The sequence below is a fragment of the Pseudomonas sp. ERMR1:02 genome (assembly GCF_002277815.1).
In the GTDB taxonomy this organism is placed as follows: Bacteria; Pseudomonadota; Gammaproteobacteria; order Pseudomonadales; family Pseudomonadaceae; genus Aquipseudomonas.
In genome coordinates, this window is sequence record NZ_NKJI01000001.1 from 345,314 (window position 1) to 460,656 (window position 115,343).

Annotated in this window: 99 protein-coding genes, 1 other RNA gene and 10 pseudogenes (2 of these 110 running past the window's edge); 67 read left to right on the forward strand and 43 right to left on the reverse strand. The window is 59.1% G+C overall.

Features of this window, described 5'->3' with window-relative positions; all coding sequences use genetic code 11:
* Positions 1–266, reverse strand: the start of a protein-coding gene (gene elbB, locus CES87_RS01655; protein ID WP_128604683.1) for an isoprenoid biosynthesis glyoxalase ElbB. It extends 403 nt beyond the left edge of the window; only the first 266 of its 669 coding nucleotides appear in the window; the start codon lies at positions 264–266; its stop codon lies off the left edge, out of view.
* A 115-nt stretch (positions 267–381) separates the two neighbouring features.
* Here elbB and CES87_RS01660 point away from each other — a divergent pair.
* A pseudogene (locus tag CES87_RS01660) lies at positions 382–1,616 on the forward strand (sterol desaturase family protein).
* Here CES87_RS01660 and CES87_RS01665 read toward each other — a convergent pair.
* Positions 1,597–2,229, reverse strand: coding sequence for a DedA family protein (locus tag CES87_RS01665; RefSeq protein WP_128604684.1), 633 nt, complete (start codon positions 2,227–2,229; stop codon positions 1,597–1,599). The pseudogene CES87_RS01660 and the gene CES87_RS01665 sit on opposite strands and share 20 nt — an antisense overlap.
* Positions 2,230–2,436: 207 nt before the next feature.
* On the opposite strand from CES87_RS01665, the gene hemB reads away from it, so the two are divergent.
* A complete protein-coding gene (gene hemB, locus CES87_RS01670) occupies positions 2,437–3,450 on the forward strand; it encodes a porphobilinogen synthase (protein ID WP_128604685.1) in 1,014 nt (337 codons plus the stop codon).
* A gap of 18 nt (positions 3,451–3,468) precedes the next feature.
* The gene (ppk1, locus tag CES87_RS01675) at positions 3,469–5,691 is read left to right on the forward strand and encodes a polyphosphate kinase 1 (protein WP_128604686.1); all 2,223 of its coding nucleotides are present in this window, start codon (positions 3,469–3,471) and stop codon (positions 5,689–5,691) included.
* A gap of 179 nt (positions 5,692–5,870) precedes the next feature.
* Here ppk1 and ppx read toward each other — a convergent pair whose 3' ends face one another.
* The 5 genes from ppx to CES87_RS01700 form a co-directional block, all read right to left on the reverse strand.
* On the reverse strand, positions 5,871–7,373 hold the full coding sequence (gene ppx / locus CES87_RS01680) for an exopolyphosphatase (RefSeq protein ID WP_128604687.1): 1,503 nt from the start codon (positions 7,371–7,373) through the stop codon (positions 5,871–5,873).
* Positions 7,374–7,554: 181 nt separating this feature from the next.
* Positions 7,555–8,292 (reverse strand): amino acid ABC transporter ATP-binding protein, encoded by a 738-nt coding sequence (locus tag CES87_RS01685; RefSeq protein ID WP_128604688.1) that lies wholly within the window; start codon positions 8,290–8,292, stop codon positions 7,555–7,557.
* Positions 8,279–8,929 (reverse strand): amino acid ABC transporter permease, encoded by a 651-nt coding sequence (locus CES87_RS01690; protein WP_128604689.1) that lies wholly within the window; start codon positions 8,927–8,929, stop codon positions 8,279–8,281. The genes CES87_RS01685 and CES87_RS01690 overlap by 14 nt, the downstream gene beginning before the upstream one ends.
* Positions 8,926–9,594 carry an amino acid ABC transporter permease gene (locus CES87_RS01695; protein ID WP_128604690.1) on the reverse strand — a complete coding sequence of 223 codons (669 nt, stop codon included), beginning with the start codon at positions 9,592–9,594 and terminating at the stop codon, positions 8,926–8,928. The genes CES87_RS01690 and CES87_RS01695 overlap by 4 nt, the downstream gene beginning before the upstream one ends.
* A 22-nt stretch (positions 9,595–9,616) precedes the next feature.
* On the reverse strand, positions 9,617–10,402 hold the full coding sequence (locus CES87_RS01700) for a transporter substrate-binding domain-containing protein (RefSeq protein ID WP_128604691.1): 786 nt from the start codon (positions 10,400–10,402) through the stop codon (positions 9,617–9,619).
* A gap of 256 nt (positions 10,403–10,658) precedes the next feature.
* Between CES87_RS01700 and CES87_RS01705 the strand changes: the two genes are divergently transcribed.
* The 6 genes and pseudogenes from CES87_RS01705 to CES87_RS01730 all read left to right on the forward strand — a co-directional run bounded on the left by CES87_RS01705 (position 10,659) and on the right by CES87_RS01730 (position 16,877).
* On the forward strand, positions 10,659–11,366 hold the full coding sequence (locus tag CES87_RS01705) for a FadR/GntR family transcriptional regulator (protein WP_128604692.1): 708 nt from the start codon (positions 10,659–10,661) through the stop codon (positions 11,364–11,366).
* 121 nt (positions 11,367–11,487) lie between these two features.
* Positions 11,488–11,817 (forward strand): thioredoxin TrxA, encoded by a 330-nt coding sequence (gene trxA / locus CES87_RS01710; protein WP_003206727.1) that lies wholly within the window; start codon positions 11,488–11,490, stop codon positions 11,815–11,817.
* A gap of 247 nt (positions 11,818–12,064) precedes the next feature.
* The gene (rho, locus tag CES87_RS01715; protein WP_003206716.1) at positions 12,065–13,324 is read left to right on the forward strand and encodes a transcription termination factor Rho; all 1,260 of its coding nucleotides are present in this window, start codon (positions 12,065–12,067) and stop codon (positions 13,322–13,324) included.
* A 141-nt stretch (positions 13,325–13,465) separates the two neighbouring features.
* A pseudogene (gene ubiD / locus CES87_RS01720) lies at positions 13,466–14,931 on the forward strand (4-hydroxy-3-polyprenylbenzoate decarboxylase).
* On the forward strand, positions 14,931–15,899 hold the full coding sequence (locus CES87_RS01725; RefSeq protein WP_128604693.1) for a CDP-6-deoxy-delta-3,4-glucoseen reductase: 969 nt from the start codon (positions 14,931–14,933) through the stop codon (positions 15,897–15,899). The pseudogene ubiD and the gene CES87_RS01725 overlap by 1 nt, the downstream one beginning before the upstream one ends.
* 309 nt (positions 15,900–16,208) lie before the next feature.
* Positions 16,209–16,877 (forward strand): gamma-glutamylcyclotransferase, encoded by a 669-nt coding sequence (locus CES87_RS01730; RefSeq protein ID WP_128604694.1) that lies wholly within the window; start codon positions 16,209–16,211, stop codon positions 16,875–16,877.
* Here CES87_RS01730 and CES87_RS01735 read toward each other — a convergent pair.
* The 3 genes and pseudogenes from CES87_RS01735 to CES87_RS01745 all read right to left on the reverse strand — a co-directional run.
* Positions 16,853–17,553 (reverse strand): annotated as a pseudogene (locus tag CES87_RS01735) (MFS transporter); the annotation flags it as partial. The gene CES87_RS01730 and the pseudogene CES87_RS01735 sit on opposite strands and share 25 nt — an antisense overlap.
* 102 nt (positions 17,554–17,655) lie before the next feature.
* Positions 17,656–18,162: a hypothetical protein gene (locus CES87_RS01740; protein ID WP_128604695.1), complete on the reverse strand. Its 507-nt coding sequence runs from the start codon at positions 18,160–18,162 to the stop codon at positions 17,656–17,658.
* Between the two features lie 203 nt (positions 18,163–18,365).
* Positions 18,366–19,343 (reverse strand): NADPH:quinone oxidoreductase family protein, encoded by a 978-nt coding sequence (locus tag CES87_RS01745; RefSeq protein ID WP_128604696.1) that lies wholly within the window; start codon positions 19,341–19,343, stop codon positions 18,366–18,368.
* Positions 19,344–19,493: 150 nt separating this feature from the next.
* Here CES87_RS01745 and CES87_RS01750 point away from each other — a divergent pair, with 150 nt between their 5' ends.
* Complete coding sequence (locus CES87_RS01750; protein WP_128604697.1) at positions 19,494–19,901, forward strand: flagellar basal body-associated protein FliL; 408 nt, start codon at positions 19,494–19,496, stop codon at positions 19,899–19,901.
* 144 nt (positions 19,902–20,045) lie between these two features.
* On the opposite strand, the gene CES87_RS01755 is transcribed toward CES87_RS01750, so the two are convergent.
* Positions 20,046–20,498, reverse strand: coding sequence for an EVE domain-containing protein (locus CES87_RS01755; protein ID WP_128604698.1), 453 nt, complete (start codon positions 20,496–20,498; stop codon positions 20,046–20,048).
* Between the two features lie 195 nt (positions 20,499–20,693).
* Here CES87_RS01755 and CES87_RS32290 point away from each other — a divergent pair, with 195 nt between their 5' ends.
* A complete protein-coding gene (locus CES87_RS32290) occupies positions 20,694–20,849 on the forward strand; it encodes a hypothetical protein (RefSeq protein WP_178081359.1) in 156 nt (51 codons plus the stop codon).
* A 36-nt stretch (positions 20,850–20,885) separates the two neighbouring features.
* Here the strand turns inward: CES87_RS32290 and CES87_RS01760 are convergent, their stop codons facing one another.
* From CES87_RS01760 to CES87_RS01775, 4 genes are all read right to left on the reverse strand, one after another.
* Complete coding sequence (locus CES87_RS01760; protein ID WP_128604699.1) at positions 20,886–21,491, reverse strand: 5-formyltetrahydrofolate cyclo-ligase; 606 nt, start codon at positions 21,489–21,491, stop codon at positions 20,886–20,888.
* 85 nt (positions 21,492–21,576) lie between these two features.
* A non-coding RNA gene (gene ssrS, locus CES87_RS01765) (6S RNA) lies at positions 21,577–21,755 on the reverse strand.
* A 30-nt stretch (positions 21,756–21,785) separates the two neighbouring features.
* The gene (locus tag CES87_RS01770) at positions 21,786–22,103 is read right to left on the reverse strand and encodes a cell division protein ZapA (protein WP_007942435.1); all 318 of its coding nucleotides are present in this window, start codon (positions 22,101–22,103) and stop codon (positions 21,786–21,788) included.
* Positions 22,100–22,309, reverse strand: a complete 210-nt coding sequence (locus CES87_RS01775) for a TIGR02449 family protein (protein WP_007982902.1) — start codon at positions 22,307–22,309, stop codon at positions 22,100–22,102. Before CES87_RS01775 ends, CES87_RS01770 begins: the two co-directional genes overlap by 4 nt.
* A 208-nt stretch (positions 22,310–22,517) precedes the next feature.
* Between CES87_RS01775 and CES87_RS01785 the strand changes: the two genes are divergently transcribed.
* From CES87_RS01785 to gcvH, 9 genes are all read left to right on the forward strand, one after another.
* Positions 22,518–23,078, forward strand: coding sequence for a YecA family protein (locus CES87_RS01785; protein ID WP_128604700.1), 561 nt, complete (start codon positions 22,518–22,520; stop codon positions 23,076–23,078).
* Positions 23,079–23,103: 25 nt separating this feature from the next.
* Entirely contained in the window at positions 23,104–24,438 is a 1,335-nt protein-coding gene (gene pepP / locus CES87_RS01790) for a Xaa-Pro aminopeptidase (protein ID WP_128604701.1), read from the forward strand.
* The gene (ubiH, locus tag CES87_RS01795; protein ID WP_128604702.1) at positions 24,435–25,622 is read left to right on the forward strand and encodes a 2-octaprenyl-6-methoxyphenyl hydroxylase; all 1,188 of its coding nucleotides are present in this window, start codon (positions 24,435–24,437) and stop codon (positions 25,620–25,622) included. The genes pepP and ubiH overlap by 4 nt, the downstream gene beginning before the upstream one ends.
* Positions 25,615–26,100 (forward strand): DUF4442 domain-containing protein, encoded by a 486-nt coding sequence (locus tag CES87_RS01800; RefSeq protein ID WP_128604703.1) that lies wholly within the window; start codon positions 25,615–25,617, stop codon positions 26,098–26,100. Before ubiH ends, CES87_RS01800 begins: the two co-directional genes overlap by 8 nt.
* A 9-nt stretch (positions 26,101–26,109) precedes the next feature.
* On the forward strand, positions 26,110–27,327 hold the full coding sequence (locus CES87_RS01805) for a 2-octaprenyl-3-methyl-6-methoxy-1,4-benzoquinol hydroxylase (RefSeq protein WP_178081363.1): 1,218 nt from the start codon (positions 26,110–26,112) through the stop codon (positions 27,325–27,327).
* A gap of 233 nt (positions 27,328–27,560) precedes the next feature.
* Entirely contained in the window at positions 27,561–28,565 is a 1,005-nt protein-coding gene (locus tag CES87_RS01810; RefSeq protein ID WP_128604705.1) for an extracellular solute-binding protein, read from the forward strand.
* Positions 28,566–28,739: 174 nt separating this feature from the next.
* Positions 28,740–30,356 carry an iron ABC transporter permease gene (locus tag CES87_RS01820; RefSeq protein ID WP_128604706.1) on the forward strand — a complete coding sequence of 539 codons (1,617 nt, stop codon included), beginning with the start codon at positions 28,740–28,742 and terminating at the stop codon, positions 30,354–30,356.
* Positions 30,357–30,512: 156 nt separating this feature from the next.
* Positions 30,513–31,595 (forward strand): glycine cleavage system aminomethyltransferase GcvT, encoded by a 1,083-nt coding sequence (gene gcvT / locus CES87_RS01825; RefSeq protein WP_128604707.1) that lies wholly within the window; start codon positions 30,513–30,515, stop codon positions 31,593–31,595.
* A 49-nt stretch (positions 31,596–31,644) separates the two neighbouring features.
* Positions 31,645–32,028 carry a glycine cleavage system protein GcvH gene (gene gcvH, locus CES87_RS01830; protein ID WP_128604708.1) on the forward strand — a complete coding sequence of 128 codons (384 nt, stop codon included), beginning with the start codon at positions 31,645–31,647 and terminating at the stop codon, positions 32,026–32,028.
* A gap of 87 nt (positions 32,029–32,115) precedes the next feature.
* On the opposite strand, the gene CES87_RS01835 is transcribed toward gcvH, so the two are convergent.
* Entirely contained in the window at positions 32,116–33,255 is a 1,140-nt protein-coding gene (locus CES87_RS01835) for a DegT/DnrJ/EryC1/StrS aminotransferase family protein (protein WP_128604709.1), read from the reverse strand.
* 154 nt (positions 33,256–33,409) lie between these two features.
* Between CES87_RS01835 and gcvP the strand changes: the two are divergent.
* Positions 33,410–36,281: pseudogene (gcvP, locus tag CES87_RS01840) on the forward strand (aminomethyl-transferring glycine dehydrogenase).
* Positions 36,282–36,443: 162 nt separating this feature from the next.
* Here the strand turns inward: gcvP and CES87_RS01845 are convergent.
* The 3 genes from CES87_RS01845 to CES87_RS01855 form a co-directional block, all read right to left on the reverse strand.
* Positions 36,444–36,764: a DUF2388 domain-containing protein gene (locus tag CES87_RS01845; RefSeq protein ID WP_169857239.1), complete on the reverse strand. Its 321-nt coding sequence runs from the start codon at positions 36,762–36,764 to the stop codon at positions 36,444–36,446.
* A 73-nt stretch (positions 36,765–36,837) separates the two neighbouring features.
* Positions 36,838–38,622: a GspE/PulE family protein gene (locus tag CES87_RS01850; protein WP_128604710.1), complete on the reverse strand. Its 1,785-nt coding sequence runs from the start codon at positions 38,620–38,622 to the stop codon at positions 36,838–36,840.
* A gap of 90 nt (positions 38,623–38,712) precedes the next feature.
* Positions 38,713–39,051, reverse strand: a complete 339-nt coding sequence (locus tag CES87_RS01855; RefSeq protein WP_128604711.1) for a hypothetical protein — start codon at positions 39,049–39,051, stop codon at positions 38,713–38,715.
* Between the two features lie 126 nt (positions 39,052–39,177).
* Between CES87_RS01855 and CES87_RS01860 the strand changes: the two genes are divergently transcribed.
* Positions 39,178–39,642, forward strand: coding sequence for an Lrp/AsnC family transcriptional regulator (locus CES87_RS01860; protein ID WP_128604712.1), 465 nt, complete (start codon positions 39,178–39,180; stop codon positions 39,640–39,642).
* A 131-nt stretch (positions 39,643–39,773) separates the two neighbouring features.
* On the opposite strand, the gene CES87_RS01865 is transcribed toward CES87_RS01860, so the two are convergent.
* Positions 39,774–41,141, reverse strand: coding sequence for an inorganic triphosphatase (locus tag CES87_RS01865; protein WP_128604713.1), 1,368 nt, complete (start codon positions 41,139–41,141; stop codon positions 39,774–39,776).
* 156 nt (positions 41,142–41,297) lie between these two features.
* Between CES87_RS01865 and argE the strand changes: the two genes are divergently transcribed.
* Both argE and argA read left to right on the forward strand, forming a co-directional pair.
* Positions 41,298–42,455 (forward strand): acetylornithine deacetylase, encoded by a 1,158-nt coding sequence (gene argE / locus CES87_RS01870; RefSeq protein ID WP_128604714.1) that lies wholly within the window; start codon positions 41,298–41,300, stop codon positions 42,453–42,455.
* 262 nt (positions 42,456–42,717) lie between these two features.
* Positions 42,718–44,016 (forward strand): amino-acid N-acetyltransferase, encoded by a 1,299-nt coding sequence (gene argA / locus CES87_RS01875; protein ID WP_128604715.1) that lies wholly within the window; start codon positions 42,718–42,720, stop codon positions 44,014–44,016.
* A gap of 126 nt (positions 44,017–44,142) precedes the next feature.
* Here argA and tauA read toward each other — a convergent pair whose 3' ends face one another.
* Complete coding sequence (tauA, locus tag CES87_RS01885) at positions 44,143–45,132, reverse strand: taurine ABC transporter substrate-binding protein (protein ID WP_128604716.1); 990 nt, start codon at positions 45,130–45,132, stop codon at positions 44,143–44,145.
* A gap of 352 nt (positions 45,133–45,484) precedes the next feature.
* Between tauA and CES87_RS01890 the strand changes: the two genes are divergently transcribed.
* The 9 genes and pseudogenes from CES87_RS01890 (at position 45,485) to CES87_RS01930 (ending at position 54,640) form a co-directional block, all read left to right on the forward strand.
* Positions 45,485–46,846 (forward strand): OprD family outer membrane porin, encoded by a 1,362-nt coding sequence (locus tag CES87_RS01890; protein ID WP_128604717.1) that lies wholly within the window; start codon positions 45,485–45,487, stop codon positions 46,844–46,846.
* 416 nt (positions 46,847–47,262) lie between these two features.
* Positions 47,263–48,623, forward strand: a pseudogene (locus CES87_RS01895) (OprD family porin).
* Positions 48,624–49,004: 381 nt separating this feature from the next.
* A complete protein-coding gene (locus tag CES87_RS01900) occupies positions 49,005–49,643 on the forward strand; it encodes a peroxiredoxin (RefSeq protein WP_128604718.1) in 639 nt (212 codons plus the stop codon).
* Positions 49,644–49,950: 307 nt separating this feature from the next.
* Positions 49,951–50,542, forward strand: a pseudogene (ssuE, locus tag CES87_RS01905) (NADPH-dependent FMN reductase).
* A gap of 102 nt (positions 50,543–50,644) precedes the next feature.
* Complete coding sequence (locus CES87_RS01910) at positions 50,645–51,610, forward strand: sulfonate ABC transporter substrate-binding protein (protein ID WP_128604719.1); 966 nt, start codon at positions 50,645–50,647, stop codon at positions 51,608–51,610.
* A 38-nt stretch (positions 51,611–51,648) separates the two neighbouring features.
* Entirely contained in the window at positions 51,649–52,797 is a 1,149-nt protein-coding gene (ssuD, locus tag CES87_RS01915; RefSeq protein WP_128604720.1) for an FMNH2-dependent alkanesulfonate monooxygenase, read from the forward strand.
* Positions 52,798–52,805: 8 nt separating this feature from the next.
* The gene (ssuC, locus tag CES87_RS01920; protein WP_046045148.1) at positions 52,806–53,588 is read left to right on the forward strand and encodes an aliphatic sulfonate ABC transporter permease SsuC; all 783 of its coding nucleotides are present in this window, start codon (positions 52,806–52,808) and stop codon (positions 53,586–53,588) included.
* Positions 53,585–54,391, forward strand: a complete 807-nt coding sequence (ssuB, locus tag CES87_RS01925; protein WP_128604721.1) for an aliphatic sulfonates ABC transporter ATP-binding protein — start codon at positions 53,585–53,587, stop codon at positions 54,389–54,391. Before ssuC ends, ssuB begins: the two co-directional genes overlap by 4 nt.
* 33 nt (positions 54,392–54,424) lie before the next feature.
* Positions 54,425–54,640 (forward strand): molybdopterin-binding protein, encoded by a 216-nt coding sequence (locus CES87_RS01930; RefSeq protein WP_007967989.1) that lies wholly within the window; start codon positions 54,425–54,427, stop codon positions 54,638–54,640.
* A 116-nt stretch (positions 54,641–54,756) separates the two neighbouring features.
* On the opposite strand, the gene CES87_RS01935 is transcribed toward CES87_RS01930, so the two are convergent.
* The 4 genes and pseudogenes from CES87_RS01935 to CES87_RS01950 form a co-directional block, all read right to left on the reverse strand.
* The gene (locus CES87_RS01935) at positions 54,757–55,392 is read right to left on the reverse strand and encodes a TetR/AcrR family transcriptional regulator (RefSeq protein WP_128604722.1); all 636 of its coding nucleotides are present in this window, start codon (positions 55,390–55,392) and stop codon (positions 54,757–54,759) included.
* 281 nt (positions 55,393–55,673) lie between these two features.
* On the reverse strand, positions 55,674–57,158 hold the full coding sequence (locus CES87_RS01940) for a hypothetical protein (protein ID WP_128604723.1): 1,485 nt from the start codon (positions 57,156–57,158) through the stop codon (positions 55,674–55,676).
* A 201-nt stretch (positions 57,159–57,359) separates the two neighbouring features.
* A pseudogene (locus CES87_RS32780) lies at positions 57,360–57,530 on the reverse strand (IS30 family transposase); the annotation flags it as partial.
* A gap of 212 nt (positions 57,531–57,742) precedes the next feature.
* Positions 57,743–59,119: a glutamine synthetase family protein gene (locus CES87_RS01950; RefSeq protein ID WP_128604724.1), complete on the reverse strand. Its 1,377-nt coding sequence runs from the start codon at positions 59,117–59,119 to the stop codon at positions 57,743–57,745.
* 278 nt (positions 59,120–59,397) lie between these two features.
* Between CES87_RS01950 and CES87_RS01955 the strand changes: the two are divergent.
* The 8 genes and pseudogenes from CES87_RS01955 to CES87_RS01995 form a co-directional block, all read left to right on the forward strand.
* Positions 59,398–59,676 (forward strand): annotated as a pseudogene (locus CES87_RS01955) (gamma-glutamyl-gamma-aminobutyrate hydrolase family protein); the annotation flags it as partial.
* Positions 59,677–59,799: 123 nt separating this feature from the next.
* The gene (locus CES87_RS01960) at positions 59,800–61,158 is read left to right on the forward strand and encodes a glutamine synthetase family protein (protein ID WP_128604725.1); all 1,359 of its coding nucleotides are present in this window, start codon (positions 59,800–59,802) and stop codon (positions 61,156–61,158) included.
* 58 nt (positions 61,159–61,216) lie between these two features.
* Complete coding sequence (locus CES87_RS01965) at positions 61,217–62,581, forward strand: aspartate aminotransferase family protein (RefSeq protein WP_128604726.1); 1,365 nt, start codon at positions 61,217–61,219, stop codon at positions 62,579–62,581.
* Between the two features lie 168 nt (positions 62,582–62,749).
* Entirely contained in the window at positions 62,750–63,862 is a 1,113-nt protein-coding gene (locus tag CES87_RS01970; protein ID WP_128604727.1) for a polyamine ABC transporter substrate-binding protein, read from the forward strand.
* Between the two features lie 241 nt (positions 63,863–64,103).
* On the forward strand, positions 64,104–65,201 hold the full coding sequence (locus tag CES87_RS01980) for a polyamine ABC transporter substrate-binding protein (RefSeq protein ID WP_128604729.1): 1,098 nt from the start codon (positions 64,104–64,106) through the stop codon (positions 65,199–65,201).
* 71 nt (positions 65,202–65,272) lie between these two features.
* Positions 65,273–66,415: an ABC transporter ATP-binding protein gene (locus CES87_RS01985; RefSeq protein WP_128604730.1), complete on the forward strand. Its 1,143-nt coding sequence runs from the start codon at positions 65,273–65,275 to the stop codon at positions 66,413–66,415.
* Between the two features lie 35 nt (positions 66,416–66,450).
* Positions 66,451–67,332 (forward strand): ABC transporter permease subunit, encoded by an 882-nt coding sequence (locus tag CES87_RS01990; protein WP_178081364.1) that lies wholly within the window; start codon positions 66,451–66,453, stop codon positions 67,330–67,332.
* Positions 67,329–68,219 (forward strand): ABC transporter permease subunit, encoded by an 891-nt coding sequence (locus tag CES87_RS01995; protein ID WP_128604732.1) that lies wholly within the window; start codon positions 67,329–67,331, stop codon positions 68,217–68,219. The genes CES87_RS01990 and CES87_RS01995 overlap by 4 nt, the downstream gene beginning before the upstream one ends.
* A gap of 138 nt (positions 68,220–68,357) precedes the next feature.
* Here CES87_RS01995 and CES87_RS02000 read toward each other — a convergent pair whose 3' ends face one another.
* Positions 68,358–68,999 (reverse strand): HD domain-containing protein, encoded by a 642-nt coding sequence (locus CES87_RS02000; protein ID WP_128604733.1) that lies wholly within the window; start codon positions 68,997–68,999, stop codon positions 68,358–68,360.
* A 314-nt stretch (positions 69,000–69,313) separates the two neighbouring features.
* Between CES87_RS02000 and CES87_RS02005 the strand changes: the two genes are divergently transcribed.
* Positions 69,314–70,279 (forward strand): GlxA family transcriptional regulator, encoded by a 966-nt coding sequence (locus CES87_RS02005; protein WP_128604734.1) that lies wholly within the window; start codon positions 69,314–69,316, stop codon positions 70,277–70,279.
* Between the two features lie 120 nt (positions 70,280–70,399).
* On the opposite strand, the gene CES87_RS02010 is transcribed toward CES87_RS02005, so the two are convergent.
* Together CES87_RS02010 and CES87_RS02015 are read right to left on the reverse strand one after the other, a co-directional pair.
* Positions 70,400–72,811, reverse strand: coding sequence for a penicillin acylase family protein (locus CES87_RS02010; protein ID WP_128604735.1), 2,412 nt, complete (start codon positions 72,809–72,811; stop codon positions 70,400–70,402).
* A gap of 110 nt (positions 72,812–72,921) precedes the next feature.
* Positions 72,922–73,503, reverse strand: a complete 582-nt coding sequence (locus CES87_RS02015) for a DUF6436 domain-containing protein (protein WP_128604736.1) — start codon at positions 73,501–73,503, stop codon at positions 72,922–72,924.
* A 96-nt stretch (positions 73,504–73,599) separates the two neighbouring features.
* Here CES87_RS02015 and CES87_RS02020 point away from each other — a divergent pair, with 96 nt between their 5' ends.
* Positions 73,600–74,547 (forward strand): alpha/beta hydrolase, encoded by a 948-nt coding sequence (locus CES87_RS02020; protein WP_128604737.1) that lies wholly within the window; start codon positions 73,600–73,602, stop codon positions 74,545–74,547.
* Between the two features lie 115 nt (positions 74,548–74,662).
* Here CES87_RS02020 and CES87_RS02025 read toward each other — a convergent pair whose 3' ends face one another.
* On the reverse strand, positions 74,663–75,415 hold the full coding sequence (locus CES87_RS02025) for a DUF2059 domain-containing protein (RefSeq protein ID WP_128604738.1): 753 nt from the start codon (positions 75,413–75,415) through the stop codon (positions 74,663–74,665).
* A gap of 108 nt (positions 75,416–75,523) precedes the next feature.
* On the opposite strand from CES87_RS02025, the pseudogene CES87_RS02030 reads away from it, so the two are divergent.
* A pseudogene (locus CES87_RS02030) lies at positions 75,524–76,167 on the forward strand (2OG-Fe(II) oxygenase).
* A 2-nt stretch (positions 76,168–76,169) separates the two neighbouring features.
* Positions 76,170–76,655 carry a DUF523 domain-containing protein gene (locus CES87_RS02035; protein WP_128604739.1) on the forward strand — a complete coding sequence of 162 codons (486 nt, stop codon included), beginning with the start codon at positions 76,170–76,172 and terminating at the stop codon, positions 76,653–76,655.
* Between the two features lie 108 nt (positions 76,656–76,763).
* Here CES87_RS02035 and CES87_RS02040 read toward each other — a convergent pair whose 3' ends face one another.
* A complete protein-coding gene (locus tag CES87_RS02040; RefSeq protein ID WP_128604740.1) occupies positions 76,764–77,348 on the reverse strand; it encodes a transporter substrate-binding domain-containing protein in 585 nt (194 codons plus the stop codon).
* Positions 77,349–77,482: 134 nt separating this feature from the next.
* Between CES87_RS02040 and CES87_RS02045 the strand changes: the two genes are divergently transcribed.
* Complete coding sequence (locus tag CES87_RS02045; RefSeq protein WP_128604741.1) at positions 77,483–77,908, forward strand: DUF4399 domain-containing protein; 426 nt, start codon at positions 77,483–77,485, stop codon at positions 77,906–77,908.
* A gap of 127 nt (positions 77,909–78,035) precedes the next feature.
* Here CES87_RS02045 and serA read toward each other — a convergent pair whose 3' ends face one another.
* Entirely contained in the window at positions 78,036–79,265 is a 1,230-nt protein-coding gene (gene serA, locus CES87_RS02050; RefSeq protein WP_128604742.1) for a phosphoglycerate dehydrogenase, read from the reverse strand.
* A gap of 204 nt (positions 79,266–79,469) precedes the next feature.
* On the opposite strand from serA, the gene CES87_RS02060 reads away from it, so the two are divergent.
* From CES87_RS02060 to CES87_RS02080, 4 genes are all read left to right on the forward strand, one after another.
* The gene (locus tag CES87_RS02060; protein WP_128604743.1) at positions 79,470–80,864 is read left to right on the forward strand and encodes an FAD-binding oxidoreductase; all 1,395 of its coding nucleotides are present in this window, start codon (positions 79,470–79,472) and stop codon (positions 80,862–80,864) included.
* A 37-nt stretch (positions 80,865–80,901) separates the two neighbouring features.
* Positions 80,902–81,567 (forward strand): fumarylacetoacetate hydrolase family protein, encoded by a 666-nt coding sequence (locus CES87_RS02065; RefSeq protein WP_128604744.1) that lies wholly within the window; start codon positions 80,902–80,904, stop codon positions 81,565–81,567.
* Positions 81,568–81,736: 169 nt separating this feature from the next.
* On the forward strand, positions 81,737–82,660 hold the full coding sequence (locus CES87_RS02075; protein ID WP_128604746.1) for an SdiA-regulated domain-containing protein: 924 nt from the start codon (positions 81,737–81,739) through the stop codon (positions 82,658–82,660).
* A 34-nt stretch (positions 82,661–82,694) separates the two neighbouring features.
* A complete protein-coding gene (locus CES87_RS02080; protein WP_128604747.1) occupies positions 82,695–83,612 on the forward strand; it encodes an SdiA-regulated domain-containing protein in 918 nt (305 codons plus the stop codon).
* A 124-nt stretch (positions 83,613–83,736) separates the two neighbouring features.
* Here CES87_RS02080 and rpiA read toward each other — a convergent pair whose 3' ends face one another.
* Complete coding sequence (gene rpiA, locus CES87_RS02085) at positions 83,737–84,408, reverse strand: ribose-5-phosphate isomerase RpiA (RefSeq protein ID WP_128604995.1); 672 nt, start codon at positions 84,406–84,408, stop codon at positions 83,737–83,739.
* Positions 84,409–84,554: 146 nt separating this feature from the next.
* Here rpiA and ilvA point away from each other — a divergent pair, with 146 nt between their 5' ends.
* Together ilvA and CES87_RS02095 are read left to right on the forward strand one after the other, a co-directional pair.
* Entirely contained in the window at positions 84,555–86,069 is a 1,515-nt protein-coding gene (gene ilvA, locus CES87_RS02090) for a threonine ammonia-lyase, biosynthetic (RefSeq protein ID WP_128604748.1), read from the forward strand.
* A 39-nt stretch (positions 86,070–86,108) separates the two neighbouring features.
* The gene (locus tag CES87_RS02095; protein WP_128604749.1) at positions 86,109–86,534 is read left to right on the forward strand and encodes a DUF2269 domain-containing protein; all 426 of its coding nucleotides are present in this window, start codon (positions 86,109–86,111) and stop codon (positions 86,532–86,534) included.
* A gap of 106 nt (positions 86,535–86,640) precedes the next feature.
* Here the strand turns inward: CES87_RS02095 and CES87_RS02100 are convergent, their stop codons facing one another.
* Complete coding sequence (locus tag CES87_RS02100) at positions 86,641–87,297, reverse strand: HAD family phosphatase (protein WP_128604750.1); 657 nt, start codon at positions 87,295–87,297, stop codon at positions 86,641–86,643.
* Positions 87,298–87,440: 143 nt separating this feature from the next.
* Here CES87_RS02100 and CES87_RS02105 point away from each other — a divergent pair, with 143 nt between their 5' ends.
* Together CES87_RS02105 and ptsP are read left to right on the forward strand one after the other, a co-directional pair.
* Complete coding sequence (locus tag CES87_RS02105) at positions 87,441–87,920, forward strand: RNA pyrophosphohydrolase (protein WP_028623697.1); 480 nt, start codon at positions 87,441–87,443, stop codon at positions 87,918–87,920.
* 22 nt (positions 87,921–87,942) lie between these two features.
* On the forward strand, positions 87,943–90,222 hold the full coding sequence (gene ptsP / locus CES87_RS02110; protein WP_128604751.1) for a phosphoenolpyruvate--protein phosphotransferase: 2,280 nt from the start codon (positions 87,943–87,945) through the stop codon (positions 90,220–90,222).
* A 128-nt stretch (positions 90,223–90,350) separates the two neighbouring features.
* Here ptsP and CES87_RS02115 read toward each other — a convergent pair whose 3' ends face one another.
* On the reverse strand, positions 90,351–91,097 hold the full coding sequence (locus tag CES87_RS02115; protein WP_128604752.1) for an NRDE family protein: 747 nt from the start codon (positions 91,095–91,097) through the stop codon (positions 90,351–90,353).
* Positions 91,098–91,229: 132 nt separating this feature from the next.
* Between CES87_RS02115 and CES87_RS02120 the strand changes: the two genes are divergently transcribed.
* The 3 genes from CES87_RS02120 (at position 91,230) to CES87_RS02130 (ending at position 93,942) form a co-directional block, all read left to right on the forward strand.
* Positions 91,230–92,012 (forward strand): sulfite exporter TauE/SafE family protein, encoded by a 783-nt coding sequence (locus tag CES87_RS02120; RefSeq protein WP_128604753.1) that lies wholly within the window; start codon positions 91,230–91,232, stop codon positions 92,010–92,012.
* Between the two features lie 97 nt (positions 92,013–92,109).
* Positions 92,110–92,922: a prolipoprotein diacylglyceryl transferase gene (gene lgt / locus CES87_RS02125; protein ID WP_128604754.1), complete on the forward strand. Its 813-nt coding sequence runs from the start codon at positions 92,110–92,112 to the stop codon at positions 92,920–92,922.
* Positions 92,923–92,970: 48 nt separating this feature from the next.
* Positions 92,971–93,942 carry a thymidylate synthase gene (locus CES87_RS02130; protein WP_128604755.1) on the forward strand — a complete coding sequence of 324 codons (972 nt, stop codon included), beginning with the start codon at positions 92,971–92,973 and terminating at the stop codon, positions 93,940–93,942.
* Positions 93,943–94,035: 93 nt separating this feature from the next.
* On the opposite strand, the gene cadR is transcribed toward CES87_RS02130, so the two are convergent.
* The gene (gene cadR, locus CES87_RS02135) at positions 94,036–94,485 is read right to left on the reverse strand and encodes a Cd(II)/Pb(II)-responsive transcriptional regulator (RefSeq protein ID WP_128604756.1); all 450 of its coding nucleotides are present in this window, start codon (positions 94,483–94,485) and stop codon (positions 94,036–94,038) included.
* Between the two features lie 85 nt (positions 94,486–94,570).
* On the opposite strand from cadR, the gene CES87_RS02140 reads away from it, so the two are divergent.
* From CES87_RS02140 to CES87_RS02170, 7 genes are all read left to right on the forward strand, one after another.
* Positions 94,571–96,826 carry a heavy metal translocating P-type ATPase gene (locus tag CES87_RS02140; RefSeq protein WP_128604757.1) on the forward strand — a complete coding sequence of 752 codons (2,256 nt, stop codon included), beginning with the start codon at positions 94,571–94,573 and terminating at the stop codon, positions 96,824–96,826.
* 16 nt (positions 96,827–96,842) lie between these two features.
* On the forward strand, positions 96,843–97,706 hold the full coding sequence (locus tag CES87_RS02145; protein WP_128604996.1) for a LysR family transcriptional regulator: 864 nt from the start codon (positions 96,843–96,845) through the stop codon (positions 97,704–97,706).
* A 223-nt stretch (positions 97,707–97,929) separates the two neighbouring features.
* Positions 97,930–99,006, forward strand: coding sequence for a putative 2-aminoethylphosphonate ABC transporter ATP-binding protein (locus CES87_RS02150; RefSeq protein WP_128604758.1), 1,077 nt, complete (start codon positions 97,930–97,932; stop codon positions 99,004–99,006).
* Positions 99,006–100,730 carry a putative 2-aminoethylphosphonate ABC transporter permease subunit gene (locus CES87_RS02155; protein WP_128604759.1) on the forward strand — a complete coding sequence of 575 codons (1,725 nt, stop codon included), beginning with the start codon at positions 99,006–99,008 and terminating at the stop codon, positions 100,728–100,730. The genes CES87_RS02150 and CES87_RS02155 overlap by 1 nt, the downstream gene beginning before the upstream one ends.
* 62 nt (positions 100,731–100,792) lie before the next feature.
* Positions 100,793–101,806 (forward strand): putative 2-aminoethylphosphonate ABC transporter substrate-binding protein, encoded by a 1,014-nt coding sequence (locus tag CES87_RS02160; protein ID WP_128604760.1) that lies wholly within the window; start codon positions 100,793–100,795, stop codon positions 101,804–101,806.
* A 136-nt stretch (positions 101,807–101,942) separates the two neighbouring features.
* Positions 101,943–102,509: a phosphonate degradation HD-domain oxygenase gene (locus tag CES87_RS02165; RefSeq protein WP_128604761.1), complete on the forward strand. Its 567-nt coding sequence runs from the start codon at positions 101,943–101,945 to the stop codon at positions 102,507–102,509.
* 85 nt (positions 102,510–102,594) lie between these two features.
* On the forward strand, positions 102,595–103,017 hold the full coding sequence (locus tag CES87_RS02170; RefSeq protein ID WP_128604762.1) for a hypothetical protein: 423 nt from the start codon (positions 102,595–102,597) through the stop codon (positions 103,015–103,017).
* Positions 103,018–103,129: 112 nt separating this feature from the next.
* Here the strand turns inward: CES87_RS02170 and CES87_RS02175 are convergent, their stop codons facing one another.
* Positions 103,130–104,506: a GTPase/DUF3482 domain-containing protein gene (locus tag CES87_RS02175; RefSeq protein ID WP_128604763.1), complete on the reverse strand. Its 1,377-nt coding sequence runs from the start codon at positions 104,504–104,506 to the stop codon at positions 103,130–103,132.
* Positions 104,499–105,869, reverse strand: a complete 1,371-nt coding sequence (locus tag CES87_RS02180; protein WP_128604764.1) for a DUF2868 domain-containing protein — start codon at positions 105,867–105,869, stop codon at positions 104,499–104,501. The genes CES87_RS02175 and CES87_RS02180 overlap by 8 nt, the downstream gene beginning before the upstream one ends.
* A gap of 99 nt (positions 105,870–105,968) precedes the next feature.
* On the opposite strand from CES87_RS02180, the gene CES87_RS02185 reads away from it, so the two are divergent.
* Positions 105,969–106,481 carry a dihydrofolate reductase gene (locus tag CES87_RS02185; protein ID WP_128604765.1) on the forward strand — a complete coding sequence of 171 codons (513 nt, stop codon included), beginning with the start codon at positions 105,969–105,971 and terminating at the stop codon, positions 106,479–106,481.
* A gap of 111 nt (positions 106,482–106,592) precedes the next feature.
* On the opposite strand, the pseudogene CES87_RS02190 reads toward CES87_RS02185, so the two are convergent.
* A pseudogene (locus CES87_RS02190) lies at positions 106,593–107,983 on the reverse strand (L-cystine transporter).
* A gap of 239 nt (positions 107,984–108,222) precedes the next feature.
* Between CES87_RS02190 and CES87_RS02195 the strand changes: the two are divergent.
* Together CES87_RS02195 and CES87_RS02200 are read left to right on the forward strand one after the other, a co-directional pair.
* Entirely contained in the window at positions 108,223–109,278 is a 1,056-nt protein-coding gene (locus tag CES87_RS02195) for a haloacid dehalogenase-like hydrolase (protein WP_128604766.1), read from the forward strand.
* A 472-nt stretch (positions 109,279–109,750) separates the two neighbouring features.
* Complete coding sequence (locus CES87_RS02200) at positions 109,751–110,038, forward strand: DUF6124 family protein (RefSeq protein ID WP_128604767.1); 288 nt, start codon at positions 109,751–109,753, stop codon at positions 110,036–110,038.
* A gap of 201 nt (positions 110,039–110,239) precedes the next feature.
* On the opposite strand, the gene ilvD is transcribed toward CES87_RS02200, so the two are convergent.
* The 5 genes from ilvD to CES87_RS02235 form a co-directional block, all read right to left on the reverse strand.
* Positions 110,240–112,081 carry a dihydroxy-acid dehydratase gene (ilvD, locus tag CES87_RS02205; protein WP_128604768.1) on the reverse strand — a complete coding sequence of 614 codons (1,842 nt, stop codon included), beginning with the start codon at positions 112,079–112,081 and terminating at the stop codon, positions 110,240–110,242.
* Positions 112,082–112,439: 358 nt separating this feature from the next.
* Positions 112,440–112,898: a transposase gene (locus tag CES87_RS02215; RefSeq protein WP_128604770.1), complete on the reverse strand. Its 459-nt coding sequence runs from the start codon at positions 112,896–112,898 to the stop codon at positions 112,440–112,442.
* 153 nt (positions 112,899–113,051) lie between these two features.
* Positions 113,052–114,272, reverse strand: coding sequence for an MFS transporter (locus CES87_RS02220; RefSeq protein ID WP_128604771.1), 1,221 nt, complete (start codon positions 114,270–114,272; stop codon positions 113,052–113,054).
* A gap of 206 nt (positions 114,273–114,478) precedes the next feature.
* Positions 114,479–114,937, reverse strand: a complete 459-nt coding sequence (locus tag CES87_RS02230; RefSeq protein WP_128604773.1) for a transposase — start codon at positions 114,935–114,937, stop codon at positions 114,479–114,481.
* Between the two features lie 201 nt (positions 114,938–115,138).
* A protein-coding gene (locus CES87_RS02235; RefSeq protein WP_017341306.1) for a class I SAM-dependent rRNA methyltransferase crosses the window boundary here: on the reverse strand, positions 115,139–115,343 show its 3' end. Its footprint extends 992 nt past the window's final position; 205 of the gene's 1,197 nt are visible here — the last part of the coding sequence; the start codon falls outside the window, past its right edge; the stop codon is at positions 115,139–115,141.

A 115,343-nucleotide genomic window follows, 5' to 3' on the forward strand; every position in this document is an offset into this window, starting at 1 on the left:
GCATCGAATTCTTCGGCGTCCGCTTCACGAATGTCCTTGATCTCGCCACGGGCAATCCGCGCAGACTCCACCAGCACGTTGCGCGACTCGGGCATTTCTTCGCCGGTCAGATGGTTGATCACGTGCAACTGGGCGATATTGGGTGCGAAACACTGTACCTGCGCACCACGCTGGTCCAGGCGCAGCAGGGTAATCACGCTCTCATAGATCTCGGCGCCGTCGTACACGCCACAACCGGAAAGGATCACTGCAACTTTTTTGCTCATGGGCTTTTCTCCAGATTCATGGCGTTAAATGTCCACTAATTTGTCACTCGTTGCCATAGGGTTAATTCACGGCTACACATAGCATCTGTCCTCAAGATTCCGATCAGGGCGCGTCATGGACTTCATTCTGTATGCGGTGCCGTTTTTCTTTGTGCTGATCGCCGTCGAACTGCTGGCCGACCGTTGGCGCGGAGTCAGCAACTATCGGGTGGCGGACGCGATCAACAGCATCAGTACCGGCGTGCTGTCGACCACCACCGGATTGCTGACCAAAGGTGTGGGGTTGGTGACCTATGCATTGGCCCTCAAGCATCTGGCGCTGTTCGAGCTTTCGGCCGATAGCGTCTGGGTCTGGGTGTTCGCCTTCGTGTTTTATGACTTTTGCTATTACTGGCTGCATCGCATGGGCCACGAGCGCAACATTCTCTGGGCTGCGCATTCGGTGCATCACCAGAGCGAGGACTACAACCTCTCCACGGCCCTGCGCCAGACAAGTACCGGCTTTCTGTTGAGCTGGATCTTCTACCTGCCCTTGGCCATCGCGGGCGTGCCGCTGCTGGTGTTTGTCAGCGTCGCCGCGCTGAACCTGCTGTACCAGTTCTGGGTGCACACCCGGCATATTCCCAAGCTCGGCTGGTTCGAGTGGTTCTTCGTCACGCCATCCAATCATCGGGCCCACCATGCACAAAACGCTCTCTACATGGATCGCAACTACGGCGGGGTGTTCATTGTTTGGGACCGTCTGTTCGGCTCGTTCCAGGAAGAAGACGACAATGAACCGGTGATTTTCGGCGTGACCACGCCGCTGGCGAGCTGGAACCCGATATGGGCGAATGTGCAGTTTTACGCGCAGTTGTGGGCGGATGCGCGGCGTGCCGAAAGTACCTGGGACAAGCTGCGGATCTGGTTCATGCGCACGGGTTGGCGGCCGGCGGATGTGGCGGCGAAGTACCCGATGAACAAACCGGACCTGAGTCAGTTTCGCAAATTCGAAGTGCAACTGGATGGGCGTCAACTGTGGTACGTGGCGTTGCAGTTTTGCGTCTACATCGCGCTGGGCAGTTACTTGATGAATCTGGAGCCGAGCCTGCCGACCGGTGCGCTGGTGCTGGGCTGGGGGCAGTGGCGCTGGGGTTGTTCGTGCTGGGCGTGGCCCTGGAGAATCGCCCGTGGGCGTTGAAGCTGGAGCTGCTGCGGCTGGCGTCGAATGTGCCGCTGGTGTGGCTGGCGCCGCTGGTGGGGCTGTGGCCGGTCAGCGCGGTGGGCTGGGTCGGCCTGCTCAGTTACAGCCTGCTAAGTGGCATCGGTCTCTACTGCTGCAGAAACCGTTTTACTCGATTGGCGTCTTAGGCTCGCCAGTGTTGGCCCGTTTGGCCTTCAGGGCTTGCTCGTCGGCGTAAACCTGCTTGGCCAGACGCGCATTCTTGAAGCGTCGGCGCAACCACAGGCCCACACCCAGGATGAGCAAAGCGCCGAGCACCCACAGCTCATACTTCTTGATGCTGCCGAGCATGCCTTCCAGCACTGCACCGAAGTGATAGGCCGCCGCTGCCAGTGCGGCAGCCCAGATTGCCGCGCCAATCCCGTTGAGCAGCAGATAACGCCCCGGTGGATAGCCCGATAAGCCAATCGCCACCGGCATCACAGTGCGCAGGCCGTAGACAAAGCGGAAGCTCAGGACCCAGATGTCCGGGTGCTTGCGGATATGTTCCAGCGCCCGGTCACCCATCAACTGCCAGCGCGGTTTGCGTGCCAGCAGCTTGCGCCCGTGCTTGCGTCCCAGGAAGTACCACAGCTGATCGCCGGCATAGCTGCCGCAGAACGCCACGACCACCACCATATTGATGTCCATGTATCCACGGAACGCGAGGAAGCCTGCGAGCACCAGGATGGTTTCGCCTTCGAAGAACGTGCCAAGAAACAGGGCAAAGTAGCCGAAGTCATGCAGAAATTGTTGGAGCATTGTCTGGGTGCTGGCGAAATGAACGCGCAGCCTAACCCTTCGTACACAATCAGGAAAGTGTCCAAATGTGTCTCGACGTGAACATTTCCTACAACGACAATGGAATGCGGCTACGCGTCACAAGGTGCGCACAACTGTAATACGTTCGTCATAATGGCCGCATATAACTGTCACGCTCGCCCGTAAGCGCGGGCTCAGGAGTCTGCCGTGAGCTTTACCCCCGCCAACCGTTTGTTTCCTGCAACCCGCCTGCGTCGCAACCGCCGTGACGATTTTTCGCGTCGACTGGTCCGTGAAAACGTGCTGACCGTCGATGACCTGATTCTGCCGGTGTTCGTGCTGGACGGTGAAAACCGTCGCGAAGCGATCGCCTCGATGCCTGGTGTCGAACGCCTGACTATCGATCTGTTGCTGGAAGAAGCGGCCAAGTGGGTCGAGCTGGGAATCCCGGCACTGGCGCTGTTCCCGGTGACGCCTTTGGGTCTCAAGTCTCTGGACGGCGCCGAAGCCTGGAACCCCGAGGGTATCGCCCAGCGTGCCACCCGTGCCCTGCGTGCGCAGTTCCCGGAGCTGGGCGTGATCACCGACGTCGCGCTGGACCCGTTCACCACCCACGGCCAGGACGGCATTCTCGACGAAGAAGGCTATGTGCAGAACGACATCACCGTCGACGCACTGGTCAAGCAAGCCCTGTCCCATGCCGAAGCCGGCGCTCAGGTCGTTGCGCCGTCGGACATGATGGATGGCCGCATCCAGGCGATCCGCGAAGCCCTCGAAGTGGCAGGTCACGTCAACGTGCGGATCATGGCCTACTCGGCTAAGTACGCCAGCGCCTACTACGGTCCGTTCCGCGATGCGGTCGGTTCGGCGCTCAACCTGGGCAAAGCCAACAAGGCCTCCTATCAGATGGACCCGGCCAACAGCAACGAAGCCCTGCACGAAGTGGCGGCAGACTTGTCAGAAGGCGCAGACATGGTCATGGTCAAGCCAGGCATGCCTTATCTGGACATTCTCTGCCGGGTGAAAGAAGAATTCAAAGTGCCGACTTTTGTCTATCAAGTCAGCGGCGAATACGCCATGCACATGGCAGCGATCCAGAATGGCTGGTTGAGCGAAGGGGTTATCCTTGAATCCCTGACTGCTTTTAAACGTGCAGGTGCTGATGGCATCCTGACGTACTTTGCCATTCGCGCAGCTCAATTGTTACGAGAGCAAAAATAGCTCTCCCAGGAACACTCGATGAATACCGAAGGACTCACTGAAGTTGCCGTAAAAGACGCTCAACCGCTGGTGGAGCAAATCGACGAAACCCCGCCGGAACTGGAGCCTGCTCCGCCCGCGGCGGTGACTGAGCCCGTTCCGGCGGCGCCGGCGATTGCCGTTCCTGGCCTGGATGACAGCAGTCTTTACATCCATCGCGAGCTGTCGCAACTGCAGTTCAATATCCGCGTGCTGGAGCAGGCACTGGACGAGTCCTACCCGTTGCTGGAACGGCTGAAGTTTCTGCTGATTTTCTCCAGCAACCTGGACGAGTTCTTCGAAATTCGTGTTGCCGGTCTGAAGAAGCAGATCACCTTCGCCCGTGAACAGGCTGGCGCCGATGGCTTGCAACCGCACCAGGCGCTGGCCCGCATCAGCGAACTGGTGCACGGTCATGTTGACCGTCAGTACGCGATCCTCAATGACATTCTGTTGCCGGAGCTGGAAAAACATCAGGTCCGCTTCATCCGTCGCCGTCACTGGACGACCAAGCTCAAGACCTGGGTTCGCCGGTATTTCCGCGACGAAATCGCACCGATCATCACCCCGATCGGCCTCGATCCGACGCACCCGTTCCCGCTGCTGGTAAACAAGAGTCTGAACTTCATTGTCGAGCTCGAAGGCATTGACGCCTTCGGTCGCGATTCCGGTCTGGCGATTATCCCGGCACCGCGTCTGCTGCCGCGGGTCATCAAGGTTCCGGAAGAGGTCGGCGGCGCTGGCGACAACTATGTGTTCCTGTCGTCGATGATCCACGCTCATGCCGATGACCTGTTCCAGGGCATGAAGGTAAAAGGCTGCTATCAGTTCCGCCTGACCCGAAATGCCGACCTGGCGCTGGATTCCGAGGACGTCGAAGACTTGGCCCGTGCCCTGCGCGGTGAGCTGTTCTCCCGTCGCTATGGTGACGCGGTGCGTCTGGAAGTGGCCGATACCTGCCCGAAACTCTTGTCCGATTACCTGCTCAAGCAATTCAACTTGAGCGAGACCGAGCTGTATCAGGTCAACGGTCCGGTGAACCTGACGCGTCTGTTCAGCATCACCGGCCTGGACAGCCAGCGCGAGCTGCAATACCTGCCGTTCACGCCGCAGATCCCGAAACTACTGCAGAACAGCGAGAACATTTTCAGCGTGATCAGCAAGCAGGACATCCTGTTGCTGCACCCGTTCGAATCGTTTACGCCAGTGGTCGACTTGCTGCGTCAGGCAGCGAAAGACCCGCACGTTCTGGCGGTGCGTCAGACGCTCTACCGCTCCGGCGCCAACTCGGAAATCGTCGATGCGCTGGTGGATGCGGCGCGTAACGGTAAGGAGGTCACTGCGGTGATCGAATTGCGCGCACGGTTCGACGAGGAATCCAACCTGCAACTGGCCAGCCGTCTGCAAGCGGCCGGTGCGGTGGTGATTTACGGTGTGGTCGGCTTCAAGACCCACGCCAAGATGATGCTGATCCTGCGCCGCGAGGCCGGTGAGATCGTGCGTTATGCGCACTTGGGCACGGGTAACTACCACGCCGGTAACGCGCGCCTGTACACCGACTACAGCCTGCTGACTTCCGACGACGCCCTGTGCGAAGACGTCGGTAAGCTGTTCAGCCAGTTGATCGGCATGGGCAAGACGCTGCGCATGAAGAAGCTGTTGCATGCGCCGTTCACCCTGAAGAAGGGCATGCTCGACATGATTGCCCGCGAGACCCAGTTCGCCCTCGACGGCAAACCGGCGCACATCATCGCCAAGTTCAACTCGCTGACCGATCCGAAGATCATTCGCGCGTTGTACAAGGCCAGTCAGTCGGGCGTGCGCATCGACCTCGTGGTGCGTGGCATGTGCTGCCTGCGTCCGGGCATTGCCGGTGTTTCGCACAACATCCACGTGCGCTCCATCATCGGTCGCTTCCTGGAACACACCCGGGTGTTCTACTTCCTCAACGGCGGTGAAGAGCAGATGTTCCTCTCCAGTGCCGACTGGATGGAGCGCAACCTCGACAAGCGTGTCGAAACTTGCTTCCCGGTGGAAGGCAAGAAGCTGATCATGCGGGTCAAGAAAGAGCTGGAGCTGTATCTCACCGATAACACTCACAGCTGGAGCCTGCAGTCGGACGGTCGTTACATCCGTAACACGCCAACCGGCAACCAGAACCCGCGCAGTGCCCAGGCTACGTTGCTGGAGCGCTTAGGTAGCCCGATCCTGACGGTTCGTTAACGCAATTTCGGCTAGCAAAAAAGGGGCGATCCAAGTGGATCGCCCCTTTTTTGTAATCACACCCAACCCGTGTAGGAGCCGGCTTGCTGGCGAAGACGGCAGTCCGGCCAACACTGCGGTGCCTGAAACACCGCCTTCGCCAGCAAGCCGGCTCCTACATGGCCGTATTTAATGAATTTTTATCGAACGCTCAACACGATGTCGACGCGGGTCAGCCATTCCGCTTCGATGGCGAAGTCGGCCTGGGTCAGCTGATTGTCGTCCAGCCAATTTTCCGGAAACACCACTTCCAGGCTATTGCCATTGGCGTTCAGTTCCACCTGAGGCATTTGCTGGGTGCCGCGGATGTGATGGAACAGGATCGCAAAGCGCAGCAACACGCACAGGCGAATCAGCTTGATGCCGTCTTCACCGAAATCGGCAAACTTGTCCTTGGGAATGTTGCGGCGGTGGCCACGCACCAGCAGCGCGAGCATCAGTTGATCTTCGCGGGAGAAACCGGCGAGGTCCGAGTGCTCGATCAGGTAGGCGCCGTGTTTGTGGTACTGATAGTGGGCGATGTCCAGGCCTACTTCGTGGACCTTGGCCGCCCAGCCCAGCAACTCGCGCCACACACCGTCTTCCAGATCCCAGTCCTTGGCCACCTGATCGAAGGCGTGCAGGGCCTTGCGTTCGACGCGCGCTGCCTGTTCCAGATCAACGTGATAGCGCTCCATCAGCGAGGTTAGCGTGCGTTCGCGTACGTCTTCGTGATGGTGGCGGCCCAGCAGGTCGTAGAGCACACCTTCACGCAGGGCGCCTTCGCAGTGATCCATGCGTTGCAGTTCGAGGGAGTCGAAGATGGCTTCGAGAATCGCCAGGCCGGCCGGGAAAATCGCGCGGCGGTCAGGCTTGATGCCTTCGAAGTCGATTTTCTCGATATCGCCAAGCTTGATCAGCTTGCGCTTGAGCCAGGCCAGGCCTTCGGCGTTGACTTCGCCGGTGCCGTGACCGCCAGCCTTCAACGCCAGGCCGATGGCGCGGATGGTGCCCGAGGAGCCGATGGCTTCATCCCAGGTCAGGCGGTGCAGGGCGTGTTCGATGCTCATGATCTCCAGCCGGGCCGCGGTATACGCCTGGGCGTAGCGGGCCGGGGTGATCTTGCCATCCTTGAAATAGCGCTGGGTGAAGCTGACGCAGCCCATTTGCAGGCTTTCGCGCAACAGCGGTTCGAAGCGCTGGCCGATGATGAACTCGGTACTGCCGCCACCGATGTCGGCCACCAGGCGCTTGCCCGGGGTATCGGCGAGGGTGTGGGACACGCCGAGGTAGATCAGACGCGCTTCTTCACGGCCGGAGATGACCTCCACCGGATGGCCGAGGATTTCTTCGGCGCGGCGGATGAATTCGGCGCGGTTGCGCGCTTCACGTAGGGCGTTGGTACCAACGATCCGCACGGCGCCCAGTGGCATGCCGTTGATCAGTTGGGCGAATCGCTTCAGGCAATCGAGCCCGCGCTGCATGGATTCTTCGCTGAGATGACGCTCTTCGTCGATGCCGGCAGCCAGCTGTACCTTCTCCCCGAGACGTTCGAGAATACGGATTTCGCCGTTCTGGGCCTTGGCCACGACCATGTGAAAGCTGTTGGAGCCCAGGTCGATTGCGGCGATCAGGGACAGATTCTTGGCTTGGGATTGCGGCATGGTCAGGGGTCTCGGTCGATAACCATGACATCGTGCCACGATCAAAGGCTGCCGCCAACGCGCAGTGTTCAAAGCCGATCGTTCCCACGCTCCGCGTGGGAATGCAGCCCGGGACGCTCTGCGTCCCAAAAGCGGACGCGGAGCGTCCGTTGAGGCATTCCCACGCGGAGCATGGGAACGATCAGGCGGTGTGTTCAACCGTCCCAATGAAATTCGCCAGTTCCACCGTCTGCGGATTGGCAAACAACGCCTTCGGATCTCCCACCTCATGCACCAGGCCCTGATGCATGAACACCAATTTGTCGCCAACCTCCCGGGCAAAACGCATTTCATGGGTGACCATGATCAGCGTCATGCCCTCTTTGGCCAGTTGCCGAACCACACTCAGCACCTCGTTGACCAGTTCGGGGTCCAGCGCCGAAGTGATTTCATCGCACAGCAGCACTTTTGGCGACATGGCCAACGCGCGGGCAATCGCCACGCGCTGTTGCTGCCCGCCGGAGAGTCGATCAGGGAAAGCATCGAATTTCTCCCCGAGCCCAACCCGCTCCAGCATTTGTCGCGCCAGTCCGGCGGCTTTGGCTTTCGGGATTTTTTGCACCACCTGCGGCGCGAGCATGACGTTCTCGCCCACGGTCAGGTGCGGGAACAGGTTGAACTGCTGGAACACCATGCCGACTTTCTGTCGCAGGCTGCGCAGGTCGGCGCGAGCGGCGTCGAGGTATTCACCGTCGACCTCGATGACGCCGTCGTTGATCGACTCAAGACCGTTGAGCGTGCGCAGCAAAGTCGACTTGCCCGAGCCGCTGCGCCCGATGATCGCCACCACCTGGCCTTCCTCGACGCTGAGGTCGATGCCTTTAAGCACATGGTGGTCGCCGTAGTATTTATGCAGGGCGGAAATTCTAAGCAGAGGCATGCAGTCTCCTTTCCAGGTAGCGCGCACTGAGGGACAAGGGGTAACAGAGCACGAAATAACCGAGAGCCACGAGGCCGTAGACCATGAAGGGTTCGAAGGTTGCATTGGCGAGCATGCCGCCGGTCTTGGTCAGCTCGGTGAAGCCGATGATCGAGGTGACGGCGGTGCCTTTGACCACTTGCACTGAAAATCCCACGGTCGGTGCGACGGCAATGCGTAAGGCCTGCGGCAAGATCACGTAGCGCAGTTGCTCCAGCGGATTGAGCGCCAGGCTCGACGAGGCTTCCCACTGGCCGTTGGGGATCGACTCGACGCAACCACGCCAGATCTCCGCCAGATAAGCGCTGGTGAACAGCGTCAGCGCAATCGCCGCTGCCATCCACGGAGAAATCTCCAGCCCGGCCAACGCCACGCCGAAGAACACCAGGAATAGCTGCATCAACAATGGCGTGCCCTGGAACAGTTCGATGTAGGTGCGGGCGAAGTTGCGCGGCAGTGATTTTGCCGAGATGCGCATGACCATGATCAGTAAACCGATCAGCCCGCCGCCAATGAACGCCACCAACGACAGCGCCAGCGTCCATTGCAGGCCCGTGACCAGATTGCGCACGATGTCCCAAAAGGTGAAATCGCTCATCGGCTGCTCCTTGCTATGAAGCGGTGGCCAATCCAGTTCAGCAATTGGCGGATCAGCAGTGCCATGCACAGGTAGAGCAGCGTAGTCAGCGCGTAGGTTTCAAAGGCGCGGAAGTTGCGCGATTGAATGAAGTTGGCAGCGAAGCTCAGCTCTTCGGTGGCGATCTGCGAGCACACTGCCGAGCCGAGCATGACGATGATGATCTGGCTGCTCAGGGCCGGCCAGACTTTGCTCAGCGCGGGTAGCAACACTACGTGGCGGAAGGCCTCGAAACGGGTCATCGCCAATGCCGCGGCGGCTTCCAGTTGGCCTCGTGGAATTGCCTGGATGCCGGCGCGGATGATTTCCGTCGAATAAGCCCCGAGGTTTATCACCATCGCCAGCACCGCCGCCTGCCATTCGGATATCTGCACGCCCAGGGACGGCAGGCCGAAGAAGATGAAAAACAACTGCACCAGAAACGGCGTGTTGCGGATCAACTCGACATACACCCCGAAAATCCCCGCGAACGGGCGAATGTTCCACGCCCGCACCAGCGCCCCGACGATGCCCAGGCCCACGCCGAGCACTGCACCGATGGCCGTCAGCTCAAGGGTGAAAAACGCACCGCGCAGCAGCAGATCGGTGTTATGCACCACCGGCAAGAAATCGAATTGATAAGCCATAACGTGTCTCCTGCGCGCCGAATCAAAGGTCAGCCGGCAGCGGTTCTTTCAGCCAGGTCAGGGCATTTTTCTCCAGTGCACCGTCGCTCTTGGCGCTGACGAGGATCTGGTTGACCTTGTCCAGCAGCGCCGGCTCGTTCTTGTTCACACCTACGTACACCGGCGAATCCTTGAGCTTCACTTTCAGCGCCGGCACGCGTTTCGGGCTCTTTTCGCTGATCGCGACCATCACCACGTTGCCGCTGGCGATCAGATCGACCTGGCCGGCCAGGTAAGCGGCGATGGTCGAGTTGTTGTCTTCGAAGCGCTTGATGGTCACGCCTTCGGGGGCGACCTTGGTCAGCTCGATGTCTTCGATGGCGCCACGGGTGACGCTGATGGTTTTGCCCTTGAGGTCGTCCAGGCTTTTGATGTCGGCGTCTGGCGGGCCGAACACGGCGAGGTAGAACGGTGCGTAGGCACGGGAGAAGTCGATGACTTTCTCGCGCTCGGGATTCTTGCCGAGGCTGGAGATCACCAAGTCAACCTTGCCGGTGGTGAGGAACGGAATGCGGTTGGTGCTGTTGACCGGTGTCAGTTCGAGTTTGACCTTGAGCTGGTCGGCCAGCAGTTTCGCGGTATCGATATCCAGGCCGCGGGGTTTCATGTCCGGGCCGACCGAGCCAAAGGGCGGGAAGTCCTGGGGCACGGCGACCTTGAGGACGCCGCGCTTGACCACATCCTCCAGGCCGTCGGCGTGGACGGGTGCCTGGCTTAGCATCAGGCTGGCAAACAGGGCAGCGAGGAGGGCGCTGTAACGCTGGGTCATGGCAAATCTCCGAATCGGCGAGGAGTGATTTCTGCGATTCGACAGAGCACGGGCCATGCCAATATGGCGTTTCCAGCACCGCAGACCGCGGTTTTGCTGGGCTGGCAAGGTCTTACTGGTCTGAACAGTGGCGTGGGGTTTCGCACCTCGATAGCGCAGTCTTGAAAGTCATCGAACTCCCATGGGGCACGACTTGCCGGACGCCGTGAATAGCTTTACAACTGGGCGCACATTGGCCTGGTTCGTCTGGAAAACCATGAATTCGATCTCTCGCGCCGTACCCGAAGTGGCGCTGCAAGCCATCCGCAAATTGATCAACGAACAGGGCTTCGGGCCGGGCGATGCCTTGCCCTCGCAACGGGACCTTGCGCTGCAATTGGGGGTCAGTCGGGCGTCATTACGCGAGGCGTTGTCATCGCTCAGTGCGTTGGGCGTCATCAGTATCCAGCCGGGAAAGGGCGTGTTCGTGCAGTCGCCGGTGGATCTGCCGCGAGGCGAGGCGGCGCCGGGTTGGCCGTTCGCGGCTCAGGCTTCGCCGCTGGACATCTTCCAGTTGCGTTATGCGCTGGAGGGGTTCGCTGCTGGGTTAGCCGCGGTGACCTTGAGTACCGATGAGCTCGATACTCTGGAAGACAACGTCGCCGCCATGCGCAACGAATTGAAAGCCGGCGACTTCGAAGCGGCGGCACGGCTGGACTTCGAATTTCACCGGCGCATTCTGCTCGCCAGCGGGAATCAGGCGATGCTGAGCATCCTCACCGCCAGCGCTGACATCTTCCTGGAAAGCCAGAAACTACCGTTCATCCGGGCTGAACGGGCCATGGAAACCTGGCAGGAACACCGCAAAATCCTTCGCGCGCTGGCTCGCCGGGGCTCTGTCGCTGCGCAGAAAGCCATGCAAGAACACGTGCGCAATGCAGCACTGCGCACTGGAATCGCCTTCGTCGCTCCCGCCACGACGTGACCTGGGCTATACACATACTCATGAAACACCATAGCGAGACTCAATCATCTGCACCTTCCTGAACGAGGGAAGGGCCGTTATGATGGGCCACGTTTTTTTGCTTACAACCCTGGAGAATTCCATGAGCAGCGATCTTATCAAACACGTTAGCGACGCTAGCTTCGAGGCCGACGTACTCAAGGCTGAAGGCGCTGTACTGGTCGATTACTGGGCTGAGTGGTGCGGCCCTTGCAAAATGATCGCTCCTGTTCTGGACGAAATTGCCGAGACCTACAAAGGCAAGCTGACCGTTGCCAAACTGAACATCGACGAAAACCAGGAAACCCCGGCCAAGCATGGCGTGCGTGGTATCCCGACCCTGATGCTGTTCAAGAACGGCAACGTAGAAGCGACCAAGGTCGGCGCACTGTCGAAGTCGCAACTGGCGGCTTTCCTCGACGCCAACATCTAAGCGTCGTTGTAACGTGTCACCCAAAAGGCCCCGCAAATAGCGGGGCCTTTTCGTTATTGAGGGCTAGACGCTCCGAAACTCAGGTGGTACATTCGGCCCCGCACTGGTTTCTCCATTGCCCCCTGCTAGCCGTCGCCGACGCTCTCCATTCGAATAAGTACGCGATCCTGTCGCCTTCTCCGCGGCGCGGCCTCATTAAGCCAAAAGCTTAATTTCCCCCCTCCATAAATGATTACGTCATTCCTATATGAATCTGACTGAACTCAAGCAAAAGCCGATTACCGAACTGCTCGAATTGGCCGAACAGATGGGCATAGAAAATATGGCCCGTTCGCGCAAGCAGGACGTGATTTTCTCCCTGCTCAAGAAGCACGCGAAAAGCGGTGAGGAAATCTCCGGTGATGGCGTGCTGGAGATTCTCCAGGACGGCTTCGGCTTCCTTCGCTCCGCTGATGCTTCCTATCTTGCCGGCCCCGACGATATCTACGTCTCGCCGAGCCAGATCCGTCGCTTCAACTTGCGCACCGGTGACACCATCGTTGGCAAGATCCGCCCTCCAAAGGAAGGCGAGCGTTATTTCGCACTGCTCAAGGTCGACACGATCAACTTCGACCGTCCGGAAAACGCGAAAAACAAGATTCTCTTCGAGAACCTGACCCCGCTGTTCCCGACTGTGCGCATGAAGATGGAAGCCGGCAACGGTTCCACTGAAGACTTGACTGGTCGCGTGATCGACCTGTGCGCCCCGATCGGTAAAGGCCAGCGCGGTCTGATCGTTGCACCGCCGAAAGCCGGCAAGACGATCATGCTGCAGAACATCGCCGCGAACATCGCACGTAACAATCCTGAAGTTCATCTGATCGTGCTGCTGATCGACGAGCGTCCGGAAGAAGTGACCGAAATGCAGCGCACCGTGCGCGGCGAAGTGGTTGCCTCGACGTTCGACGAGCCGCCAACCCGCCACGTGCAGGTTGCCGAAATGGTGATCGAGAAGGCCAAGCGCCTGGTTGAACACAAAAAAGACGTAGTGATCCTGCTCGACTCCATCACCCGTCTGGCTCGCGCCTACAACACCGTGATCCCGAGCTCCGGCAAGGTACTGACCGGTGGTGTCGATGCCCACGCCCTAGAGAAACCGAAGCGTTTCTTCGGCGCCGCGCGGAACATCGAAGAAGGCGGCTCGCTGACCATCATCGCCACCGCGCTGGTTGAAACCGGCTCGAAGATGGACGAAGTGATCTACGAGGAATTCAAAGGCACCGGCAACATGGAACTGCCTCTGGATCGTCGTATCGCTGAAAAACGCGTGTTCCCGGCCATCAACATCAACCGCTCCGGTACTCGCCGCGAAGAGTTGCTGACCGCCGACGACGAGTTGCAGCGCATGTGGATCCTGCGCAAGCTGCTGCACCCGATGGACGAAGTGGCTGCCATCGAGTTCCTGGTCGACAAGCTGAAAACGACCAAGACCAACGATGAGTTCTTCCTGTCGATGAAGCGCAAGTAAGTCGAGCAGCAAAAGAAAGCCGGGGAAACCCGGCTTTTTGCTATCTGATGTTTGATCAACCGGTAGTTTGTGGTTCTGAACCGCGGTGTTCAGCGCTAAACTGCCTGCCCCCGAACGCCACGGCCAACACGAGGCTCACGCATGCAGTATCGCGACTTGCGCGACTTTATCAGCGGGCTGGAAAAGCGCGGTGAACTCAAGCGCATTCAGGTTCCGGTGTCCCCAGTGCTCGAAATGACCGAGGTCTGCGACCGCACTTTGCGCGCCAAGGGCCCGGCCCTGCTTTTCGAAAAGCCCACCGGTTTTGACATTCCCGTGCTCGGCAATCTGTTCGGCACCCCGAGCGTGTCGCGTTGGGCATGGGCGCCGAAGCGGTCAGCGAGCTGCGCGAGATCGGCAAGTTGCTGGCGTTTCTCAAGGAACCCGAGCCGCCGAAAGGTTTGAAAGACGCCTGGTCCAAGCTGCCGATCTTCCGCAAGATCATCTCGATGGCGCCTAAGGTGGTCAAAGACGCGATCTGCCAGGAAGTAGTCATCGAAGGCGACGACGTCGACCTTGGGAAGTTGCCGGTGCAGACCTGCTGGCCGGGCGATGTCGCCCCGTTGATCACGTGGGGCCTGACCGTCACCAAGGGTCCGAACAAGGACCGTCAGAACCTCGGCATCTACCGTCAGCAGGTGATTGGCCGCAACAAAGTCATCATGCGCTGGCTGAGCCATCGTGGCGGCGCGCTGGATTATCGTGAGTGGTGCGAGAAGCATCCCGGCCAGCCGTTCCCGGTCTCCGTGGCGTTGGGCGCCGATCCCGCGACCATCCTCGGCGCCGTGACCCCGGTGCCGGACAGCCTTTCCGAGTACGCCTTCGCCGGCCTGCTGCGTGGCAACCGAACCGAATTGGTGAAATGCCGCGGCAACGATCTGCAAGTGCCGGCTACCGCCGAAATCATCCTTGAAGGCGTGATCCATCCGGGCGAGATGGCTGATGAAGGTCCGTATGGCGACCACACCGGTTACTACAACGAAGTCGACAGCTTCCCGGTGTTCACGGTCGAACGCATTACTCATCGCATCAAGCCGATTTATCACAGCACCTACACCGGTCGTCCACCGGATGAGCCGGCGATTCTCGGCGTGGCGCTGAACGAAGTGTTCGTGCCAATCCTGCAGAAGCAATTTCCGGAAATCACTGACTTCTACCTGCCGCCCGAAGGCTGCTCGTATCGCATGGCCGTCGTGACCATGAAGAAGTCGTATCCGGGGCACGCCAAGCGGGTAATGCTCGGTGTCTGGTCGTTTTTGCGACAGTTCATGTACACCAAGTTCGTTATCGTCACTGACGACGATATCAACGCTCGGGACTGGAACGACGTGATCTGGGCCATCACCACGCGCATGGACCCCAAGCGCGATACGGTGATGATCGAAAACACGCCGATCGACTACCTCGACTTCGCCTCGCCGGTGTCCGGCCTGGGTTCGAAGATGGGCCTCGATGCCACGCATAAATGGCCTGGCGAAACCACGCGCGAGTGGGGCCGGGTGATCGTCAAGGACGACGCCGTGACTCAACGGATCGATGCCATCTGGAATCAGTTAGGAATAGATTGATGCGTGTAACCTTGCAGCCCTCCGGCGCAGTACTGGATATTTTGCCCGGCGAGCGGATTCTCGATGGCGCACGCCGTCTGGGCTATGAATGCCCGCAAAGCTGTCGCAACGGCAATTGCCACGTGTGCGCCGCGCTGCTGGTGGAAGGCCGGGTCGAACAGGCTGGCCATGTGCGTGACCATGGCGAGTTCTACACTTGCATAGCAGAGCCGCTGGAAGACTGCATCGTGCTGTGGGATGGCGTGCTCGCGCTGGGAGAATTGCCGGTGCGCAGTCTGTCGTGTCAGGTCACCAGTTGCACCGAGGTCGGTGGTGACACCTGGCGTGTTCGACTACGGGCGCCGGCCGGCAAGCCGCCGCGTTATCACGCGGGTCAGTATTTGATGATCCATCGGGACAATGGCGAAAAGTCGTCCTTTTCCCTGGCGTCGGCGCCTTCTGGCGGGCGAGATCTGGAGATCCACGTACTGGCGCGCGAAGCCAGTGCGCTAAATCTGATCAAGCAATTGCAGCGCGACACGATGGTGCGGATCGACATGCCATTTGGCGATGCGCACCTTGCCGAGTTGCCGGAGGCCCCGTTGGTGCTGATCGCCGCAGGCACCGGCATGGGCCAGGTGCATGGCCTGATCGAACATTGCCGTGCCGAAGGTTTCAAGCATCCGGTGCATCTGTACTGGGGTGTGCGTCGACCCGAAGACTTTTATGAAGTCGAACATTGGAATGAATGGCTGAAACTGCCCAATTTGTTCCTGCACAAAGTCGTCAGCGATCAATGCGGCTGGCAAGGGCGTTGCGGCATGTTGCATGAAGCGGTGTGCGAAGACTTTCCTGATCTCAAGACCTTGCACGTGTATGCCAGTGGCTCGCCGGCGATGGTCTACGGCACGCTGGATGCGCTGGTCGAGGCGGGGATGGACGCCCACCAGATGCGCGCCGATGTCTTTGCCTACGCACCTAGATCCTGACGCTACCCCGTGTAGGAGCGAGCCTGCTCGCGATGGAGGTCAACGATAACGCGTGCAGTCAGGATGAATGCGTTGTCCTTGCCTCCATCGCGAGCAAGCTCGCTCCTACAGGTTTCTTTTATAACCCCTATATAGCCTATCGGTATTTATATAATCGTATAAATGTCGGTAGGTTATATATCGTTCAAGTGATTAATTAAGAGTCGTGCCAAGGCACTTAAATTACTTGAAAACGCATGTGCCTTATTCTTTCTGCCGTGCGTTCTATTTAGTAACTGTTTACTCGCGGGGAGCTGAACGCTATTCGCCATGAGCGCCATTGAATCTTCGTTTCTGAACCTGGCTTACCCTCCGCAGCTCGATCTGGGGCCGCCGCTCACGCATGAACAACTGCTCAGCTCGATGCAATCGACCATGGCACGCCACAAAGGTGGGCCAGTGTGGCTGTTCGCGTATGGGTCGCTGATCTGGCGCCCTGAGTGCACAGCGGTAGAACGCGTTCGCGGGCGAGTACATGGCTACCATCGCGGTTTGTATTTGTGGTCCCACGAACATCGCGGCACGCCGGAAATGCCCGGGCTGGTGTTCGGGCTGGACCGCGGCGGCTCGTGCAGCGGCTTCGCCTATCGCTTGCCGGAAGAACAGCTGGATGCTTCGCTGTATGCGCTTTGGAAACGGGAGATGCCATTTCCGTCCTATCGCCCGCACTGGCTCAACTGCCGGCTTGAAGATGGCAGCCAGGTTCAGGCGTTGGGATTTGTGCTGGAGCGGCACCTGCCCAGCTACGCCGGTAATCTGCCGGATCACGTGTTGAGCCACGTGTTCGAAAACGCTTGCGGGCGTTACGGCACCACTCGCGACTATGTCGAGCAGACCGCTCACGCCCTGCGTAGCCACGCCATGCCAGACCGGAATCTGGAGGCGCGGCTCAAGCGCTGTAAATCAAAGGCTGATCAAGCGACTGCTTCACGGCTCTGACTGGCGACTTGCTTGTGCCGTAGGGTTGGCGCAAGGAAGGCCATCGCCAGCAGGCAGGCACCGATCAGCAAGACGAAACCGCCGTCCCAACCGAAATGGTCCACGGTGTAGCCCATCGCTGCCCTGGCCGCGACCGACCCACCCAGATAACTGGGCGCCTGCAGGCCGATCAGCATCACCGGGCCATAGATCAGGAAGCCGATGGAAACCAGTGCGATCATGTCGACCGTCGGGTTACCGGCCGGGTTTAGCCAGTACACCAGCGTCGCCACGGTCACCAGTGCCATGAACACCATGCCGGTCAGGCCACGGTTGCCACGGAAGATCTTGTCCGACATCCAGCCGCACAGCAGCGTGCCCGGAATACCGGCCCACTCGTAGAAGAAATACGCCCAAGACGTCTTGTCCACGGTGAAGCCCTTGGCTTCCTTGAGGTAAGTCGGTGCCTGTCCAGCACGCCATAGCGCAGCAGATAGACAAAGACGTTAGCCATGGCGATGTACCAGAGCATCTTGTTGCGCAGCACGTACTTGACGAAGATTTCCTTGGCGCTGAATTCCTTTTCGTGGCTGGCGTCGTAGCCTTGTGGATAGTCATTCTTGTACTTCTCGATCGGTGGCAGGCCGACCGATTGCGGGGTGTCGCGCATCACGATGAAGGCAAATACCGCACCGCCACTCCTTGTCAAAAATAGTTAATTGATGAGACTCAAGAGATCAATCTCTTTATTAATAGTGCTACTTTACAATTCATTAGGAGTCAAAAGCGTATTGCGGTTTTAGCTTGGTCTATGAAGATAGATATGGTTAGCTCCGGTGGGATCGCTCCCCGATTTGTCAAATATAAACTTCACAAATATCATCACCCTGTCGCCGACTGGCGAACCAATCCAGCCGCCTTTTTGGTAAGGAAGCCAAATACCGGTCTGATGTAAGTCATCGCCGGATCGGGTTTCGAAAGACTGACCGTTTGGAAAAGATCCGAAATTGAAATCCAGATTTGCCTTATTGCCCCCTGACTGGCCGTTAGATCGGGTGATGCGGTACTCCTTTGAATAGCAATAAAACAGTCCTTGCCCCCACCAATGCTCAACTTTCAGCTCACCCTTGAAGTTTCCATTGGTAGCGATGAGGATTGTAGTTTCTGCTCGCTCTGAACGTGCTTGTTCGATATTTTTTTGATCTTCAGAGGATAGTTTGTCGAGAATATTTTTTTCTGAAACATTATCAATGTTGGATGTGAGCTTTCTGTATTCGTTGATGCTTGCCTCGCTTTCTGTCTTCATTATTTTTTCCTCATGGTTCCATGGAAAACTCTTTTTTACTGCATGAAGATATTAACAAGCGAAAATCACTCGGCCTACCTGTCAGAAATATCAGTTTCGACAGGCGGTCGAGGGATAGCAGAATTCACGAATTTTCAGTTCGCTCTGAACTACGGATTAACACTTTCCCGAGTTGTAAAAATGCACATCTCAGCTCCACATCTTCAACGAACCTTCACGACAATCTTCCCAACCGCCTTGCGCTGGCCGAGATCATTGATGGCCTGCGCGGCATTACCCAGCGGATACACCTGTGACACCAGCGGTTTCAATTTGCCTTCGGCAAACCAGCCAAACAATTGCTGGAAGTTCGCGGCATTGTCCTGTGGCTGACGCTGGGCAAACGAGCCCCAGAACACGCCAACCACGGCGGCACCTTTAAGCAGGGCAAGGTTCACCGGTAGCTCTGGAATGCGGCCGCTGGCGAAGCCTACTACCAGCAGTCGACCGTTCCAGGCGATAGAGCGGATGGCCTGGTCGAACAAGTCTCCGCCCACCGGATCGTAGATCACGTCGGCGCCCTGGCCATCGGTCAGGCGCTTGATTTCGTCCTTGAGGCTGGTTTCGCTGTAGTTGATCAGTTCATCGGCACCTGCGGCTTTGGCCACTGCCAGTTTTTCCGCGCTGCTGGCTGCCGCGATCACCCGGGCGCCCATGGCCTTGCCGATCTCCACGGCGGCGAGACCGACGCCGCCGGAGGCGCCGAGTACAAGCAGGGTTTCACCGGGTTGCAGGTTACCGCGCTGCTTGAGCGCGTGCATCGAGGTGCCGTAGGTCATGCTGAAGGCTGCGGCGGTGTTGAAGTCCATGGAGGGCGGGATCGGCAGTACGTTGTAGCCCGGCACCGCGACCTGTTCGGCGAAGCTGCCCCAGCCGGTCAGGGCCATGACCCGGTCACCGACTTTCAGATGACTAATCTTTTCGCCCACCGCACTGACCACGCCAGCCGCTTCGCCGCCCGGGGAAAACGGGAAGGGCGGTTTGAACTGGTATTTGCCCTCGATGATCAGCGTGTCCGGGAAATTTACCCCGGCAGCGTGCACGTCCAGCAGGATCTCGTTCTTCTTCGCGACAGGACTGGCGACGTCTTCCAGCACCAGCGATTCGGCAGGGCCGAAGGCTTTGCACAGCACGGCTTTCATCAGGGCTATTCCTTTGGGATTGATGGCCGATAAGTGTAGGTGTGTGAGTCGACGGGTCAACGAGCATGCCCGGCCCTGATAGTCAGCCATAAGCTTGTGCTTGAACTTGGGGTCGTTATGCTAGGCCGCAAACCGGATGAGGAGTGAATTGTGAAAGCGTGGATCATGTTGATGCTGGCCCTGTCGCTGCCTGTGGCAGCGGTGGCCGAAGAAGCCAGTGAAGGTGCAGCACCGAAGGTTAATTACATCACCCTTAGCCCGCCTTTCGTGGGTAACTACGGGCTGGACGGCACGCCGAAGCTCAAGGTCTACAAGGCCGACGTGGCATTGCGGGTAACGGGTGACGAGGCGACCAAGGCGGTGAAGGCCAACGAGCCGTTGATCCGTAACCAGCTTGTGGCGCTGTTTGCCCAGCAGACCACCGAAACGATGAACAACGTCGAGGCCAAGGAAAAACTGCGTCAGCAAGCACTGAAGCAAACCCAACAGATCATGAATGATGAGACCGGCAAGCCGGTGGTTGAGGATCTGTTGTTCAACAACCTGATCATCCAATAAAACTTTCGTTGTCGGGACGAGCCTCTTCGCGAGCAAGCCCGCTCTCACATTTGATCTCCAGTGGATGCTGATTTTGCATCCGGCGCGGGATCAAATGTGGGAGCGGGCTTGCTCGCGAAGGCATTCTTACAGGCACCACAGGTCTTACGGCCGAAGTGCAATGACCACTGCCCATTGGTCTTCGGTAACCGGCATCACTGACAATCTTGAACCCTTTTGCACCAGCGGCATTTCCGCCAGCGCCGTCTGCTGTTTCAGATAGTCCAGCTTCAACACCCTGGAAAACGTCTCGACATGAGCGACATCAATCGCGCTCCAGGCGTTTTTCTCCGCTGTTGCCTTTGGGTCGTAGTAATGGCCTTCCGGCTCCAGCGCCGTGGGGTCCGGATACGCCGCTTCGACGATCTTGCCGATCCCGGCGATGCCCGGCTCAGGGCAGCTGGAGTGATAGAAGAAAAACTCGTCACCTACCGCCATAGCCCGCAAAAAATTGCGCGCCTGATAGTTGCGAACCCCGTCCCAGCGCGCTTTGCCGAGCTTTTCCAGACCTTTGATCGACAGTTCGTCGGGCTCGGATTTCATCAGCCAATAGGCCATGGTTTGCCTCCTTGCGAGGTGTGTGGGCAGGTTGTCCGGCAATTTTATGACAAACCGACAGTCGGTTGACGCCAGCATTTGCGTGCAGGTTCACGTTGTCGCAAAATGCCGGCCTTTAAAGCTTGACGCTGCTGCACGGCCTACAAAAGGAAACCGCTGCTGACATCGTATAGATATGCCTTTGGGGGGCAGTCGATGAAACGCAAACCGGATTTACTATGGATTTTGGTTATTTTGTTTGGCCTCGGCGTCGTGACCACCGGCTATGCCCAAAGCCTTTGGACCAACAAGAACGATGCGCCGATCGAAGTCTCGCCGTTGCAGCAACAGTCGACCGCTTTCAAACGCTGATTTCGTCTTTTCGACGCCGCTGACGTGCAGTGGCGTCTAGCCTGCGAAGTACCAGGCCTTGTCCGTCACCGTTCCTTGCAGCGGCACATCCCAGCTCGCCTGAGCCAGTCGCTCCACCTTCTGACATTCATGGGCCAGGCCCAGTAACGTCGGCTTGCGCCAGTCATTTCGGCGCGCCAGGTAGGCCAGACTTCGATCATAGAAGCCGCCGCCCATGCCCAGACGTCCGCCGACATCATCGAATCCCACCAACGGTAACAGCACCAGATCCAGCGCCCAGACTTTACGTTGCCGGGCGAGGTTGTGCCTTGGTTCGAGAATTCGGAAGCGATTGGGCTTGAGTTTTTCGCCTGGGCGGATGCGCTGGAACACCATTTTGGTTCGCGGCCAGGCGCTGAGCACCGGTAGATAGGTGGCCTTGCCCCGACGCTGAGCGGCACGCAGCAGCAGGCGTGGATCGATTTCACCGTCGGTGGGTAAATAAAGAGAGATATGTTTGGCGCGGCGGAACAGCGGTTGCTGGGCCAATTGCTTGTACAGCCCGCGAGCTGCCTGGCGCTGCTGACTGGGTGTCAGTGCGCGGCGGGCCTTGCGCAGCATGCGTCGAAGTTGCGGGCGGGGTAGCAGCGCAGGTTCGTTCATGAATTCGGGCTTCAGCAGTGCGGATACGTAAAGCGTACCCGTAAAAAAGCCGATGCCGGTATAAAAACCGACATCGGCTGGAATCAGGCTCCCCGAATGTGCCGCTGTCGACTTAGCCCTTGAACCCGAAAGTTCAAGGTGGAAGATGCAGTAGGCTTTAAGGCTTTCCGTCTAGCGGACATGCACACCAGCCCAACGTGCAACCTCCAGGGTATAGCAAATCGGCTCAGGGACATCGCCAACTGGCAAGCACCCCAGGGAGTGATAGGAGTATACCGCAAGCGTTGGCGCGAATCAGCCTTTGGTTACGTCCGGATCGGTTGCGAGCACCAAATCGACCCGATCCAGCAGATCGCGTACCTGCTCGCGGGTCGAGCCGCTGGCTTGAACATCCGGGCGTTCTTCCTTGTGCAGGAGGTCGTGGGTGATGTTCAAGGCGGCCATGACGGCGATGCGGTCGGCGCCGATGACTTTGCCGCTGCTGCGAATTTCGCGCATCTTGCCGTCCAGGTAACGGGCGGCGCTCACCAGGTTGCTGCGTTCTTCCTGGGGGCAAATGATCGAATATTCTTTGTCGAGGATCTGCACGGTGACGCTATTGCTTGAACTCATGAGTCTTGCTCCAGGGCCTTGAGGCGCGAAATCATCGACTCGACCTTACGCCGGGCGATTTCGTTTTTTTCAATGAGGTGAGCGCGTTCCTCGCGCCAGGTCTTTTCCTGAGCTAGTAAGAGTCCGTTTTGGCTCTTAAGTTGCTCGACTCGGGTAATCAACAGTTCGAGTCTGGCCATCAGCGCTTGCAGGTCGGTGTCTTCCATTGTGTCCACGGTTCGTCTGATGGGTAGTAGCGGGCCGCCCCCTGTAGGAGCGAGCCTGCTCGCGATGAACCCGAGAACGCCGCGGGGCGTCAGGGCCCCGGCGTTATCGTTGGCAACCATCGCGAGCGTGCTCGCTCCTACAGGGGTAGTCGATGTAGGATACAAGGCCTTCATTCTAGACATAGCGCCGTCTGGCGCCTAGCTGCCCATGCCCATTCAGAATTCTCCGTACCAAGCCTTCGCCACCCTGCTGACTTCCAGCGGTCACCCTGTCTCGCCTGCCGAACTGCACGGCCTGTTGCTCGGTCGCAGTTGCGCCGGCGCCGGTTTCGATGCCGAGGGCTGGCTGATTGACGCCGTCGAGCTGCTTGAAAGCGAGCCACAGGACAACGTTCGCGCCGCTCTGATCGGCCTGCAAGAGATGGTCAAGGGCGAACTCACTGGCGACGACGTGACCGTCGTCCTGTTGCTGCCGACCGACGATGCCCCGCTGGCCGAACGCGCCGAGGCACTGGGCCAGTGGTGCCAGGGCTTCCTCAGCGGTTTCGGCCTGAACTGCCGTGACAGTAGCATGCTGAGCACCGAGGCCACCGAAGTGTTGCAGGACCTTGCCGCCATTTCCCAGGTGCAAGACGCACTTGAAGAGTCCGAGGACGGGGAAACCGACTATATGGAAGTCATGGAGTACCTGCGCGTCGCGCCGCTGTTGCTGTTCTCCGAAACCAGGAAAGCGGACGTACCGGCGGCTGCCAAACCGTCGTTGCACTAATCAAAGCCAGGAACGCCATCTGCCCATGATTCATATCCCGAAAGCGGAATACAGCCGGCGCCGCAAGGCCCTGATGGCGCAGATGGAACCCAATAGCATCGCCATCCTGCCCGCCGCCGCGGTGGCCGTCCGCAACCGTGATGTCGAGCACGTCTACCGCCAGGACAGTGATTTCCAGTACCTCAGCGGTTTCCCCGAGCCCCAGGCTGTCCTGGTCTTGATGCCGGGGCGTGTGCACGGCGAGTACATTCTGTTCTGCCGTGAGCGCAACGCCGAACGAGAGTTGTGGGACGGCTTGCGTGCCGGGCAGGAAGGCGCGATCCGCGACTTCGGCGCTGACGACGCCTTTCCGATCACTGACATCGACGACATCCTGCCAGGCCTGATCGAAGGCCGTGACCGGGTGTATTCGGCCATGGGCAGCAACCCGGAATTCGATCGCCACCTGATGGACTGGATCAATGTGATCCGCTCCAAGGCGAACCTCGGTGCCCAGCCGCCGAACGAATACGTTGCCCTGGATCATTTGCTTCACGACATGCGCCTGTATAAATCGGCGGCAGAAGTGAAAGTGATGCGTGAGGCCGCGCGGATCTCCGCCCAGGCCCATGTGCGCGCGATGCAGGCCAGCCGTGCCGGTTTGTACGAATTCAGCCTGGAAGCCGAACTCGATTACGAGTTCCGCAAGGGCGGGGCGAAGATGCCGGCCTACGGCTCGATCGTCGCTGCAGGACGCAACAGCTGCATCCTGCATTACCAGCAGAATGATGCCGTGCTCAAGGACGGCGATCTGGTGTTGATCGACGCTGGTTGCGAAATCGACTGCTACGCCAGCGACATCACCCGAACCTGGCCGGTCAATGGCAAGTATTCGGCAGAACAGAAGGCAATCTACGAACTGGTGCTGGCCGCCCAGGAAGCTGCGTTTGCCGAGATCGCCCCGAACAAACACTGGAATCAGGCTCACGAAGCCACAGTTCGAGTGATTACTGCCGGCCTGGTCGAGTTGGGTTTGCTGCAAGGCGACGTCGACGAATTGATCGCCAGCGAAGCCTACAAAGCGTTTTACATGCACCGCGCTGGGCACTGGCTGGGCATGGATGTGCATGACGTTGGCGAATACAAAGTCGGCGGCGAGTGGCGCGTGCTGGAAGTCGGCATGGCGCTGACCGTGGAGCCAGGGATCTACATTGCCCCGGGCAACCAGAATGTGGCGAAGAAATGGCGCGGCATTGGCGTGCGCATCGAGGACGATGTAGTGGTCACCAAAAGCGGCTGTGAAATCCTGACCCAAGGCGTACCGAAAACGGTGGCAGAGATCGAGGCGTTGATGGCGCAAGCACGGACACAAGCGGCATGAGTCGAGTCAATCTGGCGATTATCGGCGCAGGTCTGGTCGGCGCCAGCCTGGCGTTGGCGTTGCAGGCAGCAGCCAAGGCTCGGGGCTGGAAGATCGTGCTGATCGAACCGTTTGCCCCCGGCGACACGTACCAGCCAAGCTACGACGCGCGCTCCACGGCATTATCCTTTGGCGCCCGGCAGATTTATCAGCGGTTGGGTGTTTGGCAGGAGATTTCCCGCCGTGCCGAACCGATCAAGCAGATTCACGTCTCCGACCGTGGGCGTTTTTCCACCGCGCGCCTGTCGGCAATGGAAGAGGGCGTTCCGGCACTGGGTTACGTGGTGGAAAACGCCTGGCTCGGCCAATGCCTGTGGCAAAGCCTGGACAAGGACGTGATCAGTTGGCGTTGCCCGGCGGAAGTCACCCGCATGGAGCCGCTCACCGACGGCTATCGCCTGACCCTTAATGACGAAACCACGCTCGATTGCGACCTCGCGGTGCTCGCCGATGGCGGCCGTTCCGGCTTACGCGAGCAACTGGGCATTGGCATCAAAAAGCGGCCATACAACCAGAGCGCGCTGATCGCCAACATCACCCCGAGCGAAGCCCACAACGGCATGGCTTTCGAACGTTTCACCGACGATGGCCCGATGGCGTTGCTGCCGTTGCCGGACAACCGCTGCGCCCTGGTCTGGACCCGTCTGGGGATGGACGCGCAACGCTTGGCCGCCCTCGATGAAAGCAGTTTCCTCAGCGAATTGCAGAGCGTGTTCGGCTATCGCCTCGGCACGTTGAAGCAGGTCGGTGCGCGGCACCTGTACCCGTTGTCGCTGGTGGAGGCCGAAGAGCAGGTGCGACCACATCTGGCGATTCTCGGCAACGCCGCTCACAGCCTGCACCCGATTGCCGGACAGGGTTTCAACCTGTCCCTGCGCGATGCCCAGGCGCTCGCCGATGCGCTGCTCGCCAGTGAACAAGCACTGGGGGACTTCGCGACCTTGCTGGCCTATCGCGAGGGTCAGCGTCTGGATCAGAACCTCACCGTCGGCTTCTCCGATAAGGTCACGCGTTTGTTCGGCAGCACGCAGCCATTGGTTTCGCTGGGGCGCAATCTCGGTCTGCTCGGCCTCGATCTGCTGCCACCCGCCAAGCGCTGGTTCGCCCGACAGGCCATGGGCCTGGGTACTCGTCCCGATGTTTAAGTGGCTGACCAAAACGTATGGCAAGGCCCGGTTGATGCGCTGGTTCATGAGCCTCTACCCGCCGTACCTTGGCGCCGGAGTGCGGGTGCGGCACATCAGCGATGATTTCCGTGATATCGAAGTGTCGATGGGACTGAGCTGGTACAACCGAAATTACGTCGGTACCCAGTTCGGTGGCAGCCTGTATTCGATGGTCGATCCGTTCTTCATGCTGATGCTGATGGAAAACCTCGGGCGCCAATACATCGTCTGGGACAAGGCCGCCGACATCGACTTCATATCGCCGGGCAAAGGCCCGGTGTTTGCCCGATTCAACATCGATAACACCTTGCTCGACGAAATCCGTCGGCAGACGGCGGATGGGCAAAAATACCTGCCGCAATTGCAGGTCGATATTCACGACGGCGCCGGCAACCTGGTGGCGCGCGTCGGAAAAACCCTTTACGTGCGGCTCAAGCCGCAAGCGAGACAGGCTTAAAGCATGGAAATGCGCGCAGATCTGCTGATTGTCGGGGCCGGAATGGTCGGCAGCGCCCTGGCGCTGGCGTTGCAGGACAGCGGGCTAGAAGTCCTGTTGTTGGACGGCAGCCCTTTGAGCGTCAAACCGTTTGATAGGCAGGCGCCGTTCGAACCCCGTGTGAGCGCCTTGTCCATCGCCAGTCAGCGGATTCTCGAACGCCTGGGCGTCTGGGAAGGCATCGCCAGCCGGCGCAGCAGTCCCTACAGCGACATGCAGGTCTGGGATGGTAGCGGCACCGGGGAGATCCACTTTTCGGCGGCCAGCGTGCATGCCGATGTACTGGGACACATCGTCGAGAACCGGGTGGTTCAGGATGCCTTGCTCGACCGCTTGCACGACTGCGATCTTGGCATGCTCGCCAACGCACGCCTGGAGCAGATGCGCCGCTCCGGCGACGACTGGCTGCTGACCCTCGCCGATGGCCGCACCTTGCGTGCGCCGCTGGTGATTGCGGCGGATGGCGCTAACTCGGCGGTTCGGCGCCTGACTGGCGTCGCGACGCGAGAGTGGGATTATCTGCACCACGCCATCGTCACCAGCGTGCGCTGCTCGAAACCTCATCGAATGACCGCTTGGCAACGTTTTACTGATAACGGCCCGTTGGCGTTTCTGCCGCTGGAGCGAGATGGTCTGCAGGATTGGTGCTCGATCGTCTGGTCGACCACACCGAGCGAGGCCGAGCGCCTGATGGCGCTCGATGACGAAGGCTTCTGTCGCGAGCTGGAACGGGCCTTCGAAGGTCGACTCGGCAGCGTACTCAGCGCCGACCCCCGTCTGTGCGTGCCGCTGCGTCAACGTCATGCCAAGCGTTACGTGGCTGAGGGCCTGGCATTGATTGGCGATGCGGCGCACACCATTCACCCGCTGGCCGGGCAGGGCGTGAACCTTGGTTTCCTCGATGCTGCCGTGCTGGCCGAAGTGCTGTTGCAAGCGGCTGCTCGAGGAGAGCGGCTGGCGGATGTGAAGGTGCTCAGCCGTTATGAGCGTCGACGCATGCCCCACAACCTGGCGCTGATGGCGGCGATGGAAGGTTTCGAGCGGTTGTTCCAGGCCGATCCGTTGCCGGTACGCTGGTTGCGTAATGCCGGGTTGAAGATGGTTGATCAGATGCCTGAGGCGAAGGCGCTGTTTGTGCGTGAGGCGCTGGGGTTGATCGGGGATTTGCCGGCCTTGGCCAAGGCCTGAGATTTTCGCTGGGAGTGATGGCCTCTTCGCGGGCAAGTCGGAACGCCGCCCGCTCGCTCCTACAGATCCACGCGAACCCGTAGGAGCGAGGCTTGCCCGCGAAGGCGTCGGTACATTCACCCCACATCTCTGCAGTGCAACATCTGGTAACTCCTCCGCAAACTGTTCGATTGAGAAGGTAAATGTGAGTCCTTATCATTTGGCCTCATTTTTTCAATCGAGAGACCGCTCCCATGTTGGCACCGAAGCGTCTACTGACCGCACTGGCCCTGACTCTGATCGGCACTACCGCCGCACAGGCCGCCGACGAGGTGGTGGTCTACTCGTCGCGCATCGACGAGTTGATCAAACCGGTGTTCGATGCCTACACCGCTAAAACCGGCGTTAAGGTGAAGTTCATCACCGATAAGGAAGCGCCACTCATGCAGCGGATCAAGGCCGAGGGCGAGAACGGCACCGCCGACCTGCTGCTGACTGTCGATGCCGGCAACCTCTGGCAAGCCGAGCAAATGGGCATCCTCCAGCCTTTCACCTCGAAAACCATCGATGCCAACATCCCGCTGCAATACCGCGCCGCCTCTCACGCCTGGACCGGTCTGAGCCTGCGGGCGCGGACCATTGCCTATTCCACCGACCGGGTGAAGCCGGGTGAACTGACTACCTACGAAGCGCTGGCCGACAAGAACTGGGAAGGTCGCCTGTGCCTGCGCACGGCGAAGAAGGTGTACAACCAGTCGTTGACCGCCACCATGATCGAAGTCCATGGCGCCGAGAAAACCGAAAAAATCCTCAAGGGCTGGGTCAGCAACCTGTCCACCGACGTGTTCTCCGATGACGTTGCGGTACTGGAGGCCATCAATGCTGGTCAATGCGACGTCGGCATCGTCAACACGTACTACTACGGTCGCCTGCACAAGCAGAAACCCGAGCTGCCGGTGAAGTTGTTCTGGCCGAACCAGGCGGATCGTGGTGTACACGTCAACCTGTCGGGCATCGGCCTGACCAAACACGCCCCGCACCCGGAGGCGGCAAAGGCCCTGGTGGAGTGGATGACCACGCCTCAAGCGCAGAAAATCTTCGCTGACGTAAACCAGGAATTCCCGGCCAACCCTGCCGTGCAGCCATCTGCCGAAGTCGCCGCCTGGGGCAAGTTCGTGGCCGATACCTTGCCTGTTGAAATCGCCGGCAAGCGCCAGGCCGAAGCGATTCGCATGATGGATCGGGCTGGCTGGAACTGAGTCGCCCGGTCTACTGAGCCCCGCCTCTGATGGTGTAGGAGCGAGCTTGCTCGCGAAAAACGGCAACGATAACGCGGGGTGCCTGACAGTCCGCGTTGCCCTGACGTTCATCGCGAGCAAGCTCGCTCCTACGGGGGGTGTTGTTGTGTCTATTTCATTCGTCAGAGAAATTCCTTGGCCCACCCCGCCCAACGCCGCTGGTATCCCCTGGTCTTCGCCATCGCTGCGCTGGTCCTGCTACCGCTGAGCGTTTTGCTGCTTTCCTGGCAAACCATCGACCAACAGATCTGGTCCCACCTTTGGGACACCCAGATGCCGCGTCTTCTGGGCAATACCCTGACCCTGGTGCTTGGCGTCGGTGTCGGTGTGACGGTCCTCGGTGTGAGCCTGGCCTGGCTCACCAGCCTCTGCGAATTCCCTGGCAGGCGCTGGCTGGACTGGGCATTGATGTTGCCCTTTGCAATTCCTGCCTATGTGCTGGCATTCGTCTTCGTAGGTCTGCTGGATTTCGCCGGGCCCGTGCAAACCCTACTGCGCGAATGGTTCGGCACGGGCCTGCGCTTGCCGCGCGTGCGTTCCACGGGCGGGGTGATTGTGGTTCTGGTGCTGGTGTTCTATCCCTACGTTTACCTGCTGGCCCGCACCGCATTCCTGGCTCAGGGCAAAGGATTGATGGAAGCCGCACGGGTGCTGGGGCAATCGCCATGGCAGGCGTTCTGGCGTGTGGCAATGCCGATGGCTCGTCCCGCCATCGGTGCGGGTGTGGCATTGGCGTTGATGGAAACCCTGGCGGATTTTGGCGCCGTGTCAGTGTTCAACTTCGACACCTTCACCACCGCGATCTACAAGACCTGGTACGGGTTTTTCAGCCTTTCCACCGCCGCGCAACTGGCCAGCCTGTTGCTGTTGGTGGTGATGATGGTGCTGTACGGCGAGCGTCGTGCACGCGGCGCCAACCGGGCGAGTAATGAGCGGCCACGGGTCAAGGCGTTGTATCACCTGCATGGCTTTAAAGCGTTGCTGGCCACGGGTTGGTGCGGTCTGGTACTCGCCTGCGCTTTCGTCATTCCGATGCTGCAATTGCTGGTGTGGTTCTGGCAGCGCGGGCGCTTCGATCTGGATGAGCGCTACTCCGGCCTGATCGTCCACACCTTGTACCTGGGCGCGATGGCCGCCTTGATCACTGTCAGCGTCGCTTTGGTGTTGGCGTTTGCCAGACGCTTGGCACCGACGCAAGGGATCCGCGCCGGGGTCAGTCTGGCGAATCTTGGCTACGCCTTGCCCGGTTCGGTGCTGGCGGTGTCGATCATGCTGGCATTCAGTTATCTGGACCGTGAACTGGTGATCCCGCTTTCCGACTGGCTCGGTGGTGCCGGCAAGCCATTGCTGCTGGGCAGTCTGTCGGCGTTGCTGCTGGCCTATCTGGTGCGCTTCATCGCCGTGGCTTACGGGCCACTGGAAAGCAGTCTGGCGCGTATACGGCCATCTTTGCCCGAAGCGGCACGTAGCCTGGGTGTCAGTGGGCCGCGACTTTTTTTCAAAGTGTATCTGCCGTTGTTGTTGCCCGGTTCGTTGAGCGCGGCGTTGCTGGTGTTCGTCGATGTGCTCAAGGAAATGCCCGCGACCCTTCTGATGCGCCCGTTTGGCTGGGACACTCTGGCAGTGCGGATCTTCGAAATGACCAGCGAGGGCGAATGGGCGAGGGCGTCTTTGCCAGCACTGACCCTGGTTTTGGTCGGGCTATTACCGGTCATCGGATTGATTCGACGTTCAGCACATCAAAACAGCTAGGTGTCAGTCCTACACCTTGCGGCTACAATGCGCGGCATTCGGTGCGGTCCGTCTGACAGACAAGGTAGTAGAAGTTGGCTGTAAGCCTTTTGTTTCAAGGCTTTCACTCGATAGAGCACTCGCCCGCACCTTCGCCACGCCCGGAAGGAGAAACCCATGGGACAGCGTACGCCTCTGTATGACCTTCATCTCGCCCTTGGCGCGAAGATGGTCGATTTTGGCGGTTGGGATATGCCCTTGCATTACGGATCGCAGGTCGAGGAACACCATGCGGTGCGCCGCGACTGCGGTGTTTTCGATGTATCCCACATGACCGTGATCGATGTCGACGGCCCCCAGGCCAAGGCCTGGCTTCAGCATTTGCTGGCCAATGACGTCGAACGCCTGCACAGCTGCGGCCGTGCGTTGTACAGCACCATGCTCAACGAGCGCGGCGGTATCGTCGACGACATGATCGTCTATCGCCTTGAACGCGGTTACCGACTGGTGGTCAACGCTTCCACCCGTAATCAGGACCTGGCATGGATGCAGGCCCATCTCGACGGCTTCAATGTGCAGCTGCGCGAACGTTCCGAGCTGGCGATGCTGGCCATCCAGGGCCCTCACGCCCGGCAGAAAGTTGCCGAGCTGGTGAACCAGTCCCGGGGCAATCTGATCCAGATGCTCAAGACCTTCGAAGGTCAGCCCGACGGCGACTGGTTCATCGCGCGCACCGGTTACACCGGTGAAGACGGTCTGGAAATCATCCTGCCGGCCGATCAGGCGCCGGGGTTCTTCAACGATCTGGTGGGTGCCGGCATTTCCCCCATCGGCCTTGGCGCGCGGGATACCTTGCGGGTCGAGGCCGGCATGAACCTTTACGGTCAGGACATTCATCAAGACGTTTCACCGCTGGCCTCCAACATGGCCTGGAGCATTGCCTGGGAATCAGCCACTCGCCAGTTCATCGGGCGCACGGCGCTGGAAGCCGAACGCAGCGGTGGCGTACAGCACAAACTGGTCGGTCTGGTGCTTGAGGAACGCGGGGTTTTGCGCGCTCATCAAGTGGTCCGCATCGCCGATGTTGGCGAAGGGGAGATCACCAGTGGTAGTTTCTCTCCTACGCTTAGCAAGTCGATTGCGCTGGCGCGCGTGCCAATGGCAACTGCCGACCGCGCGGAAGTGGAAATCCGTGGCAAGTGGTACCCGGTCCGAGTGGTCAAACCGACCTTCGTACGCCATGGCAAAACCTTGATCTAACCTTTTCTGGCGGCAATGACCGCCGACAATTTTCCTGAGGACACAGAACATGAGCGATATCCCTGCCGACCTGCGTTTTGCCGAAAGTCACGAATGGGCCCGCCTGGAAGCTGACGGCACCGTTACCGTGGGCATCAGCGATCACGCGCAGGAAGCGCTGGGTGATGTGGTGTTCGTCGAGTTGACCGAAGTTGGAAAAACCTTCGCTGCCGGTGATCAATCCGGTGTGGTGGAGTCGGTTAAAGCGGCGTCCGACATCTATTCCCCGGTGGCCGGTGAAGTGATCGCGATCAACGAAGACCTGGGCGCCTCGCCGGAACTGTTGAACTCCGACCCGTACGGCGCGTGGATCTTTAAGCTCAAGCCAAGCAACACCGCTGAGCTGGACAAACTGCTCGATGCAGCGGCTTACAAGGCTGCCATCGGCGAATAATGCCTGCATTCTGTAGGAGCACGGCTTGCCGGCGATGGCGTTCTTGAAACCCATTCGCCGGCAAGACGTGCTCCTACAGTGGCAGATTTAAGGCTTCAGCACGGCCTTCACGGCTGCCACCGAACGCTCGACATCCGCTTTGCTCATGGCCGAGAACATCGGCAGAGAAACGATCAAACGTCCCACTCGTTCGGCAGTCGGGAACATGCCCTCCTTGAAACCGCGCTCGCGGTAAAGACTCAACAGGTGAATCGGCGGGTAGTGATAGCCGATACCAACACCCAATGCCTGCATCTGCTCCATGAAGGTGGCTCGCGCCGGTTTGCCGTCGTGGCGCTCTGGCAGTACCAGCTGGAACAAATGCCAGTTGCTGTTCTCGAAATCCGCCGGGGGCAGTTGCGCCCCGTACTGTGCTTCGAAATCCTCGCCAAAGCAGGTGAAGTAGTGCCTGGCCAATTCACGCCGATGAGCGGTGATCGCTTCGATATGGGCAAATTGCCCCAGGCCAATGGCCGCTGCGACGTCGGTCATGTTGAACTTACCGCCCAGCACATCGACGTCCAGGCCATCGAAGCCGCTACGGGTTACGCCTTGCAGCCGGTATTTTTCCGCCAGCCTTGCCTCTTCGGCATTGTTCAGGACCAGGCAGCCGCCCTCCGACGAGGTGATGTTCTTGTTTGCCTGGAAACTGAAGGACACGAAATCGCCGGTCGAGCCAATGCGCTGACCGTTCCAGCTCGAGCCCAGCGCCTGGGCCGCGTCTTCCACTATTCGCAGGCCATGCTTCTGCGCTACGGCATAGAGGCGTGTCATGTCCACGGGCAGCCCGGCCAGAAACACTGGGATGATGGCTTTGGTGCGCGGGGTGATGGCCGCTTCGAGCTGCGCCAGGTCGATATTGCGGGTCACCGGGTCGATATCGGCAAACACCGGTGTGGCGCCGACTTCCAGAATGACGTTGGCGGTAGCCACCCAGGAAATCGGCGTGGTGATCACTTCGTCACCCGGCCCGATGCCAGCGATGCGCAAGGCGATTTCCATGGTGCAGGTGCCGGAGTTGAACGTGCGCACCGGGCGTCCGCCAAAATACTCCGACAGTTGCGCTTCAAAGGCCTGAACCTTGGGGCCGCTGGTGATCCAGCCGGAGCGCAGCACATCGCCCACAGCAGCAATGGTGGCTTCATCGATGGTGGGTTTGGAGAAAGGCAGGAAAGGCAGTTGGCTCATAAATGTAGGTACTCGATCAGCGGACATTAAGTAGTCGACGAACATGATGGGCCGGATTGTTCGGCAGCGCCACGCCATCCGTATCGATACCGGCTGCTATGCTGGTTTGACCGTGTTGCATCGACGTTGAGCGCCAGTCAAGAGAGAGCCCGTCATGTCCCAGTTGCCGTCCTTGAGCCAGTTACGCGATCCCAATGCCTTTCTTCGCCGTCACCTCGGGCCGGATGCCGCCGAGCAACAAGCAATGCTCGACAGCCTCGGTCTAGGCAGCCGGGTCGAGTTGATCGAGCAGACGGTGCCGCCGGGCATTCGTTTGAACCGGCCACTCGATCTGCCGCCGGCCCTCGATGAAGAGGCCGCGCTGAGCAAACTGCGGGGCTATGCCGAGCAGAATCAGGTCTGGACCAGTTTGATCGGCATGGGCTATCACGGCACCCTCACGCCGGCCGTCATCTTGCGCAACGTGCTGGAAAATCCCGGCTGGTACACCGCCTACACGCCGTATCAACCGGAAATTGCCCAAGGGCGGCTCGAAGCGCTGCTGAATTTCCAGCAATTGACCATCGACCTCACGGGGCTGGAACTGGCCAACGCTTCACTGCTTGACGAAGCTACTGCGGCGGCGGAAGCCATGGCCTTGGCCAAACGGGTCGCCAAGTCGAAAAGCAATCTGTTCTTTGTCGATGAAAACTGCCACCCGCAAACCATTTCCGTGGTGCAGACCCGCGCCGAGGGCTTCGGTTTCGAGCTGATCATCGACGCTGTGGATAACTTGAAGCAGCACCAGGTGTTCGGCGCGCTGCTGCAGTATCCCGACACCCACGGCGAAATCCGCGATCTGCGCCCATTGATCGATCACCTGCATGCCCAGCAAGCGCTGGCGTGTGTTGCCGCAGACTTGCTGAGCCTGCTGCTGTTGACTCCGCCGGGGGAGTTGGGGGCTGATGTGGTGTTCGGCTCTTCCCAGCGCTTTGGCGTTCCCATGGGTTACGGCGGCCCGCACGCGGCTTTTTTGCCAGCCGCGACGAGTACAAACGGGCGATTCCGGGGCGGATCATTGGCGTGTCGAAAGATGCTCGCGGCAACGTTGCCCTGCGCATGGCCCTGCAAACCCGCGAGCAACATATTCGCCGTGAAAAGGCCAACTCGAACATCTGTACCGCGCAAGTGCTGCTGGCCAACATCGCCAGTTTCTATGCGGTCTACCACGGCCCGGAAGGGCTAAAACGCATTGCCCAGCGGGTGCACCGACTGACCTGCATCCTCGCCGCGGGCCTCGAGCGCAAGGGCATCGCGCGCCTCAACCAGCATTTCTTCGACACCCTGACCCTGGAAGTCGGCGGCACCCAGACCGCGATCATCGAAAGCGCACAAGCTGCGCAGATCAACTTGCGCATTCTGGGGCGTGGGCAATTGGGCTTGAGTCTCGACGAGACCTGCGACGAATCCACCGTGGCCAAGTTGTTCGATGTGTTCCTGGGCGCCGATCATGGGCTCAACGTCGACGAACTGGACGCCGAGGCTTTGCCTGCGGGGATTCCTGCCGGGCTGGTGCGTACTTCGCCCTACCTGCGCCATCCGGTGTTCAGCGCCCATCACAGCGAAACCGAGATGCTGCGTTACCTCAAACAACTGGAAAACAAGGATCTGGCGCTCAATCAATCGATGATCCCGCTGGGCTCGTGCACCATGAAACTCAACGCCACCAGCGAGATGATCCCGATTACCTGGCCGCAATTCGCCAACCTGCATCCGTTCGCGCCGAAAGAGCAGGCGGTCGGTTATTCATTGATGATCGAAGAACTGGAGCGCTGGCTCTGCGCGATCACCGGTTTTGATGCGATCTGCATGCAGCCCAACTCAGGAGCACAGGGCGAGTACGCAGGACTGCTGGCGATTCGTAAATACCACGAGAGCCGCCAGCAGGGCGGCGGGATATCTGTCTGATCCCGTCGTCGGCCCACGGCACCAACCCGGCATCGGCACAGATGGCCGGGATGCGTGTGGTGATTGTCGAGTGCGACGAAGCCGGCAACGTCGATCTGGATGACCTGAAAGAAAAAGCCGCGCACGCCGGCGACAAGCTCGCTTGCCTGATGGCGACGTATCCGTCGACCCACGGCGTGTACGAGGAGGGCATCAGCGAAATCTGCGAAGTAATCCACAGCCATGGCGGCCAGGTGTACATGGACGGCGCCAACCTCAATGCCCAGGTCGGGCTGGCGCGACCGGCGGATATAGGCGCCGATGTGTCCCACATGAATCTGCACAAAACCTTCTGCATTCCCCATGGCGGTGGTGGGCCAGGCATGGGTCCGATTGGCGTGCGCGCGCACTTGGCGCCGTTCGTGGCCAATCACCCGGTGGTGCCGATCGACGGGCCGCTGGCGCAGAACGGTGCAGTCAGCGCTGCGCCATGGGGCAGTGCAAGCATTCTGCCGATCAGTTGGATGTACATCGCCATGATGGGCCCGCAACTGGCCGACGCCAGCGAAGTGGCGATCCTCGCCGCGAATTACCTGGCGCGGCATTTGTCCGGGGCGTTCCCGGTGCTGTACACCGGGCGCAACGAGCGGGTGGCCCACGAATGCATTCTTGATTTGCGCCCCCTCAAGACGTTGACCGGCATCAGCGAGGAAGACGTTGCCAAGCGCCTGATGGACTATGGCTTCCACGCGCCGACCATGTCGTTTCCCGTGCCGGGAACATTGATGGTCGAACCGACCGAGAGTGAATCGAAGGCAGAACTGGACCGCTTCATCGGCGCGATGCTGAGCATCCGCGCGGAAATTACCGAGGTGCAGAACGGCAACTGGCCGGCCGAAGACAATCCGTTGAAACGTGCGCCGCATACCTTGGCCGACATCGCAGGAATCTGGGAGCGGCCCTACAGCATCGAACAGGCAGTTACACCGGATGCGCACACCAAGGCGCATAAGTACTGGCCGGTGGTGAACCGAGTGGACAACGTTTACGGGGATCGAAACCTGTTTTGTGCGTGTGTGCCGCTGGATGAATACCGCTGAAACACGTAACCCCCCTGTAGGAGCTGGCTTGCCAGCGAAGGAGTGTCAGTCGACATCAACGTCGCTGACACGGCATCGCTGGCAAGCCAGCTCCTACACGGGTTTTTGTGTAGGGCATAAAAATGCCGCTCATGTGAGCGGCATTTTTGTTCAGCCAGGAAGTTATTCCGAAGCGACGGCATTCTTCGCCAGGATCGCGTTCGCCAGTTCCATGTCCGTGGCTTGCAGGCCAGGGTTGTCGGCGCGGACTTTCTGCATCGCGGCTTCCAGATACGGGCCGCGGATGCCGCCGTCACTGGCGACGAAACTGCCGGCATCGTCCTGGGCTGCGACGATCAGCTTGTGATCCTTGAAAGTCAGATAAGTCGAGCCGGTGGTTGCACCGGAGGAAATGACGTTACGCCAAAAGCTATCAGCCATCGCCGAACCGACAGGCAGGGACAACAAGGCGATGGTAGCGACAGCAAGTTTGAGACGCATGATACGGAGACTCCGCTGGGGGTTAAGTACGGCCTTTGGAACACGATTCCCGTGATCGAGTTCCATCGGTCCGCGCCTACTTCTGCTCGCTCTGCGGCGTCACGCGCAACACCTCCTCAATGGTCGTCAAACCAGACGCAACCTTTTGCGCCCCCGACAATCGCAGGCTGCGCATGCCCTCCTTGAACGCCTGACGCCGCACCGCCAGCAAATCGGTGTCGGGATTGATTAGCGCTTTCACGCCGTCGGTCAATTGCATGATTTCGTACACCCCGGCGCGGCCGTGATAACCGGTGTCGCGGCATTCCAGGCAGCCGATAGCGCGTTGGGAATGAGTAGGCCGCGGTGCTTGCCAGGGCCGGGTCAATGTTTGCCAGTCTTCTTCGCCCAAGGTTTGCGGGGCTTTGCAGTGCGGGCACAAGGTGCGCACCAACCGCTGGGCCATGACGCCAAGCACCGTGGCCTTAATCAGGTAATGCGGCACACCGAGTTCCAGCAGGCGGCTGATGGCGCTTGGCGCATCGTTGGTGTGCAGCGTCGACAGCACCAGGTGACCGGTGAGGGCGGCCTGGATCGCCATTTCGGCGGTTTCGATGTCGCGGATCTCGCCGATCATGATGATGTCCGGGTCTTGCCGCATCAGCGCGCGCACGCCGGAAGCGAAGGTCAGGTCGATGTTGTGCTGTACCTGCATTTGGTTGAACGCCGGCTCGACCATTTCAATCGGATCTTCGATGGTGCAGAGGTTGACTTCCGGCGTCGCCAGTTTCTTCAGTGTGGTGTACAGCGTGGTGGTCTTGCCGGAGCCGGTCGGGCCGGTGACCAGAATGATGCCATTGGGCTGACGGGTCATGTCCTGCCAGCGCCGCAGGTCGTCGACTGAAAACCCAAGCTGATCAAAATCCTTGAGCAGTACCTCAGGGTCGAAAATCCGCATGACCATTTTTTCGCCGAAGGCGGTTGGCAAGGTCGACAGCCGCAACTCGACTTCGCCGCCGTCGGGGGTTTTGGTTTTGACCCGGCCGTCCTGGGGTTTGCGTTTCTCCGCGACGTTCATCCGCCCCAGGCTTTTCAGGCGACTGACGATGGCCATGGTCACCTGCGGCGGGAATTGGTAGACGTTGTGCAGCACGCCGTCGATGCGAAAGCGCACCGTGCCCTGTTCGCGCCGAGGTTCGATGTGGATATCGCTGGCGCGCTGTTGAAAGGCGTACTGGAACAACCAGTCGACGATGTTGACGATATGCGCGTCGTTGGCATCCGGCTCCTGATCGCTGGCGCCGAGGTTGAGCAACTGTTCGAAGTTGCCCAGGGTGCTGACCTGCTGCTCGCCGGTATTGGCCCCTGTGACCGATTTGGCCAGTCGGAAGAACTCTACGCTGAAGCGCTGGATGTCTATAGGGTTGGCCACCACGCGTCTGATCGGCAGCTTCAGCACATGGGTCAGGTCGGCTTCCCAGCCGTTGACGTAAGGCTGAGCGCTGGCCACCGTCACGGCGTCGCGGTCGATGGACACCGCCAGAATCTTGTGGCGCTGAGCGAAGGCGTAGGACATCAGCGGCGTAACGGCGGCGACGTTGATTTTCAGCGGGTCGATCCGCAGGTAAGGCTGGCCTGCTTGCTGGGACAACCACAGGGTCAGGTTTTCCAGGTCGAGGTGCTTGCCGGGGCGGCTGAGGTCGTCCAGCTGTTGGCTGGCAATGAACTCCAGGGGGTGTATCTGGCCATGAGAGGCGTGGCGGCGACGGGCATTGAGTGCGTAATCGGCCGAGTCCTGGCTGATAAAACCCTGGGCGATCAGCTCACGCAGCACATCATTGAGATCCAGCCAGCGGTCCTGAATGGCGAGTTGAACGGACATGCGGGCTCCTTTTAAACGACAGTGCGCAAAGGATAGTCGTGGCGCCACAGACCGTTGGGCCACTACCCGACGAAGCCGTATCGGAATTTTTCAGCCGGCCGCCTGAGCAGCTTCAGCCCAGGCAGCGTCAGCGCTTTGCAGATCAACCGAGCAGACGCTGATCAGGTTACGTAGTTTTTCCGCAATCACCTGGGCGCGATGCCAGCTCAGTCCTTCGATGACAATCTCGATGCTCAGCAAGTCTTTCTGGCGCTGCACATGCACCTGTTCCGGCGTAAGAAATTGCAAAGCGAAAAAGTTGAGCACACGACACAGCAGGTCGGGCTCAGCGTCGGCGAGTAATTGGTACTGAGCGCGGCAATGGAGATTACTGACATTCCAGACATCAGCGCGGGTGGACAGGGTGTGCACGGCTTCCAGGTGTGGCATGGTCGTTCTCCAAAATAACTGGAGAAATTTTTACATTCGGTGGCGGGTATTTCTTATCTATGATGAGCCGAATGACGGTTTAATCGAATCGCACAATTCATAAAGTCATCAATCAAAGGTTTTTTTATGCAAAGCGAGCTGGACGGCTATGACCGCAAGATCCTGGCGCTGCTGCAGGAGGATGCTTCGCTCTCCAGTGCGCAGATTGCCGAACTGGTGGGGCTTTCGCAGTCGCCCTGCTGGCGGCGGATCCAGCGGATGAAGGAGGAGGGGATCATTCGCGCTCAGGTGACCTTGCTTGATCGCAAGAAAATCGGCCTGAACACGCAGATCTTCGCGCAGGTAAAACTCAACGCCCACGGACGCTCGAACTTCACCGAGTTCACCGAGGCGATTCGCGGATTTCCCGAGGTGCTGGAGTGTTACGTGCTGATGGGGGCAGTGGATTTCATGCTGCGGATCGTTGCGGCGGACATCGAGGCGTATGAGCGTTTCTTTTTCGAGAAACTGTCCCTGGTGCCGGGGATTCAAGAGGTCAACTCGGTCGTGGCTTTGTCAGAGATCAAGTCCACGACGAGTTTGCCAGTCTAGGATGTTTGATCGTTCCCACGCTCCGCGTGGGAATGCAGCCCGGGACGCTCTGCGTCCCTATCCGGAGCCGAACGCGGAGCGTCCGTGGAGGCATTCCCACGCAGAGCGTGGGAACGATCATCATCGCGGTATTACATGCGCAGCAACATTTTCCAGGCACGATTCTGATACACCGCAATCGCCTGCTGCTTGCGCGCATCCAGGGCTTCGTCGGTGATCGGTTCGTTGGCCAGTTGCGCCAGTTTGTTCAGCTCGCCATACAGGCGATCCATTTCCGGAATGTCCAGCACGTTGCGCGCATGGTGCAGCCAGGCCTGGATGCGTTCGATGCGCGGCAGTTGCTCGGCCAGGTCTTCGGGTTGTTGCTGATAACGTTGCAATTGCAGCGAGGTGGCTTCTTCGCCCAACAAACGCGGCAACCAGCTGCCCAGTTGCGCGGCGCCCTGGCGATTGCCCCGGGTGTTGCGGTCGGCGGTCCAGGTGCGGGCCAGCAACCAGCGTGAAGTGTTCAGCGAGAACAGGCCCCAGCGCGGGTCTTCCAGCTCTTCGAGGAACTGCTCCGGCGCGGCTTTGCGCACATCTTCATCATCCACACCGGCCTGGACCAGCGGGCGCCAGTCTTCGAGCAGAGCATCCAGCGCGACGCGCAGGTCGTGGGTCGATTGACGCGGCGCGGCCTGGCCCAGGCTGCTGACCAGTGCACGCAGTTCGGCGAGGTTTTCTACCCAGTCTTGCAGCAGGCGCCAGTGGCCATTGAAGCGATACTGCTCGGCCAGACGCTGACTGCTGCCCAGCAAATGCCAGCACAGCGCGGCGAAAGCATCGTCCAGCGGGGTTTCGGCGGTAAGTTGTGGTGCCGGCAGGCTCAACGAGTAGCTGTTGGCGTCGTACAGGCGATAACCGCGCTCGGCTTTGCTGATGTCGCAAGGCATCAGTGCCAGGGTTGCGGCCAGTTCGGCGGCCAGTTCCAGCAACGCGGCCGGTTCGCCTTCGCGCAGTTCCAGTTCCAGCTCGCAGATTTCTTCTTTCTGCTTGCCGACCACGACGTGGCCAAGGTCCAGCGCGGCTTCGATGACCACTTTGGTCTTGCCACGACCCCAGGCGATTTCGGCGCGTTCGCGGACGAAATCAGTGGTGAAGATCGGCTTCAGGGTTTTCTTGTCCAGTTCGGCCAGCGCCTCGGGCCAGCATTCGCCGTCGAGTTTTTTCACGTCGAGTTTGGCTTTGGGCAGGTGCCAGTCGTACTCGTTACGTTCGGACAAACCGGCGACGCTCTGGCCACGGGTCTTGAGGGTCTGAATCACTTCTTCGCCATCGCGGCGCAGGCGCAGGGCCACCTTGGCGTGGGCCAGGTCGCGCTCGGGCGTGTCGAAGTACTGGTTCATCAACTCACGGCGTTCCCAGCCACTTTTGTTGCGTTTTTTCAGTAACGGGTGCTCGCGTAGGGCGGCGAGGGTTTCGCGGCTGACGCGGAGTTTGATTTCGGTTTCTTTCTGCATGGCCGGAAAATCCAGGATCGGGAGCGCAGCCGGGGGAATGTGTGGCTGCCAAGGTCGTGCAGTGTACAGGACTGACTGCCACTGCGTGCCGCGACGGTTTATTCCTGTCGCAAGATGGCTCTATGATGGACTTCAATTCGGGATTTGGAGCCAGCGATGCCTTTGCCGTCCATGAAAGATCAGTTCGCTGCACTGATCGCTGCACCGTCCGTCAGTTGCACCCAAGCCAGCCTCGATCAATCCAATCGTCCGGTGATCGACTTGCTGGCGACGTGGCTCGGCGACCTGGGTTTTGCCTGCGACATCCAGCAGGTCAGCCCCGGCAAATTCAACTTGCTCGCCAGTTTCGGCTCCGGCCCCGGCGGCCTGGTGCTGGCCGGGCACAGCGACACCGTGCCGTTCGATGGCGCGTTGTGGCAGACCGATCCGTTGAAGCTGACTGAAGTCGATGGCCGCTGGGTCGGCCTGGGCAGCTGCGACATGAAGGGCTTTTTTGCTCTCGCCATCGAAGCGGTCATACCCTTGCTCGATCAACCGTTCAAGCAACCGCTGCTGATCCTCGCCACATGCGATGAAGAAAGTTCGATGTCCGGTGCCCGAGCGCTGGCGCAAGCGGGGCGTCCTTTGGGGCGGGCGGCGGTGATCGGCGAGCCGACCGGGCTCAAGCCGATCCGCATGCACAAGGGCATCATGATGGAGCGCATCGACATTCTTGGGCAGAGCGGTCACTCCTCGGATCCGCGCCTTGGCCATAGCGCCCTGGAAGCCATGCACGATGCCATCGGCGAACTGCGCGGTCTGCGCTTGCTGTGGCAGCGCGAATTCCGCAATCCGCAATTCAACGTGCCGACACCGACCATGAATTTTGGCTGCATCCACGGCGGCGATAATCCCAACCGCATTTGCGGTCAGTGCTCGCTGGAGTTCGATCTGCGGCCCTTGCCGGGCATGGACCCCAAGGCCTTGCGCGCCGAGATATTGCAGAGGCTCAAGCCGGTTGCCGAGCGGCATCAGGTGAAGATCGATTACGCGCCACTGTTCCCTGAAGTGCCGTCGTTCGAGCAGGCTGAAGATTCAGAACTGGTGCGGGTCGCCGAAAAGCTCACCGGCCATCGTGCCGAAGCGGTGGCGTTCGGGACCGAAGCGCCTTATCTTCAGCGTCTTGGCTGCGAAACGCTGGTGCTCGGCCCTGGCGATATCGCCTGCGCCCACCAACCGGGGGAGTTCCTCGAAATGTCACGTTTGCAGCCTACGGTGCATCTATTACGTCAGTTGATTGAACATTACTGCCTGACACCGGCCCCTGCTGGTTGATCGCACCCCCTCTGTAGGAGCGAGCACGCTCGCGATGGTCGTCAACGATGACGAGGGATGCTTGAATGAACGCGGTGTCCCGACGTCCATCGCGAGCATGCTCGCTCCTACAGGGGATCGTAGTTAAATTGTGGGTATCCCAACCCGTATTCATGAGGAGAGCGCGCGTGCCGCCAAGCCTGTTCCGACGATAACCATCAGCCCGCTGTGCGTTTTCAGTTCCGCCCTTTTTTCGGCTGCTATTTATTACAGGCCCAGGTTCATGCCCGAATACGTCAATTGGCTTCGTCACGCTTCGCCTTACATCAACGCCCACCGCGATTGCACCTTTGTCGTCATGCTGCCCGGCGACGGCGTTGAGCACCCCAACTTCGGCAATATCGTCCACGACCTGGTGCTGTTGCACAGCCTTGGCGTGCGGCTAGTGCTGGTTCACGGCTCTCGCCCGCAAATCGAAACCCGCCTCGCCGCCCGCGGCCTGACTCCGCATTACCACCACGGCATGCGCATCACCGATGCCGCGACGCTGGAGTGCGTGATCGATGCCGTTGGCCAGCTGCGCATTGCCATCGAAGCGCGGCTGTCGATGGACATGGCCTCATCGCCCATGCAGGGCTCGCGCCTGCGAGTGGCCGGAGGCAACCTGGTGACCGCGCGGCCGATCGGCGTGCTCGAAGGTGTCGACTATCACCACACTGGCGAAGTGCGTCGGGTCGACCGTAAGGGCATCAATCGCCTGCTGGACGAGCGCTCCATCGTATTGCTGTCGCCGCTGGGTTATTCGCCGACCGGTGAAATCTTCAACCTCGCTTGTGAAGACGTCGCCACCCGCGCGGCCATCGACCTGGGCGCCGACAAGCTGCTGTTGTTCGGTGAAGAAAAAGGCTTGATCGATGAACACGGGCGGCTGGTTCGTGAGCTGCGTCCGCAACAGGTGCCGGCGCATCTGCAGCGTTTGGGCAGCAACTACCAGGCGGAACTGCTGGATGCTGCGGCGCAAGCCTGTCGTGGCGGCGTGGCTCGTAGCCATATCGTCAGCTACGCCGAGGACGGCGCACTGCTGACCGAGCTCTTTACCCGCGATGGTGGCGGTACCCTGGTGGCCCAGGAGCAATTCGAAGTGGTGCGCGAAGCAGCCATCGAAGACGTGGGTGGGTTGCTGGACTTGATCAGCCCGTTGGAGGAGCAGGGGATTCTGGTGCGGCGTTCCCGTGAAGTGCTGGAGCGTGAGATCGAGCAGTTCAGTGTGGTCGAGCGTGAAGGCATGATCATCGCCTGCGCAGCGCTGTATCAGATTGCCGATTCGGATGCCGGTGAGTTGGCGTGTCTGGCGGTGAACCCGGAGTACCGTCATGGCGGTCGCGGCGATGAACTGTTGGAGCGTATTGAAACCCGCGCCCGGGCTCAGGGGTTGAAAACCTTGTTCGTCCTCACTACCCGCACGGCTCACTGGTTCCGCGAACGTGGCTTTGTGCCGAGCAGCGTCGACCGTCTGCCGTCGGCGCGGGCGTCGCTGTACAACTATCAGCGTAATTCGAAGATCTTCGAAAAAGCCCTTTGACCACGATGCGATCTCTGTAGGAGCGAGCTCGCTCGCGAAAATCGTGAACGATAACGCGTAAAACCAGATGCCCCGTGGCGTCCTGGGGTTTTTCGCGAGCAAGCTCGCTCCTACAGATATGCGGTGTTACTCGGTGATGTACTTCGCGCTGACATACGGCGAGTAATCCGGCAGCACCGTTTCGACCTTCCCTTGTTCCTTCAGAAATTTCGCCGTCTCGCCAATCGCCTTGGCCGTGCCGCCGTCCAGCAGCGCGCTGGTCTTTTGTGCCTTGGCATCCGGGAATGCGGAACCGGCCAGCAGTTCAGGCACGTCGGCAGCATTGGCTCCAGTCAGTTTGGCGATTTTCTGCACCGGTACGGAGTCCGCGGTCCAGCTGTCTTTATGCGCTGCATAGTCGGCGAATGAGTCCAGGGTGACCTTGGCAAATTTGGCCACGACCTCCGGATGTTTCTCGGCGTAGTCCTTGCGCGCCACCCAGACCTCGAAGGTCGGCGCACCCCACTGGCCGACCTGCGCGGCATCGGTCAAGGTCTTGCCGTTCTTGCGAATTTCCCCCAGTGCGGGCGACCAGACGAACGCGCCATCAATGTCCCCACGCTTCCAGGCGGCGGCGATTTCGGCAGGTTGCAGGTTCACCACTTTGACTTTCGAAGCGTCCAGGCCCCAGTGTTTCAGAGCTCCGAGCAGGCTGTAGTGAGACGTGGAAACGAACGGCGTGGCGATGGTCTTGCCGATCAGATCTTGCGGTTTCTCGATACCACTGCCGTTGCGCACCACCAGTGCCTCGGCCGCATTGATCTGTGCGGACACAATGAACGCGACAATCGGCAGGTTGCGCGAAGCGGCCGCCGCCAATGGGCTGGAACCGAGGTTGCCGATCTGCACATCGCCTGAAGCAATGGCCGTCACTACTTCCGGGCCGCTGTTGAAGCGTCGCCAGTCGATTTTCTCACCGATAGTTTTTTCGTAAAGGCCATCCGCCTGAGGGACTTTGCTGGGGTCGATACCGGTCTGGTAGCCGACCGTGAGGTTCGCCGCATGGGCGGAAAAAGAAAGTGCGAGCGATACACAAACTGTAACAAATGGGCTGGATAGTGCGCGTTTGGTCGGCATGGCGTTGGCCTTTTCGATAGGAATTGTTGCGGAATTGCTTCCAAACCTAATCGATCTAAAAAACGCCTAATAAATACCATTTAGGAATTAGCTTATGAGCCCAATGCTCTACGCTGTGGGGTGAGCTAAATTCCTAAACGGTATGAGAAAAGAATCTATCCATTCTTTTCAGGTTCATGACGATCTCATGACCCTGCAGGGACCAAAAAACCGGGTATAAGACTATGGTCGTAGACACACATAGTTACGATTGACTTGTGAGTCACGGTACGGCGCTAATCGCGCATCTTAGGTATCCGGGCATCGACTCGGGACCAGGACTACAAGAATTAGAGACGAGAGGAGCTTAACAATGAACAAGTCCACGTTGGCACTGGCCGTGGCTGTAGGGGTTATGGCGCAGCAGGCAGGCGCCGCGGGTTTTATCGAAGACAGCAAGGCTTCCATTAGTTCGCGCACCATGTATTACGACGCCGATGTGCGTGAAGCTCCTAATAGTACCGCTCCTAGTAATGCTAAAAACAGGCAGCGCGAAACCGCTGAAGGTCTCAAGTTCGACTACCTGTCCGGTTTCACCCAAGGTACCGTTGGTTTCGGTATCGACGCCCAAGCGCTGGTAGGTATCCATCTGGACGGTGGCAAGGGCCATCACCCAACTGGTAACGCCAACTCATTCTTCCCTAGCGATGGCAATGCGTCTGCCGACGAGTGGAGCCGTGCAGCAGCCAACGTGAAGGCACGCTTCTCGAAGACCGAGGCCCACCTGGGTGGCGCCCTGCAACCCAACATGCCGATCCTGATCGCGAACGACAGCCGTTTGCTGCCACAAACCTTTGACGGTGGCACCATCACCTCGAAGGAAATCGACAACGTGACCTTCAACCTGGGTCAGCTGGAGCACGCGCAGGGTCGCGCCTCCTCGAACTCCACTGGCCTGTCTGTGAATGGCGCTACTCAGGACAGCAACCAGTTCCGTTACGCCGGTGCTGACTGGAAGGTCACCAAAGACCTGTTGCTGCAGTACTACTACGCGAACCTGGAAGACTTCTACAAACAGAACTTCCTCGGCCTGGTGCACGTTTACCCGATCGCCCCGAACCAATCGTTCAAGACCGATCTTCGCTATTTCGACAGCAGCTCCGACGGCAAGAACGGCAACGGCACGGCTGGCTACCAATTCAACAACAACGGTGGTTTCGCCAAGACCCCGGGCGAGGTTGATAACAAGACCTGGAGCGCCACGTTCACCTACACCCTGGGCGGCAGTGCGTTCCTGCTCGGTCATCAGCGTGTCAACGACGACGGCGGCTTCGTTTTCTTGAACCAGGGCAGCCTTATCGATAGCCAGGGTCGTCAAGAAGGTGCCGGCGGCTCCAGCTTCTACTCCTTTACCGATGCCACGGTTGGCAGCTTTATCCGTGCCGGTGAAAACACCACGTACGGTCAATACTCCTATGACTTCGCCTCACTGGGTGTACCAGGTCTGAAAGCTTCGATTGCTTACCTGGATGGCCGAAACATCAAGGCTACCAGCGGTTCTGGTCCAGACCTGAATGAACACGAGACCGATGCGCGTGTGGACTACGTGATTCAAACAGGTCCACTCAAAGGCTTTGGTACGACGCTGCGTCACGGTACTTATACCGGGAACACCAGCACTGCTGACCAAGACCAGACCCGTCTGATCTTCAACTACACCTACAGCTTTATGTAAGTCGTAGTCAAAGAGCCTCGTCTTCGGACGGGGCTTTTCTTGCGTTGATTTTTATATTCCATAAAACGCTTTACTGATGATTTTTTATTCTTTTTAGATTTTTGCGCAAACGCCTACAGTAGTCCTACCTGACGCACAGGCCCCGCAACGTCCCGATTGAAACCCTACCCACGACTACAGGAATCGGTTTTAATGCCGATCCTCTTATTGGTCGGACGTCGTACAACTGTACATATTCCATTGTGATATTAAAAATTACTAAGTGATTCTTTTTGGATGTATGAACAGGTATGCTGCGCCGCCCAATTTTAAGGGGCAGGCAATCATTGCGGGGGTTGTGGCGCAAGTCACGCGAATCAAGGATCCAGGGCACTCGACCCCGGACCACGAAAATTAGAAACAATAGGAGCGCAACAATGAACAAGTCCACCTTGGCCCTGGCTGTGGCCGTAGGGTTTTGGCGCAGCAAGCAAGCGCCGCCGGTTTCATCGAAGACAGCAAGGCTACTTTGGGGCTGCGCAACTTCTACATCAACACCGACTACCGTGACGGCGCTGCTCAGCCGAACAAGAACGAAGAATGGGGCCAAGGCTTCGACCTGCGTTTCATTTCCGGCTACACCCAAGGCACTGTCGGCTTCGGTATCGATGCGATCGGCCTGTTGGGCGTGAAGCTGGATTCGGGCGGCGGCACTAATGGCAACGTTAACGCCAATGGCACCCCTGGTAACGCTTATGGCGGCACTGTGTTCCCGAGCAAGTCCAACGGCGAAGCGGTTGATAACTTCTCCAGCCTGGGCCTGACTGCTAAAGCCAAGATATCCCAGACTGAACTGAAACTGGGTACCTTGCAGCCAAAACTGCCGGTGATCGTGACCAACGACGGTCGTCTGCTGCCACAAACCTTCCAGGGTGGCCAGATCACTTCGGGCGAGATCAAGGACCTTACACTGGTCGGTGGTCAGATCGAGCACGCCAAAGGTCGTAACTCCAGCAACAACGAAGAGTTGTCGATCGCTGGTGCCAACGGTCGCACTGCGGCTGGCCGCGACAGCAACAAATTCTATTACGGTGGCGGTGACTACAAAATCACCAAAGACCTGACTGCGCAGTACTACTACGGCAACCTGGAAGATTTCTACAAGCAGCACTTCCTGGGCCTGGTTCACAACTGGGCAATCGGCCCGGGCGTTCTGAAATCCGACCTGCGCTACTTCAACAGCCGGGATGACGGTGCCAACGGTCACGACGCCAACTTCTTCACTTCTGGCAACTACAATGCGCCAAACGGTAAAGGCAAGGTCGACAACAACCTGTACAGCGGCCTGTTCCTGTACACCGTTGAAGGTCACACTTTCGGTGGCGGTTACCAGGTCAGCAACGGCAGCAGCGACTTCCCTTGGCTGAACCAGGGTGACGGCTCGTCGGCTTACATCATCACCGACTCGCAAATCCAGAAGTTCGCCCGTGCTGGCGAGAAAACCTGGCAAGCACGCTACTCGTTCGACTTCGCCAAGGTCGGCGTACCTGGCCTGACGGCGGGCGTGGTTTACCTGCATGGCGATGATATCGATACCGTCAACGCTCGCGGTAGCGAAGCGGCTAACGGCGCTTCCGAGTGGGAACGCGACCTGACCGTAGGTTACGTCGTGCAATCGGGCGCGCTGAAGAACCTCGGCGTGAGCTGGAAAAACGCCACATGGCGTACCGACCTGCCGAGCACTCGCTCCCAGGACGAAAACCGCCTGATCGTCAGCTACTCGATCCCGCTGTTGTAATAGCGTGTAGGAGCGAGCTTGCTCGCGAAAGCGGTGTGCCATTCAGCAAATTTGTGGCTGACACGACGCCTTCGCGAGCAGGCTCGCTCCTACAGTGAGCATCCGACGCAAAAAGCCCCGCCCGGCATCTCGCCGGGCGGGGCTTTTGCGTTTTCAAGCCGGGTTCACCCCCGTAAATCCGCCTTGAAATTTCCCTCTTTTGCAGCAACTCAAAGGCCTTCTCGAACCTTGTTGCCGATGTTCGGCGGGATGGATAAGCGCGTCCAGTGAACAGATGTTTAATATTTCCTTTAGATCTAAATAAATCGATATTTATTCTTTTTAATGGATAAAAAACACAGGCACAGTTGAGCTCAACCAGCACTCACCAGGAGCTACACCATGAGCATCAGACTGGGCGACATTGCCCCCGACTTCGAACAGGATTCCAGCGCCGGTACCATCCGTTTCCACCAATGGTTGGGCGATAGCTGGGGCGTGCTGTTTTCCCACCCGGCTGACTTCACCCCGGTGTGCACCACCGAGCTCGGCTTCACGGCCAGGTTAAAAGATGAATTCGCCAAGCGTGGGGTCAAGGCTATTGCGCTGTCAGTCGACCCGGTGGATTCGCACCACAGGTGGATCGAAGACATCAACGAAACCCAGAATACCGTCGTCAACTTCCCGATCCTCGACGACGCTGATCGCAAGGTCTCGGACCTTTACGATCTGATTCATCCCAATGCCAACGACACCCTGACCGTGCGTTCGCTCTTCGTCATCGACCCGAACAAAAAGGTGCGACTGACCATTACCTACCCGGCCAGCACGGGCCGCAACTTCAATGAAATCTTGCGGGTGATCGACTCGCTGCAGCTCACCGACAACTACAAGGTAGCCACCCCGGCCAACTGGCAGGACGGTGACGAAGTGGTGATCGTGCCGTCGCTCAAGGATGAAGAGGAAATCAAACAGCGCTTTCCGAAGGGCTATCGGGCCGTTAAACCTTACCTGCGCCTGACGCCGCAGCCAAATCGTTAACGCGCCCAACCTGTAGGAGCGAGGCTTGCCCGCGAAGGCGTCCTTGGCGACACCCTAGAAACCGAGTCGTACTCTTCGCGGGCAAGCCTCGCTCCTACAAAGGGTGTAGACATTCACCAAGCAGGGGATTTCAGGCCGTTTCGACGGCCTTTTTTTTCGACTGGAGCAAATGTAATGACATATCTCCTAAACGCATAAACAAATGAATAAATATGATTTATAGATATATAAATCACCTGTTAAGGTCATGCCATCGAAGCGAGATCGCAAACCGCGAATCGCCCACACCGTTCAAGGAATCATCTGAATGCTGGTCGTCTCACTCGGTGGCAGCCCCAGCCAACGCTCCCGTTCCGGGGTGTTGCTGGAGCGCTCCCAACGTTGGTTGCAAGGGCAGGGCGTGGAAGTGGTGAGTTATCAGGTGCGGGACTTCCCTGCCGAAGACTTGCTGCATGCACGGTTCGACAGCCCCAAGGTGATCAACTTGCTGCAACAGATTGAAAACGCCGATGGCCTGGTGATTGCTACCCCGGTCTACAAGCATCGTTCTCCGGCGCACTGAAAACCGTGCTGGACCTGCTGCCCGAGCGCGCTTTGGCCCATAAAGTGGTTTTGCCGATGGCAACCGGGGGCAGCATCGCCCACATGCTGGCGGTGGATTACGCGCTAAAACCGGTTTTGTCAGCGTTGAAAGCCCAGGAAATGCTCCACGGGATTTTTGCCGTGGACAGCCAGATCGCTTACGGCGAAGGCAGCGCCCAGGCGCAGTTGGCGCCGGAGCTGGAACAAAGACTGAATGAATCGCTGGAGCTGTTTTCAGCGCGATGGCGCGACGGCCCAAGCCGATCGATCCGCAACTGTTGAATGATCGTTTGTTGAGTGCTCGCTGGAGCATTTAAGCACCACCCAAGACCTATCTGAAAATTGAAGTACTGGCCTTACTCGCCCGCTAACGGGCAAGCAGGTGCAGCCAAAAACCCAACTGCAAAAAGGAGAGCGCCATGCGCCCTGTCATTTTGCGTCGTGGTCTGGTCGCTCTGTTTGCTGCGGCTGTAACCTTCGGCGCCATTACTCAAGCTCAGGCCGAGACTCTGCGAATCGGCTATCAAAAATACGGCACCCTGGTGCTGCTCAAAGCCAAAGGCACTCTGGAAAAACGCCTCGCCGCCCAAGGCGTGGACGTGCAATGGACTGAATTCCCCGGCGGCCCGCAACTGCTCGAAGGCCTGAACGTCGGCTCCATCGACTTCGGCGTGACTGGCGAAACACCGCCAGTGTTCGCTCAAGCGGCGGGCGCTGATCTGCTCTACGTCGCCTACGAACCACCAGCTCCCCACAGCGAAGCGATCCTGGTGCCGAAGGACTCGGCGATCAAATCGGTGGCGGACCTCAAGGGCAAGAAAGTCGTCCTGAACAAAGGCTCCAACGTGCACTACCTGCTGGTTCGGGCACTGGAAGACGCCGGCCTCAAATACACCGATATCCAGACCGTATTCCTGCCGCCGGCAGACGCCCGCGCCGCATTCGAGCGTGGCAGCGTCGACGCCTGGGTCATCTGGGACCCGTACCAGGCTGCTGCCGAACAACAGCTGCAAGCGCGCACCCTGCGCGATGGTCAGGGCATTGTCGACAACCATCAGTTCTATCTGGCGACCAAGCCTTACGCACAAAAGAATCCAGAGGTGATCAAGACCCTCGTGGAAGAAGTGCGCGCGGTCGGTGAGTGGTCCAAAGCCAATCCTGAAGACGTGACCAAACAGGTCTCGCCACTGCTCGGCCTGCCGGCGGACATCACCCTGACCTCGGTGAAACGCCAGGGCTACGGTGCGTTGTTCCTGACCCCGGAAGTCGTCGCCGCGCAGCAGAAAATCGCTGACAGCTTTTACCAGCTCAAGCTGATTCCAAAGCAGCTGAGCATTAAAGACGTGATCTGGACGCCACCGGCGGCCGTTGCCAAAGCTCAGTAGCCAAAGCCCAAACTCGATTCCCCAAGGAGACCACTCCAATGAGCCTCAATATCTTCTGGTTCCTGCCTACCCACGGCGACGGCCATTACCTTGGCACCGCCGAAGGCGCTCGCGCCGTCGACCACGGTTACCTGCAACAAGTCGCGCAAGCGGCGGATCGCCTGGGCTTCGGCGGGGTACTGATCCCCACCGGTCGCTCCTGCGAAGACTCGTGGCTGGTAGCAGCATCGCTGATTCCAGTGACCCAGCGTCTGAAGTTTCTTGTCGCCCTGCGCCCCGGGATCATTTCCCCGACGGTAGCGGCGCGTCAGGCAGCCACCCTGGATCGCTTGTCCGGCGGGCGTGCGTTGTTCAACCTGGTAACAGGCGGTGATCCGGAAGAATTGGCCGGCGACGGTTTGTTCCTGACCCACGAGGAGCGCTATCAGGCCTCGGTGGAATTCACCCGTATCTGGCGTCGGGTGCTGGAAGGCGAAACCGTCGATTACGACGGTCAGCACATCAGCGTTAAGGGTGCCAAATTGCTCTATCCGCCGATCCAGCAGCCACGTCCGCCGCTGTACTTCGGCGGCTCCTCGGAAGCCGCGCAGGACCTGGCGGCAGAACAAGTGGAGATGGTCCTCACCTGGGGCGAGCCACCGGCCGCCGTTGCCGAGAAGATCGAACAGGTTCGAGCCAAAGCCGCCAAGCTCGGTCGCACCGTGCGCTTCGGTATTCGTCTGCATGTGATCGTCCGTGAAACCAACGCTGAAGCCTGGCAAGCGGCGGATCGCCTGATCTCGCATCTGGATAACGACACCATCGCTCGCGCCCAGGCTTCGCTGGCGCGCTTCGACTCGGTAGGCCAGCAGCGCATGGCTGCGCTGCATGGCGGCAATCGCGACAACCTGGAAGTCAGCCCTAACCTGTGGGCCGGTGTCGGCCTGGTGCGTGGCGGTGCCGGTACGGCGCTGGTGGGCGATGGTCCAACCGTAGCCGCCCGTGTGAAGGAATACGCGGACCTGGGCATCGACACCTTCATCTTCTCCGGTTATCCACACCTGGAAGAGTCGTATCGCGTCGCAGAGTTGTTGTTCCCGCACCTCGATATCGAGCGTCCGGAACTGCCGAAAAGCGCCGGTTACGTCAGCCCGTTCGGCGAGATGGTCGCCAACGACATTCTTCCCAAAGCCGCGTCGCAGAGCTGAGCGCAGTCATGAAGAAAATCATCCACAGCCTTGCGCCCTGGGCGTTGCCGGTGTTGCTGCTGGCGGTGTGGCAGTTGTCGGTGTCGGCGGGCTGGTTGTCGACACGGATTCTGCCGGCGCCAATCGCCGTGATCGAAGCCGGTGTCAGCCTGGTACGCAGCGGCGAGATCTGGACGCACCTCGCGATCAGCGGTTGGCGCGCGGCGCTCGGTTTCGCCATCGGCGGCAGCATCGGCCTGACCTTGGGCTTTATCACCGGCCTGTCGAAATGGGGTGAACGCCTGCTCGACAGTTCGGTGCAGATGATCCGTAACGTGCCGCACCTGGCACTGATCCCACTGGTAATCCTGTGGTTCGGCATCGACGAGTCGGCGAAGATTTTCCTGGTGGCGCTGGGCACGTTGTTCCCGATTTACCTCAACACCTATCACGGCATCCGCAACGTTGACCCGGCGCTGGTGGAGATGTCCCGCAGCTACGGTTTGTCCGGTTTCAGCCTGTTCCGCCAAGTGATTCTGCCGGGTGCGCTGCCATCGATTCTGGTCGGCGTGCGCTTCGCCCTGGGCTTTATGTGGCTGACGCTGATTGTCGCGGAAACCATTTCCGCCAGTTCCGGCATCGGCTATCTGGCGATGAACGCCCGGGAGTTCTTGCAGACCGATGTGGTGGTGCTGGCGATTCTGCTGTACGCGGTGCTCGGCAAACTGGCCGACCTCGCGGCCCGTGGTCTTGAACGTGTCTGGCTGCGCTGGCATCCGGCTTATCAGGTCGTCAAAGGAGGTGCTGCATGACTGCTCAACAACCTCCACGCCTGCTGCGCGGGATTCCGCTGGCGGTGCGCAAGCTGCAAAAAACCTTTGGCTCACGGCAGGTGCTGCGCGAGATCGATCTGCACATTCCGGCCGGTCAGTTTGTCGCCGTGGTCGGTCGTAGTGGCTGCGGTAAAAGCACGCTGCTGCGCTTGCTCGCCGGACTCGACCAGCCTACGGGCGGTGAGTTGCTGGCCGGTTCAGCGCCGCTGAGTGAGGCGCGGGAAGACACCCGGTTGATGTTTCAGGAAGCGCGGCTGCTGCCATGGAAAAAGATCATCGATAACGTCGGCCTGGGGCTCAAGGGCAACTGGCGACCGCGAGCACTGCAAGCTCTGGAAGAAGTCGGCCTGGCAGATCGCGCCAACGAGTGGCCGGCGGCGTTGTCCGGTGGGCAAAAGCAGCGTGTAGCACTGGCTCGTGCGCTGATCCATGAACCACGCCTGCTGTTGCTCGACGAGCCCTTGGGCGCTCTCGATGCGCTGACCCGCATCGAAATGCAGCAACTGATCGAACGGCTCTGGCAGCAGCACGGCTTTACGGTGTTGCTGGTGACCCACGACGTCAGTGAAGCGGTGGCGATTGCCGATCGGGTGATTTTGATCGAAGACGGCGAAGTCGGCCTCGACCTGCACGTGGAACTGCCGCGCCCTCGGGTTCGCGGCTCCCATCGGCTGGCAGCACTGGAAACCGAAGTCCTCAATCGCGTGCTCTCGCTGCCCGGCCAACCACCGGAACCGGAACCTGTTTCACCCTTGCCTACGCAGTTGCGTTGGGCTCAATAACTCAAGCCTTATCCAACGACAGGAATCATCATCATGACTATCAAGGCCATCAACGTTCGCAATCAGTTCAAAGGCTCCATCAAGGAAATCGTTCTCGGAGACGTGTTGTCGGAAATCGACGTACAGACCGCTTCCGGCATAGTCACCTCCGTGATCACCACCCGCTCGGTGAAAGAGCTGGAATTGGCCGTGGGCAGTGAAGTGATCGCGTTCGTGAAATCCACCGAGGTGTCGATCGCCAAGTTGTAAGCGCTGGTTGTGCGCTGATCGTTCCCACGCTCCGCGTGGGAATGCCTCTAGGGACGCTCCGCGTCCAGTGACGCGGAGCGTCACGGGCTGCATTCCCACGCAGAGCGTGGGAACGATCAGAGTGCGGGGCGCTTCGGCAGGTAGGGCGGCAGATACAACCCCAGATACGCATCAAACACCCGCATCCCTTCCTCCGCCATACGCGGCGTGATCTGCCCATGTTGCTGCACCGAGCGCGCATACACCCGATCACCCAGTTCCATGGCCAGCGCAAACACATCGACATCATTTGGCAGTGTCGGCAGCTCGAAGTGGTGGTCGAACAGTTTGTGCATCAGGTCGCCCAGTTCGATGTCGTGCTGGCGGTCGGCCTGGGTGACTTCGGTCAGACCGTGCTGGGCGAGGATCAACTGGCGGGCGGCGGCGTCTTCGCTGTAGATCGCCAGCATGCGCTGTTCCACCAGTCGCGACAGATCGCGCCAGCCGTTGAGGGCCTGGTGGTCTATGGGGGCTTGCAGGCAGGCGCGGAAGGCGGCGTGGACATCGGCTGTCAGCGCTTCGAGCAGGGCCGGCACGCTGGCGAAGAAGTGGTAGACGGAGGAGGGCGGGATTTCCGCGCGTTCGGCGACGCTGTAGATCGACAGACTGGCCACGCCTTCGGCCGCCAGCAGCGTGCGCGCCGCATCGAGAATCGAGTCGATCCGGGCCTGGCTGCGTGCGCGGGGTTTGCGGGGGGTGGCGGTGCGCGTCATTGGAGTCTCCTGCGGGGCAGCGGGCATTGTACGAGCAGGGTTTGATGTTGTCTTGTCGACCGCCATCTCGGGCTAGCCTTGCTCCTACAGAACATGCGCGAACACAAATATCTCGTTCGACGCGATCCTTTTAGGAGCAAGGCTTGCCTGCGATCCGCCGAAGGCGGCCATAAAAAACGCCGCAAGCTATGCAGCCGGCGGCGTTCTTCTTTACTGCAACCGTTTAAACGGCAGAACCACGATGACCCACTTCGTTCACCGCAAGACGCGTTCGACTGGCTTCACACGAACGGGGAGACCCCGTTTCGCATACTTTCAGTTGCAATACGCATAGCTACAAGGTCAGTTACCTGATTTAAAAATTCAATCCACAAACCATCATTGACCTCAAGCTCTTTCTTGAGTGACTCCAACTTTTCAGGGTAGGTTAGGTTGGGGCCCCCTATATGTTCGTCGAAGAAATTCTCCAAATCGGAATGAAATGGCGTTGGAACCTTATCAAGTTGGTCGCCAATATTTTTCCTGAATTCATCATAGGTGTTTACGTAAATACTCATCTGATTTTCAAGTGTGTCATCAGGGGAACTAAGGGTGTTATTGTCTACATTTGTGTAGGTTAAGTCCCCACGTCCGACAGAATGTATTGATTCGTGAAGAATGAGATGTATAAGTATAAGCGGATATTTTTTCAGATTTTCCACGAGCGTAGTAAATACTATTGGTACTTGTGGGCTGTTTATCAGGGCAGGCAAAGGGGATGGATTAATTGCGTAAGTTGGTGGGCGATTTGCAGCCGCGTCTCTGGCTAAGCCATCCGCGTCTTGCTCCATTAGTACGTATTTGAGGCATTGTCCAGAAAGGTTGTTTGCATGGCATGGATTTTCTGTCAATTCAATCAAGAAATCTATTAGTGTCCGATTCCCGATATACGAGTCTCTACTTTCAAAGTCATCCTGACTGACATTCATTTCAGAGAGAAGGTTTGTGTATACGGTTTCTGTTGCAATACCGACTTCCGAAGCCGTTAAATTGGTTGATTCCCCAAGCATCCATCCGATGAAGCCTTTCAGGTATTCCCCCGATCCGCCTTCGCTCACTGGCGGCAAGGGGAAGTCGCAATTTTCTATACAATTATCCCGGAAGTTTTTCAAATAGACAACTGCGCCTTTACGACCTTGCTCGAGAGCATTGAATATATCTGGAAATTTTGTTTGTATCTCGCCGTCACTTGCCACCACTTCTCCACCTATGTCAGCTACTGCGAGTTCGGTAAGAAATTCATTAATGGACTGTCGAGTGATTGTCGAAACTTCAGCGACATTAATTTCTCGGCCAAGCCAATCGAAATGATTGAATATGCTAGCCGACAAATCACCATGACTGATCAGCGGCTCTGCCCTCGGAACGTGAGTGAGATTGTTCTCGCGTATAGCTCCAGAGCTGGTTGTTCCTGAGCCATTTATATATCGGATCCCGGCCACTATGCCCAGAACAGCAGCTCCTACCCCCGCCACGACGGCCGCCGCCTTGGCGCACGTTATCAGCTTGCTCTTAAACGAGCTTTCAGCATTGCATTCGGTTATCGGCCCCTGTGCATTTTGAACGCCTTCTTTCCGAGAATTTCCCATCAGCGGCATCTCGATCACAGTTGGCGTGTTGCTGGATTGTTTGAGTAAGGACGCAGTGTTTGAATGGGGGGTACTATTATTTTTAATAGTCTGGTAGTTACAACTTAACGGTGCTCGTGAGGTAGCTTCAATCGGCATGTTCGTCCCTTTAACCTCTTATATATGGAAATTCATCGAGTTACTTTACGATAACTAAGTAACCGTCTACTGTGTCGATCAAGTGTCGCGATGGCTTGCAACTTCACGTGTGGGAACGCTGTTGTCCAACAAGCGAACCTCTTCTCCGCTCGCGATGGACACCCTACTTCAGGACTTTTTAGAATTCTGCTCATGAAATCTATATGTCATGCTTTTGCGCCCCGACAGCAGCACGCTGCTCAATGCGACATCGAAGCCCTGAACAGCAGAAATAGCCGTACAATTGTTCATTTTTAACAACATCAAATAACCATTTGTGGGCTCCACAAGAGTACCGGCAGGCGGGCCATTATCTTTGCCCTTGATCAGGTTGCTACTCTCAGTGGCACTCGCCACATCAGCATTTGAGTGTGACATCAACGCGATAACTGGTTTTTCAAATTTCGCTCATCGAGATGGGTTAACTTGCCGTTCCACTTCTTCTGCAGGGCCTGCCGCAGCAGGCACCTGGGTCCGGCAGAACAAAACGCATAAAAAAAGCCGCAGGCTGTGAGGCCGGCGGCGTTCTTTTTTACTGCAACCGCTTAAACGGTATGCAGGTACCAGTTGTACTCAAGGTCGGAGATGGAGTGTTCGAACTCCTCCAGCTCGCTCTCTTTGCACGCGACGAAGATATCGATGTATTTCGGATCGATGTACTTGGCCATGACTTCGCTGTCGTCAAGCTCACGCAGCGCATCGCGCAAGTTGTTCGGCAGGCTTTGCTCGTTCTGCTCGTAACTGTTGCCTTCAACCGGGGCGCCCGGTTCGACCTTGTTGACCAGGCCGTGATGCACACCTGCCAGCACCGAAGCCATCAGCAGGTACGGGTTGGCGTCGGCGCCAGCAACACGATGCTCGATGCGCACGGCATCGGAGGAACCGGTGGGTACGCGGATCGCTACGGTGCGGTTATCCAGTCCCCAGCATGGCGAGTTCGGCACGTAGAACTGTGCGCCGAAACGACGGTAGGAGTTGACGTTCGGGCAGAGGAAAGCCATCTGCGCCGGTAGGGTCTCGAGCACACCGCCGATCGCGTGACGCAGCGCGGCGTTCTGCTCGGGATCCTCACTGGCAAAAATGTTTTTGCCTTCTTTGTCGAGAATCGAGATATGGACGTGCAGACCGTTACCCGCCTGGCCTGGGTAAGGCTTGGCCATGAAGGTGGTGTCCATCTCATGGTCGTAGGCGATGTTCTTGATCAGACGCTTGAGCAGGACCGCATAATCGCAGGCCTTGATCGGGTCGGCCACGTGGTGCAGGTTCACTTCGAACTGCGCCGGAGCACTTTCCTTGACGATGGCGTCGGCCGGGATGCCTTGCTCTTTCGCACCTTCCAGAATGTCTTGCAGGCAATCGACGTATTCGTCGAGGTCGTCGATCAGGTAGACCTGTGTCGAGTGCGGGCGTTTGCCGGACACCGGTGAGCGTGGCGGTTGCGGACGACCGTTCACGTTCTCCTGGTCGATCAGATAGAACTCCAGTTCGAACGCGGCGCAGATGGTCAGGCCCATTTCGTCGAACTTGCGCACCACATTGGCTAGCACTTCTCGCGGGTCGGCAAAGAACGGCTGGCCTTCCAGTTCGTGCATGGTCATCAGCAATTGCGCGGTCGGGCGCTTCTGCCAAGGTTCATTGCACAGGGTATCGGGGATTGGATAGCAGATTCGGTCAGCATCACCGATGTCCAGGCCCAGGCCGGTGCTTTCCACCGTCGAGCCATTGATATCCAGAGCAAATAGAGAGGCCGGCAGGTTGATGCCTTTCTCGTAAACCTTGTGGAGGCTGGTGCGTTCGATGCGCTTGCCGCGCACCACACCATTCATATCCGCAATCAGAAGGTCAACGTACAGAACCTCAGGATGTTCCTTAAGGAACGCGTTCGCTTCGTTGAGCTGAACGGCACGCGGGGGTACCGACATGATGCAACACCTTTGTTGTTAAAAATATCAATCATTGATCTTTTCGGATTCCAGTCAACCCGAACGGCCTGCCGAAGTCAAGTGAGGCCTTTTTTGCCCTGAAAAAGCGCTCTCATGGCTTTTTTGGGGCACTTTTGGGTGTTTTTATGTCCATCGTCGCTTTGTTGTCCGCAGGCTTGAGCGGGCCGTGTTGTATTTTTTACGGGGGTGTTGTGTAAAAAAATGAACAAGGCTAAGCTCGAATCAAACCCATAACAGCAATAATACCGGGGTGCTTCATGTCTCGCCTGCCGTTAATCGGCGTCGCCGGCTGCTCTACGCAGAACGGTCTGCATGCTTATCACATCAGTGGCGACATATACGTCAACGTCCTGGCCTCCGCGGCTTATGGCCTGCCGGTTATCCTTGCTTCCCTGGCGGATCGACCATCCCCGTCCGTTATTCTGGACGGCCCAGATGGCACACCCATTACGGTTACTCCATTCAATATAGAACCGATTCACAATAGCGTCCCAGCCATCGTGCAAGGTACTGCTGGCGACTTTGCACGCCCGGCGTTTTCGGGCTTTGCGCAAAAAACACGATAGCCTGTCGTAGACACGCATTTCAACGCGACGCCGATGCGTCAAACATCGCCTGACTCTCACCTGAGCCAGGAAACTCAAAGCCTAGAGGCATTTATGAGTAACAACCTCGACCAGCTCACCGATTGGTTGAAAGACCACAAGATCACAGAAGTCGAATGCATGATCGCCGACTTGACCGGGATTACCCGGGGCAAGATTTCGCCGACCAACAAATTCATCGCCGAAAAAGGCATGCGCCTGCCAGAAAGCGTTCTGTTGCAGACAGTGACCGGCGATTACGTCGAAGACGACATCTATTACGAACTGCTCGACCCGGCTGACATCGACATGATCTGCCGTCCCGACCAGAACGCCGTGTACCTCGTGCCTTGGTCCATCGAGCCGACCGCCATCGTCATCCACGACACCTACGACAAGCAAGGCAACCCGATTGAACTGTCGCCGCGCAACGTGCTCAAGAAGGTCCTGAAACTCTATTCCGACAAAGGCTGGCAGCCAATCGTGGCGCCGGAAATGGAGTTCTACCTGACCAAGCGCAGCGACGACCCGGACTATCCGTTGCAACCGCCAATCGGCCGTTCCGGACGCCCGGAAACCGGCCGCCAGTCGTTCTCCATCGAAGCGGCGAACGAATTCGATCCGTTGTTCGAAGACGTCTACGACTGGTGCGAATTGCAGGAGCTGGACCTCGACACGCTGATCCACGAGGACGGCACGGCGCAGATGGAAATCAACTTCCGTCACGGCGATGCCCTGTCCCTGGCCGACCAGATCCTGGTGTTCAAACGCACCATGCGCGAAGCCGCGCTCAAGCACAACGTGGCGGCGACCTTCATGGCCAAGCCCATGACCGGCGAGCCGGGCAGTGCCATGCACTTGCACCAGAGCATCATCGACATGGAGACCGGCAAGAACATCTTCTCCAATGAAGACGGGACCATGAGCCAGTTGTTCCTGCACCACATCGGTGGCCTGCAGAAACTGATTCCAGAGCTGTTGCCGCTGTTCGCGCCCAACGTCAACTCGTTCCGCCGCTTCCTGCCGGACACCTCGGCCCCGGTGAACGTGGAGTGGGGCGAAGAGAACCGTACCGTGGGCCTGCGGGTTCCGGATGCCGGGCCGCAAAACCGTCGGGTGGAAAACCGCCTGCCGGGCGCCGATGCCAACCCGTACCTGGCGATTGCCGCGAGCCTGCTCTGCGGTTACGTCGGCATGGTCGAAGGCCTGAACCCAAGTGCGCCGGTGGTGGGCCGTGGCTATGAGCGCCGCAACCTGCGCCTGCCGCTGACCATCGAAGATGCGCTGGAGCGCATGGAACACAGCTCAACCATCGAGAAGTACCTGGGCAAAAATTTCATCACTGGCTACGTCGCGGTCAAGCGGGCCGAGCATGAAAACTTCAAGCGCGTGATCAGCTCGTGGGAACGGGAATTCCTGCTCTTCGCTGTCTGATGCGCTGGGCGCCGTTGTCCTCTGACGGCGCTTTCACCTGATTTTTTAGGAGATTCGTATGACCAGCAACAACCCGCAAACCCGTGAATGGCAAACCCTGAGCAGCGATCACCACCTGGCCCCGTTCAGCGACTTCAAGCAGCTGAAAGAGAAAGGCCCGCGGATCATCACCAACGCCAAGGGCGTTTACCTGTGGGACAGCGAAGGCAACAAGATCCTCGACGGCATGGCCGGCCTGTGGTGCGTGGCAATCGGTTACGGTCGCGATGAACTGGCCGATGCCGCCAGCAAACAAATGCGCGAACTGCCTTATTACAACCTGTTCTTCCAGACCGCTCACCCGCCAGTGCTGGAACTGGCCAAGGCCATCGCCGACATCGCGCCAGAAGGCATGAACCACGTGTTCTTCACCGGTTCCGGTTCCGAAGGCAACGACACCATGCTGCGTATGGTTCGCCACTATTGGGCGATCAAGGGCCAGCCGAAGAAGAAAGTCATCATCAGCCGCAAGAACGGCTATCACGGCTCCACCGTGGCCGGCGCGAGCCTGGGCGGCATGACCTACATGCACGAGCAGGGCGATTTGCCGATCCCGGGCATCGTCCACATCGCCCAGCCTTACTGGTTTGCCGAAGGCGGCGACATGACCCCGGAAGAGTTCGGCATCTGGGCTGCGAATCAGCTGGAAGAGAAGATTCTGGAGGTCGGCGTCGACAACGTCGGTGCCTTTATTGCCGAGCCGATCCAGGGCGCCGGTGGCGTGATCATTCCGCCAGACTCCTACTGGCCGCGCATCAAGGAAATCCTCGCCAAGTACGACATTCTGTTCGTGGCTGACGAAGTGATTTGTGGTTTCGGTCGTACCGGTGAGTGGTTCGGTACCGATTTCTACGGCCTCAAGCCTGACATGATGACCATCGCCAAAGGCCTGACCTCCGGCTACATCCCTATGGGTGGCCTGATCGTGCGCGATGAAGTGGTCGATGTCCTCAACGAAGGCGGCGACTTCAACCACGGTTTCACCTACTCCGGGCACCCGGTGGCGGCGGCAGTCGCGCTGGAAAACATCCGCATTCTGCGTGAAGAGAAAATTGTCGAGCGCGTGCAGGCAGAAACGGCACCGTATTTGCAGAAACGCCTGCGGGAACTGAACGATCATCCGTTGGTGGGCGAAGTTCGTGGGGTGGGTCTGTTGGGGGCCATCGAACTGGTTCAGGACAAGGCCACGCGCAAGCGCTACGAAGGCAAGGGCGTGGGCATGATCTGCCGGCAGTTCTGCTTCGATAACGGGCTGATCATGCGCGCCGTGGGCGACACCATGATCATCGCGCCACCGCTGGTGATCACACCGGCGGAAATCGATGAGCTGGTGACCAAGGCGCGCAAGTGCCTGGACCTGACCCTGAATGCATTGCAGGGCTAAGTGCTAGGCTCTGAGCGCAAGACATGAAACTTTCGCTCGGCGCAGTCATTAAGGGCGGCCTTTCCTTGAAAGACCGCCTCGGATCTTGCCAGACTAGCCGCAGTTCCAGTTGCCTGGGTTCGGCCGCTGAACAAAGTGGTTCTAAAAAGAAAATTTGGAGCATGACGCATGAAGGCATTAGGTAAAAAGCTTGCTGGCAAGACACTCCTCGCCATGTCCCTGATGGGCATAATGGCGGGTGCGGTTCAGGCGGACGACAAGGTGTTACACGTCTATAACTGGTCCGATTACATCGCACCGGACACCATCGCGAACTTCGAGAAAGAGTCCGGTATCAAGGTGGTGTACGACGTTTTTGACAGCAACGAAACTCTGGAAGCGAAGTTGCTGGCAGGCAAGTCCGGTTACGACATCGTCGTACCGTCGAACAACTTCCTGGCCAAGCAGATCAAGGCCGGCGTTTACCAAAAACTGGACAAGTCCAAGCTGCCTAACTGGAAAAACCTGAACCCGGACCTGCTCAAAGCAGTATCGGTGAGCGACCCTGGCAACGAACACGCCTTCCCTTACATGTGGGGCTCGATCGGTATCGGCTTCAACGCCGAGAAGGTCAAGGCTGCACTGGGCGCCGATGCACCGACCAATTCCTGGGACCTGATCTTCAAGCCTGAAAATGCCGCCAAGCTCAAGTCGTGCGGTATCAGCCTGCTGGATTCGCCAACCGAGATGATTCCGGCGGCGTTGCACTACCTGGGCCTGCCAACCGACAGCCAGAAGAAAGAAGACATCGACAAAGCTGAAGCCCTGCTTTTGAAAGTCCGTCCTTCAATCGCCTACTTCCACTCGTCCAAGTACATCTCTGACCTGGCCAACGGCAACATTTGCGTAGCCGTCGGTTATTCGGGTGACATCTATCAGGCCAAGTCCCGCGCGACCGAAGCCGGCGACAAGGTCAAAGTCAGCTACAACATTCCGAAAGAAGGTGCTGGCAGCTTCTACGACATGGTCGCTATCCCTAAAGATGCCGAAAACGTCGAAGGCGCCTACAAGTTCATGACTTACCTGCAGAAGCCGGAAGTCATGGCTGCAATCACCAACGCCGTGCGCTTCCCGAACGGTAACGCGGCCGCCACCCCATTGGTGGATAAAGACATCACCGGCGACCCAGGCATCTACCCGCCAGCTGACGTGCTGGCCAAGCTGTACGCGATTGCCGACTTGCCGGCCGCGACCCAGCGGATCCTGACTCGCAGCTGGACCAAGATCAAATCAGGCAAGTAAGAAGTAAAACCCTGTAGGAGCGAGCCTGCTCGCGAAAAAAGCCGAAACGCCGCGGGGTGTCAGGCACCCCGCGTTATCGTTGGCGACCATCGCGAGCGAGCTCGCTCCTACAGGGATCTTCATAAAGTTTGCTGGAACGGTTTTTCGAGGGTAAGTTGCGCGCCGGTTTTGTTGCCAGGCAGCCATGGCTGTCATGTAACGCGGGGCAACTTGGGCCCAACTAATTTTAGAGGACCTCCACTTGCCTATTTCTTCTTTGTTGCGCAATGCCATGCTGGTGGCTGCCGGGTTGACGCTTGCCGTCAATGTCCAGGCCGCCGGCACCGTGCATATTTATAACTGGTCGGACTACATCGGCGAGACCACACTGGCTGACTTCCAGAAAGAGACCGGCATCAAACCGGTCTACGACGTGTTCGACTCCAACGAAACCCTGGAAGGCAAGTTGCTGGCCGGGCGTACCGGTTACGACGTGGTCGTGCCGTCTAACCACTTCCTCGGCAAGCAGATCAAGGCCGGCGCTTTCCAGAAACTCGATAGGTCGGTGTTGCCGAACTATTCGAACCTGGACCCGGTTCTGCTCAAGCGCCTGGAGCAAAACGATCCGGGCAACCTGTACGCCGTGCCGTACCTTTGGGGCACCAACGGCATCGGTTATAACGTCGACAAGATCAAGGCTGTATTGGGCGTCGACAAGATCGATTCCTGGGCCACGGTGTTTGAACCGGAGAACATCAAGAAGCTGCACAGTTGCGGCGTGGCGTTCCTCGATTCCGCCGATGAAATGATGCCCACTGTCCTCAACTACATGGGCCTGAATGCCAACAGCACCAACCCCGAAGACTACAAAAAGGCTGAAGCCAAGTTGCTGGCGGTGCGGCCTTACGTGACCTATTTCCACTCCTCCAAATACATCGCGGATCTGGCCAACGGCGATATCTGCATCGCGATCGGTTTCTCCGGCGACATGTTCCAGGCCAAGCACCGCGCAGAAGAAGCCAAGAAAGGCGTGAACATCGTCTACTCGATTCCGAAAGAAGGTGGAGCGCTCTGGTTCGACATGCTGGCGATTCCGAAGGATTCGGCCAACGTCAAAGAGGCGCACGCGTTCATCAACTATTTGCTGAAACCTGAGGTGATCGCTCAGGTCAGTGATTACGTCGGCTATGCCAACCCTAACCCCGGGTCGGACAAACTGATGGAACAGTCCATTCGCACCGACGAAGCGGTTTATCCACCGCAAGCAGTGCTCGATAAGACCTACGTGTCCATCGAGTTACCACCAAACATACAACGTTTGATGACCCGCAGCTGGACCAAGGTAAAGTCGGGTAAATAGCTTTAAGGCTCAAACTATCCAAGGTTGGCTCACCTTGAGCGAACTGCACTCTTTTTTTGGGAGTTTCGTAAATGGCAGTTGCCTCCGGCGCCTATAAGAAAGCCCTCGAGGGCGACCAGTCACCTAAGCAGGTGCTGGTCAAAATCGACCGGGTCACGAAGAAGTTCGACGAGACGATTGCCGTGGACGATGTGTCCCTGGAAATCAAGAAAGGCGAGATTTTCGCCCTGCTCGGCGGTTCGGGATCGGGCAAATCCACCTTGCTGCGCATGCTCGCCGGCTTCGAACGACCGACCGAAGGAAGGATCTTCCTCGATGGCGTAGACATCACTGACATGCCGCCGTACGAGCGGCCGATCAACATGATGTTCCAGTCCTACGCCCTGTTCCCGCACATGACCGTGGCGCAGAACATCGCCTTCGGCCTCAAGCAGGACAAACTGCCTTCCGCTGAAATCGATGCGCGGGTGGCCGACATGCTCAAGCTGGTGCAGATGAGCCAGTACGCCAAGCGCAAGCCGCATCAGTTGTCTGGTGGTCAGCGTCAGCGTGTGGCCCTGGCCCGTTCGCTGGCCAAGCGGCCGAAATTGCTGCTGCTCGATGAGCCGATGGGCGCACTGGACAAGAAGCTGCGTTCGCAAATGCAGCTTGAGCTGGTCGAGATCATCGAGCGCGTCGGCGTAACCTGCGTCATGGTGACCCACGACCAGGAAGAGGCCATGACCATGGCTGAGCGCATCGCGATCATGCACCTGGGCTGGATCGCCCAGATCGGCAGTCCGATCGACATCTACGAAACCCCGACCAGCCGCCTGGTCTGCGAATTCATCGGTAACGTCAACATCTTCGATGGTGAAGTGATCGACGATGCCGAAGGTCACGCGACCATCACCTGCAAGGACCTGGATCGCCAGATCTATGTCGGCCACGGTATCAGCACTTCAGTGCAGGACAAGTCCGTAACCTACGCGATCCGTCCGGAAAAACTGCTGGTGACGCCGGACATGCCGACTTGCGAATACAACTGGTCCAGCGGCAAGGTGCACGACATCGCCTATCTGGGCGGGCACTCGGTGTTCTACGTCGAACTGCCGAGCGGCAAGATCGTCCAGTCCTTCGTCGCCAACGCCGAACGCCGTGGCACACGTCCAACCTGGGGTGACCAGGTTTACGTGTACTGGGAAGACGACAGCGGCGTGGTACTTCGCTCATGAACATGCGCAAGTTCAAACGCCGCCTCAGTCGAATAATTCCCGGTGGCCGTCAGCTGGTCATCGGGGTTCCTTTCATTTGGCTGTTCCTGTTCTTCATGTTGCCGTTCTTCATCGTTCTGAAGATCAGCTTCGCCGAAGCCGACGTGGCCATTCCGCCGTACACCGAAATCTACAGTTACGCCGAACAGAAACTGCAGGTACTTCTGAACCTCGGTAACTACGCGATGCTGGCCGGCGACGAGTTGTACATCGCCGCGTACCTCGGCTCGTTGAAGATGGCGTTTTTCAGCACCATCCTCTGCCTGCTGATCGGCTACCCGATGGCCTATGCCATCGCCAGTGCCCGCAAAGAGCTGCAAACGGTGCTGGTGCTGTTGATCATGATGCCGACCTGGACCGCGATCCTGATCCGCGTTTACGCGTGGATGGGCATCCTCAGCAACAACGGTCTGTTGAACGGCTTTTTGATGAGCATGGGCTGGATCAATGAGCCACTGCAGATCCTCAACACTAACCTGGCGGTTTACATAGGCGTGGTTTATTCCTACCTGCCGTTCATGATCCTGCCGCTCTACGCCAACCTCGTGAAGCACGACCACAGCCTGCTGGAGGCCGCATCCGACCTGGGTTCGAGCACGTTCAACAGCTTCTGGAAAATCACCATTCCGCTGTCCAAGAACGGCATCATCGCCGGCTGCATGCTGGTGTTTATCCCGGTGGTAGGTGAGTTCGTGATTCCTGAACTGCTTGGCGGTCCAGAAACCCTGATGATCGGTAAAGTGCTCTGGCAAGAGTTCTTCAACAACCGTGACTGGCCGGTGGCGTCTGCCCTGGCAGTGGTGATGCTGGCTATCCTGATTGTGCCGATCATCCTGTTCAACCGCAGTCAGGCCAAGGAAATGGAGGGTAAAGAATGAAGCGCTTCCGTTTCTCCAGCCTGATGCTGGTATTGGGTCTGCTGTTTATCTATCTGCCGATGCTGATCCTGGTGATCTACTCGTTCAACGCATCCAAACTGGTGACAGTGTGGGGCGGCTGGTCGATCAAATGGTACGTCGGCCTGATGGACAACACGCAACTGATGGGCTCGGTGCTGCGTTCGCTGGAAATCGCCTGCTACACGGCGGTAGCGGCCGTTGCACTGGGTACGCTGGCCGCTTTCGTCCTCACCCGTATCACCCGCTTCAAGGGTCGTACGTTGTTCGGTGGCCTGGTCACCGCGCCGCTGGTAATGCCGGAAGTGATCACCGGTCTGTCGCTGTTGCTGCTGTTCGTGGCCATGGCACAGATGATCGGTTGGCCGCAGGAGCGCGGCATCGTGACGATCTGGATCGCCCACACCACGTTCTGCGCGGCGTATGTGGCGGTGGTGGTGTCGGCGCGCTTGCGTGAGCTGGACCTGTCCATCGAAGAGGCGGCCATGGACCTCGGTGCCAAGCCGTGGAAGGTGTTCTTCCTGATCACTATCCCGATGATCGCGCCATCCTTGGGTGCAGGCGGCATGATGTCTTTCGCGCTGTCGCTGGATGACCTGGTGTTGGCGAGTTTCGTGTCGGGTCCGGGTTCCACGACCCTGCCGATGGAAGTGTTCTCGGCGGTGCGTCTGGGCGTGAAGCCTGAGATCAACGCCGTGGCCAGCCTGATCCTGCTGGCGGTATCGCTGATGACCTTCATGGTCTGGTTCTTCAGCCGTCGTGCTGAAGAAGCGCGCAAGCGTGCGATCCAGCAGGCCATCGAAGAAAGCGCTGCCGACTCGTGGAAACAACCGGACGTGCGCCGTGCACAGGCGCCGGAAGCGGCTTGAGCCTCTTCACATGATCGTTCCCACGCTCTGCGTGGGAATGCCTCAACGGACGCTCCGCGTTCGGCTCTTGATGGGACGCGGAGCGTCCCGGGCTGCATTCCCACGCAGAGCGTGGGAACGATCAGAATGGTGTGGAGATCAGGCGATCCAGGGCGATTTGCGGATGATCTCGACAAAGTTCATCGGCTTGAACCCTGTTTCGCTGTCCACCAGCACATCGGCATTCACCGTACCGAACGTGGTGTCAGGCTTGTGTTTGAAGCCGTCAGCGAACGCACACAGGATGCACTCCTTGAACCCCTCTCCCCGTGGATGCGCATGCACCACCGCTTCGCGCTGCACGTTGGAAAACGCAGCGTAATCGATACCCAGCACATCCATTTCCACACCCGCAGTCACCAGCGCCACGTTTGGACGCAGGTGTTGCGGCACGCCTGGTGTGGTGTGCAGGGCAATCGACAACCACGTTTGCTCGATGTCGTCATCGCTTAATCCGTAAGTCTTGAGGAATGCTTTGGCGGCATTGGCGCTATCAACCTCGAAACGCTCGGTGTCGCTGCGGTGACCTTCCACCAGGCCCAGATCATGGAACATCGCGCCGACGTACAGCAGCTCCGGATTGTAGGCCAGTTGCTTGCGCTCGCCGCTCAGCGCGCCGAACAGAAATACCCGGCGCGAGTGGTGGTAGAGCAGGTCGGATTCGATGTCGCGGATGTATTCGGTGGTGGCTTTGGCCAATGCGCTGTCGGGGATTTTGATTCCGGCAATGGTGGTGCTCATGGGAGTTTCCTCGTGGTGACCGCCGTGGCGGCGCTGAGGTGCCCAGTCTGTTCGTCCACCCGAAACCGGACAATCGATCCATGGCTGCGATCCCGGCCAATGAGCATGCATATCGCGCCAGCCTCGCTTGTTGAGCGGGGATTGGCTAAGTTTGCACGCAGACTCTTTATCTCCTGTAGGAGCGAGCTCGCTCGCGATGGACGTCAACGATAACGCGGACCTCCTGGATGAACGCGGTGTCCTCACGCGCATCGCGAGCGAGCTCGCTCCTACTAGGGACGGTGCAATCAGATCCATAGAAGGCGATTCACTTCATGAGTAAAACCGTTGCCATCGTGGTGTTCGCGGGCGTTCAGTCTCTGGATGTCACCGGTCCCATGGATGTGTTTTCCGAAGCTAATCGCTTCCTCGCGCCCGAGGACCACTATCGGCTTGAGGTGATTGGTGTGGAGCGCGGGGTGATGGCATGTTCCAACGGTCTGGCGCTGAACGCCCATCGGCATTTCAGCGAAGCATTGCAGGCCTATGACTTGCTGCTGGTAGCCGGCGGGCCGCAGTTGCCGTTCATGGATTTCGGCGCCGCGTTCGATGCCTGGCTGCGCGACGCCTGCGCGCTGGCGCAGCGTTTTGGTTCGATCTGCAACGGCGCGTTCATGCTCGCCCGTGCGGGATTGCTGGAAGGGCGGACGGTGACCACCCATTGGGATGATGCGGCGGCGCTGGCGGCATTGTACCCGTCGACGCAGGTCGAGGCCGATCGCTTGTATGTGCAGGACGCCGAGCTGTACACCTCGGCCGGGGTCACGGCGGGGATCGATCTGTCGTTGTATCTGCTGGGCCGCGATCACGGACCGGACGTGGCCCTGAGCGTGGCAAAGCGTCTGGTGGTGTTCACCCAGCGCTCGGGCGGGCAGTCACAGTTCAGCCCGTTCCTGACGCCCCACGCCGAACCGACTTCGGCCGTGGCGATGGTCCAGCACTACGTGTTGGCCAACTTGACCGGCGACCTGACCATCGCCGATTTGGCCAATGCCGCCAACATGAGTGCACGCAACTTTTCCCGAGTATTCGCCAAGGAGGCGAAAATCACCCCGGCCGAGTTCGTCGAACGAGCGAGGGTGGATGCGGCGCGGGTGATGCTGGAAAGTACCGGCGCACCGCTCAAGACTGTGGCGTACCAGTGCGGATTCCGCGATGCCCAGCATATGCGCAGTGTGTTCAACCGCAGGTTAGGGGTGACGCCGCAGCAGTTTCGGTTGAATTTTGCGGCGATGGTTTGAGCAGGATTCTTTGGTGTTTATGAGGGACCCTTCGCGGGCAAGCCTCGCTCCTACAAGAGCACCGCAATACCTGTAGGAGCGAGGCTTGCCCGCGAAGGCGTCAGCCGAATCAACAAAGATTTATTGCCCTGACCGCGCCGGCAACAACTTCAACGTACTCCGGGTGTTGGCCGTCACCTCTTCATCATTGAGATACGCCTGGTAGTAAACCCCCTCGATATACGCTTCAGCCTGATCGTCATAGTGACTGTCGAACAGCACACCACTCTGGCCAACCGGGTTGACGGTCAAGCTATGGGCCGGGTCGGCGAAGTCGATCAGGCGTCGCGTCGACGGGCCGTAAGTCACAGGCCAAGGCGCCGGGCCAATCTTGGCCGACAGGTTGTTCGGCACTTCGTGGCTACCGGGGGCGGCGAACGGGCCGACGTTGAAGAGGCGGTCCAGCGGCTTTTGCTGGCCCAGCGGATGACCATGGGTCAGGGTGTGTGCCTTGCCCCATTGCCATTGCGCGAAATCCGCACCGAGGGTGGTTTTAAGGTGGGCAATGCTGGCCTGCCACGCCACCTTGACCGTATCGGCGCGGGTTTCCTTGCCGAGGGTATTGCGGTTGTCCCACCACGGTGATTCCGCGTTTGCCGCCAGACGCGGCAGTGCTGCATCGATCACCCGGGTCGAGAGCAGTGTCTCGAAGAACTCATTGCCCAACTCGTCATGCATCGTCGCGTCAGCGAGGTTGAACAGGAACTGGTTGAACACGGTGGCGCTGATGGACTCGAGTGGGTAATCGCCTTTCCACTGGGCCAGTTGCTCCACCAGTTTCAGCTCGGCAGGATCGCTCACCACGCTACGCAGCACCGGCAGCAGCGGCGCCAACAAGCGTGGGCCGTAGGCAGTAGTGGTGCCCAGTTGCAGCGTTTGGCTGGACTCCAGATCCCACTTGATGCTCTTGTCGCTGAGCTGATGATTGAGCTGCTGGCCTCGATCAGCCAGGTTGTAATAACCGGGAATCTCCATGCCTGTCGGCGACAGCGGCTGGAAGTTGGCCGAGACGATATAGCCTCGTGCCGGATTCTCTTCCTGCGGGTTGGCGCTGAACGGGTAGAAGCCGTCCTTGTCTGCCTCGGCGGTGCTGCCGTCGAGGATGAACCACGGACGTACTCCGGCAGGACGCTTGGGCAATTGCGCCGCGGCCCACCAGCCAATGTCGCCCTTGGCGTTGGCCCAGACGATGTTCAAGCCGGGGGCCTGGACCTTCGCGGATGCGCTACGGGCCTTGACCAGGGTGTCGGCGCGGTTGAGCTGGTAGAAGCCTTCAAGAATCGGGTTCTGGCTTTCGAGAAAGCCCCACCACATGGCGATCGGCGTTTTACCGACGCTATTGCTCAGTGCATCGTTGACGATCGGGCCGTGGGGCGACTGGCGCAATACCAAAGTAACGGGGGCCTGGCCCTTGACCGCGATCTGCTGTTCGCTGGTCACCATGTCCACCCACTTGCCGCCATACCAGACCTGATTGGGATTGTCCGGATTGACCTTCTCGGCAATCAGATCGAGGTCGTCGTTCTGGAACATGGTGATGCTCCAGCCGAAGTCACGATTCATGCCCAACGAGGCGAACGGCATCAAGGCCTGATAGTGACCGTAGAGTTCGAAACCCGGCGCCGAGAGATGCGCCTCGTACCACACCGACGGTGCGGAAAAGCGGATGTGCGGGTCACCCGCCAGCAACGGCTTGCCGCTTTTGGTTCGACTGCCGGCCACGGCCCAGGCGTTGCTGCCCTCGAATTGTGGCAGGCCGTTGTCGGCAATTGCCTGTTCGCTCAGGCGGGCGAGGGCGTTGAGGTCTTGCCAGTCGGCGCTGGCCAGGGGCGGGGCGGTACCGCTGTGCCGGTTCGCCAGCACGCCTTTGGGCTGCCAGTCGAGATCGAACACGTTCAGGTAATCGGCGCCCAGTTGATCGCGCACGAAGGTCAGCAGCGGTTCGGTACGGAACGCCGCAGCAAAGCTGTAGGCCATGTAGCCGGCGATGCTGATGGTGTCCTGTGCGGTGAACGGGCGTTTTTGAATGCCCAGCACATCGAACTCTACGGGCTTTGCGTGGCTGTCCTGATACTGGTTAATGCCATCCAGGTAGGCTTGCATGGCGATGAAGGTCGGCGATTGTTTGTCCAGGTTCGCCAGATAGGTTTCGGCGCGTTCGCGAATGCGCAGGCTGCGCATCAGCTTGTCGGTATCGAGCAGTTTCGGGCCGAGCACCTCGGCCAGCTCGCCACGGGCCAGGCGACGCAGGATTTCCATCTGGAACAATCGATCCTGGGCGTGGACGTAGCCGAGGGCCCGGTACAGGTCGGGTTCGTTTTCGGCGCGGATGTGCGGGATGCCGCGCTCGTCGTAGCGTACGGTGACCGAGCCTTGCAGGTGTTGCAGTTCCACCATGCCCTGGCGTGTCGGTTGCTTGCTGAAAACGTACCAGCCGGCTCCTGCGGCAAGCGCGACAATCAGCAAACCGAGAGCGGTCAGGCTACGTTTCATGGTGACTCCTTGTTGTTATTAGTGGCAGCAGTTCCCTGGCGCCACTGTTTAACACGGCAGGCCGATTTGGCCCATCAGCCGTAGGAGGGATTCGTGTTGCAACGTTTTTACTACTTCCTTGGATCGACAGGCCAGGGGCAGTAACACCCCACCGCCAGTGTGTGCGTGGCACTCACTGTGCGACCCTCGTCGAGCGCTTGCAGGATCGGTTCGATAAAGCTGTTTTTGGAATTACAGGTAAGGCCTTCGCTGTACGGACCGAAGTACGCCAGTTTTCCACTACGATCCCAGATCGCCACCGCGGGGCTGGCGGGGATCTGCCCGGAGCCGGGCAAGACGTTGATGGCTTTCAGGTTGCTCAAGGTGCTGGGTAGCTGTCCGTGGCTGCCGGGCTTTTGCACCGCATAAAACTCTACGCCGTGCGGGACATAGCGCTCGACCAGTTCAGCCAGGTGTTGTTGATTGCCGACATTGCACGGGCAGGCCGGGTCCCAGAAATGTACCAGGCGAATAGCGCCGGGGCCGGCGAGGTCATCGGGAAGGCGCAGCGGATCACCGGAGAACACGGCAGTACGCTCGCTGAAGGCGCGCAGGTAGCGTCCCTGAAACCAGTCGTAACCCGCCCACAGCACGCCAGCGCACACCAGGGTGAGCAGGCTGATAAACAGGGTGGCGCGCAGGGGCGATCGCATGGGTTCAATCCTCGAAGATCGGCTAGCTTGCCATGCTTGCCGCGACAGATGAATATCGCAGGTTCATAAAGCCCGTTCAGTGCTCTGGAATCCCCCATGTCTGTCACCTTCAACCCTGATGATCTGCGCGCCAGCCTGCGGCCATTGGCCGAGGGGCAGCCGTTGTCAGTGCAGGCGCAGGCCTATCAGCGGTTTTACCGACTGGATTTTTCGTCGCGTAACGTACGCAGTAGATTGGGGCGTTTTCAGGTCGACGGTTATGAACTGGTCAGCCAGGTGTGGTGGCCCGAACGGGCGAAGGCGACGCTGTTTATTTTCCACGGCTTCTACGATCACACCGGGCTCTACCGGCACGTGATCGAGTGGGCGCTGGATCAGGGTTTTGCGGTGATTGCCTGCGACCTGCCGGGGCATGGGCTGTCCAGTGGCGAGCGGGCAAGCATCAAGGATTTCGCTGAATACCAGGACACGTTGCAAGGGCTGTTTACCGAAGCGCAGTCCCTTGATCTGCCGCAACCGTGGCACCTGTGCGGGCAAAGCACTGGCGGGGCGATTGTGATCGATCATGTGCTCAATGCAGGGGTGAACAGTCCGGCCCAGGGCCAGGTGATTCTGTTGGCTCCGCTGGTGCGGCCGCGGGCGTGGGGCTGGTCGCAACTGAGCTATTACCTGCTCAAGCCTTTCGTCAAAGCCATCGAACGGCGTTTCAGCGAAAACTCCAACGACCCGGACTTTCTGCCGTTCCTGCAAGCCGATCCGTTGCAGCCTTTGAGCCTGCCGACTGCGTGGGTGGGGGCGTTGGCCCGCTGGATCAAACGCGTCGAAGCAGCACCGGCCAGCCCCCGGCGACCGTTGATTGTGCAGGGGCAGGCGGACATGACGGTGGATTGGGAGCACAACCTTGAGGTGTTGCGTGAGAAGTTCGACCGGCCTCAGATATTGATGTTGCCCGAGGCGCGGCATCACCTGGCGAATGAGGCGCTGGTATTGCGCGGGGAGTATTTCGGGTTTTTGACCAAGCGGATCAAGGGCAGAAATCTTTAGCGGCAGGCCCGGCCTCTTCGCGGGCAAGCCTCGCTCCTACAGTTAATTCATTGAGCGTGAGATGACCTGTAGGAGCGAGGCTTGCCCGCGAAGGCGTCCTTTCAGACACCAACGATCACTGGGTAAGGTTAGAAGTGCTCTGCCCCACCGCCAACCCCGATCGAATCGCCGCCAGCGCCGCCTGGTAATAAGCCTTGCCCTCGGCCGACTCGGCAAAGGTGGCGAACTCTTCCAGTTCTTCATCCGACAGGTCGCGATAGACATACAGCAAGGTGTTGTTCAGGTCGCTGCCGATCTGGTCCATCAAACGTTGACGCTGTCCGTTCAACATGCCTTGGGCCTGGCCCGCACCGAGCAGGCCGGGGATCATCGAGCTCAGGCTGTCGGCGGCGACACCGGCAATCGCCAGGCTGACTTCTGCGCCGGCCTCGCGTGCAGGCAGGGCCTGGGCCAGGTGGCCGATAATCAACAGACGGCTGTCGCTGGCCTGCATCTTCGGCAAGCCCTTGGCGTTTTTCGCCAGTTGATCACGACGGGTCGCGAGCAATTCGGCGGCGACGATTTTCTTGCCCAGCGGGGATTGAAAGAACGTCAGTGCAGGCTTCGGATCGGCGAGGTTCTTGCGCAATTGTGCTTCGGCGCGCTGGTCGACAGCCTTGGGGTCAAAACGCTGATTGCTGTTACTGACCAACGCCTTGAATACCGCCGGTGGCAGGCTGCTTTGGTAGCGTTGCTGCGCGGCCGAGAGGGCATCGCTGAAATGCGCGCGTTGTTCTGGCCAGCCTGCGACCTTGTACAACTGGTCGTGGCCGTCTGCCCAGGCGGGCAATACGCAGAACATCAGCAGGGAGAAAAGCAAACGGCCCATAGGGACTCCTGTCAGCAGGCGACTATTCTCCGTGCGGCATACAGTCTTGTCGAGAATTCGTATCAACCCGCTGCGTGGCTCTGTCGGATTTTCAGGCGCAGGAATACTATGCGCGCCATGCAAATACCTTCTGATCACCCGCTGCTGTTACGAATCGTCGATGACCTGGCTGCAAACGGCTGGTCGCAGCAGAATATTTTCCTGCCTCTGGATTTGACCCGAGCGCTGGCGGCCGAGTGCCGTAAACGTGCCGCCGATGGCGAACTCGCCCCGGCAGCGGTGGGGCGTGGGCCTGGCTCGGAGATTCGCGAAGGGATTCGCGGCGATCATATCCAGTGGATCGAACCCGGTCAGGCCGAGGCATGCGACAGCTATCTTCGGTTGATGGACAGTCTGCGCGAGGCGATGAATCGCGATCTGTTTCTGGGTCTGGAGGATTTTGAAAGCCATTTCGCGATGTACCCGCCCGGTGCTTTCTATCTCAAGCACGTCGACCGTTTTCGCGACGACGACCGGCGCATGGTGTCCGCGGTGGTTTATCTCAATGACGCTTGGCTTCCCGAGCACGGCGGTCAGTTGCGCATGTACCTGGATGAAGGCGCGCAATACGATACGCAATACGATGTAGTGCCGACCGGTGGATGCCTGGTGGTGTTCCTGTCCGGTGAAGTCCCCATGAAGTCCTGCCCGCGACCCGTGAACGCCTGTCGTTGACCGGCTGGTTCCGGCGTCGGGGTAACGAGCCGTTCTGATCATGCAGAAGATTCTGGTAAGCCGCTGCCTGCTGGGTCACCGCGTACGCTACGACGGCGGCGCCAGCGGACCGTTCGATCAGCTTCAGGTGTGGCTCGACGAAGGTCGGATCGTGCCGTTGTGCCCGGAAGTTGCTGGAGGTTTACCCACGCCTCGGGCGGCCGCGGAGATTCCGGGTGGTCAGGGCGCGCAGGTGCTGGACGGTCAGGCATCGGTGATCACTACCGAGGGCTTCGATGTCAGCGCGCAGTTTCTGTCGGGGGCTTATCAAGCGCTCGAGCTGGTGCAAAAGCACGGCATCCGCATTGCCGTACTCAAGGCCAACAGCCCGTCGTGCGGAAATCTGCTGACCTATGACGGGACGTTCAGCGGGGTGAAGGTCAGTGGCGAAGGGGTGACGGCGGCGTTGCTCAAGCGTAATGGGGTATTGGTGTTCAGTGAGCTGGAGTTGGCTGAAGCGGCGCAGGCTTTGGCAACGCTGAACTAAGCCCAACATCAATCCATGTAGGAGCTGGCTTGCCAGCGAAGGCGATCTTCCAGCCAACATTTTCATCGACTGTGACGGCCTCTTCGCTGGCAAGCCAGCTCCTACAGGTCACTGTTTCGGCATCACACCCGATTCCTCCCCAAACCATTTTTCCTCCAGCGCCTGGAGTCGGCCATCCGCCTTGATCCGCTGCAACGCGTTTTCCAGGCTGGCATGAAACGCCGGGTTTCCCTTCTGAAACGGAATCGCCAGGTTCACCGGCGAACTGGCTTTCGGCTTGTTTTCTGTCAGCGATTGCACCAGCAGCATCGACTGCGGCTCGTCCTTCTGCGCGATCAACTGCACGCCAGTGCGGATGTAAGGTTCGCTGAAGTCGAACCGATCCTTGAGCGCCGGGGTCTCTGTTATGTGATTGATGGCGATGTCGTACTTGCCGCTTTCAACGCCGGTCAACAGATCGTTGGAGTCGGTGACGACAAAGTCAGCGCGCACATCCAGTTCGTTGGCCAGCATTTGACCCAATTCGACTTCGAAGCCTTCAAGTGTGTCGTCTTTCTTGAAATTGAAGGGGGGTGTATTAGCCTCAATAGCAATGCGCAATTCGCCGCGGTCGTTTACGTCGTCAATCAGTTCGGCATGAGCCAAGGGGCTCAAAAGGGGTAGCAGGCAGATCAGGCCAGGCAAAAAACGCATGGTCACTCCTTGAATTCATTATCGCGACGCTCTGGTTCAGGCTCGCTTTGCTATGGTTGTCGAGTGCCTTCGACAACGATTGACCATGAAGTTGTGTTGGTCACGCGGATTTTACGGAAAAACTGGAGAAGAGAATGAAAACCTTTATGTCACGTGCTGCTTTGGCTGGCTTGCTGATGGGTGTTTCAGTGCTGGCCAGTGCGGCCACGCCAGCGCCAGCGGGCGCTGAAGTGTCCATCGTTTCTCCCGCGGACGGTGCCACGGTTCCGCAGACTGTCGTCGTCAAGTTTGCTGTCGAGAACATCGCGCTGGCGCCGGCGGGCGATGTGACCAAGAACACCGGACACCATCACTTACTGATTGATGTCAACAAGCTGCCGGCGGCCGGTCAGGCGATTCCGAACGATGCCAATCACTTGCACTTCGGCAAGGCGCAGACCCAGGCTGAGGTAAAGCTGACGCCCGGCAAGCACACCTTGCAACTTGAGCTGGGCGATAGCAACCACATGCCGTTCGATCCGCCGATTGTCTCGGAAAAGATCACCGTCAATGTGAAATAAAAAAAGGGAGCCCTTTGGAGGGGCTCCCTTTTTTCACAGCGCTGGACGCCAATAATGACGTGTGCAGTCTGAGTGCTCGTGTTGTCCGCACGTTTTTCGCGAGCAGAGCTCGCTCCTACAGCTGCTCTTAGAACAATACGCGGCTACGGATAGTGCCGTTGACGTGCTGCAGCTTCTCTTGCGCCAGTTCCGAGTACTCGGCGTCCACGTCGATAACCACGTAGCCGACTTTCTCGTTGGTCTGCAGGAACTGACCGGAAATGTTGATGCCGTTTTCGGCGAAGACCTTGTTGATCTCGCTCAGCACGCCCGGGATGTTCTCGTGGATGTGCAGCAGGCGGTGCTTGCCAGGGTGAGCCGGCAGGGCCACTTCCGGGAAGTTCACGGACGATACCGATGTACCGTTGTCGCTGTACTTGACCAGTTTTTCCGCCACTTCCAGTCCGATGTTGGCCTGCGCCTCAGCGGTGGATCCACCGATGTGCGGGGTCAGGATTACGTTGTCCAGGCCGCGCAGCGGGCTTTCGAACTCTTCGTCGTTGGAGCGCGGCTCCACCGGGAATACGTCGATGGCGGCGCCGATCAGGTGCTTGTCCTTGATCGCATCGGCCAGGTGGTCCAGCTCGACCACGGTGCCGCGCGCAGCGTTGATCAGGATGCCGCCCTTTTTGATGGCGCGGATTTCCTTCTCGCCCATCATCCACTGGGTGGCAGCGGTTTCTGGAACGTGCAGGGTCACGATGTCGGACATACCCAACAGTTCGTGCAGGTTGCCGACCTGAGTGGCGTTACCCAGTGGCAGCTTGGTCACGGTGTCGTAGAAGTAAACCTGCATGCCCAGGCCTTCAGCGAGAACCGACAGTTGAGTACCGATCGAACCGTAACCGACGATGCCCAGCTTCTTGCCACGGATTTCGAAGGAGTTGGCTGCGCTCTTGATCCAGCCACCACGGTGGCAGGAAGCGTTCTTCTCAGGGATGCCGCGCAACAACAGGATCGCTTCGGCCAGTACCAGCTCGGCAACGGAGCGGGTGTTGGAGTACGGTGCGTTGAACACGGCGATACCGCGCTCGCGAGCCGCGTCCAGGTCAACCTGGTTGGTGCCGATGCAGAAACAACCGACAGCGACCAGTTTCTTCGCGTGATCGAAGATCTCTTCGGTCAGTTGAGTACGGGAGCGAATGCCGATGAAGTGAGCATCAGCGATCTTTTCCTTGAGCTGGGCTTCCGGCAGAGAACCTGTGAGGTACTCGATGCTGGTGTAGCCCGCCGCCTTGAGGACGTCGACAGCCGATTGGTGGACGCCTTCGAGAAGAAGGAACTTGATCTTGCTCTTATCGAGAGAAGTCTTGCTCATCTGCGTAAACCTGTATCCCGGAGAAAAATGGCAGGAAATGGTCAACAGATGCTGACCCTGACGGCAACTAATCCGTCGCCGCAGAACAGCCGTTGGGCACTATGCTGCGGGGTCGGTATGCTAGCATATGCGCCCCGCTAAACACTCATTCCTGCGACGTGAAGCGTTCTCAGGATGACCATGAATTGTTCGAGAGTTCTGTCGATGACCAATCCTGCCCTGATTGATGAGCTGAAGACCCTGGTTGAGCCTGGCAAGGTGCTGACCGATGCCGACTCCCTGAATGCTTACGGTAAGGATTGGACCAAGCATTTTGCCCCGGCCCCGACCGCCATCGTGTTCCCGAAGACCACCGAACAGGTCCAGGCGATTGTCCTGTGGGCCAATAAACACAAGGTGGCGCTGGTGCCGTCCGGCGGTCGTACCGGGCTTTCCGCCGCTGCAGTGGCGGCTAATGGTGAAGTAGTCGTTTCCTTCGATTACATGAACCAGATCCTCGACGTGAACCTCACCGACCGCACTGCCGTTTGTCAGCCGGGCGTTGTCACCGAGCATTTGCAGAACGTGGCCGAAGAAAAGGGCCTGTACTACCCGGTGGACTTCGCTTCCGCAGGTTCGAGTCAGATTGGCGGCAATATCGGCACCAATGCCGGCGGGATCAAGGTGATTCGCTACGGCATGACCCGTAACTGGGTTGCCGGCATGAAAGTGGTCACCGGCAAGGGCGACGTGCTTGAGCTGAACCGCGACCTGATCAAGAACGCGACTGGTTACGACATGCGTCAGCTGTTCATCGGCGCCGAAGGCACCCTCGGCTTTGTGGTCGAGGCGACCATGCGCCTGGATCGCGCACCGAAAAATCTCACCGCGATGGTCCTCGGCACCGCTGATTTCGATTCGATAATGCCAGTTCTGCATGCGTTCCAGAGCAAGCTCGACCTGACTGCATTTGAGTTTTTCTCCGACAAGGCCCTGGCCAAAATCATGGCACGCGGCGACGTGCCGGCACCGTTCGAGACCGATTGCCCGTTCTACGCCCTGCTTGAATTCGAGGCGACTACCGAAGAAGTGGCCAACCACGCGTTGGAAACCTTCGAACACTGCGTGGAGCAGGGCTGGGTGCTTGACGGCGTGATGAGCCAGAGCGAGACCCAGCTGCAGAATCTGTGGAAACTGCGCGAATACATTTCCGAAACCATTTCCCACTGGACGCCGTACAAGAACGACATCTCGGTCACCGTGTCGAAAGTCCCGGCTTTCCTGAAGGAAATCGACGCGATTGTCGGCGAGCACTACCCGGATTTCGAGATTGTCTGGTTCGGCCACATCGGCGACGGCAACCTGCACTTGAACATCCTCAAGCCGGATAACCTGAGCAAGGACGAGTTCTTCGCCAAGTGCGCCACCGTCAACAAGTGGGTGTTCGAAACGGTCGAGAAGTACAACGGATCGATCTCCGCGGAGCACGGCGTTGGCATGACCAAGCGTGATTACTTGACCTACAGCCGATCCCCGGTTGAGATCGAGTACATGAAAGCCGTCAAAGCGGTGTTCGACCCGAACGGCATCATGAACCCGGGCAAGATTTTCGCTGTTTGACTTTCGAACTTAAGTGCTACGAACCAGGAGACGGTCAATGAGCTATCAGCACCAGTATGTCGACGGTACGCGTATTCACTTCCCGCTAGGGAAAGTGGTGTGCATTGGCCGTAACTACGCCGAACACGCCAAGGAACTGGACAATCCGGTACCTACCGAGCCGCTGCTGTTCATCAAGCCGGGCAGTTGTGTCGTGCCGCTGGAAGGTGGTTTCAGCATTCCGACCGAGCGTGGCTCGGTGCATTACGAAGCGGAAATTGCGGTACTGATCGGCAAGCCATTGTCGACCAAACCAAGCCGTGAGGAAGTGCTCGACGCCATCTCCGGTTTCGCCCCAGCCTTGGACCTGACCCTGCGTGACAAGCAGGCCGAACTGAAATCCAAGGGCCTGCCCTGGGAAATCGCCAAGTCCTTCGACGGTGCGGCAGTGATAGCTCCGTTTGTGTCCCCCAGCACTTTCGCCGACCTGACTGACATCGGCATCCGCCTGACCATCAACGGCGAAGTCCGCCAGGATGGCAACAGTAGCGCCATGCTCAATCCGATCGTACCGATGATCCAGCACATGGCCGGCTGCTTCTCGTTGCAGGCCGGTGACGTGATTCTGACTGGCACGCCGGTGGGTGTTGGTCCGTTGAATGTCGGTGATGAGATTTTCCTGGAGCTGCCGGGCGCGAGCAGTTTCACCAGCAGCGTCCGCTAAGCCCGCATACAGCTTCTGTAGGAGCTGGCTTGCCAGCGAAGAGGTCATAACATTCAGCATTTTTGTTGGCTGTTACACCGCTTTCGCTGGCAAGCCAGCTCCTACAGGTGCCTGAGCCTGTCCTGTTTTTGCTGTTACCCATAGCCTGAATTTCTGGATGCATTCGCCGATGTCCACCCAACCGCTCTCCACGCTCAAATCCGCTAACCGCACGCGCTTCGCCCTACGTTGGTATGTCTGGCTTTTGCTGGTCGCCGCCGTGTACGGCCTCGCCTTTGCCATGCATTGGGACGATCGTGGCGTGCTTTGGGTGAAGGAGCGCTTTGTAAGTGCTGCCGAGCGTCAGGCGAGTATCTGGCTGCCGGATTATCACGCGGTGATCGATGCCAAGCCGCTGACAGGCATGGAAAAAGACGAGGCATCGGATCTGACCTACGATCCTCAGAGCAAAACCCTGTTTTCCGTCATGGGCAAAAACCCGTTTCTCGTCGAGCTGTCCTTGCAGGGTGATGTGCTGCGCAAGATGCCTCTGGTGGGCTGGAGCAACCCTGAAGGTGTCACCGTGTTGGGTAATGGTCTGCTGGCGATTGTCGATGAGCGCGATCACCTGATCACTATCGTCAAGGTCGATGCCGAAACCCGCGAACTCAACATCGGCAATTTCCCCCAATATGATCTCGGCCCTTCGAAAGACCAGAACAAGGCGTTCGAAGCCATCGTCTGGGACTCGCACAATCAACAGCTGCTGCTGGGTGAGGAGCGTCCACCGGCGCTGTTTACCTGGAAGAGTGACGGCAAGGTCCTTAGCGGTGACAAGCTCAAACTGGCCAGTCATGCACTGGACGTCCGTAACCTGTCGGCCCTTGCCATCGATCCACGGACTGGGCACATGCTGGTGCTGTCCGCCGACTCCCACCTGTTGCTGGAGCTGGACAAGAAGGGCGAGCAAGTCAGTTTCATCGCCTTGCTGAGCGGCTTCCATGGTCTGAAAAAGACTATTCCCCGCGCTGAAGGCGTGGCCATGGATGAGGCTGGCACGCTGTACATGGTGAGCGAGCCGAACCTGTTCTATCGCTTCGAAAAACAGAAGTAATCACTGCGATCCCTGTTGATTCCGAGCCTGCCCAATGCGTCGATTTGCCCGCCCCAAAGCCCTGATTTTCATCGTGTCGATGATTGCGCTGGTCGTGTTGGTCGCAATTGGTCAGTATCTGCGCCTATTCGAGCGAGCCTGGTTCAATCTGTACACCCTCTGGCAGCCGATGAATATCCAATCCATTGGCCTGGATCAGTATCGGGTGGTGGTGGAGGGGCAAGTCATCGAGGGATTGAGCAGCGATGTTTCAGCACTGACCTACGATCCGGTGCGCAAAAGCCTGTTCACTGTGACCAACAAGAACTCCGAGCTGATCGAACTCTCCCTCGACGGCAAGATCTTGCGCCGCATTGCGCTGGTCGGTTTTGGCGACACGGAAGCTGTTGAGTTCATCAGTTCCGACACCTACGTGATCACCGACGAGTACCAGCAACGGCTGATCAAGATTCATCTGGAGCAGGGAACCACTTTCCTCGATGCAGCGGACGCCGAGCAGATGACGCTAGGCGTGCACTTGAACAGCAACAAGGGATTTGAAGGCCTGGCTTACGATTCGGTGGGCAAGCGCCTGTTTGTCGCCAAGGAGCGCGACCCGATGCTGATCTACGAAGTGCACGGGTTCCCGCATTTCAATCCGGAAAAATCTTACGCGGTGCATGTCATCAACAATCCCAAGCGTGATGCCGGGATGTTCGTGCGCGATCTGTCGAGCCTGCAATATGACGAACGCAGCGGCCACTTGATGGCGCTGTCCGACGAGTCGCGGCTGATTCTGGAGCTTGATGTGGACGGGCGACCACTGAGCACCATGTCGTTGAGCAAGGGGAGTCAGGGATTGCAAAAGACCGTGCCGCAGGCGGAAGGGATTGCCATGGACGACGACGGTACGATGTACCTGGTGAGCGAGCCGAATCTGTTTTACGTGTTCAAGAAACCGGCGCAACCCTAACCAACACCGCAAAACCAACTGTAGGAGCGAAGCTTGCTCGCGAAGAGGCCATAACAGTCAACATCTCTGTCGAATGTTATGGCCTCTTCGCGAGCAAGCTTCGCTCCTACAGGAGGCGCTGGGATCAGGCCTTGAGGGTTTTCACGCCTTCACTGGTCCCCAGCAACAGCAAGTCCGCCGGACGCGCCGCGAACAAACCATTGGTGACCACGCCAACGATCGCATTGATCTGCGTCTCCAGTTCTACTGGGTTGGTGATCTGCAGGTTGAACACATCAAGGATGATGTTGCCGTTGTCGGTCAGCACGCCTTCGCGGTAAACCGGGTCGCCGCCCAGCTTCACCAGTTGACGAGCTACGTGGCTGCGGGCCATCGGGATCACTTCCACCGGCAGCGGGAATGCGCCAAGCACTGGCACCAGTTTGCTGGCGTCGGCGATGCAGATGAAGGTCTTGGCCACGGCCGCGACAATCTTCTCGCGGGTCAGGGCCGCGCCGCCGCCCTTGATCAGGTTCAGGTGCTCGTCGCTTTCATCGGCGCCGTCGACATAGAACTCCAGGTCACTGACGGTATTGAGTTCGTACACCGGGATGCCGTGACCCTTGAGGCGCGCGGCGGTAGCCTCGGAACTGGCGACTGCGCCATCGAATGCACCCTTGTGTTTTGCCAGAGCATCGATGAAGCAGTTGGCGGTGGAGCCGGTGCCGACCCCGACGACGCTTTTATCGTCGAGTTTCGGAAGGATGAAGTCGACGGCGGCCTGAGCCACTGCCTGTTTGAGTTGATCCTGGGTCATGCGGGCTCCGGAAGCGGGCAAGGTGAACGGAAAGGCCGGCATTATAGCTCCATGCCGGGCTAAAACCTCTGTATTCGTGTGGTCGTGCGCCCAAAAGCCGGGTTAGACTCCGTGGTCCTGCCCAACCCGCTCAGTGATGCTTTCCGATGCTTGAACAATACGTCAAAAAGATCCTCACCTCGCGCGTTTACGACGTTGCCGTAGAAACCCCATTGCAGACTGCCCGTCAGCTCTCCGAGCGGCTGAGCAACGAGATTTGGCTCAAGCGTGAAGACTTGCAGCCGGTGTTCTCGTTCAAGATTCGCGGCGCTTACAACAAGCTGACCCAGTTGAGCGATGAAGAGCGCGCCCGTGGCGTGGTCACCGCTTCGGCGGGCAATCATGCGCAAGGCCTGGCCCTGGCGGCGAAAGTATTGGGCGTGAAAGCGACCATCGTCATGCCCAAGACCACCCCTGAGATCAAGGTCGAAGGCGTGCGTTCGCGCGGTGGCAAAGTGGTGCTGCACGGCGATTCATTCCCGGAGGCCCTGGCCTACTCGCTGAAACTGGTCGACGAAAAAGGCTACGTCTACATTCACCCCTATGACGATCCCCACACCATTGCCGGGCAGGGCACGGTGGCCATGGAGATTCTGCGCCAGCATCCGGGGCGTCTGGATGCGATTTTCGTCCCGGTGGGCGGTGGCGGGCTGATCGCCGGCATCGCGGCGTACGTCAAATACTTGCGCCCGGACATCAAGATCATTGGCGTCGAGCCGGACGACTCCAACTGCCTGCAAGCCGCCATGGCTGCAGGCGAGCGCGTGGTGCTGCCAACCGTGGGCATCTTCGCCGACGGCGTGGCGGTGGCCCAGATCGGCCAGCACACCTTCGATATCTGCAAAGATCATGTTGATGAAGTCATTACCGTCAGCACCGACGAGATCTGCGCGGCAATAAAGGATATCTACGACGATACACGCTCGATCACCGAACCTGCCGGCGCGTTGGGCGTGGCCGGGATCAAGAAGTACGTCGAGCAACGTGGCGTCACCGGGCACACCTTCGTGGCTATCGATTCCGGTGCCAACGTCAACTTCGATCGCTTGCGCCACGTGGCCGAGCGAGCGGAATTGGGTGAGGGCCGCGAAGCCATCATCGCTGTGACCATCCCCGAGAAACCGGGCAGCTTCAAGGCGTTCTGCGAGGCCATCGGCAAGCGCCAGATCACCGAATTCAACTATCGCTATAACACCGGCAGCGAAGCGCACATCTTCGTTGGCGTGCAGACGCACCCGGACACCGACCCACGTAGCGCGTTGATCGCCAGCCTTAGCGAGCAGGGCTTCCCCGTAATCGACCTGACCGACAACGAATTGGCCAAGTTGCACATTCGTCATATGGTCGGCGGACGCGCGGCGCATGTGGTCGATGAAGTGATCCTGCGGTTCGAATTCCCGGAGCGTCCGGGAGCGCTGTTCAACTTCCTCAATAAGCTCGGCGGGCGCTGGAACATCTCGATGTTCCACTATCGCAACCATGGTGCGGCGGATGGCCGCGTGGTCGCAGGCCTGCAAGTGCCTCACGATGAGCGTCATCTGGTGCCGGCGGCGCTGGAAGAAATCGGCTACCCGTACTGGGATGAAAGCGACAATCCGGCCTATCAACTGTTTCTTGGCTGAACGGCTACGCTGATGGGCAAGGCATAAGGAAATCGAACCATGGAAACGTTAACGGCCCTGAAAGCGGCGCACATGGTGGCGACGGTGGTGTTGCTGGGGTGTGCACTGGGCCTGGGGATCTGGGTCTGGCGAACCCGGCGTCTTGGCGACGCAACGGCGGCAAGCCGTACCCTGCAACGACCGCGAGTGTTCATCTGGCTGTTGATGGGGCTGGCGCTCTTGAGCATGCCGTTTACCGGTTGGTGGATGGTGCACCTGGTGGGCTGGCCGCTGGGGCAAACCTGGTTGCTGGCGTCGAGCGTGCTCTACACCGTGGCGGCGCTGGCGTGGTTCTGGTTGCTGGTGCGACTGAACAAAGTACGCAAGACGCCGGGGGGCGTGGGCAAATTCAGCTTTGCGTTGGCGTTGTTCAGTTTTGTCTGCTTTATCGCCATTGCCGGGTTGATGGGCGCCAAGCCCGTGTAGGAGCGAGCCTGCTCGCGAAAAACTCAAGATCGCAGCGGGGCATCAGGTGCCCCGCGTTATCGTTAGCGACCATCGCGAGCAGGCTCGCTCCTACAGAAAGGCGATATCAGCCGCGCAGACTGATCACCGGCCAGCCACGCTTCTCGGCCTCGGCACGCAAGTTAGGATCCGGATCGACCGCCACCGGATTCGCCACCTGCTCCAGCAACGGCAAGTCATTCATCGAGTCGCTATAGAAGTAACTGCCTTCCAGCGAAAACCCGGTCTCTTCCAGCCAGCGATTCAGCCTTGTTACCTTGCCTTCACGGAAACACGGCACATCAGTGCTGCGTCCGGTGTAGCGACCATCCAGCATTTCGCATTCGGTAGCGATCAGGGTTTCGACACCCAGGCGCTCGGCAATGGGGCCGGTGACGAAACGGTTGGTCGCGGTGATGATCACCAGCTTGTCACCGGCGGCCCGGTGTTTGGCCAGCAGTTCGATCGCCTTGGGCAGCATGATCGGTTCGATGCAATCGCGCATGTAGTCGCTGTGCCATAGATCCAGCGTGGCCATTTCGGTGCGGCCGAGGACTTCCAGGCAGAAGTTCAGATAGGCGTCGTTATCCAGCTTGCCAGCCAGATAATCCTGATAGAACTCGTCGTTGCGTGCCTTATAGGCGACGGCGTCGAGGAAGCCGCGCTCACAAAGGTAATCGCCCCAGGCGTGGTCGCTGTCGCCGCCCAGAAGCGTGTTGTCCAAGTCGAATAAAGCCAGCCGCATTGCAGTTACTCGCTGAAAAGTCTGTAGAAAGGCGTCCAGAATACGGACTTTTCACAAGAGTGCACATAAGGTAAGCCGGCGCGTTGCTGCCTTCACAACCTTTGTGGAACAATGCGGCGACATGCGTTTGCGAGGTTGTTGCCGTGATCGACCCCGATGGTTTTCGTCCTAATGTCGGGATCATTCTTACGAATGATGCCGGCCAGGTGCTATGGGCTCGCCGTATCAATCAAGATGCCTGGCAGTTTCCTCAAGGCGGGATCAACCCCCAGGAGACGCCGGAAGACGCCTTGTACCGCGAGTTGAACGAAGAAGTGGGCCTGGAACGCGAAGATGTTGAAATACTCGCCTGCACCCGGGGCTGGTTGCGTTATCGTTTGCCGCAACGTCTGGTCAGGACGCACAGCCAACCGCTGTGCATCGGCCAGAAGCAGAAATGGTTTCTCCTGCGCCTGATCTCCAATGAGCAGCGGGTGCGGATGGATTTGACCGGTAAACCGGAATTCGATGGCTGGCGCTGGGTCAGCTATTGGTATCCGTTGGGCCAGGTGGTGACATTCAAGCGCGAGGTGTATCGACGCGCTCTCAAAGAGCTTGCCCCGCGCCTTTTATCGCGCGACTGACGACGGAGTTCGACCCCGAGCCATGCTCAATACGCTGCGCAAGATCGTCCAGGAAGTTAACTCCGCCAAGGATCTCAAGACGGCGTTGGGGATTATTGTGTTGCGCGTCAAAGAGGCCATGGGCAGCCAGGTCTGCTCGGTCTACCTGCTTGACCCCGAGACTAACCGTTTCGTGCTGATGGCCACCGAGGGCTTGAACAAGCGCTCGATCGGCAAGGTCAGCATGGCCCCCAATGAAGGTCTGGTCGGCCTGGTCGGCACGCGTGAAGAACCCCTGAACCTAGAAAACGCTGCGGATCACCCGCGCTACCGCTACTTTGCCGAGACCGGTGAAGAGCGTTATGCATCGTTCCTCGGGGCGCCGATCATTCACCACCGTCGCGTCGTCGGCGTGTTGGTCATTCAGCAGAAAGAACGCCGCCAGTTCGATGAAGGTGAAGAAGCCTTCCTCGTGACCATGAGCGCGCAGCTCGCCGGGGTTATCGCCCACGCCGAGGCCACCGGTTCGATCCGTGGCCTGGGCCGTCAGGGCAAGGGCATTCAAGAAGCCAAGTTCGTCGGCGTACCCGGTTCGCCTGGCGCGGCGGTCGGCACCGCGGTGGTCATGTTGCCGCCGGCCGACCTGGATGTGGTACCTGACAAGACCATCACCGACATCGACGCCGAACTCGGACTGTTCAAGACTGCTATCGAAGGTGTGCGCGCCGACATGCGCACGTTGTCCGCCAAGCTCGCCACGCAGTTGCGCCCTGAAGAACGCGCCCTGTTCGACGTCTATCTGATGATGCTCGACGACGCCGCGCTGGGCAGTGAAGTGACCACCGTGATCAAGACCGGGCAGTGGGCCCAGGGCGCCTTGCGCCAAGTGGTCACCGATCACGTCAATCGCTTCGAATTGATGGACGACGCCTACCTGCGTGAGCGCGCATCGGACGTCAAGGATCTTGGTCGTCGTCTGCTCGCTTACCTGCAGGAAGAGCGCCAGCAAACTCTGGTATACCCAGACAAGACCATTCTGGTCAGCGAAGAACTGACGCCGGCAATGCTCGGCGAAGTTCCGGAAAACAAGCTGGTGGGCCTGGTCTCGGTACTCGGTTCCGGCAACTCCCACGTCGCGATCCTCGCTCGGGCGATGGGTATCCCGACGGTAATGGGCCTGGTCGATCTGCCGTATTCCAAAGTCGACGGCATCGACATGATCGTCGACGGCCATCGCGGCGAGGTCTACACAAACCCCAGTGACGTGCTGCGCAAGCACTTCGCCGAGGTGGTCGAGGAAGAAAAACAACTGGCCCTCGGGCTCGATGCGCTGCGCGATCTGCCATGTATTACGGTCGACGGCCATCGCATGCCGCTGTGGGTCAACACCGGCCTGCTGGCGGACGTGGCGCGCGCGCAGAAACGCGGAGCCGAAGGTGTTGGCCTGTACCGCACCGAAGTTCCGTTCATGATCAACCAGCGCTTCCCGAGTGAAAAGGAACAGCTGGCGATCTACCGCGAGCAACTCGCCGCGTTCCACCCGCAACCGGTGACCATGCGTACCTTGGACATTGGTGGCGACAAGTCGCTGTCGTACTTCCCGATCAAGGAAGACAACCCGTTCCTCGGCTGGCGCGGCATTCGCGTCACCCTCGACCACCCGGAAATCTTCCTGGTGCAGACCCGTGCCATGCTCAAGGCCAGTGAAGGCTTGAACAACCTGCGGATTCTGCTGCCGATGATTTCCGGTATCCATGAATTGGAAGAAGCCCTGCACCTGATCCACCGGGCTTGGGGTGAAGTGCGTGACGAAGGTTGCGACGTGCCGATGCCGCCGGTTGGCGTGATGATCGAGATCCCGGCGGCGGTGTACCAGACCAAGGAACTGGCGCGGCAAGTGGACTTCCTGTCGGTCGGCTCCAACGACCTGACCCAGTACCTGCTGGCCGTGGACCGAAACAACCCGCGGGTAGCCGACCTCTACGACTACCTGCACCCGGCGGTGCTCCAGGCGTTGCAGAACGTGGTGCGCGATGCCCATGCCGAAGGCAAACCGGTGAGTATCTGCGGTGAAATGGCCGGTGATCCGGCGGCTGCGGTGCTGTTGATGGCGATGGGTTTCGACAGCTTGTCGATGAACGCCACCAACTTGCCGAAAGTGAAGTGGATGTTGCGCCAGATCAACCTGAGCAAGGCCAAGGAGTTGCTGGCTGAGCTAATGACCATCGACAACCCGCAAGTGATCCACAGCTCGCTGCAACTGGCGCTGAAAAATCTTGGGCTGGCGCGGATGATCAATCCGGGTTCGGCCAAGCCCCTCTAAAAAGCTGATGGCCCCTTCGCGGGCAAGCCTCGCTCCTACAGGTCCATGTCGTCCGCATTATTATGCTCGACACAAAACCTGTAGGAGCGAGGCTTGCCCGCGAAGGCGTCTTTGACTACGCCGAAAATCTAAAGCTTGATCTCCACTTCCCCAAGATGCCCGCCATACGGCCCGAAACTCCTTTCGACCAAATGCCGCGCGCCATCCGCCTGGACAATCAACGCCGTACTCGCCCGGGTTCCGTAACTCTGGCTCGAAATAAACACACTCGACAGCAGCATCTCTGTGGCCAATCCCACTCCGGTGTCCGGCAGCTCGGCAAACGGCGCTTGCTGCGAATCGCCGAGCAAGGCCAGCAGCGCCTGAGGTTGTGGATCGTCCAGCACTTCACTCAACGCGGCTTTGGCCTTGAGCAGCTTCGGCCACGGCGTATCCAGCCCGGCGTTCGACAGCCCATAAACCCCTGCAGGCAACATCACCGCTTCCGATTCCCGGGCATTGAAGTGCCAGAGTTCATGGTTATTGCCAATTAGCAGGTTGAAGCCGCCATATTCCGGCGAACGGGCGACAACGTCGGTTAAATAGTCGTCTATTGTGATCTCGCCGGTGAGAAAACGTGCCACCAGCTCACCCCGGGACTTGCGCCCCGGCGGCCGATGGGGATCGCGGATGTTGGTCAGCGCGGCGAAACGCCCGTTGGCGCCGACGCCGAGCCAGGTGCCACCGGCCTCCAGATCGCGACCGGCGTACACCTGCGCAGATTCGGGCCATTGCGCCAGCGGCAGGCTGGGGCGGGCATAGAACTCGTCGCGGTTGGCCGCCACGATCAGCGGCTGGGGATGACCCGGTCGCCAGGCGAAAACAATCAGGCACATAAGGTGATCCTTGTGTGTTTTTTGCCCACTTTACGCAGTCATCGTGCGGGTATCCATCGCCATCCAGTGGAGCCCAAGGCCATGCATCCGTTACCATGCCGCTCCGGTTTTGGGGTTGGGTGGGAAAACAGCATGGAATTTCTGCTCTATCTGGCGCTCGGCGCCTGTGCCGGCGTGCTGGCCGGGCTGTTCGGTGTGGGTGGCGGGATCATCATCGTTCCTGTGCTGGTTTTCAGTTTCAAGGCGCAAGGGTTTGATCCGTCGATCCTGACCCACCTCGCCGTCGGTACATCGCTGGCGACGATCATCTTTACCTCGGTCAACGCAGTACGCGAGCATCACCGCCGAGGCGCGGTGCGCTGGCCGATCTTTGTGTGGATGACTGTCGGCATTCTGATCGGTGCCGGTTTTGGCGCCCTGACCGCCGAAGCGATCTCCGGACCCAATCTGCAGAAGATCATTGGCGTGTTCGCCCTGGTTATCGCCGCGCAGCTCCTGCTGGATGCGAAACCCAAGGCCAGCCGAACCGTGCCGGGGAAAGTCGGTCTGACCGTGGCCGGCAGCGTGATCGGTTGGGCCTCGGCGATTTTCGGAATTGGCGGTGGTTCACTGACCGTGCCGTTTTTGACCTGGCGCAGCGTGCCGATGCAGCAAGCGGTGGCGACCTCGTCGGCCTGCGGTCTGCCGATCGCTTTGGCAAGTGCATTAAGTTTCATGATTCTGGGCTGGCACGATCCGCTGTTGCCGGCCCATAGTCTCGGTTTTGTTTATTTGCCCGCGCTGCTGGGCATTGCCCTGACCAGCATGGTTTTTGCCCGCTTTGGTGCGCGGCTGGCCCACAATCTGTCGCCAAAGTTGCTGAAAAGACTGTTTGCCGCTTTGCTGTTCTGCGTTGGTCTGAACTTTCTAGTCTGAAGCATCTGCTCTGACGCGCAGCGCAATCCTGGCTTAATCCTGAGGTGGCAGCGTCGCCCGGGAATTTTGAAGATTTGAACGCTAATGAGGAGTCGCAATGCTGCCTTACCCGCAGATCGATCCGGTGGCCTTGGCCATTGGTCCGCTGAAAATCCACTGGTACGGGTTGATGTACCTGATCGGCATCGGCGGCGCCTGGCTGCTGGCGTCTCGCCGGTTGAACCGTTTCGACCCGACCTGGAGCAAGGAGAAACTCTCCGACATGGTGTTCTGGATGTCGATGGGGGTGATTGTCGGCGGGCGCCTGGGTTATGTGCTGTTTTACGATCTGCATGCCTATCTGGCCAACCCGACGTTGATTTTCGAGGTATGGAAGGGCGGCATGTCGTTCCACGGCGGCTTCATCGGCGTAATGCTGGCGGCGTTGTGGTTCGGTAAAAAGAACAACAAGTCGTTCTTCCAGCTGATGGATTTCGTCGCACCGATGGTGCCGATCGGCCTGGGCGCCGGGCGTATCGGTAACTTCATCAACGCCGAGTTGTGGGGCAAGCCGACCGACGTGCCGTGGGCGATGATCTTCCCGCCGTTCAGCGATCCGGCGCAGTTGCCGCGTCACCCGTCGCAGCTGTATCAGTTTGCGCTGGAAGGTGTGGCGCTGTTCCTGATCCTGTGGCTGTTCTCGCGCAAGCCGCGGCCAACCATGGCGGTGTCCGGGATGTTCGCGTTGTTCTATGGCATCTTCCGTTTCATCGTCGAATTCGTCCGCGTACCGGACGCACAACTGGGCTATCTGGCCTGGAACTGGCTGACCATGGGTCAGGTGTTGTGCGTACCGATGATCGTTGGTGGTCTGTTCCTGATCTGGCTGGCGTATCACCGCGCCCCGGCAACTCCAGCGGCAGCCGTATAAATTCGAATCCCGGGGCGACGGCTCCGGGTTCAAGGACACAGGTAACTCATGAAGCAATATCTCGAACTGGTCGCCCACGTCATCAAGAACGGCACCAAACAGGCTAACCGCACCGGCGTGAACACCATCAGCTTTCCTGGGGCGATGCTGCGCTATGACCTGCAGGAAGGTTTCCCGGCGATCACCACCCGCAAGATGGCCTTTAAATCGGCCATCGGTGAGATGTGTGGTTTCCTGCGTGGCGTGAACAACGCTGCCGAGTTCCGCGCATTGGGCTGCAAAGTCTGGGACCAGAACGCCAACGAAAACGCTCAATGGCTGGCCAACCCGTTCCGTCAAGGCGAAGACGATCTCGGCGAAATCTACGGCGTGCAATGGCGCAAATGGCCAGCGTACAAGCAGATACCGGTGAGCAACCAGGCCGCCATCGAACAGACCCTGCAACAAGGCTACCGTCAGATCGCCGAAGGCGAGGAAGACGGCCAGGCCTACGTGGTGCTGTACAAGGCCATCGATCAGATTCGCCAGTGTGTCGACACCATCATCAAGGACCCGGGAAGCCGCCGTATCCTGTTCCACGGCTGGAACGTCGCCCAGCTAGATGAAATGGCGTTGCCGCCATGCCATCTGCTGTACCAGTTCCACCCGAATGTCGAAACCAAAGAGATCTCTTTGACTCTCTACATCCGCTCCAACGACCTGGGCCTTGGCACGCCGTTCAACCTCACCGAAGGCGCGGCGCTGTTGAGCCTGATCGGTCGCCTGACCGGCTACACGCCGCGTTGGTTCACCTATTTCATCGGTGACGCCCACGTCTACGAAAACCACCTGGACATGCTCAACGAACAGCTCAAACGCGAGCCGTTCCCGATGCCGAAGCTGGTGATTTCCGACCGCGTGCCTGAGTTTGCCAAGACCGGTGTGTATCAGCCGGAGTGGCTGGAGCTGATCGAGCCGGGCGATTTCTCGCTGGAAGGTTACGAGCACCATGCGCCGATGACGGCGCCGATGGCGGTCTAACGCTGGCACCGCTTCGCGGTGTTCGCGGGCAAGCCTCGCTCCTACAAGTTCACGTCGCAACTGTAGGAGCGAGGCTTGCCCGCGAAGAGGCCCTCAATGTCCATGACTTCTCCCGACATGGGAGTGCTCCACTTCCGTAGCTACAACCCCGCCACTCACTTCCAGCCGCTGCAAAATCCCGCACTGATCGATTTCCGGCCCTTCGCCACAGCGTTGGCGCAGGTCGAGCAGTTGCGTCTGCAAGGCCAGTAAACCGTCGATCCGCGCCTTGACGTGTTGGATGTGCTCGTCGATCAGCGCGTTGACGCTTTCGCACTGGTCCTGCGGGCTGTCGCGAAAGGCCAGCAGGCTGCGGATTTCTTCGAGAGTCATGTCGAGGGTGCGGCAGTTACGGATGAAGGTCAGGCGTTCGGCGTGGGCCTGAGTGTAGACGCGGTAGTTGCCGTCGCTGCGGGCCGGTTCCGGCAGCAGGTTTTCGCGCTCGTAGTAGCGGATCGTTTCTACCGCGCAATCCGTGAGTTTCGCCAGCTCTCCAATTTTCATGACGATAATCTCCAAAAAGGATGCTTGACCCTATAGTGGCTACAGGGTCTTTACTTGGCAACAGGTACTTTTATGGACGCGACCAATGAGCGATTCCCTGCACAGCCACAAACCCGAAGATGCTAGCACCAGCAAACTCAAGCCTGTGACCCAGCATGTACATGGCGGCCATGGCGATGCCTGCTGTTCGTCGAAAGCTGCAACACCCGCGCGGGTCCAGTTGAGTGAAGCGCCAAGTGCCGATGCGCGGCTGAGCAGTTTCCGTATCGAGGCCATGGACTGCCCGACCGAGCAAACGCTGATTCAGAACAAGCTTGGAAAACTGACCGGCATTCAGCAGCTAGAGTTCAATCTTATTAACCGGGTGCTGGGCGTCACCCATAACCTGGCGAGTACCGCACCGATCATCGAGGCCATCAAATCCCTCGGCATGCAGGCCGAGCCGCTGGAGCAGGGCGCCGCAGCACCGGCGCCTGCACCCGAGAAAAAGCCTTGGTGGCCATTGGCGCTGTCCGGCGTCGGTGCTTTGTTGGCCGAAGTCATTCATTTCACCGGCGCAGCACCGAACTGGGTGGTGGCGGTCATCGCGCTGATCTCGATCCTCAGCGGCGGCCTCGGTACCTATAAAAAGGGCTGGATCGCCCTGAAGAACCTCAACCTGAACATTAACGCGCTGATGAGCATCGCGGTGACAGGCGCGATCCTCATCGGCCAGTGGCCGGAAGCGGCGATGGTGATGTTTCTGTTCACCGTGGCCGAATTGATCGAAGCCAAATCTCTGGATCGCGCGCGCAACGCCATCAGCGGCCTGATGCAGATGACGCCGGAACAAGCGACGGTGTTGCAGGCTGACGGCAGTTGGGTCGCGCAAGAGGTGAAAACCATCGAGCTCGGCGCACGGGTGCGGGTGCGGCCCGGCGAGCGCATAGGTCTGGACGGCGAAGTGCTGGCGGGCAACTCGACCATCGATCAGGCGCCGATCACCGGTGAAAGCCTGCCTGTGGAGAAAACCGTCGGCGACAAGGTGTTCGCCGGCACGATCAACCAGGCTGGTTCCCTGGAATATGCCGTGACTGCGACGGCGAACAATTCGACCCTGGCGCGGATCATCCACGCGGTCGAACAGGCCCAGGGCGCGCGGGCGCCGACCCAGCGGTTCGTTGATCAATTTTCAAAAATCTACACGCCTGCAGTATTCATCTTCGCATTGGCCGTTGCTGTGATCCCGCCGCTGTTTATGGGGCAATTGTGGTTTGACTGGATCTACCGTGCCTTGGTGTTGTTGGTTGTAGCCTGCCCTTGTGCGTTGGTGATCTCCACGCCGGTGACTATTGTCAGCGGCCTCGCGGCTGCTGCGCGCAAAGGCATTCTGGTGAAGGGTGGCGTTTATCTGGAGGGCGGTTACAAGCTCGATTACCTGGCTCTGGACAAGACCGGCACCATCACCCATGGCAAACCGGTGCAGACCGATTACCTGTCACTCGATCCGACCGCCGACGCCACGGCCCCGGCGATTGCGGCGGCAATGGCCGGCCGTTCGGATCACCCGGTATCGCGGGCCATCGCCAACGCGGCTGTGGATAAGCAATTCGCACCGTTCTCTGTGGATAACTTTGAGGCCCTGGGTGGACGCGGGGTGCGCGGCGAAATCAATGGTCAGCTCTACCATTTGGGCAACCATCGTCTGGTTGAAGATCTGGGGCTGTGTTCGCCAGAGCTGGAAGAAAAGCTGTTCGCCCTGGAAAAACAGGGCAAATCCGTGGTGCTGCTGCTTGACCGGTCCGGCCCGTTGGCACTGTTCGCCGTCGCCGATACGGTGAAGGAGTCCAGCCGCGAAGCGATCCGGCAACTGCACGAACTGGGCATCAAAACCCTGATGCTGACGGGTGATAATGTCCACACCGCCCAGGCGATTGCCACGCAAGTGGGTATCGATCAGGCTCAGGGTGACCTGCTGCCGACCGACAAGCTGCAAGCCATCGAAGCACTTTATGCAAAGGGCCACCGCGTCGGCATGGTCGGTGACGGCATCAACGATGCGCCGGCACTGGCGCGTTCGGAGATTGGTTTCGCCATGGCCGCTGCCGGCACCGACACCGCCATCGAAACCGCCGATGTCGCCTTGATGGACGACGATCTGCGCAAAATCCCGGCCTTCATCCGCCTGTCGCGGCAGACCTCAAGCATCCTCAAACAAAACATCGTTCTGGCATTGGTCATCAAGGCGATCTTTCTTGGGGTAACCTTCGCCGGGCTCGCTACCATGTGGATGGCGGTGTTTGCCGACATGGGCGTGAGTCTGTTGGTGGTTTTCAACGGTTTGCGCCTGCTGCGCAAATAGACGAAGAGGGATGGTTGTGCTGAGTGCCGAGCTGAAGGCGTTTTACATGGTTGCCCGCCTGGGCAGCATTACCTTGGCAGCGAAGAAGCTTGGCCTGAGCCAGCCCACGGTAACGACCCAGATTCGGCATCTGGAAAGTCAGTACTCGGTGGAACTGTTCTACCGTGGCGGTCGCCGCCTCAGCGTCAGTGATGAAGGGGCGCGGCTGCTGCCGATGGTGAAGACGCTGATGCAGCAGGAAGCCGACATCGAGTTTTTCCTGCGTAACAGCGGCCAGGTTCAAGGCACCCTGCGCATTGCAGCCACGGCGCCGTATTACATCCTTGATCTGGTGAAAACCTTTCGCGAGCGTCTGCCTCAGGTGGAGGTGTCGGTGGAAATCGGCAACTCCCAGCAGGTGCTCGAAGCGCTTGAGGAATACCGTGTCGATGTCGCGGCATCCTCGCAGTTGCTGGAGGATGCGCGGCTGATTCGGCGGGTGCTCGGCAGCGATCCGCTGGTACTGGCGGTGCATCGCAATCATCCGTTGGCGGTTCACGACCATGTGCCGCTCAGCGCATTGGCCGGGCATACGTTGTTGATGCGCGAGCCGGGCTCGACCACCCGCCGCATGACCGAAGAGTTGCTGGCGGGCGCCGGAGTGAGTGTCGGGCCGTTGCTGGAGATCGGCAGCCGCGAGTCGATCCGCGAAGCGGTGCTGCGCAACATCGGCATCAGCCTCATCGCGCGCCAGGAAGTGCCCCACGATCCACAGTTGCGGGTGCTGAGCATCGAGAATGCGCCATTGCTGCCGGAGTATTTGTACTGTCTGAAGGAGCGCAAAGGCGCGCGGTTGCCAGCGGCATTTCTCGGGGTGGCGCAGGAAATGTCCCCGGCCTAATGATCGTTCCCACGCTCCGCGTGGGAATGCAGCCCGGGACGCTCTGCGTCCCAAAGAGCCGAACGCAGAGCGTCCGATGAGGCATTCCCACGCAGAGCGTGGGAACGATCGGTAACTCAACCAAAATCCGCGAATACCACTATCAGCCGTTTTTGCCTCACTGCCATATGACGGACGCATTACAACTCTAGGATGGCCTTCATCTGCTTGATGAGGTCCGTCCATGAACAACTCGATCGCAACTGCCCTGACCAACCCTGGTGCGCCGATGAAAGTGCGCGGCGTGCAAAAGCGTTTCGGTGCTTTCACCGCGCTGGATAACGTGTCCCTCGACGTCGCGGCCGGTGAGTTGGTGTGTCTGCTCGGGCCTTCGGGCTGTGGTAAAACCACCTTGCTGCGTTGCATCGCTGGTCTGGAAAAGCAGGACAGCGGCGAGTTGTACCTGGGCGATCGCGACGTTTCTCACCTGGCACCCCAGGCCCGGGACTACGGCATTCTGTTCCAGTCCTACGCGCTGTTTCCCAATCTCACCGTCGAAGCGAACATTGCCTACGGCCTCGCCAACGCGGGTCGCGATGAAGTGCGCCAGCGTGTCGGACAGATGCTCGAACTGGTCGGCCTGAGTGGCAGTGAGAAAAAGTACCCCGGCCAATTGTCCGGCGGTCAGCAGCAACGGGTCGCACTGGCTCGGGCGCTGGCACCGGCACCGTCGCTGTTGTTGCTGGATGAACCGATGTCGGCCCTCGACGCCCGTGTCCGCGAGCATCTGTGTACCGAACTGCGCCAGCTGCAACGGGAGCTCGGCGTTACCACCCTGATGGTCACCCACAACCAGGATGAGGCCATGCTGATGGCCGACCGCATCGCCGTGATGAATAACGGCAAGGTCGAGCAGTACGCCACGCCGCAGGAAATCTACAACCGCCCGGCTACGCCATTCGTGGCGGAGTTCGTCGGCCAGGGCAACTGGTTGCCATTCCATAGCAGTAGCGACAGCCACGCCCAGGTCGGTGGAATGAACCTGCGCCTGGCCGACGGTAGCGCCAAAACCGCATCGGGCCGTTTGTTCTGTCGTCCGGAAGCGATCAACGTCAACCCGGTAGTGCACGAAGAAAACCTGTTCCCGGCCAAGGTTCGCGAAATCACCTTTCTCGGCAACCGCTGCCGCATGAGCTTCGAGCTTGACCATCTGCCGGGCCACGCCTTGCTGGCCGAACTCGCGCCGGAGGCCATGCCGCGTCTCGGCGCGCAGAAAATCATGGTCGCCTTGCCTCCGCGCAGCCTGCAGGTGTTCGCCTGATGAGCGCGAATATCGCGCTGCCGCTGCCGCACAAGCAGATTCGGCAGGCCTCCCGTGCCGAGATCGGCGACAGGATTTTCGTGGTCGGCGGCAAAGTCCTCTTGCTGGCGTTGCTCGGTGTGGCGGTGTTGATGCCATTGCTGGCGATTTTCTGGCGAGGTTTCAGTTCCGAGGCCGGGCAGGGTGGTGGCTGGCTGGCCGCGCGGGAATTGGTAACCAGTGCCAATTTCCACTGGCTGCTGGGCAATAGCTTGAAGGTTTCCCTCAGTGTCGCGGCGATTGTCGTACCGTTGGCCTATCTGTTTGCTTACGCCTTGCAACGCACGTTGATTCCGGGCAAAGGCATTTGGCGCGGCATCTCTCTGCTGCCATTGATGGCGCCGTCGATGCTGCCCGGCATTGCACTGGTTTATCTATTCGGCAATCAGGGCATGCTGCGCGCTTTGCTTTCGGACAATATCTACGGCTTCTGGGGCATTGTTCTGGGCGAGGTCATCTACACCTTTCCACACGCCTTGATGATTCTGCTGTCGGCGTTGTCCCTGGCGGATGCGCGACTATTCGATGCCGCCTCCAGCATGGGCGCCAGTCCCGCCAAAGCCTTTCGCAGCATCACCTGGCCGGCGACGCGTCAGGCGGTGTTCGCTGCGTTCTGTCTGGTATTTACCTTGACCATCACCGACTTCGGCGTGCCCGTGGTGGTCGGTGGCGACTATCAAGTGCTGGCGCTGGAAGCTTACAAGGCCGTGGTCGGCCAGCAGCAGTTCGGTCGTGGTGCGTTGATCGGGATGGTGTTGCTGTTGCCTGCGCTGTTCAGCTTCGGGGTCGATGCCTGGCTGCGTCGGCGTCATGGCGATTCCATGAGCGGTCGGGCGCAAGTCTTCAAACCGGCGCCATCGAAATTACGCGATGGTTGCTACCTGGCCATCGTGCTGCTGATTTGCTCCGCGTTGTTGCTGGTGTTCGGCATGGCGGTGTTCTCTTCGTTGGTGAAGTTCTGGCCGTACAACCTGTCGTTGTCGCTCAACCACTACCAGTTCAATGACACGGCGGGCGGTGGTTGGCTGGCCTATGGCAACAGCGTGAAGATGGCGTTGAGCACGGCGCTGATCGGTAGTGCGCTGATCTTCACCGGCGCCTACCTGATGGAAAAAACCAAGGGCCAGCGCGGCCTGAATCTGACACTGCGCATGCTCAGCTTCGTACCGATGGCGGTGCCGGGTCTGGTGCTTGGCCTGGGTTACGTTTTCTTCTTCAACCTCACCGGCAACCCGCTGCACGTGCTCTACGGGACCATGACCCTGCTGGTGGTCTGCACCATTGCGCATTATCTGACCACCGCGCAGATGACCGCGACCACGGCGCTGCGCCAACTCGACGCCGAGTTCGAAGCCGCCGCGCTTTCGCTCAAGGCGCCGCTGTATCGGCACTACCTGCGGGTCACCGTGCCGATCTGCCTGCCGGCGTTGCTGGACATCGTGCGCTACTTGTTTGTCTCGGCCATGACCACCGTCTCGGCGGCGATCTTCCTCTACAGCCCCGACACCATCCTCGCGGCGGTGGCGGTGCTGAACATGGATGACGCCGGCAACGTCGGCGGCGCGGCGGCGATGTCGACCCTGATTCTGTTCACCTCGGCGGGCGTGTCCCTGCTGCTGGCCTGGGCCTCGCGCGGTTTACTGCGGCGCTCACAGGCCTGGCGACAGACCGCGCCTGGTCATTGATTCGCTGCTCCTAAAACCAAAAGCCCCTCAACTCAAAAACAGGAAAAGATCATGTTCAAGCCCTGGCCCTGGCCGCTGCTGTCCTCACCGCTTTCAGCCTGAATGCCTTCGCGGCAAAAACCGAGTTGACGGTGTACACCGCCCTCGAAGCCGAACAACTGAAAACCTACAAGGAAGCCTTCGAAAAGGCTAACCCGGACGTCGAGATCAAATGGGTGCGCGATTCCACCGGCATCATCACAGCCAAACTGCTTGCCGAAAAGGCCCGCCCACAGGCTGACGCGGTCTGGGGCCTGGCCGCTTCGAGCCTGGCGATTCTCGATCAGCAAGGCATGCTGCAAAGCTACGCGCCGAAGGATCTGGGAAAAATCGGCGGCAACTACCGCGACGTCGCCAATCCGCCAGCCTGGGTAGGCATGGACGTCTGGGCCGCGACCATTTGCTTCAATACCGTCGAAGCCGAGAAGCAGGGCCTGACCAAACCGGTTAGCTGGCAAGACCTGACCAAGCCTGAGTACAAAGGCAAGATTGTCATGCCGAACCCGGCATCGTCCGGCACCGGCTTTCTCGACGTCAGCGCCTGGTTGCAAACCTTCGGTGAGAAGCAGGGCTGGCAGTACATGGACGACCTGCACCAGAACATCGGCCAGTACGTTCACTCCGGTTCCAAACCGTGCAAACTGGCGGCTGCCGGTGAATTCCCGATTGGTATTTCCTTCGAATATCCGGCTGTTCAGTTGAAGCGCCAGGGCGCACCGCTGGACATCATCCTGCCCAAAGAGGGCCTGGGTTGGGAGATTGAAGCGACCGCTGTGATCAAAGGCACGCCACATGAAGATGCCGCGAAGAAACTCGCGGACTTCTCGGCCAGCCCGGAGGCGATGGAGCTGTATAAAGAAAACTTCGCCGTCCTCGCACAACCGGGTATCGCCAAGCCGCAGACCGAGTTGCCGGCTGACTATGAGCAGCGTTTGATCAAGAACGACTTTGCCTGGGCTTCGAAAAATCGCGATGAGATTTTGACCGAGTGGCGTAAGCGTTATGACGGCAAGTCCGAGAAGGTGGCAGCCAAGTAAAATTTTCACCGTCTGACAGGACCCCATCGCGAGCAGGCTCACTCCCACATTGGAATGCGTTCCCCTGTAGGAGTGAGCCTGCTCGCGATGACGATCTACCCTTCAACACAATTCCCACTTCATCGAGCGCCTTCTGATGACCCAAACCGAACAAACCGTCGCCAAGGTATTCGCCCTGTACGAACGCTTTGGCGACAGTGATTACATTGGCGAACCGGTGTCGCAGATCGAGCACATGTCCCAGGCCGCGCAGTGCGCAATGGCCGAAGGCTTTGACGACGAAGTGGTGCTCGCCGCGTTCTTCCACGACATCGGGCACATCTGCGCCGAGGGTGCCGAGAATATGGGCGGCTTCGGCGTGGCCAGCCATGAGCGGCTGGGTGCCGAATATTTGCGCAGCGCAGGTTTCAGTGAGCGCATGGCACGGTTGGTGGAATACCACGTTCAGGCCAAGCGCTATCTGACGCTCAGGGAGCCGGGGTACTACGAGCGCCTGAGCGAAGCCAGCCGTCGGACACTGGAATATCAGGGTGGGGTGATGACTGAAGCGCAAGCTGAGGCGTTCGAGCAGGACCCGCTATGCGCAGTGAGCTTGCGCATGCGCCAGTGGGATGAACTGGCCAAGGAGATGCATGTACCGGTCATTGATCTCGAAGTGTTGAAGCGTAAGGCGGTCAGCGTCTTGTCACGCGAGGTTTGCTGAACGGTCCTACAGACATTGACGAAGCATTGCATGGATCGCCCCATGGGTAGGGCTCAAGCTGAGCTTTTCCCAAGGAGGCAAACGAATGCGCTATTTAAAAGTGATTGCTCAGGATCGAAGCGGTAGTGGGACGGCAGAGACTCTGCGTTTCGAGTTTTATGAAGACGAACAGTTTCTGCGAGAAGCGACGGCCGCCGAAATTCTGCGGCTAAGAACCTTCGGCATTACGTACCTCAAATGCGCGTGGTTCAACATCGGCGAAGGCGAGGAGCGGCATCTGCGAATGTTCTCGCTGAACCCGTCCGGCGATGGCACACCGGAATCGGTGCGGCTGCATTTCCATGAAGGCCCGATCATCGCCTACAAGGCAGCGGTTCATGACCTTGATAACGACGGCACCTTCGAGATTGTCTTGTGCTCCGATGTGGACAATGACGGCCGGGCGGATCGCACAGATCGGACCCGGGTCAATTCGTTGGTGCGAGAGTTTCTAAAGATCGAGTGGTAGTCGATTTGCCCGAAACTGTAGGAGCGAGCTTGCTCGCGAAAAACGTCTGGGCAACGCGACCTGTCAGGTAGGGCGCGTTATCGTTGACGTCCATCGCGAGCAAGCTTCGCTCCTACAGTTGCCGCGCCAACGCCTCAACCTGCTCCTGCCGCTCCCCCTGACTCAACTTCGAATGCGCATTGAGCGAAGACCACTGCGGGTGCGCCCGCGCTTTACTCAAGGCCTCAGGCAGTTTGCCTTCGCGCCAGGATTTGTCCTGGGGCGTGGCCACCTGAATGCTGTCCATCGCCGCATGTCCACGTGCCTCCAGTGCTTGCAACAGTTGCCGCTGACGCAGCGCTAATAGCCGTAGCACATTGTCATCGACCGTCAATTCACGCTGGCCCTTGATCTTGCCCAACAACCGGCCGCCATAACTGCGTGCGGTTTGCAGTGCACCACCGGCAATGGCGCCGGCCAGCGCGGCGGCGCCGAGGGTCAGACCGCCCACCAGCAAGTCGACCCCGGCCCCGGCTGCCGCGCCGGCAGCGATCCCGCCACCGACTCGCACGCCCAATTGCTTGAGGGTTTCCGGATTGAACAGGTCATCACCCCAACGGCCGTCGAGCAGCGGCAAGTCGCTGGCCGCTGCGTCCTGTGGGCGGAAGGCGTAGAACTTGAGCAAGGCTTCGACGCAACGCTGCTCTCGTTGGCGAACGGCTTTATGCAGTTCGCCGATGGCCTGTTGTTCTTGCTCTGCATCGCTGACTACGCTGCGCCGGCAGGCCGCGCAATCGATCAACAACTCGGCAATCAACCGCGCCGCACTTTGCTGGCGGGCATGGCGTTGAGTCTGCTGATCGGCGATCAACCGTTCCAGCTGTGGACGGGCCTGTTCCAGCAAGAGTGCGAGGCTTTCATAGAGTCGACGCTCGCCATCCTCCGGCGGCGCCACGCTGTCGAAACGCACCAGCGCATGCAAGCCCAGACGCGCCAGCGCTTCGCGCCACGCCGGTTCGCGGTGGTTGGCGCTGCTGACGAAATTCAGCACCGGCAACAGCGGTTTGCCACAGCCGGCCAACACCTCCAGTTCGTCGCGGTACTTGGCCAGCACCGGTTCGCGGGCATCGATCACGTAGAGGCCGGCATCGCAGGTCAGCAGTTGCCGCAGTACTTTGGCTTCCTGTTCGAAGCGCTGCCGTGCTTCGCTGCCTTCAAGGAACCGGGCCAGTCGTGCCGGGCCGTCGAGGCGTTCGCCGGGGCGCTCCAGGCGTTCGAGATAATCGAGCAGGGCGATGGCGTCTTCCAGACCGGGTGTGTCGAAAAGGTCGAGCAAGGGCTCGCCGTCCACCGACAATCGCGCGCCCTCGACGTGTCGCGTGGTGCTGGGTCGATGGGAGACTTCGCCGAAGCCGACGTCGCGGGTCAGGGTGCGCAACAACGAGGTTTTGCCGACGTTGGTGTGGCCGACCACGGCCAGTTTCAGCGGCGCTTTCGGTGCATCAGTCATGACCGGTCTCCAGCCAGTTCAGCGGCGCGCAATCGGCGAATTGAAGTTCAAGCTGTTGCAGGGCCGCATGCCAATCGCCGAGGCGGTCGGCATCCAGCGCTTCACCGGGCGGCGCCTGCAGCAGCCAGACGCGGGTGGCGCTGGCGCTGCGGGCCAGTTCGGCAATCAACGCCAGGCTACCGCGATCTGGCGAGCGTCTTGGATCGCAAGCGATTGCCAGGCGGGCCGGCGGAAAACGGCTCAACTGTTCGAGGAGTTTGTGCCGCGATTCGCGGTTGTCGAGAATGCCGGCGTTGCTCACGTTTTTCGGCAGTTGCGGCGGCCATGGGCGTTGATCGTCCAGTTCGATGGCCACCAATAACGCGCCATCGCTATGCGCTTCACTGACACCGCTTTCGACCCGATGAAGCTGCTCTGGCGCCGCATCGTTGATGCCCAGGCGTTCACTGGTGGGCATCAGGCGTTCGCGCAGTTGCGCATAGCCAGGCAGGTTCAGATCCAGATGCAAGGCTGCCTGGCCGGTTTTCCAGCGCCACAGGCAAAACAAAGCCAGCAGCAGACGCGGCAATACGCCATAGACCAGCAACACGCCAACCAACCATGCCGCCCAGGCTTGACGAGCACTTTCGATATTCAGCGCGGTATCGCCACTGGCGCGAATCATCTCCACGGTTGGCACACTGAAACCGAGCAGGGCCGGTAGCGCGCCCAAGGCCTGAGTCACGGTGATGAATGTGTCTGCGCTGAGAATGGTGGTTTCCCAGACGAAGCCGTAACGCCGGGTCGCCATCAGCGTCAGCAGAATGACCAAGGCGCTGAGCATCGCCAGCAACCACAAGCTGTTGACCAGCACGCCGATTGCCCAGCGATTGAGTTTTTGTCGTTGCAATAGCAGGAGCAGAGCGGGGGCCAGTTGGGCGGCTTTGGCGTCCCGGGCGAGTTTTTCGCTGAGCCATAGCCACAAGCGTCCCAGCGTTGCGCCGTGTTCACCGGCAAATACCAGGCCCAAGGCCCAGCTCAATAGCAGAATCAGGTTGAGCCCGAGCAGACTGCCCAAGGCCCAGAACACATTCACCGGCGACTGCCCGTCACCTAGCGCGGCAAACGCCAGACCGGCACCGCTGACCACGGCCAGCACCGCCAATACGATCAGCGCCAGCCGCGCACCTTGCAGCCAGTGTTTGAGTGCGTCGCTCAAGCCATCACGGTCGGCTAGCCACAAGGCTCGGCGTTGAATGCGTGTCGGCAAGTCGCCGCCCGCGTTGCGGGCCAGGCGGTTGGCTTCCAGATCTTCCAAAGGGCCGGCGTGTTCTTCGCGCAGGCGGATGGTTTCTGTCAGCCAGAGGTTATTCAGTTCAGTCACGCGGCATCCCGTCGCTTAATTGAGCTGTGAGCATAACCGCTGTGGCGCTTGTCGGGGGGCCACGTTGCGAGAAGCCGAGCCTCTGGTATCCTCGCCGGCATGACTAAATCACTCCCCCTCAGCCTGATCGCAGCCCTCGGTGAAAACCGTGTGATCGGCGTCGACAACAGCATGCCCTGGCACTTGCCGGGGGACTTCAAATACTTCAAGGCCACCACCCTGGGCAAGCCGATCATCATGGGTCGCAAGACCTGGGAATCGCTCGGACGTCCACTGCCGGGGCGCTTGAACATCGTGGTCAGCCGTCAGGCGGATCTGGTGCTCGAAGGCGCGGAGGTCTATCCGTCGCTGGAGGCCGCAGTGGTTCGGGCTGAAGAATGGGCCAAGGAGCAGGGCGTCGATGAGCTGATGCTGATTGGCGGGGCGCAGTTGTACGCGCAAGGGCTGGCGCAGGCTGATCGTTTGTATTTGACGCGTGTGGCGTTGAGTCCGGAAGGGGATGCGTGGTTTCCGGAGTTTGATTTAGAGCAGTGGAAGTTGGTATCCAATACCCCGAATCCGGCCGTAGAGGGCAAGCCGGCATACAGTTTCGAAGTTTGGGAAAAAGCTTAGAAGCTTCGCGGGCAAGCCTCGCTCCTACAGACCAACGTCGTGCTCACGATTGACGAAATTCTGTAGGAGCGAGGCTTGCCCGCGAAGAGGCCCGCACAGACGATGAAGGTCTTAAGCTTGCGCCAACTCCGAATGCTCATCCGCATCCAGCAGCGCTTTATCCGTCTGCTGCATCACCTGGCTGGTAATCGCACCCGCAGTCATCGAACCACTCACGTTCAGCGCCGTACGCCCCATATCAATCAACGGCTCAACTGAAATCAACAACGCCACCAGTGACACCGGCAAGCCCATCGCCGGCAACACGATCAGCGCCGCGAACGTCGCGCCGCCGCCAACCCCGGCCACACCGGCCGAACTCAACGTCACAATCGCCACCAGCGTCGCGATCCACAACGGGTCCAGCGGATTAATGCCCACAGTCGGCGCAACCATCACCGCCAGCATCGCCGGGTAGAGACCGGCACAGCCATTCTGGCCGATGGTCGCGCCGAACGAAGCGGCGAAACTGGCGATGGATTGTGGAATGCCCAGACGGCTGGTTTGGGCTTCGATGCTCAACGGAATCGTCGCGGCGCTCGAGCGGCTGGTGAAGGCAAACGTCAGCACTGGCCAGATTTTGCGGAAGAAGCGCAGCGGGTTGATCCCGGCGGCCGACACCAGCAGGCCGTGGACGACAAACATCAGGCCCAGGCCAATGTAGGAAACTACGACAAAACTGCCCAGTTTGATGATGTCCTGCAGGTTGGAGCCGGCGACTACCTTGGTCATCAGCGCCAGGACGCCGTACGGGGTCAGCTTCATCACCAGACGTACCAGACGCATCACCCAGGCTTGCAGGGTGTCGATGGCGTTGATCACTTTCTGACCTTTTTCCACGTCATCCTTGAGCAATTGCAGTGCCGCGACGCCGAGGAATGCGGCGAAGATTACCACGCTGATGATCGACGTCGGCTTGGCCCGCGCCAGGTCGGCGAATGGGTTTTGCGGAATGAACGACAGCAACAGCTGCGGCACATTCAGGTCTGCGACTTTGCCGGCGTAGTCGGTCTGGATCGTTTGCAGGCGCGCCATTTCCTGGGTGCCGGCCACCAGGCCTTCGGCAGTCAGTCCGAACAGATTGGTCAGGCCGATGCCGATCAGCGCCGCGATGGCCGTGGTGAACAACAGCGTGCCAATCGTCAGGAAGCTGATCTTGCCCAGCGACGAAGCGTTGTGCAGACGGGCCACGGCGCTGAGGATCGAAGCGAAGACCAGCGGGATGACGATCATTTGCAGCAATTGCACGTAACCGTTGCCCACCAGATCAATCCAGCCGATCGAGGCTTTCAGCACCGGATTACCGGTGCCGTACACCGTGTGCAGCGCCACACCGAACACCACGCCCAGGACGAGTGCGAGCAGGACTTTTTCGCCAGGCTCCATTTAGAGTGGCGGGTTTGTGCCAGGCCAAAAAGCAGGGCGAGGAACACCAGCAGATTGATAATCAGCGGCAGATTCATTGGAACTCCCATAAGACATGTGCCAACTGCCTTCCGGGGCAGCTGCGAACCGGCAAGCCTAACAGCTTGATATCTAATGAATTAATATCAAAAACGTCTGGTAACTGTCGCTTTTGGAATAAGCGCGTGTCGCTCTCGGGATGCGGCTGGCGCGATAGGCACGTTGGCGGTCGCTGACAGACGAGGACTGTCACACTTATTTGTTAGCGTCGATGTCTTTCACTCAGGGAGAAAGATCGATGAAGTTCGCACCGAAATTACTGGCTGCCGCACTTTGCCTTGGCCTCGCTGGCCAGGTACTCGCAACGGATTTAAAACACTGGCCAGCCGATCAGGCCAAGGCGCTGGACGCGATGATCGCCGCCAACGCCAACAAGGGTAACTACGCGGTGTTCGACATGGACAACACCAGTTACCGCTACGACCTCGAAGAGTCGTTGCTGCCGTTCATGGAGAACAAGGGCCTGATCACCCGCGACAAACTCGACCCCTCCCTGAAACTGATGCCTTTCAAGGACACCGCCGACCACAAGGAAAGCCTGTTCAGCTACTACTACCGCCTCTGTGAAGTCGACGACATGGTTTGCTATCCATGGGTCGCCCAGGTGTTTTCCGGCTTCACGCTTAAAGAACTCAAGGGCTACGTCGACGAGCTGATGGCCTCCGGCAAACCGGTATCCACCACCTATTACGACGGCGATGTGGTGAAGACCCTCGACGTTAACCCGCCGAAAGTCTTCACCGGCCAGGCCGAGCTCTACAACAAGCTGATGGAGAACGGCATCGAGGTCTACGTGATGACCGCTGCCTCCGAAGAACTGGTGCGCATGGTCGCGGCCGATCCGAAGTATGGCTACAACGTCAAACCGCAGAATGTGATCGGCGTGTCATTGCTACTCAAGGACCAAAAGACCGGCGAGTTGACCACCGCGCGCAAGCAAATTACTGCCGGCAAGTATGACGAGAAGGCCAACCTGGGCCTCGAACTGACCCCTTACCTGTGGACCCCTGCGACCTGGATGGCCGGCAAGCACGCCGCCATCCTGACCTATATCGATGAGTGGAAAAAACCGGTGCTGGTCGGCGGCGATACCCCGAGCAGCGACGGTTACATGCTGTTCCACAGCGTCGACGTGGCCAAGGGCGGCATCCACCTGTGGGTCAACCGCAAAGACAAATACATGACCCAGATTAACGGCATGATGGCCAAGCACGCTGCGGCCCAGGCCAAGGAAGGGTTGGCGGTGACGGCGGACAAGAACTGGGTGATCGTCAAGCCTGAAGAAATTCAGTAAGACCGAGGTGCTCCAATCGCGGGTAAGCCCGCTCCCACAAGGTTTTGGGTGAACCACAAATTTTGGGGACGCCGAAGATTTCTGTGGGAGCGGGCTTGCCCGCGATGGGGCCAGTCGTGGCAATGAAAGCCTCTGTTCGATCAACTTCTTCCTACAGTCGCAACCTTCACATTCTTGCGCAACGGACTACGACTACTTCAGAATCCGCCGACTTTTGCACCTGGGTACTGGCTTCTATCGTCTGCGCGTCGCTGCTCATCAGCGATCGGGTTTGGTAGCCCAGGTGTGTAAGGTGCAAAGCATCATGATTTGCAGCGTTCTTACGTCTCTGCGTTTTATGGTGGTCATGCACAGGGCGTCTTCGGGCGCGCCGGATTCCTTACACCCCGGTCTACCAACCTGCGCATGGCCGCCACCCTTCGTTTGGTAGCGAGGGTGATGGCTCCTTCTTATGGTGTAAGGAGATTCATCAATGCTGAAAATTACCCCCGATCCACCGGACGCCGACAGCCTGTCCGCCCGCATTAACGCCACCCCGCGCAAACCCAGCCGAACATTCGTGATCGCGCCCGGCCTCGACACCGAAACCCTGTTGGCCCACGCCTGTGAATCACTCGCTTCGGCCAATGTCATGACCAGTGATTTCGCCGCACTGCTGGAGGGAACTCAACGCAGCACGATGCTTGGAATCGCGCAGATCATCATGTTGGGCGAGCTGGCGGTGAATCAGGCGTTGGATAACCTCGACCCGCAGGAATAACGGATGCACTGTTACTTGTAGGAGCGAGCATGCTCGCGATGGTCGTTAACGATAACGCTGGAAACATGGCACCCAGCGGCGTTCTCCAGTCCATCGTCGGAACGCCGCCCGGAGCATGCTCGCTCCTACAGGTGAAAGGTGACCGGCAGAAACAAAAATGCCCCGCACTTGGCGGGGCATTTTTATGGGTGCGGCTAACGCTTACAGCCCGTCAAGCATCGCCTTGTCACGCACCGCACCCTTGTCGGCGCTGGTCGCCAGCAGGGCGTAGGCCTTCAGCGCAGTGGTCACTTTACGTGGACGCACTTCCACCGGTTTCCAGCCTTTCTTGTCCTGCTTGACCCGGCGAGTGGCCAGTTCTTCGTCGCTGACCAACAGGTTGATCGAGCGGTTCGGAATGTCGATCAGCACTTTGTCGCCGTCCTGCACCAGACCGATCGCGCCGCCGGCAGCGGCTTCCGGCGAAGCGTGGCCGATGGACAGGCCCGAGGTACCACCGGAGAAACGGCCATCGGTGAGCAGGGCGCAGGCTTTGCCCAGGCCTTTGGATTTCAGGTAGGAAGTCGGGTAGAGCATTTCCTGCATGCCCGGGCCGCCTTTCGGGCCTTCGTAACGAATGATCACGATGTCGCCGGCCTGCACTTCGTCGGCGAGGATGCCGCGTACGGCGCTGTCCTGGCTTTCGAAAATCTTGGCGTTGCCTTCGAACACGTGGATCGACTCGTCGACGCCAGCAGTTTTCACCACGCAACCGTCCAGGGCGATGTTGCCGTACAACACGGCCAGGCCGCCCTCTTGCGAGTAGGCGTGCTCGACACTGCGGATGCAGCCGTTTTCACGATCGTCGTCCAGGGTTTCCCAACGGGTCGACTGGCTGAACGCGGTTTGCGTCGGGATGCCCGCAGGACCTGCCTTGAAGAAGTGATGCACCGCTTCGTCGTCGGTCTGGGTGATGTCCCACTTGGCGATGGCTTCTTCCATGCTGCGGCTGTGCACGGTCGGCAACTGGGTGTGCAGCAGGCCGCCACGGGCCAGCGAGCCGAGGATGCTGAAGATCCCGCCGGCACGGTGCACGTCTTCCATGTGGTATTTCTGGATGTTCGGCGCGACCTTGCACAGCTGCGGCACGTGACGCGAGAGACGGTCGATGTCGCGCAGGTCGAAATCGATCTCGGCTTCCTGGGCGGCGGCCAGCAAATGCAGGATGGTATTGGTGGAACCGCCCATGGCGATGTCCAGGGTCATGGCATTTTCGAACGCCTGGAAGTTGGCGATGTTGCGCGGCAACACCGACTCATCGTTCTCGCCGTAGTAACGCTTGCACAGCTCGACGATGGTGCGGCCGGCCTGCAGGAACAGCTGCTCGCGGTCGCTGTGGGTGGCCAGGGTCGAACCGTTGCCCGGCAAGGCCAGGCCCAGGGCTTCGACCAGGCAGTTCATCGAGTTGGCGGTGAACATGCCGGAGCACGAACCGCAGGTCGGGCAGGCGCTGCGCTCGTACTCGGCAACCTTCTCGTCAGAAGCGCTGGAGTCGGCGGCGATCACCATGGCGTCGACCAGGTCGAGACCGTGGCTGGCCAGTTTGGTCTTACCGGCTTCCATCGGACCGCCGGAAACGAAGATCACCGGGATGTTCAGGCGCAGGGACGCCATCAGCATGCCGGGGGTGATCTTGTCGCAGTTGGAGATGCAAACGATGGCGTCGGCGCAGTGGGCGTTGACCATGTACTCGACAGAGTCGGCGATGATCTCGCGGCTCGGCAGCGAATACAGCATGCCGTCGTGGCCCATGGCGATGCCGTCATCGACAGCGATGGTATTGAATTCTTTAGCCACACCACCTGCGCGTTCGATTTCGCGGGCGACCAGTTGGCCCAGGTCCTTGAGGTGGACGTGGCCCGGTACGAACTGGGTGAAAGAGTTGGCAATGGCGATGATCGGCTTCTTGAAGTCGTCATCTTTCATCCCCGTGGCGCGCCACAGTGCGCGGGCGCCGGCCATGTTGCGGCCATGGGTAGATGTTTTCGAGCGGTAATCAGGCATGAAGCACTCCGGGCGGCTAATCAGGTATCAAAAGGGAAGTGAGCTTCTATTGACGTCTGGAACACTCAGAAATGGCCGTGTGTCCGGAAGTTGCCGATAACTTTGCGGGATCGCCGCGCGCTTCAGCTTGAGCTCATAAACCCGCCGGGGGATGACTGGCGATGAATGTCGCGATTCTACACGGCTGGCGGCTGGAGGGAATGCCTGGGGACATTCATGAGACGTGTGGAAAGACGCAATCCTGTAGGAGCGAGCACGCTCGCGATGGTCGTTAACGATAACGCTGGGTGCCTGATGCCCAGCGGCGTTCTCGAGTCCATCGCGAGCGTGCACGCTCCTACAGAGGGGGGCAGCGACGTCAGATCCAGATCGCATCCCACAGAGGGTACTCGCCGATATGGTCGACGAGCCCTGCACGTATTGGATTGGCGATGATGTATCGAGCAGCCACCTTGAGGTCTTCCTCCCAGCGCAGAGCGCGGTCGAAATAACCTTTCTGCCATAGCCTCTCGGGCTGGCCTCGCTTGAGATTGATAGCGCGGGCACTTCGGGCTTTGGTGGCTTGCATCAATTTCGGCAAGTCGCCGTTGTGCAACTCAACCAACCAGTGAAAATGATCCGGCATGATTACCCAAGCTATAGATGTTGCATTGCCGGCTTCCTGAGCTCTTCTGAACTCGTTCACTACCATGCGACCAATGCGCCAATCCTGAAAGATCGGTTGTCGTTCATAGGTGACTGCGGTCAGGAGATAGACGCGACCGGGTTCCGATCGACGGCCTATGCGTAAACGGTGGGCTTGTGGCGTGTTGGACATTCCGTTGTCCTCTTCTGTGATAGGAAGAGAAACGGTAGGTGTGGGGCGGGAGGTTGTCGCTATGACAGTGGATCAGGATGTGTCTTGCACCCTGTAGGAGCGAGCACGCTCGCGATGAACGATCAGACAACGCGGGGTGTCAGGCTTCCCGCGTTATCGTTGGCGGCCATCGCGAGCGAGCTCGCTCCTACAGGGTGTGCGGCGGTTGATCAGCGTGTTCAGGCCGAGACCTGCGAAGCTCAAGACCAGGAAGCACAGGGCAAGCGCCGTAGTCAGGTTGTCTGAGGCGAAATTGATCACTGCGCTGATCACCCCGCCGCACATGAAAATCATTACGCCGCCGACCGAGGAGGACGTACCGGCATCCTGCGGATAGAGGGTCATGGCTTTGGAATTGGCGATAGGCCTGGCAATCGTAGTACCGGCCGTACAAATGAGCATAGGTATCAGCACCGCCGCTGCAGTGAGGCCGAACTGATTCGCCAGCCACAGCATGACCAACCCCGAGAGTGCGATCAGCCCCAGGCCAACCACTATCTGCGAATTGGCCGCCAGGCGCCGATGCAATGCGCTGGCGACTATCCCGCCGATCACATAAGCCACGCCGTACAACAACAATGCCCAGGCAAATTCGTAGGCCGAGAGCGCTAGCCGCTCCATGAAAATGATTGGCGAGATGACGATGAATGAAAAATGACAGGCAAAGGCCAGGGCCGAAATAAGCCAGTAGCCCATGAAGCGTACATCGGAACACAGCCGCCAGTAGGCACTGAAAAAGCCACCGGGCGACGCATTCCGATTGCGCGGGGTTTCTTTGAGCAAGACGCTAGCCGTTATCCAGACAATGAATGCCAATGTGATAAAGATATAGAAGCTGCCCTGCCAGCCCAGATGCATTTGCAACCAGGTACCAAGCAGTGGCGATATGGAAATGAACACCCCGGCTGCAGTCGTCATCCATATCCTGATTCGCTCCTGTTCTCTGCCGACGAACAGATCCTGAATCAGCGCCTGCGACAGCGCAAAGGATCCGCAACCCACTGCCTGGATGACCCGAAACACCAGAAACCAGCTGTAATCACTGGACACCATGCAACCAGTTGCACCGATCACCGAGATGGCGATACCTGTCAGCAAAAGGCTCTTGCGCCCCCACAAATCCGACAGCGGTCCGACCAGCACCACGGATAACGCAAGGCCAATGGCGAACAGGCTTACAGAAAGGGCAATGTCGGACGCTGAGGTCTGGTAGTAGTCAGAGAGAGCAGGAAAGGAAGGAAGTACGACGTCCAGCGGAAAAACGCCCAGTAGCGTCATGGTCATCAACAGCAGGATGAGCGACGATTTTTTTGTGCTGCGCGTGGCGTGGTTCATCAGCAACGCTCTCGGTCCGTGAGGGGTGGTCGAGAGTTGACTTGATGAGGAGGGAAGTCAATGCAAAGAGGGCGTGAGATATTTCTGAATTTTTTGTAGGAGCGAGCTCGCTCGCGATGAACCCGAGAACGCCGCGGGGTGTCAGGGTTCCAGCGTTATCGTTGACGGCCATCGCGAGCGAGCTCGCTCCTACAGGGAGGAGTGTTTCAAAGCCAGATGGCGTCCCATAAGGGATAGTCGCCTACTTGAGTGACAAGCCCTGCCCGCAGCGGGTTGGCGATGATGTATCGGGCTGCTGCTTTCAGATCTTCCTCGCGACGCAGGGCGCGGTCGAAGTAACCCTTTTGCCATACAGATGTACACAGGCCTCGTGCCTGATTGATGGCTCGAGCACAGCGGGATTTGGTGGCTTGCATCAATTTCGGCAAATCACCGTTATGCAACTCAGCCAACCAGTGAAAATGATCCGGCATGACTACCCAAGCTATAGATGTTGCATTGCCGGCTTCCTGAGCTCTTTTGAACTCGTTCACTACCAAGCGACCAATGCGCCAATCCTGAAAGATCGGTTGTCGTTCATAGGTGACTGCGGTCAGGAGATAGACGCGACCGGGTTCCGATCGACGGCCTACGCGTAAACGGTGGGCTTGCGGCGTGTTGGACATTCCGTTGTCCTCTTCTGTGATTGGAAGAGAAACGGTAGGCGTGGGGCGGGAGGTTGTCGCTATGACAGTAGATCAGGATGTGTCTTGCACCCTGTAGGAGCGAGCTCGCTCGCGATGAACGATCAGACAACGCGGGGTGTCAGACTTCCCGCGGTTTCGTTGACGACCATCGCGAGCGAGCTCGCTCCTACAGGGGTGTTGTTAGCTGTTAGGCAGCAACCGGCAAGTAATGCTCTTGATGTAGCGGGTTTCAGCAATCGCCGGATGCACCGGATGATCCGGACCCTGACCACCACGCTCAAGCATCTGGATATTACGATCCAGGTGACGGGCGCTGGTCAGCAGGATGTTCTGCAGGTCGTCTTCCGGCAGGTGCATCGAGCACGAGGCGCTGACCAGGATGCCG

Coding starts and splice junctions, on each gene's coding strand:
- CES87_RS01665 (WP_128604684.1), bottom strand. CDS start 2,229: ATGCTCCAACAATTTCTGCATGACTTCGGCTACTTTGCCCTGTTTCTT.
- ppk1 (WP_128604686.1), top strand. CDS start 3,469: ATGAATACCGAAGGACTCACTGAAGTTGCCGTAAAAGACGCTCAACCG.
- ppx (WP_128604687.1), bottom strand. CDS start 7,373: ATGCCGCAATCCCAAGCCAAGAATCTGTCCCTGATCGCCGCAATCGAC.
- CES87_RS01685 (WP_128604688.1), bottom strand. CDS start 8,292: ATGCCTCTGCTTAGAATTTCCGCCCTGCATAAATACTACGGCGACCAC.
- CES87_RS01690 (WP_128604689.1), bottom strand. CDS start 8,929: ATGAGCGATTTCACCTTTTGGGACATCGTGCGCAATCTGGTCACGGGC.
- CES87_RS01695 (WP_128604690.1), bottom strand. CDS start 9,594: ATGGCTTATCAATTCGATTTCTTGCCGGTGGTGCATAACACCGATCTG.
- CES87_RS01700 (WP_128604691.1), bottom strand. CDS start 10,402: ATGACCCAGCGTTACAGCGCCCTCCTCGCTGCCCTGTTTGCCAGCCTG.
- CES87_RS01705 (WP_128604692.1), top strand. CDS start 10,659: ATGAATTCGATCTCTCGCGCCGTACCCGAAGTGGCGCTGCAAGCCATC.
- trxA (WP_003206727.1), top strand. CDS start 11,488: ATGAGCAGCGATCTTATCAAACACGTTAGCGACGCTAGCTTCGAGGCC.
- rho (WP_003206716.1), top strand. CDS start 12,065: ATGAATCTGACTGAACTCAAGCAAAAGCCGATTACCGAACTGCTCGAA.
- CES87_RS01725 (WP_128604693.1), top strand. CDS start 14,931: ATGCGTGTAACCTTGCAGCCCTCCGGCGCAGTACTGGATATTTTGCCC.
- CES87_RS01730 (WP_128604694.1), top strand. CDS start 16,209: ATGAGCGCCATTGAATCTTCGTTTCTGAACCTGGCTTACCCTCCGCAG.
- CES87_RS01740 (WP_128604695.1), bottom strand. CDS start 18,162: ATGAAGACAGAAAGCGAGGCAAGCATCAACGAATACAGAAAGCTCACA.
- CES87_RS01745 (WP_128604696.1), bottom strand. CDS start 19,343: ATGAAAGCCGTGCTGTGCAAAGCCTTCGGCCCTGCCGAATCGCTGGTG.
- CES87_RS01755 (WP_128604698.1), bottom strand. CDS start 20,498: ATGGCCTATTGGCTGATGAAATCCGAGCCCGACGAACTGTCGATCAAA.
- CES87_RS32290 (WP_178081359.1), top strand. CDS start 20,694: ATGAAACGCAAACCGGATTTACTATGGATTTTGGTTATTTTGTTTGGC.
- CES87_RS01760 (WP_128604699.1), bottom strand. CDS start 21,491: ATGAACGAACCTGCGCTGCTACCCCGCCCGCAACTTCGACGCATGCTG.
- CES87_RS01770 (WP_007942435.1), bottom strand. CDS start 22,103: ATGAGTTCAAGCAATAGCGTCACCGTGCAGATCCTCGACAAAGAATAT.
- CES87_RS01775 (WP_007982902.1), bottom strand. CDS start 22,309: ATGGAAGACACCGACCTGCAAGCGCTGATGGCCAGACTCGAACTGTTG.
- CES87_RS01785 (WP_128604700.1), top strand. CDS start 22,518: ATGCCCATTCAGAATTCTCCGTACCAAGCCTTCGCCACCCTGCTGACT.
- pepP (WP_128604701.1), top strand. CDS start 23,104: ATGATTCATATCCCGAAAGCGGAATACAGCCGGCGCCGCAAGGCCCTG.
- ubiH (WP_128604702.1), top strand. CDS start 24,435: ATGAGTCGAGTCAATCTGGCGATTATCGGCGCAGGTCTGGTCGGCGCC.
- CES87_RS01800 (WP_128604703.1), top strand. CDS start 25,615: ATGTTTAAGTGGCTGACCAAAACGTATGGCAAGGCCCGGTTGATGCGC.
- CES87_RS01805 (WP_178081363.1), top strand. CDS start 26,110: ATGCGCGCAGATCTGCTGATTGTCGGGGCCGGAATGGTCGGCAGCGCC.
- CES87_RS01810 (WP_128604705.1), top strand. CDS start 27,561: ATGTTGGCACCGAAGCGTCTACTGACCGCACTGGCCCTGACTCTGATC.
- gcvT (WP_128604707.1), top strand. CDS start 30,513: ATGGGACAGCGTACGCCTCTGTATGACCTTCATCTCGCCCTTGGCGCG.
- gcvH (WP_128604708.1), top strand. CDS start 31,645: ATGAGCGATATCCCTGCCGACCTGCGTTTTGCCGAAAGTCACGAATGG.
- CES87_RS01835 (WP_128604709.1), bottom strand. CDS start 33,255: ATGAGCCAACTGCCTTTCCTGCCTTTCTCCAAACCCACCATCGATGAA.
- CES87_RS01850 (WP_128604710.1), bottom strand. CDS start 38,622: ATGTCCGTTCAACTCGCCATTCAGGACCGCTGGCTGGATCTCAATGAT.
- CES87_RS01855 (WP_128604711.1), bottom strand. CDS start 39,051: ATGCCACACCTGGAAGCCGTGCACACCCTGTCCACCCGCGCTGATGTC.
- CES87_RS01860 (WP_128604712.1), top strand. CDS start 39,178: ATGCAAAGCGAGCTGGACGGCTATGACCGCAAGATCCTGGCGCTGCTG.
- CES87_RS01865 (WP_128604713.1), bottom strand. CDS start 41,141: ATGCAGAAAGAAACCGAAATCAAACTCCGCGTCAGCCGCGAAACCCTC.
- argE (WP_128604714.1), top strand. CDS start 41,298: ATGCCTTTGCCGTCCATGAAAGATCAGTTCGCTGCACTGATCGCTGCA.
- argA (WP_128604715.1), top strand. CDS start 42,718: ATGCCCGAATACGTCAATTGGCTTCGTCACGCTTCGCCTTACATCAAC.
- tauA (WP_128604716.1), bottom strand. CDS start 45,132: ATGCCGACCAAACGCGCACTATCCAGCCCATTTGTTACAGTTTGTGTA.
- CES87_RS01890 (WP_128604717.1), top strand. CDS start 45,485: ATGAACAAGTCCACGTTGGCACTGGCCGTGGCTGTAGGGGTTATGGCG.
- CES87_RS01900 (WP_128604718.1), top strand. CDS start 49,005: ATGAGCATCAGACTGGGCGACATTGCCCCCGACTTCGAACAGGATTCC.
- CES87_RS01910 (WP_128604719.1), top strand. CDS start 50,645: ATGCGCCCTGTCATTTTGCGTCGTGGTCTGGTCGCTCTGTTTGCTGCG.
- ssuD (WP_128604720.1), top strand. CDS start 51,649: ATGAGCCTCAATATCTTCTGGTTCCTGCCTACCCACGGCGACGGCCAT.
- ssuC (WP_046045148.1), top strand. CDS start 52,806: ATGAAGAAAATCATCCACAGCCTTGCGCCCTGGGCGTTGCCGGTGTTG.
- ssuB (WP_128604721.1), top strand. CDS start 53,585: ATGACTGCTCAACAACCTCCACGCCTGCTGCGCGGGATTCCGCTGGCG.
- CES87_RS01930 (WP_007967989.1), top strand. CDS start 54,425: ATGACTATCAAGGCCATCAACGTTCGCAATCAGTTCAAAGGCTCCATC.
- CES87_RS01935 (WP_128604722.1), bottom strand. CDS start 55,392: ATGACGCGCACCGCCACCCCCCGCAAACCCCGCGCACGCAGCCAGGCC.
- CES87_RS01940 (WP_128604723.1), bottom strand. CDS start 57,158: ATGCCGATTGAAGCTACCTCACGAGCACCGTTAAGTTGTAACTACCAG.
- CES87_RS01950 (WP_128604724.1), bottom strand. CDS start 59,119: ATGTCGGTACCCCCGCGTGCCGTTCAGCTCAACGAAGCGAACGCGTTC.
- CES87_RS01960 (WP_128604725.1), top strand. CDS start 59,800: ATGAGTAACAACCTCGACCAGCTCACCGATTGGTTGAAAGACCACAAG.
- CES87_RS01965 (WP_128604726.1), top strand. CDS start 61,217: ATGACCAGCAACAACCCGCAAACCCGTGAATGGCAAACCCTGAGCAGC.
- CES87_RS01970 (WP_128604727.1), top strand. CDS start 62,750: ATGAAGGCATTAGGTAAAAAGCTTGCTGGCAAGACACTCCTCGCCATG.
- CES87_RS01985 (WP_128604730.1), top strand. CDS start 65,273: ATGGCAGTTGCCTCCGGCGCCTATAAGAAAGCCCTCGAGGGCGACCAG.
- CES87_RS01995 (WP_128604732.1), top strand. CDS start 67,329: ATGAAGCGCTTCCGTTTCTCCAGCCTGATGCTGGTATTGGGTCTGCTG.
- CES87_RS02000 (WP_128604733.1), bottom strand. CDS start 68,999: ATGAGCACCACCATTGCCGGAATCAAAATCCCCGACAGCGCATTGGCC.
- CES87_RS02005 (WP_128604734.1), top strand. CDS start 69,314: ATGAGTAAAACCGTTGCCATCGTGGTGTTCGCGGGCGTTCAGTCTCTG.
- CES87_RS02010 (WP_128604735.1), bottom strand. CDS start 72,811: ATGAAACGTAGCCTGACCGCTCTCGGTTTGCTGATTGTCGCGCTTGCC.
- CES87_RS02015 (WP_128604736.1), bottom strand. CDS start 73,503: ATGCGATCGCCCCTGCGCGCCACCCTGTTTATCAGCCTGCTCACCCTG.
- CES87_RS02020 (WP_128604737.1), top strand. CDS start 73,600: ATGTCTGTCACCTTCAACCCTGATGATCTGCGCGCCAGCCTGCGGCCA.
- CES87_RS02025 (WP_128604738.1), bottom strand. CDS start 75,415: ATGGGCCGTTTGCTTTTCTCCCTGCTGATGTTCTGCGTATTGCCCGCC.
- CES87_RS02035 (WP_128604739.1), top strand. CDS start 76,170: ATGCAGAAGATTCTGGTAAGCCGCTGCCTGCTGGGTCACCGCGTACGC.
- CES87_RS02040 (WP_128604740.1), bottom strand. CDS start 77,348: ATGCGTTTTTTGCCTGGCCTGATCTGCCTGCTACCCCTTTTGAGCCCC.
- CES87_RS02045 (WP_128604741.1), top strand. CDS start 77,483: ATGAAAACCTTTATGTCACGTGCTGCTTTGGCTGGCTTGCTGATGGGT.
- serA (WP_128604742.1), bottom strand. CDS start 79,265: ATGAGCAAGACTTCTCTCGATAAGAGCAAGATCAAGTTCCTTCTTCTC.
- CES87_RS02060 (WP_128604743.1), top strand. CDS start 79,470: ATGACCAATCCTGCCCTGATTGATGAGCTGAAGACCCTGGTTGAGCCT.
- CES87_RS02065 (WP_128604744.1), top strand. CDS start 80,902: ATGAGCTATCAGCACCAGTATGTCGACGGTACGCGTATTCACTTCCCG.
- CES87_RS02075 (WP_128604746.1), top strand. CDS start 81,737: ATGTCCACCCAACCGCTCTCCACGCTCAAATCCGCTAACCGCACGCGC.
- CES87_RS02080 (WP_128604747.1), top strand. CDS start 82,695: ATGCGTCGATTTGCCCGCCCCAAAGCCCTGATTTTCATCGTGTCGATG.
- rpiA (WP_128604995.1), bottom strand. CDS start 84,408: ATGACCCAGGATCAACTCAAACAGGCAGTGGCTCAGGCCGCCGTCGAC.
- ilvA (WP_128604748.1), top strand. CDS start 84,555: ATGCTTGAACAATACGTCAAAAAGATCCTCACCTCGCGCGTTTACGAC.
- CES87_RS02095 (WP_128604749.1), top strand. CDS start 86,109: ATGGAAACGTTAACGGCCCTGAAAGCGGCGCACATGGTGGCGACGGTG.
- CES87_RS02100 (WP_128604750.1), bottom strand. CDS start 87,297: ATGCGGCTGGCTTTATTCGACTTGGACAACACGCTTCTGGGCGGCGAC.
- ptsP (WP_128604751.1), top strand. CDS start 87,943: ATGCTCAATACGCTGCGCAAGATCGTCCAGGAAGTTAACTCCGCCAAG.
- CES87_RS02115 (WP_128604752.1), bottom strand. CDS start 91,097: ATGTGCCTGATTGTTTTCGCCTGGCGACCGGGTCATCCCCAGCCGCTG.
- CES87_RS02120 (WP_128604753.1), top strand. CDS start 91,230: ATGGAATTTCTGCTCTATCTGGCGCTCGGCGCCTGTGCCGGCGTGCTG.
- lgt (WP_128604754.1), top strand. CDS start 92,110: ATGCTGCCTTACCCGCAGATCGATCCGGTGGCCTTGGCCATTGGTCCG.
- CES87_RS02130 (WP_128604755.1), top strand. CDS start 92,971: ATGAAGCAATATCTCGAACTGGTCGCCCACGTCATCAAGAACGGCACC.
- cadR (WP_128604756.1), bottom strand. CDS start 94,485: ATGAAAATTGGAGAGCTGGCGAAACTCACGGATTGCGCGGTAGAAACG.
- CES87_RS02140 (WP_128604757.1), top strand. CDS start 94,571: ATGAGCGATTCCCTGCACAGCCACAAACCCGAAGATGCTAGCACCAGC.
- CES87_RS02150 (WP_128604758.1), top strand. CDS start 97,930: ATGAACAACTCGATCGCAACTGCCCTGACCAACCCTGGTGCGCCGATG.
- CES87_RS02155 (WP_128604759.1), top strand. CDS start 99,006: ATGAGCGCGAATATCGCGCTGCCGCTGCCGCACAAGCAGATTCGGCAG.
- CES87_RS02165 (WP_128604761.1), top strand. CDS start 101,943: ATGACCCAAACCGAACAAACCGTCGCCAAGGTATTCGCCCTGTACGAA.
- CES87_RS02170 (WP_128604762.1), top strand. CDS start 102,595: ATGCGCTATTTAAAAGTGATTGCTCAGGATCGAAGCGGTAGTGGGACG.
- CES87_RS02175 (WP_128604763.1), bottom strand. CDS start 104,506: ATGACTGATGCACCGAAAGCGCCGCTGAAACTGGCCGTGGTCGGCCAC.
- CES87_RS02185 (WP_128604765.1), top strand. CDS start 105,969: ATGACTAAATCACTCCCCCTCAGCCTGATCGCAGCCCTCGGTGAAAAC.
- CES87_RS02195 (WP_128604766.1), top strand. CDS start 108,223: ATGAAGTTCGCACCGAAATTACTGGCTGCCGCACTTTGCCTTGGCCTC.
- CES87_RS02200 (WP_128604767.1), top strand. CDS start 109,751: ATGCTGAAAATTACCCCCGATCCACCGGACGCCGACAGCCTGTCCGCC.
- ilvD (WP_128604768.1), bottom strand. CDS start 112,081: ATGCCTGATTACCGCTCGAAAACATCTACCCATGGCCGCAACATGGCC.
- CES87_RS02215 (WP_128604770.1), bottom strand. CDS start 112,898: ATGTCCAACACGCCACAAGCCCACCGTTTACGCATAGGCCGTCGATCG.
- CES87_RS02220 (WP_128604771.1), bottom strand. CDS start 114,272: ATGAACCACGCCACGCGCAGCACAAAAAAATCGTCGCTCATCCTGCTG.
- CES87_RS02230 (WP_128604773.1), bottom strand. CDS start 114,937: ATGTCCAACACGCCGCAAGCCCACCGTTTACGCGTAGGCCGTCGATCG.